A 115,343-nucleotide genomic window follows, 5' to 3' on the forward strand; every position below is an offset into this window, starting at 1 on the left:
GACACTCGCTACGGCCTAGCCGCCGGCGTCTTCAGCGAAAGCCTGAACCGCGCGCACCGTGTGATTCACCGGTTAGAAGCCGGCATCTGCTGGGTCAATACGTGGGGTGAATCTCCGTCTGAAATGCCGGTGGGTGGCTACAAAGAGTCCGGTATTGGCCGTGAAAACGGAGTGGAAACGCTCAATCACTACACGCAAACCAAGTCCGTGCAGATCGAGATGGGGCCGTTCGAGTCGGTGTTTTAAAGGCTAAACCCAGCTTTCGTACACCGAACTCCCCCTTCTGGATGAGAGAACCGCTATGTCTCAAGCAACTGAGTTTGATTACATTATCATCGGCGCCGGTTCAGCAGGTAACGTGCTGGCCACGCGCCTGACCGAAGACAGCGATGTCAGCGTGCTGCTGCTGGAGGCCGGCGGCCCCGACTACCGCTTCGATTTTCGCACTCAAATGCCCGCGGCGCTGGCTTACCCGCTGCAGGGCAAGCGTTATAACTGGGCGTTCGAAACCGACCCTGAACCTAATATGGACAATCGCCGTATGGAGTGCGGGCGTGGCAAAGGCCTAGGCGGCTCCTCGCTGATCAACGGTATGTGCTACATCCGCGGCAATGCGCTTGATTACGACCACTGGGCCAAACAGCCCGGTTTGGAGGAGTGGGATTATTTAAGCTGCCTGCCCTACTTCAAAAAGAGCGAAACCCGCGATATCGGCCCGAACGACTACCACGGCGGCGACGGGCCCGTCAGCGTGACCACGCCCAAAGCGGGCAACAATCCGCTTTACCGCACCTTTATCGAGGCGGGCAAGCAAGCCGGTTATCCAGAAACCGAGGACGTCAACGGCTACCAACAAGAGGGCTTCGGCCCGATGGACCGCTTCGTAACGCCGAAGGGCCGCCGCGCCTCCACCGCTCGCGGCTACCTGGACACGGCCAAACAGCGCAGTAACCTGACCATCGAAACCCGCGCCGTCACCGATGTGATCGAATTCGATGGTAAGCGCGCCGTCGGCGTCCGCTACGAGCAGAAAGGCCAGCCCAAGCAGGCTCGCGCGCGTCGCGAAGTGCTGCTGTGCGGTGGTGCGATTGCCTCCCCGCAAATTCTCCAGCGCTCCGGCGTGGGTAACCCTGAGTGGCTGAAAGAGCTGGGCATTCACGTCGTACATGAACTGCCCGGCGTCGGCGAAAACCTGCAAGACCATCTGGAAATGTACATTCAGTACGAGTGCAAAGAGCCCATTTCGCTCTACCCGGCGCTGAAGTGGTACAACCAGCCAAAAATCGGTGCAGAGTGGCTGTTCAAAGGCACCGGTGTGGGCGCAAGCAACCAGTTCGAGTCCTGTGGCTTCATTCGTAGCCGCGATGACGAGGAGTGGCCTAACCTGCAGTACCACTTCCTGCCCATTGCCATCAGCTACAACGGTAAAAGTGCCGTCGACGCACACGGTTTCCAAGCCCACGTGGGCTCCATGCGCTCTGAGAGCCGTGGACGCATTCGTCTTACGTCGAAAGACCCCCATGCAGCACCGAGCATTCTGTTCAACTACATGGCCAAAGAGAAGGATTGGGAAGAGTTCCGCGACGCGATTCGCCTAACTCGCGAGATCATCGCCCAGCCCGCCTTCGACCGATACCGAGGCCGGGAAATTGCCCCCGGCCCGGACGTGCAGAGCGACGAAGAGCTCGACAATTTCGTCAAGCAGCACGCCGAAACTGCTTATCACCCCTGCGGCAGCTGCCGCATGGGCGAAGGTGACATGGCGGTGACCGATGCCCAAGGCCGTGTACATGGGCTCGAAGGACTGCGCGTGGTGGATGCATCACTATTTCCGGTCATTCCAACCGGCAACCTGAATGCTCCCACTATCATGCTGGCCGAAAAAATCGCCGACCGTATTCGCGGTCGCGAGCCCCTGCCCCGTGCCAGCGTAGATTACTACGTCGCCAACGGCGCGCCTGCCAAACAGGCATCGTAGTCTGAGACGAGTTCGGGCTTATCGACCCGCTGCGTCAAAACGCCATGGTTCCGCGCCATGGCGTTTTTTTATGTCCTAACTGCGCTACATTGAAGATATAAAGCGAACGTATAACGGTGAAAGGCTTGCACTAAGCATCATGACTCTGCGAATATTCAAACATACGTTTAAATACGTTCATTGATAACCACCCCACGGAGAACACCCATGCTCACCTTACTCCTCATCGTGCTCGCCGCTGCCGGCTTGCTCGTGGTGATGCGTCGCGAGGCAGGGGCCACACCTGCGCTTGCTCTATTAGGCGTATTGGGCTTAGTCGGCCTGGTACTCGGCGCCCCGGTCGTGGGCACACTGCTGTTGATTGGCGCTGCGGCAGTGGCCGTTGCAGGCTTGCCTGTGCTGCGTCGTCAATGGTTGACGCCGCGCATCTTTGCCACTTTCAAAAAGGTCGCCCCGAAAGTATCAGCGACCGAGCGTACCGCCTTGGAAGCGGGCAGCGTCTCTTGGGACGGTGAACTCTTCTCGGGTAAACCCCAGTGGCAGTCGCTGCTCGACTTCAACGACGACGGTTTGAGTGACGATGAGCAGGCGTTTTTAGACAACCAGTGCGCCAAAGCCGCTGGCATGTGCAACGCTTGGGATATCGCCCGTGAGCGCGCCGACCTGCCCCAGGAGCTATGGGACTTCCTGAAGAAAGAGGGCTTCTTCGGCATGATCATTCCGAAGGAGTACGGCGGCTTGGGCTTTTCGGCTAAAGCGCAATCCATGGTGCTGCAAAAGCTCTCCGCCAACGAAACGCTGATGGTCACCGTGGGCGTTCCAAACTCTCTCGGCCCGGGCGAACTGCTGCTGAAGTACGGCACCCAAGCACAGAAAGATCACTATCTGCCGCGCCTGGCCGATGGTCGTGAGATTCCCTGCTTTGGCCTCACCGGCCCCCGTGCAGGCTCCGATGCGACTTCGCTGCCGGATACCGGCGTGGTGTGTAAGCAGGTCATTAATGGCGAGGAAGTGGTCGGCGTGCGCCTGAACTTCGAGAAGCGCTGGATCACCCTGGCGCCCATCGCCACCGTGGTTGGCCTAGCATTCCGTCTCTTCGACCCGGACAACCTGCTCGGCGACGAAGAAGATCGGGGCATTACCCTGGCGCTGATTCCCCGCGATACCCAAGGCATGGAGATCGGCCGTCGCCATCACCCTATTGGCAGCCCGTTCATGAATGGCCCGATCAAGGGCAAAGACGTGTTCGTACCGCTGGACACCATCATCGGCGGCCCGGACATGATCGGCCAAGGCTGGCGTATGCTGGTCGAGTGTCTCTCGATTGGCCGTTGCATCACGCTACCCTCCGGCGCGACGGGCACCGCGCGTTACGCGCTGGGCTGGAGCGGCGGTTTCACCCGCGTGCGTCGTCAGTTCAACGTGCCGGTTGCTGAAATGGAAGGCGTTCAAGAGCCGTTGGCGCGCATGGCGTCGCTGGCTTACATTTCCGCCGCCACGGTCTACCAAACCGCTAACCTGATCGACCACGGCGAAAAGCCCGCCGTCCCCTCGGCCATTCTGAAAAGCCAACTGACCGAGTTCCAGCGCGTGCTGCTCAGCGATGCAATGGATGTTCACGGTGGTAAAGCGGTCACGCTTGGCCCGCGCAACTATCTAGGTATTGGCTATAGCGCCAACCCGGTGGCCATTACCGTGGAAGGCGCGAACATCATGACCCGCAACCTGATGATCTTTGGTCAGGGCGCCATCCGCTGCCACCCCTACGTGCTGGAGGAGTTGGCTGCCAAGGATGCCAACGACGCGAAAGCATTCGACAAGGCGTTCTTTGGTCATGCGGGCCTGATTTTCGGCAACGCGGCCCGCGCCTTCACGCTGGGCTTCGGCCTCGGCAAGCCCAGCGTGCCGTTCAGCGGTCCGGCCGTTGGCTACGCGCAGGACATCGCGCGCCTGTCAGCCGGCTTTGGCCTCTGCGCCGACGCCGCCATGGCCAGCCTGGGCTCCACGCTGAAAAAACGCGAAATGCTCTCGGCGCGCCTAGGCGACGTACTTTCCAACCTCTACCTAGCTTCCATGGTGCTCAAACAGTGGCACACCGGTAACAAAGTCGAAGGTGAAGAAGCCCTCCTGCATTACAGCCTCCGCTTCCTGCTCAATCGCGCTGAACAAGCCTTCGTGGAAATTTTCGATAATCTCCCCAATCGTGCGCTTGGCAAAACGCTAAAAGTGGTTGTCATGCCGACGGGCCGCCGTTGGAACAAACCCCATGACGACCTGGCGCGAGATATTGCCCAGCGAGTATCGACTCATAGCGCGCTGCGCAGCAAGCTGCTTTCGAACACCTGGGACAAAGACGACGGTGCCGTGAGCAATCCGCTGGCACGCTATAACGCTCTGCTGGGTGATTACGACCGCGCCGAAGCGATCTACCGCACGGTCAACAAAGCCTACGCCAAAGGGGAACTGCCACAAACCGCGCTGCACCCCGAAGCACGTGTGGAAGCCGCGTTGGAGACAGGCTTGATCAACGAAGAGGACGCTGCCTTCATGCGCACATTCGAAGCCGAAGTGCTGGAAATGCTGACCGTCGATGACTTCGCTTACGACGCCTTTGCCAACGACAAGTCGACATTGATCGACCACAACGCAACATCGGCCAAGGCGTCACCATCGGCAGAAACCAGCGTCAAATAACACGACCCTCATCTAGCGAGACCCTCGACCGGCCCTTTTGGGGCCGGTTTTTTTTGCGCGGACGTCATGTTCTAAAACGAAGCAAACGAACATGAAAGCACTCAAAAGCCATTGGCGAACGCTCAGCTGTCGATTCAACGAGTCAAAAAAGCACCATTCGGGCTCTTTCTACGCCTAAAAGCGAATACAAACGGCCATCAAAAGCGTTGCAAGTTCGAAAATGATCAACTAGCCTTTCGTTAATGAAAATATCGCCTGGGTAGGTTGTCTGATAATAAACGGTCAACAAACATGACCAACCACCCATCCCGCGATCAGCGCGCTGCGCAACTATCGACGATACCACCCATATCGATACCACCTATCAATAACAACGACGCTAGCGAGATTGGCATGTCCTTACATTTGCAACACATCGACCATGTCGTCGGGGGTCAATCCCACATCAGTGGGGTGGATCTCGAACTGGAACCCGGTTCCTTCAACGTATTGCTGGGACGGACCTTGGCAGGCAAAACCACGCTCATGCGTCTCATGGCAGGCTTGGAGCAACCTACCCGCGGGCGCATCTTCATGGACGGCAAAGACGTCACGGGCGTGTCGGTTCGCAAACGCAACGTATCGATGGTCTACCAACAGTTCATCAATTACCCCAGCCTGACGGTACGCGACAATATTGCTTCACCGCTGAAACTAGCCAAAACGCCTCAGCAGGAAATCGATCGCCGTGTCGGCAGCATTGCCGAAATGCTGCATATCGAACATCTCCTCGATCGCTACCCGCAAGAGCTCTCCGGCGGACAGCAGCAGCGGACGGCCATGGGACGCGCACTCGTCAAAGATGCCGATCTGATTTTGTTCGACGAGCCGTTGGTCAACCTGGACTACAAACTGCGCGAAGAGCTGCGCGACGAGCTGCGTGAGCTGTTCAAAGCCCGTAACTGCATTGCCGTTTATGCGACCACCGAACCCAACGAAGCGCTGGCACTCGGCGGCAATACGGCCGTGCTGCACGAAGGACGGCTGCTCCAGTACGGCCCCACCGAGCAAGTGTATCGCGAGCCCAACGGTCGCCACAGCGCCGAGATGTTCTCCGAGCCGCCGATCAACATCGTGCCCGGCAAACTCACCGCGACGGACATCACCTTCGATCAGTCGCTACATTTTCCCTGCGACCCAGCGCTGCAAATGCTAGCCCCTGGCGATTACGACTTTGGCGTGCGCGCCTCTCATATCACCCTCAAACCCCAGTCAGTCGACGATCTCGAGCTGCCGGTCAGGGTCGACGTCGCCGAGATAAGCGGTTCTGAAACGTTCTTACACGTGCGCCATGAGCGCTTCCCTCTGGTGCTGCATTTAGCGGGAATTCACGAGTTTCACGTCAACGATGCGATCAACGTGTACTTCCCAACGCATCAGCTCTACGCCTTCGATAAACAGGGCAGCACCGTGCACATCCCCTCTTCTGCTCAAGGGAGCGTTGCTCATGGCTGAGATTACTTTAAAAGGCTTGGCGCACAGCTATAGCAAAAGTCCTAGCAGCCAAAGCGATTACGCCATTCGTCAGATGGATCACGTGTGGCATCAGGGCGGCGCTTATGCCCTGCTGGGCCCGTCGGGCTGCGGTAAATCAACGCTGTTGAACATCATTTCGGGCCTGCTGGAGCCTTCAGAAGGTGACGTACTGTTCGACGGGCATCGCGTGAACGAGCTGCCACCGGAGGAGCGCAACATTGCCCAGGTGTTTCAGTTCCCGGTGATCTACGACACCATGACGGTGTACGACAACCTGGCTTTTCCGTTACGCAACATGAACACTCCCGAGTACAAGGTCGACCCGAAAGTTCGTGAAATTGCCGACATACTCGATCTTACGCCGCTGCTCTCTCGGAAAGCCAAAAACCTCACCGCCGATGAGAAGCAGAAAGTGTCCATGGGCCGCGGCCTAGTGCGTGACGACGTCTCCGCCATCTTGTTCGATGAGCCGCTCACGGTGATCGATCCACAGCTGAAGTGGAAGCTGCGCCGCAAGCTCAAAGAGATCCATGAGCGCTTCAATATCACCATGATCTACGTCACCCACGATCAGCTCGAAGCCTCTACCTTCGCGGACAAGATCGCGGTGATGTACGACGGCCAGGTGGTGCAGTTCGGCACGCCTCGTGAGCTGTTCGAAAAACCGGCGCATACCTTCGTGGGTTACTTCATTGGCAGCCCAGGCATGAACTTCATGAGCGTTACCCATCGAGCGGGCAATGTGATGTTTGGCGATCTGCCACTACCTGTGAACGAGGCCATTAGCCGCAGCGTGGCGGCGTCTAGCTCTAGCAATATCAAACTCGGCATTCGCCCTGAGTTCATTTCCGTCAGCCAAACCCCCGGGGCTGACAGCGTACCTATTGAAGTGGTCAACCTGCAGGACTTGGGCACCTATTCATTGCTGAGCTTTACCCTCAATGGCCAGTTGTTCAAGGCAAGGCTGCCCGAGGGGCATGCGCCGATCGGGGACGCGGCCCACGCCACGTTTTCCGATCAGCACATCGCGCTTTATGTCGATGAATACCTAGTGGAGATCGGCCATGAATAACAAAGTACTCAATAACCGCGCATGGCTACTGGTACTTCCCATGCTGGTGCTGGTGGCCTTTTCCGCCATCATTCCTTTGATGACCGTGGTCAACTACTCGGTACAGGACGTGCTCGGCCCTAATGCCCGCTTCTTCACCGGTACCGAGTGGTTTCATAGCATCTTGAACGACTCGGCGCTGCGCGATGCCTTCGTGCGTCAGATTTTGTTTTCCCTGACCATTCTCGCCATCCAAGTGCCTTTGGGCATTGGCATTGCGCTGATCATGCCTAAGCGCGGCTGGCAGGCCTCTGCCGTACTGATCTTGATTACCCTGCCGCTTCTGATCCCTTGGAACGTGGTGGGCAGCATTTGGCAGATCTTCACCCGTGGCGATATCGGCCTGATGGGCTGGGGCCTGCGGGAGTTGGGCATCAACTACAACATTACCCGCAATGCGGGGGATGCCTGGGCGACGATCATTTTGATGGACGTGTGGCACTGGACCCCACTGGTGGCCATGCTCTGCTACAGCGGCCTGCGTTCGATTCCCGAGGCTTACTACCAAGCCGCGCGTATCGACCGCGCCTCCAAGTGGGCCATCTTCCGCTACATCCAGCTTCCCAAGCTCACCAACGTGCTGGTCATTGCGGTGCTCCTGCGTTTCATGCACTCGTTCATGATTTACGCCGAACCTTTCGTACTGACCGGCGGCGGCCCGGGTAGCTCCACGACCTTTCTGAGCCAGTCACTGGCCACCATGGCCATCGGCCAGCAGGATCTAGGACCCTCTGCCGCGTTCTCGATCATCTACTTCCTGGTCATTTTGCTGGTGAGCTGGGTCTTCTACACCACCATCATGCACATGCAAAAAGATAAGAACCCGCACGGGGGAGCATGATATGTACCGCATAGACAACGCCCAGCAGGGCGAGAAGTACAACACCATATTTAGCCGCACGACCCCGGCCCAACGGCGCAAGCGCAACGCTCGCAGTCGCTTTCGCGCGCGGTTTCTCTTGGGGCTCTATCTGTTTCTGATGATCTTGCCAATTTACTGGCTTATCAACATGTCGCTGCAAACCAACAGCGAGATTTTGGGCTCCATGACGCTATGGCCCCAAAACCTGACGTTCGATAACTACATCGGCATTTTCACTAACTCAAGCTGGTACATGGGTTATGTGAACTCGATGTTGTATGTAGCGCTCAACATGCTGATCACCATCTGTGTGGCGCTACCTGCCGCCTATGCGTTCAGCCGTTACCGCTTCATCGGCGACAAGCACCTGTTCTTCTGGCTGCTCACCAACCTGATGGCACCGCCTGCGGTGTTCCTGCTGCCCTATTTCCAGCTCTACTACTCGGTAGGCTTGTTCGATACCCACATTGCCGTGGCGTTGGCCCACTGCCTGTTCAACATTCCGTTGGCCATCTGGATTTTGGAAGGTTTCATGAGCAGCGTGCCGAAAGAGATCGATGAGACGGCCTATATCGATGGGTATAGCTTTCCACGCTTCTTCATCAAGATCTTCATCCCTATGATCCGTTCCGGTATCGGTGTGACGCTCTTCTTCCTGTTCATGTTCTCGTGGGTCGAGCTGCTGCTGGCTCGCACGCTAACAGCGACCGATGCCCAACCGATTGGCATGATCATGACACGGACCTCCACCGCGTCGGGTATCGATTGGGGCACACTGGCCGCCGCCGGGGTGCTGACCATCGTGCCGGGCATTTTGGTGGTGTACTTCGTTCGCAACCATATCGCCAAGGGCTTTGCCCTGGGCCGCACCTAAGGAGCACCGTTATGTCTTGGATGGTATGGACGACACCGACTGCCATTTTCTTTTCATCCATTGCAGCGATGCTAGCAGGGATGACGCTGTGGGAGATCTTATCCCCCACCGTCGAACGCAAGGGGTTTCTACCCATTAGCACCACCCGCGGCGACCGGCTGTTCATCGGCCTGCTCTCCGCCGCGTTTATTCACCTGGGGGTGATTGGCTTCACAACGCTATCCATTTGGATAGCGCTGGCACTATCAGCGGTATGGCTGCTGGTGTTGATGCGCTGGGGCTAGGCCAACGGCTTTCTCAGCGGATGTACGGCGGTATCAAGGACGCTCACGTCATCAAGGAAGAGCACAACAAAACGAGGTCAACATGCGTAATAACAAGTTCAAACTCACTACCCTCGCCGCTAGCCTAATGCTCGCATCGGGAAGTCTCATGGCAGATGACCACGACGCGCGGGCCATAGCGGAGCGCCTGGTAGACGAGCACTTCCAAGATTCGACGCTCAGCCGCGAGGAGCAGATCGAAGAACTACTCTGGTTTGCCAAAGCGGCCGAGCCGTTCCGGGGCATGGATATTCAGACCGTAGCCGAAGGCCTGACCACGCACGTGTATGAAAGCGAAGTGCTCGCTCCCGCGTTTAGCGAGCTGACCGGCATCAACCTGACCCATAACATCATCGGCGAAGGTGACGTGGTCGACACCATGCAGAACCAGATGCAGTCGGGCAACAGCATCTACGACGGCTTCGTCAACGACACCGACTCCATCGGCACGCATATTCGCTACGGCACCACCATCAACCTTAGCGAAGCCATGGAGAACGAGTGGGCAGACTATACCCTGCCGACGCTGGACCTGGACGACTTCATCGGTTTGCAGTATGGCACCGGCCCCGATGGCAGCCTCTATCAGCTCCCTACCCAGCAGTTCGCCAACCTTTACTGGTTCCGTTATGACTGGTTCCAGCGTGAAGACTTGCAAGAGCAGTTCCGTGACATTTACGGCTACGATTTAGGCGTGCCCACCAACTGGACCGCTTATGAAGATATCGCCGAATTCTTTACCGAGCATGTCGGTGAGATCGACGGTACTAAGGTCTACGGGCACATGGACTACGGCCGCCGCGACCCCTCTTTGGGTTGGCGCTTCCACGACTCCTGGCTCTCCATGGCAGGCATGGGTAGCCCCGGCGTACCGTCCGGCAATCCGGTGGATGACTGGGGTATTCGTGTGAATGAAGAGAGCCAGCCGGTCGGCGCAAGCGTAAGCCGGGGTGGTGCGACCAACTCACCTGCTTCCGTCTTCGCCATGCAGAAAGCCGTGGATTGGCTGCGTGATTTCGCACCGCCCGAAGCCCAGGGCATGACCTTTGGTGAAGCTGGCCCCGTGCCCGCCCAGGGCCATATCGCTCAGCAGATCTTCTGGTACACCGCCTTCACCGCCGACATGACCGACCCGTCTGTTGCCGTCACCGACGACGAAGGCAACCCGCTGTGGCGCATGGCACCCTCTCCCACTGGCCCCTATTGGGAAGAGGGCATGAAGGTGGGTTATCAGGACGTAGGTGCCTGGACCTTCTTCGATTCTACGCCTGAAGATCGCCGCACGGCCGCTTGGCTGTTTGCCCAGTTCACCGTGGCGAAAACCACCTCGCTGGAAAAACTGATGGCGGGCCTAACGCCAATTCGCGAGTCGGACATCTTCTCCGAGCAGATGACCGAAATGGCACCCCGACTGGGCGGCCTGGTGGAGTTCTACCGCAGCCCCAACGAGTCTAACTGGACCCCTACCGGCACCAACGTACCGGACTACCCACGCATGGCACCGCTGTGGTGGCAGAACCTGGCACCGGTGATGAGTGGTGAAGTCACGCCCCAAGAAGGCCTCGACAAGCTCGCCGCCGACATGGACAACACCATGAACCGCTTGGCACGGGCCAACGTCTTCGACAGCTATGCCCCGGTGCTGAACGAAGAACGCGACCCGCAGTACTGGCTTGACCAGGAAGGCGCACCCAAAGCGAAGCTGGATAACGAGATGCCGCAAGGCACCACCGTTCCTTACGATGAAATGATGGAAGCATGGATGGCGGCCGGCACCCGCTAAGACCTATAGGGCGGGCGCCAGCCCGCCCCTTTTCCGTGGTGTCATCAGCGGCGGGCATTGTTGCCCTCTCCACTCGTTGAGACCGCAACCGACACGGGGCTTTTTCTTAATTAATTGGAACCGCTATGAAACTGCGTAACCGTAATGTCGAGAAATTGCACACTGATGACTTTGACGCACTGATTATCGGTGGCGGCATCAATGGTGCAGCAACCGCCGCTGCTCTTGCGGGCAAAGGTGCTAAAGTAGCCCTAATCGACCGTGGCGACTTTGCTGGCAGTACCAGCATGCACTCCTCGAACCTGGTTTGGGGCGGCATCAAATACATGGAAAGCAAAGACTTTGCGCTGGTACGTAAGCTCTGCAAAAGCCGCAACCACTTAATCAAAAGCTACCCGTCTACCGTTCAAGAAATTCGTTTCCTCACCACGATTACACAAGGTTTCCGCCACTCTCCGCGCTATTTGTGGGCGGGCACTTGGCTTTACTGGCTCATGGGCAACGGCTTTACCAAGCTACCGCGCCTACTCTCGCCCAAAAAGATCAAGAAAGAAGAGCCGATTATCGACATTGAAGGTGCCGTTGGCGGGTTCGAGTACTCGGATGCTTACCTGCATGATAACGACGCTCGCTTCGTGTTCAACTTCGTGCGCCATGCGCTCAATTACGGTGCCGTCGCTGCCAACTATGTCGAATCGCTGGGCGCTGAGCGTGAAGGCGACGTGTGGGTGACCAAAGCCCGCAACGTAATGGATGGCAGCACCTTCAATATTCGTTCCAAAGTATTGATCAACGCCGCTGGCCCCTGGGTCGACCAGCACAATGCTCTGACGGGGCAAAAAACGTCCCACCAGCACCTCTACTCGAAAGGCATTCACTTGATTGTGCCGCAGTTAACCGACACCAAGCGGGTGCTGGCGTTCTTTGCCGATGATGGACGCTTATTTTTCGTCATTCCGATGGGCAACCGCACCTGTGTCGGCACCACCGACACCCATATGGAGCACCCCGAGGTCGACGTCACCGCCGACGATATCGCGTTCGTTTTGGAGAACATCAACAAGCGCCTGACGCTCGACAAACCGCTCACCCAAGCCGACATCATATCGACGCGCTGCGGGGTACGCCCTCTCGCCATCAAGGCCGACCAGGGCAGCGACCGCGACTTCCTGCAGCTATCGCGCAAGCATGTCATCGATACCAATGCAGAGAGTGCCCATATCAGTATCTTTGGCGGCAAGCTCACTGATTGCCTCAACGTGGGCGATGAAATTGCCGAAGAGGTAAAAGCGCTTGGCGTGGCGCTCAGCGATCCTAACTTTCACTGGTATGGCGAGCCGCCCGAGCCGGTGAAGCAGCAGTTTATGGATCAAGCCAAGCGCATGAACCTGGATGCCATGACGGCGGCTACCTCTTCAGAGCCGCTCTCCTCAAGACTATGGCGACGTTATGCAGAACAAGCGATTCCCATGCTTGAGAAAATTCGCCAAGACCCTTCTGAAGCCGATATTTTGATCGAAGGCACCGAGTACATCCGCTGCGAACTCGAGCACGCGCGTGACCATGAGATGATCACGCAGTTGGAAGACTTCTTACGCCGCCGCGCCAAGGTGTCGCTGGTCGTTCACCATGAGCAGCTGCGCCAGTCGCCAGGCCTCAAAGAGGCCTGTCGGGTCCTCTTTGGCGAAGAAGCAGAAGAACGGTTTACCACCTACTTCAAAGAGAATCGTGATACATCTCGGCCGCCGGTTGAAACGCTCTCTTAAACAGAAGCGATCATCCTAAACCGTCACTCTTGCTCACATAAAAATCCCCCTGCTAACGCAATAGCAGGGGGTATTAATATCGTGAGTCAGTGTGTTAAGGCATCACTCTTCGTGTTCGACGAGAAGTTGAGAATCGCCCGCTAATACCTCATCCCATGCTTCTTCCAGCGTACAGCCCGAACGACTATCAATGGTGTCGATGACTTCGACGGCATGTTGGAGCGACTCACGATTGCTCTTCAGCGCCAATACTAGCTTGGCTAAATCTTGCTTGCTGAAAGAGCTAGCGATACGGTCGGCTTGTTGGCTCAATTCGATGCAGTTCATGGTTAGTCCCTCATGGTATGGTCAGCCGCTGCTCGTTATTGTTTGATACTTCGTAATGAATAATCGAGCAGCCATCTTAATTAACGACGAATGGTGACATTGCTACTCATGCTGGGCCGGGTAAGTGCCCAGTTCGGTAACTGCGAAACGGTCACAAGCGTTACAAGACCTTCGCCTTAAGCGCCCTGGTAATACGGCAGCGCCTCGGTATGTAGCAAGGATGAGTGCGACGTATCGGGATAACAAAACACCGCCCTGATCCATGACTTCACTATGGTTCACGGCTGCCATGCTCACAATGCATCATTGGCAGCAGGCTGGGTTGTAGTTTGACTACATAACACCCATAGAAGCGCTATCGATGACGTAGACTTTCAAGAAGATAGTTAAACGACTGTTTTAAAAGGGTAGGAAAAAATCAATGGAGAAGAACTAACGCGCCTTTAAAAGATGAAAAACGCCTGCTCATTAAAAACGGATGCAGTTTACTCCTAAATAACGATTTCTCTATACGACCAAGGACGATGGCTTCGTTAAAAAACCGCCATAAAAAACGCCGCTGTTTGACAACGGCATCTTTTATGGCGCTTCGCGGCGACGTTCTTTACGTAGAGCGCACCCGGGATACCGCATCCAACCAGCCCTGGTAGAGCTTCTCACGGGTCGCCTCTTCCATGGAGGGCGTAAAGCTGCGCTCGCAACGCCAGAGCTGCTCGATCTCCTCTAACGTGTCGTACCAGCCAAGACGTAACCCTGCCAAGTAAGCCGCCCCCAGGGCCGTCGTTTCCAAAATGGTCGGACGGTCAACTTGGACATTGAGCATATCGGCCAAAAACTGCATGACCCAGCTGTTTTTCACCATACCGCCATCCACACGGAGGTTACCCGGTGACGCTTCCATATCATCGTTCATGCAGTGCTGCAGGTCGCGGGTTTGGTAACACACCGCCTGAAGCCCCGCCGCGACGATTTCGGCGATGCCAGTGTCACGCGTCAGGCCAAAAATAGCGCCACGGGCCTTAGGGTCCCAGTGCGGGGCGCCCAGGCCGGTAAACGCAGGCACCAAGTAAACGCTGTGCCCTCTGCGGGTTTTCTGGGCCAGTGCTTCGGTTTCCGAGGCATCCGCAAACAGATTCAGACCATCTCGCAGCCACTGCACCGTGGCGCCTGCTACGAAAATACTCCCCTCCATGGCGTAAGTAGGTTTGCCGTTGATACGGTAGCCAATGGTGGTCAGCAGGCGATTACGCGATACCGAGGCCGTTTCCCCGGTATTCACGATCATGAAACAGCCGGTGCCGTAGGTGCTTTTACCCATACCAGGTTTGAAACACGCCTGCCCCACCAGCGCCGCCTGCTGATCACCCGCGACACCTGCAATCGGCAGCGGCGCGCCCAGCCAGTGGGCCTCGACCGTGCCAAAATCATCGCTGGAATCGTTCACCTCGGGGAGCATATTGGCGGGTACATCAAATAGCGCCAGCAGTTCTTCGTCCCAGGTTTGGTCATGAATGTTGAACAGCGCCGTGCGCGAGGCATTGGTGGCATCGGTCACGTGACGTTTACCATCGGTCAAACGCCACATCAAAAAGCTATCGACGGTGCCGAACGCCAGCTCGCCCCGGGCAGCACGCTCGCGGGCGCCCTCGACGCAATCGAGAATCCAGGCCAGTTTGGTGGCAGAAAAGTAAGGGTCGATCAATAGGCCAGTTTTCGACTGTACTAACTCAGTATGCCCCTCGTCGCGTAGCGCCTGACAGCGCTCGGAGGTGCGACGATCTTGCCAAACGATGGCGTTGTACAGCGGCTTGCCTGTGTCGCGATCCCACACCACCGTGGTCTCACGCTGGTTGGTAATGCCGACCCCATCCACTTGCTCGGGGGTTATCTGGGCTTTGCTGAGCACTTCCCGGCAGGTCGCGATCACTGATTCCCAGATATCTTCCGGGTCGTGTTCGATCCACCCATCTTGTGGGAAGTGTTGAGGAAACTCTTGTTGGGCAACTGCCGCAATTTGGCCTTGGCGGTCAAAAAGAATGGCGCGGGAGCTGGTCGTGCCTTGATCGATGGCGAGAATAAAGGAGGACATAGCGCATTCACTTTGTTGTAGGTTCTTTCGATTTTGTCTGTTTTGTTTCGTTTTATTATCATCAGAGGCTACTCTAGGCGCCTGGAATGCTCAAGTATGAAACTCTGCCACCTTAGCCAAAGCCTGAGCACTGTCGTGACAGGCGCTAAGCAATGTGCAGCGCCACATCGTGCTGGTTGAGCAGTCGCTGAATCGCCTCGGGGGGCTTACGATCGGTAAACAGCGCATCCAGTTGGGAAATGTTACCTTGGCGCACCACTGGGTTTCGGTGGAATTTCGAGTAGTCTGCGGCTAAATACACCCTTCGCGAATTGGCAATGATCGCCTGGGCAACGCGTACCTCTTGGTAGTCAAACTCCAGAAGCGAGCCATCCTCGTCGATGCCACTGATCCCGATGATTCCGTAATCCACTTTGAACTGATTGATGAAGTCGATGGTGGCTTCGCCGATGATCCCGCCATCACGGGAGCGCACTTGACCGCCCGCGATGATCACCGTGAAGTCCTCTTTGTGTTGCAGAATCGCCGCCACATTGAGGTTGTTGGTAATGATCTCCAAACCTTGGTGCTCCAGTAGCGCTTGGGCGATCATTTCATTGCTGGTCCCGATATTGATGAACAGGGAGGCATGATGGGGTATATGCTGTGCCAAGCAGCGGGCAATGCGCTCTTTCTCTTCGAGGTGCAACGTTTTGCGGGTGCTGTAAGCCGTATTGACCGTACTTGACTCGACCCCGACACCACCATGTACGCGGCGCACGCGACCTTCGTTGGCCAGAGTGTTCAAGTCTCGACGAATGGTTTGTGGCGTGACCGCGAAGTGTTCGGTGAGCTGTTCGATACTCATGTAGCCGTGCTGGCGAACCAGTTCGACGATGGCATCCTGGCGATACTGTTGATTCATAAGCCCGGCCTGTTCGATATTTATTGGTCTATGTGCGTAATAGATTAGCAAAATTTTCGGAATCTAATAGCGCGAACCACGAACAGGCCGGAGCCCAGTGCTCCATTGATCTTCTACAGGGGCCATACCCACAATATGGCTGGGATGGCAGTGGCCATGACCACCAGCGAGAGTGGCAGCCCTAGTTTCCAGTAGTCGCCAAACCGGTAACCACCTGGCCCGAGAACCAAGGTATTCGATTGGTGCCCAATGGGCGTTAAAAACGCACAGGAGGCGCTGACGGCCACCACCATTAAAAACGGATCGAGCGAGGCGTCGAAGCCGTTGGCAAGACTGGACGCAATGGGCGCCATGAGCAGCGCCGCCGCGGCGTTGTTGACCACGTTGGAGAGCAGCATGGAGAGCAAAAATAGCCCCACCAAGGACACGACGATCGGCCACTCCACGCCAAACCGTAGCAGCGCCTCGGCGATGATATCTGCACCGCCGCTGGTCTCCAGCGCTTCACCCACCGGCAGCATGGCGGCCAGCAACACGATCACCGGCCCGTCGATGGCCTGGTAGCCATCACGCAAGGGCAGCACGCCGATCAATAGAGACACCAGTGCGGCGCTGCTCATGGCGACGGCAGCAGGCAGCAAATCGAGCAGCATGGCTACGATTGCCAGGGCGAAAATCCCCACTGAAACGGCCAATTTGCGCGGCTGTCCCAGGTGAAGCTCGCGGTTGGCCAGCGGCAAACAACCCAGCGTCGATAAACTATCGGCGATTTCGTTTTCGCTGCCCTGCAATAGCAGCACGTCGCCGGTTTGAAAACGAATGTCGCGCAGGCGCTGTTTCAAGCGGCCACCGTCACGGGCTACGGCCACGAGGTGCAGGCCAAACTGATGGTTGAGACGTAACTGGCGCACGCTGCGATTGATCATCATCGAATCGTTGCGCACGACGGCTTCGATGAGCTGCAACCCTTCGGTATCGACCGGCTGACGTTCATCGTCTTTGCCTTCATCATCGCCCTTTGACTGCCCCTCCTCAGGCTCTTCCGGCTCGGCAATCGCGCTCAAGCCCACTTTATCTTCCAGTAGTTTCAGCTCGTCGGGACCCGCTTCCAACAGCAGAATATCGCCCTCGCGAAGCACGCCATGAAACTGATAGCCTGCTCGACGGTTGTCTTCACGTACCACCGCCAAGACGGGAATGGTTTCCTCCAGTTCGTCGCGCAGCTGCTGCAGGGTAAGCCCGTTGGCTTTGGAATCCTCGGTCACTTTCAGCTCGACCAAGTAGTTGGCGGTATCGAACATATCGTCCGTAGCGGCTTGGCTATTGCGCTTGGGCGTCAATCGCCAGCCCACGATCACGATAAACATCAACCCCACCAGTGCCACCGCGACTCCCACGGGCGAGAAACTGAACATCCCAAAATTGTCGCCAGTGATATTGCCTCGGTAGGCGGAAATAATGATATTGGGTGGCGTGCCAATCAGCGTGGTCAGACCACCCAACAGAGAGCCAAATGCCAGCGGCATCAACAGCAATGAGGGAGACGTATTGTGTTCACGGGCAAGACGCATCGCCACCGGTAACAGCAGCGCCAGTGCGCCGACGTTATTCATCACGCCAGAAAGCACCACCACGGTGCCCACTAACACGAGTAGCTGTAGCATCAAGCGCTCACCCACTTTGAGTACCTGATTGGCAATGACATCCACCACGCCAGAGCGCTCGAAACCACGGCTTAACACCAACACGGCCGCCACGGTAATCACCGCTGGATGGCCAAAACCGGAAAACGCTTCATCGGCAGGGACAAGGCCCAGCATCACCGAGCCTAGCAACGCCGCCAGGGCCACTAAATCGTAACGAAATCGCCCCCAGATGAAGGCTGCCAGCGTGAGTCCCAACACGATAAACACCAGCGTACTGGGGGTCAGTCCTAAACTTTCCAGAGTCATCAGAGCGCCATCTCCCTATGTGATACCCACCGCTCTCCCGACGAGGAAAGTGCAGCGTACTGAGCGACACATTAGACGATGACTATACGAACGTACAAGCTCTGGCAAATCAATATCGCCACGAACTGCCAGTGGTAAGACACGGGTTAGCGTTTCATACGTGCCATCAGCCGCTCCACGGCTCGAAGATGCTCCGGCTCGTTATGACACATGCCTTGAAAAACGGCACAGACATCCAGAAAGGCTTTCAGCTCCATATCCGGCGCCATTTTCATTAGCCGTTTAGTCAGACGTGTCGCCTTGGGCGGCTGAGCCGCAATGCGTTGGGCATGGGCCATCGCGGTTTCCATAAGCTGTTCGGGCTCGACCACCTCCAGCACTATGCCGTAAGCAAACGCCTCCTCGGCACTGATCACTCGGCCAGAGAGCGTCAGTTCGAAGGCGCGCTGATAACCAATCTGCCGCTGCATGAACCATGCCCCGCCATCACCGGGAATGATCCCCAGATTGAGAAAGGTCTCCCCAAAGCTCGCCTTGCGAGAGGCAATACGCATATCCGCCATATTGGCCAAATCGAATCCGGCACCGATGGCCGCACCATTGACGGCGGCAATGATGGGCACTTCGACCTTATGGAGTGCCAGCGGCATCCGCTGAATGCCCGTGCGGTAGCGCTCGGCGACTTCCGCCACATCCCCCGCAAAATCGCCGCCGCGCTCGGCCATGTCTTTTACGTTTCCACCGGCACAAAACGCACTGCCCGCTCCGGTAATCAACAGCACCGATACTTCCTGGCAGCCATTCACCCAGGCGGCGGTGGCGACGATGTCGTCAACGAGTGCGGTGCCCGTTAAGGCATTGCGCACGTCGTGGCGATCAAGGGTAAGTGTCGCCACGCGATTATCTAGAGTGAGAGTGGCATCGGTTAATTCGGGTAATGGTTGGCTCATGGTTGGCGCTCCACAATGATTCGGGCATCGACGATGGCATAGTTAGCGGCACAGTGGCCTTTTGGATAGGCAATCACCGGGTTCAAGTCTAGTTCGCGAATATCTGGGTAAGCCTCTACGAGCTTAGACACCTGCATCAGCAGCGACACTAGCGCTTCCTTATCGACCCCTGCAGCCCCCCGCACCCCTGCCAGCACTTTCTGCGCTTTAATTTGATCGACCATGGAGCGTGCGTCGCGCAGGGTCAGCGGCAGCGAGCGGAAAGCAACGTCCTCTAGCACCTCCACGAAAATGCCGCCTAAGCCAAACATCAGCACCGGGCCAAACATCGGGTCGCGCAGCATGCCGATAATCACCTCGACGCCTTTCTCAGCCATGGGCGTGACCAGCACGCCCTCTATCTGGGCGTTCGGGTCGTAAGCCTGGGCGTTTGAGTGAATGGCCTGAAAGGCATCGCGCAGTGCGGCGTCACCCACTAAGTTGAGCTTGACCCCGTCCGCGTCGGATTTATGCAGAATGTCTTTTGAAACCACCTTCATCGCCAGCGGCACTTTTGCGGTTTGCTCGGCGATCTTGGCCAGCTCTTCCTCCTGGCGTACCAGCCACTCGGTAGGTACGGTAATGCCGTGCTCCGCCAGCAGAGCCTTTGCTTCAAACTCCAATAAATCGCGCCCTTCCGCCTTGGCCGCTTTTAGCATGGTCTTGCCTGTTTCCGATGGCGCGGCGGGCGCTATCGTCTCTTGTGCCTGTTGGCTGGCGAGGTACTCTCCTCGCTCACCTAGGGCAGCAAGCACGCGCACCGCATGCTCAATCGAGGAATACACCGGCAAACCGGCTTCGTGTAGACGGCGCAACGCAGGCGGTTTGATCGGCGCATAAAGGCTGTAAATCACCAGGGGTTTCTCAGAGGCTTGAGCAAGCTCTACCATGCGCTCTGCGCCGCGCATCTCGTCGCCCATCAGTGATTCTGCAAAACGCAGGCTGTACCCGCCGAACATGCCCACCAGAAAGACGCTATCGACGCCTTCATCCGCCATCACCAGCTCGATGCAGCGTGCAAGCAGCGAAGGGTTAGCATCCGAGGAGCCTGCCACGTCCACCGGGTTAAGGGTAGATGCCTGAGGCAGTAACACCTCGCGCAGTGCAGAGCGAGTAGCGTCAGAAAGCTCGGCCAGTGCCAGTCCCGCTTCCGATAACCGGTCGGCGGCAATGGTGGCTTGGCCACCGCCGTCAGAAATCACCGCCACGCGCTTACCGGGGGCTTTTTGGAGCCGCCCCAATCCTTCCGCCACGGGCAGGATTTCATCGGAGTACTGCACCACGCTAACGCCTGCCTGGCGCAACAAATCGACGGTCATTTGGTAGCTACCGGCCAACGCACCGGTATGGGAGCTGGCGGCTTTTTGGCCCTGCTCGGTGGCACCGGATTTATACACCACCACCGGCTTCATGGCGGTCACGTCACGGGCCACTTTCAGAAACTGCTGCCCATCACGGAAGCCCTCCACGTAGAGCGTAGCCACGCGAGTGTGCTCGTCCTCCCCTAAATAGCGCAGGTAATCGTTAAAGCCGATATCGCTCTGGTTGCCAGGACCAACGTAGGTGCTGAACCCCACTTGCCCGTTATGCTGGGCTTCCAGCGCAAGAGAGAGCAGCATATTGCCGGACTGAGACACAATGCCGATATCCCCCGGCTTGACGTTATCCAGCGCCAGCAAGTTAATTTGGTGGTGCAGGTTAAACATGCCAGAAGTGTTTGGGCCGATGATACGCACGCCGTGGGCACGGGCGATATCCATCATCTGTGCCTCCAGCGCTGCCCCCTCTTCGCCGGTTTCGCCAAACCCGCTGGCCAGAATGACCGCCCCTTTCACCCCCCGGCGGCCACACTGGGCAATCAGCGCAGGCACGCTGGCCGCAGGCGTGCATAGCAGCGCAAGCTCAGGGCGGCCCGGCATCTCGGTGAGTGAAGGCCACGCCTGCACGCCTAAAATGTGATCGGCTTTGGGATTGATGGGGTAAATATGTCCCCGGTAGCCGCCATTAATCAGCCCAACCATGGCTTTGTAGCCCCGTTTGGTGGGGTCTGCAGAAGCGCCTACTACGGCAATGCCAGAGGGCGCTAAGATATCATGCAGCGGGCTGCGCAGTGGAAGATGGCCTTCGAGAGTATTCATTGCGTGACCTGTTTGACAAAGAAGTGCGTGACGGAGTGATACCAAGCTAATTCAAAAGGGCCGAGATCATTGGCCCTGGAAATTTGGCGCTCGCCGCTCGGCAAAGGCATCGACCCCCTCTTGCCAATCATCGGTCGTGGAACAAGTAAACACCGCGTCCAACTCCTGTTGAAGCTGGCTCTCCATGCTTGTATGGGTACTGCGGTTGACCAGCGGCTTTAACATCGCCATGGACACAGGCGCCTGCTTGGCCAGCCGTTCGGCAAGCAGCTGGGCTTCGGCCATCAGCTGCGTTTGCGGATAGCTCGCCAGCGCTAGCCCCATCTCGGCGGCTTCAGGCCCATAAAGTTTGTCACCTAAGTAGAGCAGGCGGCGGGCCTGGGTGAGCCCCACCAGTTGGGGAAGCAGTTTGGAAACGCCGCCACCTACGCACGTCCCGATACTGGTTTCTGGAAAGCCTATCTGCGCGTCATCGGCCATGACGACAAAATCGCAGGCGACGGCCATTTCCGCGCCTGCCCCCAGCGCATAACCGTTCACTGCCGCCACCACCGGCTTACCGAGCTGGGTGATGGCCTCGCATACGTCGTTACCCAGCTGCAAATAGCCCCGACGCTGAAACAGCGTGCGCGCGGCACTGCCGTGGGCTTTCATATCGGCCCCCACACAAAACGCCCGGCCTTCACCGGTCAGCACCAACGCCCGGACCTGAGGCGACTGCTGTGCTATTCGCAGCACATCCAGCAGCTCTTGGTAGAGCGCCTCAACAACGGCGTTGAGGCGCTGCGGGCGATTCAGTCGTACGGTCATTACGCGGGCATTTAAACTCACCAGCAGCGTTTCATAATTGGGCAGCGCAGTAGCGTCAGCAGGCATGGTGCTTTTTCTAACCTCCTCGGAACAGTCGTCAAAACTCAACGAAACGTTTGTTTCTTTATTTAAAATAAAAAGAAACGAATGTGTTTTTTTTTGAACGATAAAGTAGTCGCGGGGACGCCGTCAATACATCTGTAGCAAAAACATTTATAATTGGTACAAATGTTTTATTTTCCATGAAAGAGGGTGCCATGCCAGACAACGCCACTCACGCCATCAGCCTGGACAGCATTCACCTGCAGCTAGCCGAGAGCTACGCAGCGCTTAGCCCACAGCTCAAGCGTGCCGCCAGCTATGTGCTGGAACACCCTGCAGAGATGGCGTTTCAGTCGATCCGCAAAACGGCTCAGGCAGCATCCGTCACTCCCTCCACCCTGGTCAGGTTAGCCAAGCGGCTTGGGTTCGAGAGCTACGAGCCATTTCGGGAAGTGTTTCAATCGGCAGTGCAAGCAGCGCCGGTGGAGCTATCCGGCCGCGCCAGCCAGTTGAAGCAGCAGCACCGAAAACCAGAAGCGGCGCTGTTTGCGGAGGTAGGCGACGCTGCCTTCGATAATATTGGCAGGCTGTTTACGGCGGATAACCAAACGCGCGTCAAAGAGGCCGCCGAGCGAATCTTGGCCGCACGGCGAGTCGCCGTGGTCGGGTTTCGAGACACCTTCGCCTGCGCGTACCACTTTGCCTACGTGGGGCGCATTGCGATGCCGGAAGTGACGCTCATTCGCGGCCAGGAGGGAGGCTTGCTCACCGAATTGGCCCCGTTCAATGAGCAGGATGTGGTGGTGGCGTTTGGCTTTGAGCCCTACTGCGCCGAGACGGTGAAGGCGCTGGAAATTACCCGCGCCAACGGCGTTCAAGCCATCGTGATTACCGATACGCTGCGATCGCCACTCGTGCCGGGTGCCTGCATGACGTTTACCGTCGCCAACGCCACGCCGCACTTTTTCCCGTCGATACTGGCGGCGATTACGCTCAGCGAAGCGATTCTAGCGGAGTGCGTGGCATTCGGCCCCGACCAGCTGGTCGACAACGTGACCCGTTTTGAGAGCCGAATGCGTCAGTTGGGTGCTTATATCGATATCGAGTAAGTGTCGATATCGAGTAGGTATCACGGCAACAGAATCGTAGAACCCGTCGTTTTACGGCTTTGCAGCGCATCCTGTGCCTTGCCAGCCTCTTGTAGCGGGTAGCGGTTAGCCACGTCGATGTGAATTTTTCCGCTTTCGATCATGCCGAAGAATTCGTCGCACATCATTTCAAGGCGCTCACGCGTGTCAGCGTAGCCGTTCAGGCTCGGGCGCGTGACGAAAAGCGCGCCCTTCTGGTTCAGAATACCGATGTTCACGCCATCGACGGGGCCAGAAGCGTTGCCAAAGCTCACCATCAACGAGCGGGGCTTCAAACAGTCCAGCGACATTTCCCAGGTATCTTTACCGACGGAGTCATAAACCACGTCGCACATCTCACCCTGGGTGAGTTCGCGTACGCGCTCCACCACATTTTCCTTGGTGTAGTCGATCGTCGCCCAAGCGCCGTTGGCCATGGCAAGATCGGCTTTTTCTTGGGAGCTGACCGTGCCAATCAGCTTGACGCCGAGCGCTTTGGCCCACTGGCAAGCAATGGAGCCCACGCCACCGGCCGCCGCGTGGAACAAAATGGTCTCACCGCCCTTGAGTGCATAGGTTTGGCGCAACAGATACTGCACCGTTAGCCCTTTCAGCATACTGGCAGCGGCAGTGTCGAAATCGATAAAGTCAGGCAATTTGACGACTTTAGCGGCAGGCAGCGTGTGCAATTCCGCATAAGCACCCAGCGGGCCTTGGGCATACGCCACACGGTCGCCGACTTTGAGATGCGTCACACCTTCGCCGACGGCATCCACCGTGCCAGCGCCCTCCGTTCCCAGCCCAGACGGCATGGCAGGCGCGGGATATAGCCCCGTGCGGAAATAGATATCGATAAAGTTGAGCCCCACCGCTTTATTGGCGATACGCACTTCACCGGCGGCGGGGGCAGCCGGTTCGACCTCCACCCACTCCAACACCTCGGCACCACCGGTCTTGGAAAACTGGATACGCTTAGACATTCATGAGACTCCTGTTATTAATTATTGGACATACCCTGGACGCTATCCAACCGCGTTGGGCACATTAAATCAAGTGATTAGCCCGCTAAACCGACACACGGCTGTCATGGCTGCGTGCTAGACTGTGCCAAAAATGGTGATCACTCCGTTTATCAGCCACCACACACGGACTGGACATGACGCATCCTGCTATTTCTGTTCCTACGCTTATTGCCCATCGAGGCTACTCAGCGGCAGCGCCTGAAAACACCCTAACCGCCGTCCGTGCGGCCCAACAAGCCGGTGCCACCTGGGTAGAGCTGGATGTGCAGCTATTGAAAGACGATACACCCGTCATCTGGCACGACAGCGATGTGAGCCGCTGCTCGGATGGTCGAGGAGAGCTTGCCAACCTCACGTGGCAGCAGGCCCAGCAGCTCGATGTAGGCCGCTGGTTTGGTGATCGCTTTGCCGGAGAAAAAATGGCCAGCCTGGAGACCATGCTCTCCCTGCTGAACGAGCTGGAGATGGGCGTTAACCTAGAGATCAAGGTCAATAAAGGCCGTGACCCCATCCGCCTGGTGGATGAGGTACTGCCCGTCGTTTTAGAGGCTCTACCTCCCGAGCGGTTGGTGATCTCGTCGTTTGACTCGACCGCCCTTGCCCATTGCCGACACCACGCCCCTAAAGAAGCACTGGCACTAGGCGCCCTGTTTGGTAGTGTGCCCAAGCACTGGCGTGAGCAGTGTGAGGCGGTACAGGCGTTTAGTATTCACCCCCACTGGCCAAGGCTCAAGCAGACGCAAGCCGCTGCCATGTGCCGCGATGGCTACCAGATACTCTGCTACACCGCTAACGACCCCAGCGCTTTTGCCAGCCGCTGGTCGTGGGGCGTGACCAGTGCCATTACCGATGAGCCCGCCGCCTTTAAGCGATATTTAGATAATCGCCAACGTGCGGGCCAGTCTGCTTAACCTGCCATTTAAGGGAAATGATGAATTATCTGGGTGCTCATGTGAGTGCAGCGGGCGGCGCGGATCAGGCCGTGCTGCGCGCGGTCGAGATCGGTGCAACGGCGTTTGCGCTGTTCACCAAGAATCAGCGTCAGTGGAAGGGGAAACCGCTGACGGACGAGGCCATTGCCGCCTTCAAGGAGGCCTGTCAAGACCACGGCTTTGGCCCAAAGCAAATTCTGCCCCACGACAGCTATCTGATTAATCTGGGCCATCCAGAGTCAGAGGGGCTTAGAAAATCCCGTGCCGCGTTTCTAGACGAGATGCAGCGCTGCGAGCAGCTAGGGTTGACGCTGCTCAACTTTCACCCCGGCAGCCACCTGAACAAAATCAGCGATACCGAGTGTCTGTCACGTATTGCCGACTCGATCAATGAAGCGCTGGCGGATACCCAGGACGTGACCGCGGTGATCGAAAATACCGCAGGTCAAGGCACCAACCTCGGCTGGCGCTTCGAGCACCTGGCCGAGATTATTGAGCAAGTCGATGATAAAGCACGGGTAGGCGTATGCATCGATACCTGCCACGCCTTCGCTGCTGGGTACGATCTCCGCACCCGCGACGCAACACAGGCCACTCTGGATGAGCTTGGCAAGGTCGTAGGTTTCCAGTACTTGCGCGGCATGCACCTGAACGACGCCAAAAGCGCTTTTGCCAGCCGCGTCGACCGACATCACAGCCTAGGTAAGGGCAATATCGGACTGGACGCTTTTAGCGCTATCATGCAAGACCAGCGCATCCAAGGTATCCCAATGATTCTGGAGACCATCGAGCCCGAGATCTGGGCCGAGGAACTCAACTGGCTGCGCGATCAAATGCCCGACGCCGCGCCGGGCAAATAATGAATCACATCGTGAAAGCGTAATCGGCTCTCCGTGTTATTGCGCATGGCGTGGGGCCGGTCAGCAAAAAAACGCAGCCCCTCGCCAGCCCGCAGCGTTTGCCAGCGCTCATCAATGCGCAGCTCCATCTCCCCTTCCACTATCACGATGTGTTCCACCACGCCGCTGGCATGGGCCGATGATTCGCTGATCGCTCCAGGGGCAAGTTCGATCATGAACATCTCGAACCCCAGCAGAGGGTCGTAGGGAAACAGCAAGCGCGCCTGCATACCGGCGCTGTCATCACCCCAGACGGACTCTCGACCGTCTCGGTGTAGCTCACCTAACGCGGGTTTGTCATTATCGAACAGTGTCGAGAAAGATACCCGAAAGCCGCTGGCAATCTTCCAGAGCGTCGAAACAGTAGGGCTAGACTCACCGCGCTCTATCTGCCCCAACATGGCTTTACTCACCCCCGTTTCACCGGCCGCCCGGTCAAGGCTCCAGCCGCGCTCTTTGCGCAACTGACGCACTGTCCCCGCAATATGTGCAGCAATGGTGTGCGGTTCGATTGCCATTCCTCTCTCCTGTTTCAGGTCCTGTTTCAAACCCTGTCTCAACCCCAGTTGTGCGCTATAGCGCACAGTGGTAACGTGGCGCTTGTGCGTTATGACGCACATAGTGCCACCCCAGCTTGCACGAGGCCACCCATGGAAGCGCCCTCCACTACTCACGACGAACCTGCGCCTAGCCTATGGCGCGATACTAGTCTATCAACCGTCATTGCGGGCTTCGTTGCCGTATTGATTGGTTACACCAGCTCGGCGGCGATCATCTTTCAAGCCGCAGCGGCCGTCGGCGCCAGCACGGCGCAAATTAGCTCGTGGCTTTGGGCGCTGGGCATTGGCATGGGGGTGACCTCACTGGGCCTGTCGCTGCGCTACCGAATGCCGCTGTTGACGGCCTGGTCGACGCCAGGCGCGGCGTTTCTCGCCACGAGCCTACCTGGCATTCCGATCGAAGAGGCTATCGGCGCGTTTCTTTTTTCAGCGTTACTGATCACGCTGTGTGGCGTGACGGGGCTTTTCGAGCGCTTGATGCGCCATATCCCCAGCGCCATTGCCGCCGCCATGCTGGCCGGTATTCTGCTGCGCTTTGGGCTAGAACTTTTTAACGTCATGGAACGCCAGTGGCTGCTACCGCTTGTGATGTTGACGGCTTGGGTGGTAGGCAGGCGTTTATGGCCAACGCTCGCGGTGCCGGGGGTGCTGCTCACCGGCGTCGTGGTAGCCCTGCTGCAAGGCCAAATCAGTGCCCAGGATATTCCGCTAACACCCACGCTCCCGGTCTTTACTGCCCCAGTGTTTAACCCAATGACGATGCTGAGTATCGGTATTCCGCTGTTCGTGATAACTATGGCGACTCAAAATTTACCGGGTGTTGCGGTTTTACGGGCAGCAGGCTACCAGCCCAATAGCTCGCCGCTGATGACATGGACAGGCGGCGCTACGCTGCTGCTCGCCCCGTTGGGCGGCTATGCGTTGAACATGGCCGCCATTAGCGCTGCGGTTTGCCTGGGGCCAGATGCGCACCCAAACCCTAAAAAACGCTATACCGCTGGCGTTGCCGCAGGTGTTTTCTATATGGCGATGGGTATATTTGGCGCCACGGTCACCGGCATCTTCAATGCATTACCGAGTATTCTTGTCCTAGCGCTAGCGGGTATTGCCCTGCTTGGCACGCTGAGCGCAGGGTTGGCAAGTGCGTTTGAAAAGAGCGAGCAGCGCGACGCAGCCATCGTGACCTTTTTGCTGACCGGTTCGGGCATTACGCTGCTGGGGATCGGGGGAGCCTTTTGGGGGTTGGTAGTCGGCTTGACGGTATTGAAAATAACCTCAGCGAAAGCAACATCGTAAAAGCTGTGCAGCAATAGATAAACGCCCCTGTCAGGTAACCTGACAGGGGCGTTTAAGAGGGGCGTTGGTATACAGACGCCGACCATTCACATCGTGGCCAGCCGCTCTTCATCCAACACGCCGGACATCCTCACCATGGCCAGAGCCTCATCCAAACTGTCCATCTCCTCGATCACCAGCAGCTCGTTCTCCAAGCTCACGGGCTGACCGGCTTTCTCTGACAGCAGCTTCTCCAAAGAGGCCATGTCCATCGCGTCGTTTAAATGATGCACATCTACCGATGCGCTACTCGCGCTAGGGAGATAGATGGTGCCATTCGAAAAATCGACGGCGTAAGCAATTACTCCAGGCACAATGAAAAACAGCAAACCCACACCGTTGGCAATCGCCACGACTGGATCGACATCGCCGCTCATTTGCCCTTTACGCTCAGGGTAAAACATGGTTCCGCAACCGCTCAATGCCACAATGGAGACGCCTATAACGGCCCCCGTTAAACAACGGCGAACTGCTTGCTGCATGGAGGTTCCCTCGAAAACTAAACGTCCCGATAGCCGACGCATGGCTGCTTGTTATGATCAAATCAACGACTATCGACTCAAATGCCGCTCGATTCTAGCACACTTCTGTTACCGCGCACGCTCACCGAGCCGATTAGGATTTTGCCGCCTTACCCGCTTCGCCGTACAATGCGCGATTCAACGCTCGATTAAGCGCTACGTTCGATACAACATTCAGCGTCACCGCTGTTAACCAAGGAATGCTCACACCCATGCGCGCCAGCCAATTATTGATTGCGACATTAAAAGAAACCCCGGCCGATGCTGAAGTCATCAGCCACCAGTTAATGCTGCGCGCCGGGATGATCCGCCGTCTCACCTCGGGCCTGTACACTTGGCTGCCCCTGGGGCTACGCACTCTGCGCAAAGTGGAAGCCATCGTGCGTGAAGAGATGAACCGGGCCGGTGCCCAAGAAGTATTGATGCCTGCCGTTCAGCCCGCCGATCTATGGCAGGAGTCTGGCCGCTGGGAGCAGTACGGCCCGGAATTGCTGCGTTTGAAAGATCGCCACGAGCGCGATTACTGCGTAGGCCCCACTCATGAAGAAGTCATCACCGATCTCGTGCGCAAAGAGATCGCCAGCTACAAGCAGCTGCCGGTGAACTTCTACCAAATTCAAACCAAATTCCGTGATGAGATTCGTCCGCGTTTCGGCGTGATGCGCTCGCGTGAATTCATCATGAAGGATGCCTACTCCTTCCACCTGGACGAGGAATCTCTCAAAGAGACCTACCAGGGTATGTACGACGCCTATACGCGCATTTTTACTCGCCTTGGTCTCGACTTCCGCCCGGTGATTGCCGATAACGGCTCCATTGGCGGCACAGGCTCTCACGAATTTCATGTGCTGGCCGATTCCGGCGAAGACGATATCGTCTTCTCGGATGCCTCCGATTACGCTGCCAACATTGAAAAAGCCGAAGCGCTGCCCGCACCACTCGGCAGCAACGTCGAGCGCGCCGCTCCCAGCGAGGAGATGCGCTTGGTCGATACCCCCAATGCCAAAACCATTGCCACGCTGGTGGAGCAGTTCAAGCTGCCTATTGAAAAGACCATTAAAACCTTGATGGTACATGCAGCAGAAGGCGGCCTGATTGCCCTGCTGGTGCGCGGTGATCACGAACTCAACGAAGTCAAAGCCGAGAACCTGCCCCAGGTAAAAGCCCCGCTGACCATGGCCAACGAGGAAGAAATCCGTGCGGCAGTGGGTGCAGGTCCCGGCTCGCTAGGCCCGGTCGGCCTGGAAATGCCGATCATCATCGACCGAAGCGTGGCCCTGATGAGCGATTTCGGCGCAGGTGCCAATATCGACGGAAAACACTACTTCGGCATCAACTGGGAACGCGATGCAGCTCTGCCACAGGTCGCCGACCTTCGTAATGTGGTAGAAGGCGACCCGTCACCTGACGGCCAAGGCACGCTCTCGATCAAGCGTGGCATCGAAGTCGGCCACGTGTTCCAGCTTGGCAAGAAGTACTCTGAAGCGATGAATGCCAGCGTGCTGGGCGACAATGGCAAAACCAGCCATCCATGGATGGGTTGCTATGGCATTGGCGTAACGCGCGTGGTCGCGGCGACGATCGAACAGAACCACGACGATGCCGGCATTATTTGGCCCAATGCCATTGCCCCCTTCCACGTCGCGCTGGTGCCCATGAATGCACATAAATCACAGCGTGTGCGCGAAGAGTCCGAGCGCCTCTACCAAACGCTGACCGCAGCAGGTTTGGACGTCCTGCTAGATGACCGGGATACGCGTCCTGGTGTGAAGTTTGCCGATTTAGAGCTCATGGGTGTGCCGCACCGCGTGGTGATCGGCGACCGCGGCCTGGACAACGGCGAGTTGGAGTACAAAGGACGTCGCGACAGCGAGGCCACCATGATCCCTGCCGACAACATCGTGGACTTCCTGCGTGAACAAGCGGGCCTTATTAGCGCTAAGTAATCAGCACGTATGTCACTGAGCTCTTTTCGGGGGCGTTGGCGGCAGCGACATGTGATAAGGACGATGGCGGTCATCCTAATGATGACCGCCATCGCTTCGCCCATCGTGGCGGAGCCACCACTGCGAGCTACGCTGGAAGCCGCCGATCTACGAACGCCCTATGGTCAGTGGCAGTTACAGCAGTGGCGCAGCCGCAAGGATGCGCCGCTTGCCAGATTTGTCGCCTCGCCTGAGCGGCGCCACGCTCTACTGACACGCCTCTACCAAGAAGCTCGGCTCGCCGGGCTACCGCCCGATCTCGTATTGGCACTCATCCAGGTAGAAAGCGCCTTTAACGCCGAGGCAGTGTCTTCGGCGGGTGCCGTCGGGTTGATGCAGATCATGCCATTTTGGGTAGAAGAGCTTGGCCTACCCATGGACGATCTCACCGATCCCAACCGCAATCTGCGCTATGGCTGCACGATTCTCGCCCACTATCTAGCCATCGAACGGGGCGACTTTACCCGCGCACTCGCTCGCTACAATGGCAGTCTAGGTAAAACGTGGTACCCGGAACGGGTGTTCGATGCGTGGCAAAACCACTGGCGCTAGGCATCCTCAAGCCGAGCTTGCAGGTGCCGATATAGAGTCGGATGCTGATGCTTTTTACTTTCTGTGAGTAGATCGTTAGTGCATCAACATGACTTTGCCACATAATCATTACATGATTGGCCATCTCGTACTTACTTAGGTAACTCCCCATGCTTACATTGCGTCAAGGTGTGCGTTTTACCCTCACTCTATGGACGCTTGGTTGCTTGACGACCATGACGAGCTTTGCTGCACAGGCCGCGAATGTAAGCGTCACCGACACCGATGGCATCCCCTTGGAAAATGCCGTAGTGGAGGTCTATTACCAGCCTGCCGCGCCTAGCGACATTCAGACGAAAAATATCGTTCAGCGTAATGCCTCCTTTAACCCCCGAGTCACAACGATCCCTACCGGCAGCTATGTGGCGTTTCCGAACGAAGATACCACGCGGCACCACGTTTTCTCTTTTTCACCTGCGAAAACCTTCGAGCTCGAGTTGTTTCTCAGCGAAACACCGCCGCCCGTTCACTTTGACCAAGCCGGCGTTGTGGTGCTGGGTTGCAACATTCACGACCAAATGCAGGCGTTCATCGTGGTCAGCGATGCGCCTTATGCAGCACTGACTGACAGCGAAGGCCGTCTTTCCCTCCCAGCGCTTCCCGACGGCGCCCACCGAATGCGCGTATGGCATAGCCGCATGGACGATAGTCAGAACGTATGGTGGGAAGGTGAGATCAGCGATGCTGACACTTTGACCGTGGCGTTGGAGCTCAACGCAGTGCCTCCCCCCGCCCCTACACTCTCGCCGCTGCAACAGCGTTTTCAAAACGCTACGCATAGTCACTGAACGAGGGAACCATGCGCTTTCGCACGCGATTAACGCTCGTTCTGTTGACGGTCGTGATCATTTCACAGCTGGCAACGGGGATCGCGTTTTTGCGCGCGACCCAAAACGATGCGTTAACCAAAGGCAATCAGCGCTTGGAGGTCGGTGCCAGGGTGTTTGAGCAGTTGCTGAACATTCGCGGCGAGCAGTTACTAGGTAACGTGGCCATTCTCGCCGAGGATTTTGGCTTTAAAAGCGCCGTTGCCACCCAGGATACGGCCACGCTCTACTCGGTGTTGGCCAATCATGGCGATCGTGCCAAGGCCGACTTGGTGATGCTGAGCGATTTGAACGGTAACGTTCTAGCCAGCAGCCACCATGCCCAAAACAGCCCCATGCCGTTTCCAGACCTGTTTCAACGTGCCCAGCAAACCGGCAGCGGAGTCGGTGTGGTGATCAATGATGGCGAACCTTACGAGTTCGTGCTCCTACCGGTACGCGCGCCCAATCTGATTGGCTGGGTCGGCATGGGGTTTTTGATCGACGAGAACGTGACTTCAGAGCTCAATGCACTCACCGGCTTGGAAGTCAGCATCGTCACTTACGACGCCAGTGGCGATATCAGTTACCTCGCCAGCTCCCATAGCGATCAGTTGGCCGTCAGCTTGATGAGCGATAGCGGAAAACAACTGATAGAGGGTGCTTACACGCCCAGTCATCAACTGTCGCAGGAGAATGGCTACTTCTCTTATGCGACGACCTTGATGGCAGACCCAAACTTCCAAACATTCGCGCTCATTCAGCTCTCCCGCGACGAGCTACTGGGGGCTTACAGTCGCTTGCAGTGGCAGCTACTGAGTATCGTTGCGCTAATGCTGCTTTTGACGCTGGTCGTGGCGCTCTGGAGCGCACGAAGCATCAGCAAGCCGCTAATTGGGCTAGCCCAAGCGGCTAAACGTATTGGTCAGGGTGAGCATATCGACACTATCGCAAGCGGCAGCTCGGTGACCGAGACCAATCAATTAGCCAAAACGCTACTCTCCATGCAGGGGGACATTGCCGAGCGTGAAGCCACGCTGCTGCATCAGTCGCGTCACGATCTACTCACTAATCTGCCCAACAGAGTCAGCGCTTTTGAAGACATCCAACGCTACATTCGGTTGAAGACACCTTTTACGCTGCTGCGTTTATCCATCAATGACTTTCGCGACATCAACGATACCTTCGGCTACGAGCTCGGCGATCATCTTCTGGTGACCCTCGCTGAACGTTTGCACCGCTTGCCCGCCCCCGTCGAAAAGGCGTATCGCCTGGATGGCGACGAGCTGATGCTGATGATCGACGCGCCCGAGCTTGACCAGCGCAAACGTGAAGAGATAATCGAAGAGATCAGCGAACCGATTAGCTTGGAAAAATCGCTGATCGTCCCATCGCTCTCTGTCGGTGAAGTCAGTTATCCCACCCATGGCGACGGCGCCCAACTGCTACTGCGTCGCTCGGACATTGCCCTCGATAAAGCGCGTCGCCACCGTCACTCCCACGAGCGCTACGTAGAGGGCCAAGACGAACAGCACCTGCGCCAGCTCATGTTGATTCGTGATCTTCAGGAAGCGGTAGACAACGGTGAACTATGGATGGCCTACCAGCCCAAAGTCGACACCACCACGGGCAACGTTTGCCAATTCGAGGCGCTGATGCGCTGGCGCCACCCCACGCTCGGTTTCGTTCCCCCGGACGAATTCATCGGTTTGGCCGAACGCTCCGGCAATATTGGCTTACTCACTGACTGGATGCTAGACCACGTATGTGAGCAGCTTAGCGACTGGAAACGTCAAGGTTGCCATCTCTCGGTGGCCATCAACCTCTCGGCAAGCGACGTGATCGATCCTGGCCTGTCAATGCATATCCACGAGCTGTTCGAGACTTACGGCCTGTCGCCTGACCAGCTTGCACTGGAAGTCACCGAAAGCGCCGTCATGCAAGATGTTGATGCTGCGACTGAAACGTTAATGGCGCTTAGCCAAATGGGGCTTACGATTGCCGTTGATGACTATGGCACCGGCTATTCATCTCTGGCGCAAATCAGACGGTTACCGGTCAATGAGCTCAAAATCGATAAATCGTTCGTTTTGAAGCTGGATACCCAGCAAGAAGATCTCACCATCGTCCGTTCGACCATCGAGATGGGCCACCATTTAGGGCTCAAGATCGTTGCGGAAGGGGTAGAGAACAGCGCCAGTGCCGAGATATTGAGCCACCTACGCTGCGACTATCTTCAGGGCTATTGGATTGCCAAACCCATGCCCGCGGAAGCCATCACCGACTGGCTAGACGAATTCAAGCCGTTGTCACTCTCGGCCGAAACGGCTCACTAATTAAAAAAGGGAACGTTATGCGCAAGACTGGCTCATCAAAACGGCGCGCCATTGTCACGGCGACCGCGCTCAGTACGCTGTTGGTCGCTACCGCCAGCATGGCGGGCAGCCGTATTCTAGGCACCGGTGCCGTCAGTGCCATTGAGGGAGCAGCCGGGGGCGGCCTCTCCCCCTGGGCCGTGCTGTCGAGCACCGCAAGCGACGATGAAATCGGCGTAACCGCTGCGGCAACACGCGCCTGGGTCGATGACTATCGACTCACTGTGACCAGCGCCAGCCTAAACCTCCATGATCGCATGGAATTCTCCATTGCTCGCCAATCGTTCGAGCTGTCGACGCTAGGTGGAGAACTGGAGCAGAACATTTACGGCGCAAAAGTACGCCTCTTCGGGGACGTGCTGTATCACCCGCTTGGCATATGGAGCGCTGGCGTCATGCATAAACGTCTGGTGGATGGCAGCGTGCCAACGGCCCTCGGAGCCGATGACGTGAACGGTACCGATACCTACTTGAGTGCCAGCAAACTGCTCTTCAATGCTTTCTTGGGGCGTAACGTGCTGATCAACGGTACGCTGCGCAACACCTCAGCCAACCAGGGCGGCCTGTTAGGATTTGGCGGGGATCAAGGCGGTCACGCATGGATGGCGGAAGGTAGTGTTGGGGTCTTCGTCACTCCCAACTGGATTGTAGGGACCGAATACCGCCAAAAACCCGACAACCTGAGCGTTGCCGAAGAGGAGGATTGGCAAAGTGTCTACAGTGCCTACTTCTTCAATAAACACGTCTCGGTGACCGGCGCGTGGTTGGATTTAGGCGATATCGCCGGGCTGCCGTCTCAGCGTGGCGGCTACCTTTCGCTGCAAGCAGCGTTCTAAATCGTTCACACCGACCCAACAGGCTTATACCCCCCCTACAACGCCTAATCAAAAAGATCACGAAAGGAGCCGCCATGGGATTTTTCAAGATGAGATCACTATGCGCGTTACGCTGCACGACCATGGCGAGCGTATTCGCTGGAGCGCTGCTCATCACAGGCTGCAGCGCACATCAGCCCCAGAACGCCACGCTCTATGAGCGCATGGGCGGACAGGCGACCATCGATGCAGTGGTCGAGAATCTGCTTTACCGCATTGCCGATGACGACGAGATCGTCAGCTACTTCGCCAATAGCAACATCGATCTGTTTGCAGCTTCGCTTGCGACGCAACTTTGCGATGTGGCCGATGGCCCCTGTCAGTATGATGGCCCACCCATGGACCGCGCCCACCAAACCATGGGCATCACCAACGCCCACTTCAATCGTGTGGTGGAATATCTCGACGCCGCCATGGCGGATGAAAACGTACCGCTAGCCGCCCGCAACGACATGCTGGGCCGTTTGGCCCCCATGTACGACGACGTCATGCGCTTGCAGTAATTTGCCAGCCGTCGCGCCCTGCGGTTTTGACTTGATAAAGCGCTTTGTCGGCCGCTTCATAGGCCGCCGCGAACGAAGTAGCGTCGGCCACAAAGCGGGCGCCCCCAATACTCAACGTCACGTCCTTATTGTCGGGATGCGCTGGATGGTGGCACTGGGCTTCTTCCAGTCCCAATTGCAGTGCTTCACAATGATGCACCAGCATTTGGTCGTTGGGGCATGGCAGTAGTGCCGCAAACTCATCACCCCCGAGCCGGTAAAGGCGCGCCTGTTCTCCCAATGCGCTCTTCAGTAGCCTTGCGAGCCTCCGTAACAGGCGGTCCCCCTCCGGGTGGCCCAGAGCATCGTTATACTGCTTGAAGAAATCGATATCGACCAGGATCAAGCCCATCGAACAGCCTGTATACGCCGCAACGTCTTGGTAGAGCGCGCTGCGATTGCCAATGCCGGTCAGAGGATCGCACATGGCCCTAGCCATCCAGGCAATTTTTTCCGAATTCGCCCGCTCGGTGCGTTTAAGCTGGCGTTGGTGCATGATCCAAAACAGCAGGCCCAGCGCAAAAATTAGCACGCTTGAGTACGTCAGTATCTGATGGTGCCGACGAGTGCTGGATGAAAAATCATTGATGACCACACCGCGTTGGTCTAGCTGATTCATCTCGATGCGAGTCAGACACTGAACCGGAATGAACAGGGCATGAGCGGCATCGAAGGGGTCGACCTGCTGAGTATCGAGGAGCTCGGCAAGTTCATCCATGAGTGCCAAGCTGGGTTCGGTGCAGGCATATTTTTGACGGTAAACGTCCACGTCGAACAGACCGTAGGCAAGTTCCAGCGAGTGACGAGCGCTATTGATTTCGAGAGGTGAGGCGGCGACCAACAGCTCCTCTTGAGCGCGCTGCACATAGCCTCGCGCACGGGTCGCCAACTGCTGGCCAGTGAGACTGCCGGTCTGGCTGAAATAGGCTTGGATTTCAGGGTAGACCCAGCGCGCTTCGTAAACGATCAGCACCATCAGGCCCACGAAACTCATCAGACTCAGCGACAGCCAGTTAAACAGCCGATGCCCCCCCCAGCGAACTGACAAGCCTTGCTGCTTATTTGGATCTGGAGAGGTCACCACTGTGCCTCGATGCTGCGAATCATCCAAATCCAGTCGTTGAAGTCGCGCAAGTTTTCGATATCTCGTCCAGAATACTCCCGCTCGACTAGCCGGATGGGCCCCCGCGAGCGCAGGCTTAGGGGCTCGCCATCTTCGATGGTCACCAAGTACCAACTCGGGTCGTCCCAGCCGCCAAGACTGACCTCGTAATCATCCCAGGCGGTAAAGTGCAATGTCGGCGGCACCTCGCCAAAATGCTCGATCAAAAAATCACGGAAAGAGATGCCGCGCATGTCGACATCACGGCCTTGGAAAGGATCGAAAACGGTAAAGGCGGTATCGGCACGATCACGCAAATCACCCAGTGCTACCTTTTGCGTGGACTCCCCATTGATCAAGCTCAGCGCTTGTGCTTGAACCGCGGGCGACACGCCAACCAGTAATAAGGTAACGAGCACCATGGCTGCTTTGGAGCACGCCCTACCGAAGCGCAGGGGCAGACGAGACGGAACAGCATTCATAGCAGGCAGCTTCCTAGTTTGGTTTAGTGCACGATAAGATCCATGCACTTTACCAGAGCAAGAAGGCCAATGCTCTTCAACGTCTATTAACACTTTCGGCTCAATCGATTCCCTTTGGGGGTCCGTGGCCAATGAGAATTAGTGAAGTAAAAAGCACAAAAAAGCCGACCCAAAAGGGCCGGCAACAGGAAGCTTACACCTTGGCGTAAGCCCCCTCCCCTGACGACTGATACCGTCGATTGACGAAAGCAGTATCACGCTGCGAGCTATCTGCACATGAGAGTCGTTGCAATCACGGTTTTTTGCGTTCGTCTTTGCGCAGGTGGTCACGAATCACGAAGCCTACCCACCCCACCATGAAAGCGATCACTAAGGCGACCGTGGCCAAGCCAAAAATAACAGCGTCGTCCCAGTACATGATGTTCCCCTCCCGCTGTGATGTATGGGGCCATCGTACTGCGTTCAGCCAAGAGGAAACTGACCTGGATCAAGCTTTCAAAATGACCGCCTCAAAGGCAGCCGTGCACTTGATGCAGGTCAGTTTTTAGGGGGGGCTTACAACACTTTGCGATCTTCCACTTTACTATGTTCGGTGCCCGGCGGCAGCGGGTGGCCCTTGGCAAGCTCGGCACGGGTTGCCTCACGCACGTCAAGAATGCTCACTTGGTAGCGCAGTGTGTGGCCAGCCAGGGGGTGATTGGTGTCCACGGTGACGTCATCACCGTCAATGGCCAGCACGGTCACGATTTGTGGCCCCGCTTCGCCTTCCGTTTGAAAACGGCTACCGGGCTCGATGTCCGCGCCACCAAACGAAGCGCGGCTCACCTTCTGCACCAACGCTTCGTTACGCAGTCCATACGCATCCGCCGCCGTCAGCGTGACGCTCACTTCATCGCCTGCTGTTTTACCGGCTAAATCACGCTCGAGGCCCGGCAGAATATTGTCATGACCGTGAAGGTACTCCAGCGGCTTTTGACGTGCACGGGAGTCATCCAGCACGCGGGTGCTACCATCGCTGAGCACATCGCTGAGTACGTAGTGCAAGGTCACTACCTGATGGGCGGTAATCGACATGGAAAACTCCTCTCCGGTAAGCTGTCGCCTTTGTCATGGCACGCTGACCATGAATCCTTGGCACAGTCTAACATCGTCGGGTTTTCCAGCGGGCCACGTCACCGATGTTTTCTTTCTGGAGAAGCCCCTTTCATGCCCACCCCGATACCCCAGCGCAGTTGGCTGGCGGCGCTTGGCATCTACTGCAAAGCGCCCGTGATCACCATGCTGTTTTTAGGCTTTTCGGCAGGCTTGCCCTTTTTATTGGTGTTCTCGACACTCTCGGCCTGGCTGCGCAGCGACGGCGTCGACGTTGCCGCCATCGGCTTTTTCGCCTGGATTGGCATGCTCTATTCGATCAAATTCTTCTGGGCCCCGGTGGTAGACCGGCTCGCACTACCGCTACTGACCCGCGCCTTTGGGCAACGCCGGGGATGGATGTTGCTCGCCCAAGGGATGATTGCTGCTGGCCTCATCGGGCTAGCGGGGCTAGAGCCGGTAGGCAATCTGGGTTGGGTGGCCGCCTTTGCACTGCTGGTGGCATTTGGCTCCGCTACGCAGGACATTGCCATCGATGCCTATCGTATCGAATCCGCCGATGACGATGTGCAGGCAGCCATGGCATCGACCTACATCATCGGTTATCGCGGCGGACTGTTAGCAGCGGGCGCCGGGGCGCTCTACGTGGCCTCGGCGGTTTCGTGGCACGCGGCGTATCTGACCATGGCGGCGCTGGTGGGCATTGGCGTGATGACCGTGTTGATTCGCCCCGAACCCAAGCGGGCCTCGTTAAACGTGCAGCTCATCCATGAACCCAAAGTACGCGCCTTCATTCGTGCCAGCCGGGGGCAGCCTAAAACACTGCGACGTTTGGGGGCCTGGGCCATTGGCGCTATCGTTTGCCCGTTTACCGATTTCTTTCGTCGCTTCGGCGTGAAAGCGATCGCTCTTTTAATCTTCATTGCCGTGTTTCGTATCAGCGACTTGGCCATGGCCTCCATGGCCAATCCGCTCTATATCGACCTGGGCTTTTCGCTGGCGACCATTGCTAACGTCACCAATGTGTTTGGGATCGCCATGAGTATCACAGGGGGGATTTTGGGGGGACTGCTAGTCGCCCGGTACGGTATTGGAGCGCTGTTGATAGTGGGTGCGGGGCTGGTGATGATCACCAACCTATTGTTTGCAGTGCTCGCGCTGGTCGGTAACCAGCTACCCATGCTGGTGGTGACGATCATCGGCGATAATCTGGCCAACGGATTGGCAAGTGCCGTGTTTATCGCGTTCTTGTCGAGCTTGACCTCGCGCGCCTATACCGCCACACAATACGCGTTGTTTTCATCGCTAATGACACTACCGGGGAAATTCCTGAGCGGCTTTGGCGGCATCGTGGTGAGCGCTCAAGGCTATCCAACGTTTTTCGTCATCGCGACGCTGCTTGGCTTGCCTGCCATCGTGCTGGCGATATGGATAAGCCGCGACAAGCAGCTGGTGGCCGCTCCGACGAGCGGCGCACGTGATTAGCCGCTCGTCCAACGAGACCAGCCGTCATCAGCAGTGAGTGGCCAGCCACTCCAGCGCCCCAGGCGTTGTGCGCCACTGGTCACGCATCAGCGTACGATACTGCCACGCTTCCGCCCGTGAACCCGGGTCCACTTGGCCATCGGCATGGGGCATGGAAGGCCTCGGATTCTCGGCGCAAATCATGTCCAGCGCGTGGCGATTATGGGCCTTGACGGCTTGAATGGCCAACTCCGCCGCGTCTTGCTGGCCTAAACGATAAAGCGCGAGCGTGCGTCCCATGAGCAGCCCCAGCAACAGTGAGCCATCGTCTTTCTGGGGCTCTTCGGTCAGCGCCAGCGCTTCTGCGTTACGGTCGTCGCGTAGCAATTGATCGAGCACCAGTTCTCTCAAACCCAAACTGTCCTCTTGATCGATGGTCAGCAGTTCTTCGGCCAGCTCTCGGGAGTGCTGGCGAGCGCCGCGCTCCATGCCTACCACCAGCGCCAAACCGGTGCGCAGCAAAATGGCGTTATCGGCATCGTCCCAGCATAGGCTGCCTTCGCCAGCCGCGCGCGCCTGTTCCAACCAGCGTGACAACCGCAGGGCCAGCGGCTCCAGCAACGACGGCGCCATCCACGGCAAGCTGCCGAAGCGGCTGGTCAGTGCCAACGTCAGGTCTTGCACCACCTGAGGGGCGTCTAGCCACTCCGGATGTGCGCACAACGCCGACATCCACTCCACGGCATTGCCCCAAGGATCGTCACGGAAGCCCAGGGCCACGTCCTCGTCTACCATGACCTGGAACTGCTCGTGCCAGGCAGCAAACAGCGTCTCTTCACGAGCCGAGGTGGTGTAAAGCAACCGTCCCGAGTCCGGATCCTGCTCGATCGAAAGCTTTGGCGCCACGGGCAGCGCGGCCAACAGCGCTTGGAGGGAGACCAGCGGCGTGGCCATGTCCTCTTCGGCACTCAAGAGCTGATCGGCCAGCGTGGCACCCGGGTTATCCGCCAAAGCGGCCAAGAAGTCGAGCTGGTCTTCCTCCAGATCACCCTGACGTACCAAGCGGCGATACCAAAAGTTGGCACGCTCTTTAGCCTCGGCCTCATGGCCTTCGTGGAGCAGCAGCATGGCTTCGATATACGCCAGCGTTGGAGAATCGGGCAGCGCCTGTTGGGCTTTCACGAATGCCGCCCGGGCGCTGTCTAGATCATCGTTATCCAAGTGCATCAAGCATAGCCGCTCCAGGGCGACGCCACGCAGGAAGAGCGGCCCACGCTCCATGACGTCGTCCAGTAAATCGGCGCGCTTGCGAGTAAAACCGCGCTCTTGGTAGATATCCAACAGAATCTCGAAAGCGGGCTCGGCTTGCTCAGGCAGGCGCGACCAGTCGCTGCCATCGAACAGCGACTCCAAAATCTGCATAGAGCGGCCCGTTTGACCACTCTCAGCGGCAATTAATCCCGCTTCCAGCAGGGCTTGCGCCGGTGCCTGCTGGCTCTCCAGCGCAGCTTTCAGCGTGGCGCCCTTCCACTCGCGCAGCGACAGCATCCACATCATCTGCTCGGGAATGTCCGTTGGAAACTCGACGCGGTAGCAGCACTGCTTGTATTTGCGCCCTGAATCGCACCAGCAAGGCTCGTTGCGACCTGGCGTCGCCAAGGGTTCGCAGGCAAAATTCAACCTTTCCAAGGGTGTCTGCGACCATAGAATGGGCGCCAAGGCTTGTGCTGTCGCCACGTTATCGTTGAAGCAGGCAGCGCCTTGGTCACGCACCCAGGTCATGAAATCGGGATAGTGTTCCTGCTGCCTGATTGCCGAGAGTGCCCCTGAGGCAAATCCCAGCAGTTGATCGACCCATACCGCTAGCATTGCCATCTCCAACACGTTGATCGGTCACCGACTATTCGGCGGCATAGTCTAACACGGTCGATGCGCCACACGCAGGAGGATTGGCCCTCGCCCCTGGTCCTGCTAGTGTAACGACAACGATGCTAGACAAGAGCGACGACGCGATGAACGATCTTCAGCTAATCACTCGCCAGGGACGCGCCATAGCCCCTCACCTACACGCGTTGGCGCGGCTGCGCATCCAGGTCTTTCACGACTACCCTTACCTTTACGAAGGTGATCTGGACTACGAGGCAGATTACCTGGGCCGCTACGCAGACAATCCGGCCAGTTTGTTCGTGCTCGCTTTCGATGGTGAACGCCTCGTGGGGGCCTCCACGGGCCAACCGCTGGTCAACGAGGTGGAGGCATTTCGTCAGCCTTTCGAAACGGCGGGCATCGCCCCCATCGGTGTCTTTTATTACGGCGAGTCGGTGCTGTTACACGACTATCGTGGTCAAGGCATTGGCAAAGCGTTCATGCAAACCCGGGAAGCTCATGCCAAGGCTCGAGGATTCGAAACGGCGGCCTTTTGCGCCGTCGAGCGCGAGGTCGATCATCCTGACAAACCGCCAGCATATGCACCGCTGAACGGCTTTTGGAAGAGCCAAGGCTACCAGCGCTACCCAAACCTGCGGGCACTCTTTGCCTGGAAAGATCGCGGCCATGACCAGGAGACCGAAAAGACCCTGGTGTTCTGGCTCAAGCCATTGACGAGCTGATACGGCTCATGCCGAACCTCTAGCCCAGCGCAGCAGCGGCTCGGTGCGTCCATGCATGTCCAAACGCGCCTTCAAGCGCACCAGATTCCAGTAGTGGCCATTGAGCGCACGTGAGAGCAGAAGCGTATCTGCCGGTGGCTGCAGGCGGTCCATGGCCGCCCATACTTTAGGAGTGAGTTCCCGCAAGCGGCGGTGAACGCGCACGTCGCTAAAATCCTGCTCGCCGGGCGCGAACAGCGGCGTAATGCACTCGGCGGATTCCCGATATAGTGCCAGCGGCGCCCCTTGGCCCTGGCGGCCGCCCATCTTCATTAGCGCCTCATCCATGGCCAGCGGGTCTCGAGCCAGGGTGGCATCCAGTAGCTGCATCATGGCTTTGAGCCGCGCTTCGGGGACGGGGATCACCGCACCTAGATCGTAAATCACCAAACGGCCCTGGTCGTCGCAAGCGAAGTTACCCGCATGGGGATCGGCGTGCAGTTCACGGTAGGTAAACAGCTCTTCGGTGATCCAATCTGCCAGTGCCACCGCCACCTTTTGCCGTGTAGCGTCGTCGGCACTTTCTAAATCGCGCAGCGGCGTGCCGTCGACAAAGCGCATGGCCAGCACGTGCTGGCCAGAGAGTTCAAAAAGCGGCTCAGGGATCACCAGCGCGGGATTATCACGGTAGCGCTCCCGGTAGCGAGCCAGCGCCTCGGCCTCGGCGTGGTAATCCAGCTCGTCACGCAGGCCCGCCGCCAGCTCCTCGAACAGCGCATCCAGCCGTGCTTGGGGCACCTTGAACCAGCGCCCCAGCCCCATGATGCGCTTGACTTGCTTTAGATCGCTCTCCAACACGTCGGCAAGGCCGGGATACTGCACTTTGAGCACCACCGTCTCGCCGTCTAGCGTGACCGCTTTATGAACCTGCCCCATGGAGGCACTGGCAAAGGGGCGCTCTTCGATCTCATGGAAGTGCTGGTCGATATCGCCGTACTGGAGCACCAGCGCCTCGTGAATCTTAGTCCAGGGCATGGGTTCAGCCTGACGCTGTAGACGCGCCAGCTCGTTGGCAAGATCGGGTGGCAGCAGGTCATCCCACTGGGACATGATTTGCGCCAGCTTCATGGCCGGGCCCTTCAATTCCGAAAGCCCTTCGAAAAGCGCCTCGCCCAGCGACCGCCAATCCGCTTGGCCTCCCAGCCGCGTTTTAAGCAAAGCCCCACCCGTGCGGGCACCCAGCCCAAATAACCGTCGTGTTCTACCGCGCTCGCGCATGAACTTGACCTCTTAAGATTTAGTATCAGCTTACTCAATTCGCTAATTTTATACAAAAACTATACGCCAAAATTTTACGCGACACCCTTCGAGTAGCTGTATAAATTTTCACGCCTCACGCCCAACCGCCGGGCGGCTTCTGCTACCATGACCCTCTGTCGAAGACCGCTGCCAGGGCCCTACCGTATGCGCTTGATTATCGCCGAGAAACCCAGCCTCGCCCGTGCCATTGCCGACGCCCTGCCCGGTGGCGGCAAGCGCCAGGAAGGCGCGATTGTGTGCGGCGATACCACGGTGACTTGGTGTTTGGGTCACTTGCTGGAGCAAGCCCCACCTGAAGCCTACGACCCTGCCGATAAACAGTGGCGCCTCGACCGGCTGCCCATCGTGCCCGGCACATGGCAACTCGCCCCGCGCCCCAAAGCCCGCAGCCAGCTCGCGGTGATTCGCAAACTGATCAAACAGGCGACCAGCGTGGTGCACGCAGGCGATCCAGACCGTGAAGGTCAACTCCTGGTGCAAGAGGTGATCGAACATTTGAAGTACCGTGGCCCGGTGCAGCGGCTTTTAATTAGCGACCTCAACCGCCCAGCGGTCAGCCGAGCGCTAGCCAGCCTGCGGTCGAATGCTGAGTTTCAGCCGCTGTTTCAGGCCGCCCAGGCTCGCTCCCGGGCCGATTGGCTATACGGCATCAACCTGACGCGCGCTTGGACGCTCACCGGCCGCCAGGCCGGGCACGATGGCGTGCTCTCGGTGGGCCGGGTACAAACCCCGGTGCTGGGGCTGATCGTGCGGCGAGACAACAGCATCCGCGACTTCAAGCCCTACCCGTTCTACCCGCTTTGGGTAGATTTACAGGTGGCGCAGGGGCAGCTGCGCGCGTGGTGGGCACCGAAAGCCCATCAACCGCTGGATGATCAAGGCCGACTGACGGACCGCACGCCCGCTGATGCACTGGCCGCCCAGCTCCCCGGCACGCATGGTACACTCAGCAGTCTAGAGCAGCAGGAGAAACGCCAAGCGCCCCCGCTACCCTACTCGCTCTCAGCCCTCCAGGTTGATGCCGCCCGTCGACACGGGCTTTCCGCCCAGATGGTGCTGGATATTTGTCAGCGGCTTTATGAACAGCACAAGCTGATTACCTACCCTCGCTCCGACTGCCGCTACTTGCCCGAGGAGCACCTGGCGCTTGCCCAGCGCAGCCTAAGTGGTGCTTGCCAGAATGACGACATGTTACGAGGATGGCTCGACGGGGCCGACTTCACCCTGCGCTCGAAAGCCTGGAACGACAAGCAGGTAGGCGCGCACCACGCGTTGGCTCCGACGGGAAAACCCGCCGATGTCAGCCAGCTTTCCGCTACCGAAGCCCATGTATTTCGGCTGATCGTGCGCAACGTCATGGCGCAGTTCTACCGTCCGCTGCGCACCTTCGAAGTGAAAGCCGAGTTCACTCTGCTAAACGAAGTCTTTCGCGCCCGCGGGCAAAGCATTCTCGACCCTGGCTGGAAGCCGCTGTTCACCACCCGCGAAGAAGCCCCGCCGCTGCCGCCGCTCACCCAAGGCGAGGCCTGCCAGGTCCTTGGCACAGGCGTGGAAGAGAAAGAAACCCGGCCGCCGGAGCCGTTCACCGATGCCAGCCTGATCAAAGCGATGATGAACATTGGCCGCTACGTGGAGGATCCAGAGGTGCGCCGTACGCTGCGTGACACCGATGGCCTGGGTACCGAAGCCACTCGCGCTGGCATCATCGAAACCCTGGTACAGCGAGGCTACTTGGTGCGACAGCAAAAAGCCCTACGCGCCACCAAACTCGGCTGCGCGCTCATCGCCGCCCTGCCCAGCGCCGTCAGCTCGCCGGAACGTACCGCCCTTTGGGAGCAGCGCCTGCGGGCCATTTCCGAACAGCAAGACGACCCCAACGCCTTTCAACACGCGCTGCTAGAAGACCTACGCGCGCTGCTCGGCCAAAGCGACGCGGCCAAACTGCGCCACAGCCTACAAAACGCACAAGGCGAGGCGGCTAGCCCCGCCAAACGCAGCGGTACTTCTAAGAAAAGCTATACGCGACGTAAAAGTACTGGCAACAAGAGTACCGGCAGTAAGAAAACCACGGGGAGCCGCAGCAGTGCGGCGGGGAAGCGGCGAACCAAGAAAGCAACGGTCTAGGCACTCCCGCCTGGCGATGCGTTGCTACAAAAACCACCAAACTACCAGAAGCAGCGCGTAAACGATCAGCGATATGAGTGTGACAAGGCCAAATAAGCATACTTTTCTGTCTTTGAACACAGCGCCATTTTCGCCCTCTAACGCTTTCGCTCGATCAGCAAATTGTTTGTATTGCCAGCTTGCTGATAACTCGAAGATTGCGAAGAGTACGATGATGATAATGCCGATCATTCGAGTATGAAACGCGCGCTCGATTGCTTGCATGTTGCATTCATCTAGCAGTGAGTAATGTGCCGTTAGAAGCCCAATAGTAAAGGCGGCACAAACTCCCATCATCACAAACCGAATGGCACCTAAGTGACGGAGCTGATTCATGAGCTCAGTGAATTGCACATCGATGGAAATGGGAGGCATGACGTAGCCCTTCACTACTTGGCGAAATGAACGTCGTCCAATGCTGACGTCGCCTCAGTACAGAAGCTACTTTAGTGCATGACCATAGGAATTTCGGTTAGTTAACAGGATGATAATAGTGGTCGTCACCACGTCTCATCTGCCCCCGGTGGGCCAAGATCCATGGGTACATCGGGAGCAACATCTAACACCCCTTGCACCTGTTTAAGCCGCTGCGCGGTGGCATCGTCGGCAGCACCGGTAATGCAGCCGATCTCCTCTAGCACCTCACGGACCGTGAGCCCTTCGGCGCTGAGGCGGGTGGCGATGTCTTGAATCGGTTGATCGCTGGAGATCGTGATTAGCCATAGCGTGACCGTTGCCATTGAGTGTCTCTCCACAAGTCGTGCGCTGGGCGCTGGAGCTTAGACACCCAGCGCATAGTGAGAGTTAAGGGGCCTGCACCAGTCCAACGCCTACCTGAGCGTCAGGCAGAGGCAACGCTTTAGCAGAAGCCACTAACTGCTCCCAGAGTTTGCGGCCACGCAGCGAGGCATCCGACTGTGCCCAGAGCGCCGCGCAGCCCGCCACGTGGGGCGCGGCCATGCTGGTGCCGCTGATCGATTTATGCCGCGTGGGCCGTGGCCACGATGAAAAAACATCGCGGCCAGGGGCCGCAATCTCAATTTTTCCGTAGTTGGAAAAATTAGAGGGCGATAAGCTGGGGTCTAGAGACGCCACCGACATCACCGTGGGCGAATTGGCCGGTGCCCCCGTTTGCGTCGCGGCATTCCCCGCGGCGGCAATCACCAGGCAGCCGTTACGCAGCGCCGCGGCCCCGGCATGAGTGTAGGCCGCCTGTACCGGGCTTTGGCTGCCCAACGACATCGAAATCACTTCACACCGATTGGCAATCGCCCAGTTCAAACCGGCCAGCACGCCGGCTCCGGTACTGCTGCCGGCATTAGTGAGGACTTTTCCCACCTGAATCTGCGCGTCGTAAGCGATGCCGTAGCGCGGCGTCGTACCGGCAGGAGCCTGAGGGCCGCAGGCGGTGCCGATACAGTGGGTACCGTGCCCGTTCATGTCCTGGACGGCCTCTCCAACGAACGAGCGGGTAACGAACTCCCTGCCTGCAAAATCGGGGTGGCCCAGATCCATGCCGGTATCCAATACAGCGACTTTGATGCCCGCTCCGCTCCAGCAGCTTTGCGGCACCTTGCATCGGCTTAACCCCCAGGTCGGCCGCAGCGCTGTTTCTAGTTCGGACGGGGCCTCTTCGCTATCCAGTTCTACGCCCAAATCCTGTGCGATAGTAGTGGCAGCACGTAAGAAGCCACGGAGATACTCCGAGTGTTCCGAGAACGCAAAATACTCCGGCTCGATGATCTCGATGGGGCTATCTGCCGCAAGCGCATCCAGCACGCCCATGCCATGATGCTCGATGGCATCACCGCCGATCAGCGCCACGCCGATCTCAGGAAACACCATTGCCTCGGCATCTCCGGCTTCCTCGAGGCTCACCGCTTGATCGTTGAAGTCACGGGCATCCGCGACGCGTAGGTGATGGGCTTTCAATGCCTGGATGCCCTCTTCCACTTGGCCATCGCGATAGCTGATGAGAAAGCGCCCGGTCTCCAGGCAGCTCCCTCCGCGCTCCAGGGCGTCCAGCAGCAGCTTCTCAGGGCCACAAGCAACCGTGGCGCGTGGCTGCTGTGTGGGCATATTGCCCTTATCCGTTGGTTTTTTCGCCATCGTCGACATCCTTTTCTTTGAGCATTAGCGCAGTACGACAAGCACATGTTAGCACCTGCCGTTTCAGCTTAACGCACATGGGACGCATCGCCAGAAGAGGATGATGACGCCGCGCTAATCGCTGAGGACGGGTAGGTGTTCGTCATCGCGCAGCGTCAGCACTTCACCCCCCGTCGCCGTCACAGCCACGGTGTGCTCCCACTGCGCCGAGAGCTTTTTGTCGCTGGTGACAACGGTCCAGCCATCGCGCTTGGTTTTGATTTTGGCTTTGCCCATATTGATCATGGGCTCAATGGTGAACACCATTCCCTCTTGCAGCGTAAGGCCTTTGCCCCGCTTACCATAGTGCAGCACTTGAGGCTCTTCGTGCATCTCACGACCAATGCCGTGGCCGCAGTATTCACGTACAACCGAATAGCCGTGGCGTTCAGCGTGATACTGAATGGCGTACCCCACGTCGCCCAATGTGGCACCGGGCTTGACCGCATGGATACCCTGCCACATGGCTTCATAGGTTTTATCCACCAAACGCTTGGCGTTGGGCGTCACGTCCCCTACCAAATACGTTTTGCTGGAATCGGCGATAAAGCCGTTTTTTTCCAGGGTGATATCCACATTAACGATATCCCCCGATGTCAATATCTGGGTGTCGGATGGGATACCATGACATACCACGTGATTCACCGAGGCATTCAATACGAAGGGATAATCGTACTGGCCCTTGCTCGCCGGCCGGGCGTGCAGTTCATCGACAATGTAACGCTCGGCCCAGCGGTCGATAGCCATCGTCGAGATCCCCGGCACGATGCGCGTGTCGAGATAGTGAAATACCTGCGCCAGCAGCTTTCCAGCCTCACGCATCAAGGCAAGCTCTGCTGGACTTTTCAGCGCAACCCTACTCACCCATCACCTTCCTGACATCCACGTCGGCTTGCTTCATTTGTTCATGAATAATGTCAGTGAAAGACATACTGGGGTTTGCCTCAGCCAGCATGCCTATTTTGATCCAATACTCCGCCTGTGCGTTGATTGAACGCACCATCACCGTGCTCGCTTTGCGCAATTCTTCATGCAACTGATCGTCAATCTTCACGATACCCATCACGCCACCTAATATATGAAATGAATACACAATATATACGTATCATATATTTTCAAAATAGGCGCAGCAAGTGACGGCTGCCATCAACAAAATGGCCTGCCGAGGGCCAACGGTGTCAGGGGTGGCGCTATTGGGATGGGAGGTTACATCTGTCTCTCGAAATCGGCACGGCATTGCTGGCTAACCGCCGGTTATTCAAATGTATATCACCATGTAGAGTGTTTAACCGCGTGGTTTACCTCGCCGCCTCGGTGGGACGACCCACCAACTGGCCAGCACTAATCCACCAAACAGCGTGTAGACCACCGCAAACACCCATTCTGGCGCGGAGAAATAAAGCAAACGATGCAACCAGTGCTGAATAAACGATCCTGCATAGGTAGCAACGCCCGCCTCGGCGCGTAGCGCCATTTCCAGGGTAGTTAACGGGCATACCACTCCTAACCATGCCTGCGCCACTACATAACCAATGGCGCTCAAATGGAGTAACCGAAACGGACGATGATGGACCCACGCCCAGCGGCATCCTCGCCCAACGTAAATAGCCACCACGCCAACCACCACGAAAGCGACGAACAGCACGTGGAGAATCAGCACGAGATCGGCAAGTAGTAGCCATTGGCTGGGCAACATCACATCAAAGCCGGTTGGTTAACGGGGACTGAGACCTTCGCGGCCTACCACCACGCGGTCTCTACCAGCGCGTTTGCCTTCATAGAGTAATTCATCAGCGCGTTTGATCAACGCCTCCAATCCACTCGCTTCTGCATCTTTGGTGGCTACGCCGATGGTGACGCTCGGTGTCAGTTCGCTCACGCCATCTTTAAAGACCAATGCCGCCACTCGCTGCTTCAAGCGTTCGGCGATGTGCTCCGCCTCGGCAGCACTTGTGCTCGGCAGAGCCACCACGAACTCTTCCCCACCAAAGCGTCCGATCACATCCGATGGGCGCAGCGCGTTGGCGCAGACCTCGGCAATACGGACCAGCACCCCATCGCCATAGCTGTGCCCCCAGGTGTCGTTGATGTGTTTGAAGTGATCCACATCGATCATCAATAGGCTGAACGGCGTACGATCGGCTTGGCAGCTCTGCAGCAGCTGTTTAGCCACGTTCATAAAGTGGCCCCGGTTATTGAGTTTCGTCAACGCATCCCGCTCAGCCAGCACCCTCAACTGCTCTTCTAACGACTTCCGATGGGCGATTTCTTGATGAAGCTGGCTATTTTGATCGCGCTCTTCATGCAATAGCGCATACTGCTTGCGCTGCAAGATTTCCAGGCGCAGCAAGGCAAAAAACCCCACCACCATGCCCATGATCAGCAGTAACGAGATCAACAGTGTCGGCACGGGTGCCACATCAGCAAACAGCACCGCCGCCACTAAAAAGCCAATATTTAGATAGAGGCTTGCCGCCGTCACGATCATCAAGCGATTGGGAATCAGCAGATAGAACGCCATCGTGGCTACCACTACGGCCGTGATTTGCGTGGATAGGCTCTCAGGACGCAACGGCACGATCAAAATGATACCCGTGGCGAATACCCACAACGGTATGGCATGTAGCCAACGACGGTCATCACACTTGCTACCCTGCCGCACCAAATACACCACCAACAGGCATAGACTGACCACCACAACGCGCAGGGCCAACAGCGTATAAAACGCACGGGTAAGACCCAACAAGTAGTAATCCGCGATGGCAAACATGCCAAACACACCAGCCGCCACGCTCACGGCAAGACGGAACTCGCTTCGCACGCGTTCTTGGATAGACCAACGATACCTCTGCTCACGCCTAGCATCGCAAAATTGGCCGGTTAGCCCATGCACCACATCCTGCTTTTTTTGTAACGGCACAGCGCCACACTCCCCACGTTATTCCGCCATTTTTCAATTCGATAATACAAGGTGGCTGCTCTGCTCAACACTGCGCTGGAGCAACCGTGCGGTAAGTCGCATCGGCCTCTTCCAGCGCCCCTCGCAGTGCCCGTATGCGCGATTCATGGGCAGGGTGGGTGGACAGGAATTCCGGCGGCTGCCCCCCACCCGCAGCCGCCATGTTCTGCCATAACGCCACGCTCTGCTGAGGGTCGAACCCGGCATGAGCCATGATCTCAAGGCCCATCAAGTCGGCCTCCTCTTCGTGAGTACGACTAAACGGCAGGCTAATGCCCAGTTGAGCGCCCACGCCCAACGCCTGCATCAGTTGCTGGTTACCAAACTCGCCCTCTCCCAACAGCCCTACCACTACGAGCACGGCCTTGATGCCCAGCTCTTGGGTCAAGCGTTCGTTGCCGTGGTCGGCCAGTACGTGAGCCACTTCATGCCCCATGACGGCAGCGAGCTGTGCAGGGGTTTGCGCCACTCGCAGCAAGCCGCTATGCACACCGATCCGCCCGCCCGGCAGCGCAAACGCATTGGGGGAAGGGTCTTCAAATACCACCACCTCCCAGCGTTCAGGGAAATCGAGCCCAGGGTAGCTCGCCTCGGCACCGGCCACCACGTAACGCGCCACGCACTGGACGAGTTGGTTCGCTTGCGCATCACGGCTGATGGGTTGTGTGTTGCGTAACTGATCGAAAGCATCGGCGCCCATATCCGCCATTAACGGGCCGGGTACCAGAGCCAGCTGGGAGCGCCCGGTGGGCGTTTCTCCACAGCCCGCCAGCAAAGCCAATAGAGCGAGGAAGAAAACGGGTCTGACACATCGAAGACACATGCGTAAAGGTCGCCTAAATCGAGAAACATGACGCAGAGTATACGTCGCTTCGCTGGCAAAGCAGCTTACTAAAGGTTAGCAACTAGCGTCGAAGAGAGGCGTCCCCACTCGACCCTGGCGCCTATCGTCACTACGCTGGATATCGAGGGAGCAAGCAGGCATGGTGGTAGCCTCATCCACCATCCATAAACCTATAGGAGATTAGGCAATGCCACACCGGTTTACTCAAACCTTATGCACGATGGGACTGTTATCGATCTTGGCGTTTTCATCCAGCGCCTTCGGCCAACAGCCGGGATCAGCACCTGGAAGTAATGTCACGACCGAGTCGTTTCAAGATTGGGAAGTACGCTGCCAAGATAGCCAAGGCCCGGCTCGCTGCGCGATGGTACAAATGGTCACACAGCCCGGCGGCGACCAACCATTGATGCAGGTCGTGCTCGAACACCCCCCGCAAATCGACGGACCCGTCATGAGCTTCTTCGTGCCACTGGGGGTTCGCTTGGCAGCGGGCTTGCAGTTAGTGGTGGATAATGGAGAGCCTATCCAGTTCCCCTATCAGGTTTGTCAGGAACAAGGCTGCCGCGCTGACGCCCCCATCGAGCCCGCTATGCTGCAACAGCTGCGCAATGGAACGACAGCCACCCTCAGCATGATAGGTCCCCGCGGCGACCGTATAGATTTGGATATTTCATTGATGGGCTTCACCAGTGCCAGTAACCGCGTCGCTCCCTGAAAACAGTGACTCGACGCAAAACGCCCCCGGAACCCCGGGGGCGCTGTGATTACTCGTTGTTCAAGTTACCGCGAGTGTCAGCGACGCTCATTGAGGACCGCTTTTGGGAAATGACGACGCAATATCCGGTTTTGGAAATCATCCACGAATCGGCTATTGATAATGATGATAAAACGCTCGAAAGGGGCCTCACTATCGAGCTGTTCGATCCCATCGACACTGTGAAACAGCCGATCGTCGCGCAGATGAAGAATATCACCAGGGTTCAGCGTGATATCGACCAATGACTGCGTGCCCGCCTTGTCGGCAAAGAGGTGGTTTTCGGCGCCCGCGACGTTTTCCCGATTGAGAACCAGAATGCTAAGCGCCTTGCAGCCATCGGCATGAATCCCCTGCCCCTGAAGAGGGTCGACGGCACCTTCCCCGCGAACCCCAGTGATCTGCATCAGAATGGGTTCGTGCGCACCGATGCCCCAAAGCGTTGCCCAGGCGAGAACGAAAGCCTTGACATCGGGGCGTGCTAAAAACGCTTGCGTCAGCGGATCATAATACCGCAAGCGATCCGCCATGCTTTCCGCATCGTTGAAAGCACCTCCCTGTGCCATCGGGCACTGGCCCATATCCTCTACCTCTCCCTGATCATTCAGAGCGAGCCATGACATCCGCTTCCAGCGAAGATTGACATAAGGATCGCGGGGCAGGTCCGCCACGAAACCCTGCCAGGCAGCCAGATCGATTCGCTCGCGAAGATCGGTCTTCGCCCAATCCTGATGCCGCAGCGCCTCGATCACTTCGGGACGCCAATACTCGGCAATGGGATGGGCAGACATAGAGGGAAGTTCGACACCGTGTGTGAGAGTATCGAGTTTCATGTGAGTATTCTCCTGTTCTTTGGGCGGAATTGCCCGGTGCGGCCGGTATCAACACCCCGGCCAACAGAAGAAAAATGAAAAGAGTTGCAAGGATATGTCAAAGAAATGTAGGTAAAAAGAGTGATTTTGTTGCCAAAAGGATCAGACCGTCGGCGTTATATCGGAGTAATTCATCTCCTACCAATAGGTGTAGGATAAATACAACAAAATGCCTTATGGTTACCCTTATGATGGCCATTGAAAGTGTTTTTCTTTAAGTGGATCCCATGACTGCCCGCGATTTTCGACATCACAGAGATCTGGAACGTCCGAAGAAGCACCCCAAGGCGTTTCCCAATGAGCGGTGTCAGGTGTCCAAGCCGCCGCCAGCGGAGGACGTCGATCTACATGATGCAGGCAGAGAAGAGATCGAGTTAGTACGCCGCCAATACTTAGAAAGTGAACAACGATTTCGCACCCTGCTGGAAAGCCTTCCGAAAGTGGCCGTTCAAGGGTACGACCGCGATCGACGCGTCATTTACTGGAACGAAGGCAGCACCCGCCTCTATGGCTATACACCTGAAGAAGCCTTGGGAGAATTACTGGAAGACCTGATCATTCCAGGCCCTATGCGTGAGGGAGTGATTCAGGCGCATAGCGCCTGGATCGAAGAAGGCGTCGCCATACCCGCCGGAGAGCTCGAACTCATGCACAAAACCGGCGAACGGATATCGGTCTATTCACAGCACCTGATGCTCAATGAGCATACCGATGCCCCCTTGCTGTTTTGCGTGGATGTCGATCTTTCTGACCAGAAACGTGCCCACCGGGACCTGGAGTTTGCCACCCGCTTCGACAGGCTCACCCATCTCCCTAACCGGCAGACCTTCGAGATGGACCTGGACAACCTGCTGGAATCCTGTCGCCGTGTGGGCAACAGTCTTGCCACCCTTTATTTAGATATCGATCACTTCGTCGAGATCAATGATGCCCTTGGTTATGACCAGGGCGATCGCCTGCTCGTCGAGCTGACTCGACGCCTGCGGGAGTGCCAGCGCGTCACTGACCTGGTGTCTCGCGTCTCTAGCGACGAGTTCGTGCTAGCCTTTCCCTGCGGCCATTTAGCCACCAATGTCGAACGCGTGGTTCGTCGTATTCAGAATGTCTTTCGGAAACCGTTCGTCTTGGATGGTCGGGAGCGTCAGGTCACGGCCTGCCTGGGCGTGGCGCTCTTTCCTGACAATGGTGAATCGTCACGGGAATTGATACGAAATGCCGATGTGGCCAAGAACCGGGCCAAACTCGAGGGCCGGGGTACCGTACGTTTCTTCCAGCAGAAGCTGCATGATGAGCTGGTTCGCCAGCACTATCTTTCGTCGCGACTCGAAGAGGCCTTGGATAATGGCGAACTCTCCCTGCACTTCCAGCCGCAAGTCTCCGCGGTCAGCGGAGGAATAGAGAACCTCGAAGCGTTGCTGCGCTGGGAGCCCCCCGAGGGCCCGACGATCTCGCCTGCCGAGTTCATCCCGCTGGCCGAGCGCTCCGGTTTGATCCATCGTCTCGGCGATTGGGTCATCGAAGAAGCCTGTCACCAGCAGGTAGCGTGGCGTGCCAAGGGGTTTCATCGGCACCGGATCGACATCAATATCTCGGGTCGGCAACTGACACGTCCCGGCGCCCTCAAACGTTTCGAGGACACGCTACAGCGCCATGGCTTGGCCCCGCAGGATATCGGCATCGAATTGACCGAGAACATCCTCATCGAAGCCGACGAGACCGTCCTCGAAGACCTTTGGCGTCTTTATCATCGCGGTATACGCATTGCGATCGATGATTTCGGGATTGGTTACTCCTCCCTAAGCTACCTCAAGCACTTCCCCGCCACGGCCCTGAAGATCGACCGCTCCTTCATTCAGGATGCGCCTACCCAACCAAAAGACCGAGCCATTCTGGAAGGCGCCATCCTCATCGGTCATCGATTGGGATTAGAGGTAGTGGCCGAAGGCGTCGAGAATGCCGAACAGCTCTCCCTGCTGCGCGACCTACATTGCGATCTCATCCAAGGATTCTTCTTCTTCCGCCCGATGCCTGCCCAGGAAATCGAACGGCTGTTGAGCGGTTTTGTGGGTGGTCCTGGGGGGTTATCGGGCTGAGGGTTGTTGTGGTTTGGCTTACCGCTCCATTTGTTGCTCTATTTTTGTGGATTGTGCGCGATTTCCACTGATGACCGGGATTGTTCTCCACCATTTGCTCATCGTCTTGATTAGACCTCTTCAAATACACTACCGAACGAATTGGCATATCTTTTGAATCGACGTCAATTGAAACTAGTCACACACCGTTCTTTTCACTCTTAGCCTCTTCATACCGAAAAAGGTAAGCTTTGCAACACGTTCGCTGCTGAAGATGCTTCCTCCATGACCACCCACTGGATTCTTGGCCCTGGGGCCATTGGCCGTTTGTTAGCGCACTCCCTAGCCCCGCTCGTTGATGTGGCGGTAATTGGCCGCCTTGCATTGCCATCGCGGCAGGTGCTGACCACGCCGGAAGGCGACGTGCGTGTTCAGCATTTAACCTCACTTACCGCTGAACAGTTGGTGGCGGATACGCCTGCACCACCTGCGTTCGTGCACATCACCACCAAAGCCATGGCCGCCGAGGCGGCGCTGTCGAGTATCGCGAGCGCGCTGCCCCCTTCTACTCCACTGGTACTGTGGCAGAACGGTTTTTATGCGCAGCCGCGTATTACCCAAACGTGGCCAGGGCCGGTGCTGTGCGCTACCACCACTCAGGGGGCGTACTTAACCGGAGATGATGGCGTAGTACACGCCGGGCGCGGGCCAACGTTTGTGGGGGATTTAGATAACCAGCACGCCGGGTTAGCGGCATCCTTAGCGGTGCTGCTGAGTGAGGCTGGGCTTACTGCTTCAGAGGTGAACGATATTCGCAGCCGTCTGTGGCAGAAGTTAGCGGTGAATGCGGCGATTAACCCGTTAGTGGCGCTGCATGGCGTGCGTAATGGGGAGCTTCGTGGAGATGCCTATTCAGGCCGCGTAGTGGCCGTGGTGAGGGAAGTCGCGGCGATTTTAGCGAAGGAAGGGGTTGTGCCGCCGAACGGTGGCGAGGGTGAAGCCGCCTGGTTGGAACTGGTGTGGCAGGTGGTGGAGAACACCGCGAACAATAAAGCCTCGATGTTGCAGGATGTTGAGGCCAAACGGCTGACCGAGCGGGGGGCGATTTTAGGGCCGTTGATTGAGCGCGCTGAGCGGCATGGGTTGAGGTGTGAGGTATTGAAGGGGTTGGATAGGGAGTTGGCGCAAGTGGAAGTCGGCTTTTAAGACAACAGCCCAGGGGCAGTGTTGCTGCCCTTCGCGGGTGCCTCGCGGTGCTCGTTACGCCGCGCTACAGGGTGGTTGACCCTCTTCGGCGGCGACGATACCTTCCGAGTTTAAAATGAGTTTTTAAGTGACTGGAATCATCACGATCTTGCGGTAGGCGGGCCGTTCGGCGAGTCGTTCTGTCCAGCGCTGGAGGTGCGGGCGGGGTTGCCAGGAGAGGCCGCTGTTGAGCAGGTTATAAGTGAACGGGGCGATGGCGATATCGGCGAGGCCGAAGGCGTCGCCGGAGAACCAAGGCTGCTGGCTCAACGCGGTGTCTAGCTGGGCGAGGAGTTTTTCACAGGTAGCAATGGCAGGGTTTAGCCGTTCGCTATCGCGCTGTTCCGGCGGGGTGCGAACGTACCCCATCAAAATGGTGCGGTGGGCGGGGGTGAGCAGACTGGTGGACCAATCCATCCACTTTTCCATCTGCGCCCGCTTGGCGGGCTCTTCGATCCATAGATGATTAGGAGCGTACTGCGCTGCCAAGTAGCGCAGAATGGTATTGGACTCCCACAGCACGCTTTGCGTCGCGTCGTCTTTGAGTAGCGGCACCAGGCCATTGGGGTTCATGGCGAGGTACTCCGGCGTGTCGTTCACGCCGTGGTGCAGGCCCGCCACGATCTGCTCGTGGGGCAGCGCTAGCTCTTCCAGTACCCAGAGTACTTTTTTGACGTTGGTGGAGTTGTTGCGGCCCCAAAGCGTAATCATGGCAGTCCTTATGCTAGATAGATTGAAGTGGCGGGCCAGGGGGGCGTTGCCGCCCTTCGCGGGTGCCTGGCGCTGCTCGTTATCCCGCGCTACGCCATCGCCTCACGGTTTACCACTCACTACTCACTCTTATCTTGATACAACTTGAGCAGGCTGGAGAAGTCGAGTTTGCCGTTGCCTCCTGCCTTGTGCAGGGTGAACAGCGAGCGAGCGGCGGAGCCCATGGGCACCGGGGAAGCGCTCTGCTGGCTGACATCCATGGCAAGGCCCAGGTCTTTGATCATCAGGTCGACCTGGAAACCGCCTTGGTAGCCTTTCGAGGCGGGTGCGTTTTCCATTACCCCTGGATAAGGATTGTAGACGTTTAGTGCCCAGTTGCCGCCGGAGCTTTGCTTCATGATTTCCGAAAGCACGGCGGGGTCGAGGCCATTTTTGACGCCCATGTTGATCGCTTCGCAGGTACCTGCCATCAGAATCGACAGCAGCATGTTGTTGCACACTTTGGCGACCTGCCCCGCGCCGTGGTTGCCCGCGTGGAAGATGTTTTTACCCATGGCTTGCAGCACCGGCTGCGCCTGGGCGAACTGCTCTTCCGAGCCACCGACGATAAACGTCAGCGTGCCCGCTTGGGCACCGCCTACCCCACCGGAGACCGGCGCATCCATAAAACCAATGCCCTTTTCTGCTCCGGCGGCGGCGACTTGGCGGGCGGTGTCGGCGTCAATGGTAGAGCAATCGATCACCAAGGCACTGGGTTTGATGACGTCGAACAGCGGCGCGTCGCCGTCTACGTAAAGCCCCCGCACGTGCTTGCCTGCGGGTAGCATGGAGATGATGAAATCGGCGTCGGTAGCGGCCTCTGTGGCGGTGGCGGCAACGTCGCAGCCTTGCGATTGGGCGGTCTCCAGCGCCTGAGCGGAGAGATCGAAGGCCCGCACGGTAAAGCCTGCTTTCGCCAGATTGGCGGCCATGGGGCCGCCCATATTGCCTAATCCAATAAACGCAACGGTAGTCATCTTTTTGTCCTTGTTAGCGTGTCATGTGCGGTGCATGAGGGTACGTTATGCCAAGTCTGCCAGCGGGTTGGTATCCCAAGGCGATGCCAGCAACTCGTCGATGAAAGTAGGTTCGACCGAGGCCACATCCGGATAGGTCCAGCTTGGCTGACCGTCTTTATCCACCAGCAGCGCGCGCACCCCTTCGGGGAACTCTCGGTGGCGGCAGCACTGCACCGAAAGCGCCAGCTCGAATTGGAAGACTTCCGCCAACGACATGTGTTTGGCGCGGCTGAGCTGCTCGTGGATCAGTTTGACCGACACGGGACTGCCGTGGGCCAAAGTTTTTTGCGCTTTGCTGAACCACTGGTCGTCGGTCCGAACGGCCAATACGGCCTCGACCATCTGCTCGACGGTGTCGTGGTCCATTAGCTCACGAATCATGGAAGCAGACTTGTAAACCGGCGCTTCCATCTCCGCAAAGACGTTTTGGGAGGCTTGCTCAAGCTCGCGTAGCACGCGGTTCACCACGCCGTGGGCGTCGGTCTCTGCACCCTCGCCCCAGTTAGCGGCCAACAGCTTTTCAGCCAATGCGCCACGTTGGTGGCTGGCAATGGCGCGATCGGCCAGGCCTAAATGAACCGCGTCCGGTGCGTTGATTTGCCCGCCGGTCATCGCCAAAAACCGCCCGGCACCGCCCGGCAAACGGTTGAGGAACCAGCTCGCCCCCACGTCGGGGTACAGCCCAATGGTGACTTCCGGCATGGCCAGCCGCGAGGTTTCGGTGACGATGCGGTGGCTGCTGCCGCTGAGTAACCCCATGCCGCCGCCCATCACGATGCCGTTGCCCCAGCAAATCACCGGTTTGGGAAACGTATGGAGCTGATAATCCAGACGGTATTCGTTCTCGAAGAAGCGCTCGGGGAAGTCAGCGGCCCCCTCGCCTTGAATGGCTTTGTAGAGATTGACCACATCGCCACCGGCGCAGAAGGCTTTTTCACCGGCGCTATCCAGCAGCACGGCCACGACCCGATCGTCAGATTGCCACTGACTCAGGCGCGGCAGGATCTCTTCGATCATGTCCAACGTCAGCGCGTTGAGCGAGCGCTCGGCGTTCAAGGTGATCTCGCCAATCACATGGCCATCTTGGGTGGTGTGCTCTTCAAACAGTACGCAACTCATCGTTTGTCCTTGTTATGAAAGGGGCTCGGTGGCAAGTGCCCCGGCGACTATAGCTCGGCGGCACCGTCGGCCAGTACGCGGCGGGAAATGATCAGCCGCATGATTTCGTTGGTGCCTTCCAGAATACGGTGTACGCGGGTATCGCGCACGTAGCGCTCCACTGGGTACTCCTTGATGTAGCCATTGCCACCGTAGAGCTGTAGCGCTTCATCGCATACTTTGAAGCCCACGTCCGTCGCGAAGCGTTTGGCCATGGCGCAATAAGTGGTGGCATCCGGGTGACCCGCATCCAGCTTGGTGGCGGCCATGCGCACTAGCTGACGTGCGGCGACGAGCTCGGTGACCATATCGGCCAGGCGAAACTGCAGGGCCTGAAAATCGGCCAAACGCTTGCCGAACTGCTTGCGCTCGAGCATGTACTCGCGGGCTTTATTCAACGCCTGCTGGGCCGTGCCGATGGAACAGGTGGCAATGTTAATACGCCCGCCGTCCAGCCCCTTCATGGCGATTTTGAAACCGTCACCTTCGTTACCCAGCAGGTGGTTAGCGGGGACGCGCACGTCTTCGAAGGTAATCATACGGGTGGGCTGGCTATTCCAACCCATCTTGTCTTCTTTACGGCCGTAGCTGATGCCCTCGCTCTTGGCATCCACCGCAAAGGCGGAAACGCCGCCAGGGCCTTCACCGCCGGTCCGCGCCATCACCACCAGGAAGTCGGTGCTGCCCGCCCCGGAGATGAACATCTTGCTGCCGTTCAACACATAGTGTTCGCCATCGCGCTTTGCGGTGGTTTTGAGGGATGCTGCATCGGACCCTGAATTGGGCTCGGTCAGACAGTAGGAGCCCAATAGCTCCCCCGTCGCCAGCTTTTCGCCCCACTGCGCCACGGCCTCCCGCGTGCCGAAATCGGCCAGCATCCAGGTCACCATGTTATGGATGGTGAGGTATGCGGTAGTGGAAGTGCAGCCCATCGAGAGCTGCTCGAAAATGATGCTGGCATCCAGCCGTGAAAGTCCCAGCCCACCGACGCTTTCCGGGGCGTAGAGCGAGCAAAAGCCCAACTCCCCTGCTTTACGAATCACATCGACGGGGAAAAAAGATTCTGCGTCCCATTCGGCGGCGTGGGGCTCTAGCTCGTTCTGAGCGAACGCTCGGGCCATATCGGAAAAGGCGACCTGGTCTTCACTTAGCTCGAAATTCATGGCGTATCTCCACAGCGCGTGGGTGGCCTGCGCCCTTTTGAGGCAGTGGGACAGTCACACACGGGTGTTGTCATTATTGGTAATGTTGACGTTTACGTTAACTTATATTTTTAGCTTGTGCGGCGCAACCCAATCCCCCAATACCTTTGGCGTAGAAGGTGACCAACGCTTCCGATCAGGCAGAAAAAAGGGTGCCCAAAGGCACCCAATCCACGGACAGACGCGGTTAACGGGAATCGATCATTTGAAGTTCTTGCGGTACATCTTGGCCAGCTCGCCAACGATGCCGCTACGGAAGCTGAGTACGCATATCACGAAGATGATGCCGAGAATCACACTCACCCAGTTACCTAGCGGCGACTGCGCCAGCAGGTGCTGTAAGCTGACCACCAGCCCCGCTCCCATTAGAGGACCGAGCAGCGTGCCGACGCCGCCCAGCAGCGTCATCAAAATGACTTCGCCCGACATATGCCAGTGGGCATCAGTGAGCGAGGCCAACTGGAACACCACGGTCTTGGTGGAACCCGCCAAACCCGCGAGCGCGGCCGAGAGCACGAATGCCAACAGCTTGTAGGCATCCACGTTATAGCCCAGCGACACGGCACGCGGCTCGTTTTCACGAATGGCTTTCAGAACTTGCCCAAAGGGGGAGTGAACGGCGCGCTGAATGACGGCAAAGCCAAACACGAAAACTGCAAACACGAAGTAGTACATGGCGAGGTTACTGCTCAGGTCGAGCATCCCGAACAGATGCCCTCTCGGCACACCGTGCAGGCCATCTTCCCCACCGGTGAACGACGACTGCACGAACACGAAGAACATCAGCTGTGCGAGCGCCAGCGTTACCATGGCGAAGTAGATGCCCTGGCGGCGAATGGAGAGCACGCCAAACAGCGCCCCCAGCAGCGTCGCCATCGCCATGCCTGCGAGAATACCCAGTTCGGGCGTGAGACTTGGATAGCTGGCCAGTAGATAGCCCGTCACATAGCCACCGGTCGCCAAGAAGGCCGCATGGCCAAACGAGAGCAGCCCGGCATAGCCCAACAGCAGGTTAAACGCGCAAGCAAACAGCGCAAAACAGAGAATCTTCATCAAAAAGACCGGGTACGCTACGAAGGGCGCAACCAACCCCACTACCAACAGCGCCAGATAAAACATGTTGCGGCGGAGTTTGGCGCGCCGCTGGCGCTCCTGCACTGCCGAGGGCAGCGACGTGGCCGAAGATGAAGAGGAAGACGTGGTTGTCATGGTTAAGCCTCCTTACCAAACAGCCCAGCGGGGCGTAACATGAGCACCAAGATCATGACCAAAAAGATCACGGTGTTAGAGGCTTCGGGGTAGTACACCTTGGTCAGCCCTTCGATGATCCCCATACCCAACCCCGTCAAAATAGCGCCTAAGATCGAGCCCATACCGCCAATCACCACCACGGCAAACACCACGATCAGCAGGCTAGATCCCATGGTGGGCGACACCGGGTACAGCGGTGCCGCCAGCACGCCTGCAAAGGCGGCAAGCCCAACCCCGAACCCGTAGGTCAACGTAATCAGCAGCGGTACGTTCACGCCAAACGCCTGCATGAGCTGGGAGTTTTCGGTACCCGCCCGCAGGTAAGCGCCCAAACGGGTACGCTCGATCATGAACCAGGTGAAAAGACACATAGCAAGCGCCGCTACCAATACCCATGCGCGGTAGGTCGGCAGGAACATGAAGCCCAGGTTCAGGCCGCCCTGCAGAATCTCGGGGGTGGCGTAACGCGCTCCAGAAACGCCGAAAAAGTTGATCAGCGTGCCTTCGAAAATCAGCGCTAATCCGAAGGTCAGCAGTAGTCCGTAAAGGTGGTCCAGGTGAGCAATGCGACGCAGCAGAAAACGCTCCATCAGCATGCCAAAACCGCCCACCACCAGCGGAACCAAAATCAGTGCTAGCCAATAGTTGATGCCCAGGTAGCGAAAGCCCAGCAGCGCGGCGAAGGCTCCCAGCATGTACTGCGCCCCGTGGGCAAAGTTGACGATCTTCAGTAGGCCGAAGATGACCGCCAGGCCCAAACTAAGCAGTGCGTAAAAGGCACCGTTCACGAGCCCAAGCGTTAGCTGGCCCATGAACACGGCCATTGGCACGCCGAATATCATCGTCATGGTATGACTCTCCTCGCCGCTAAGCGGGCAGCCCAGCGGGCCGCCCCAGCGCATTTATAGTGAATAACGCCTTTTCATTACGCCGTTACGGCTTGCTTGGCGGCGAGCCAAGGCGACCAACACCCTGACTCGCGGCGTTTAGCCCCTCAGTTTTGCACCAGCGAGCACTGACTTTCTGATAGCGGACGGTAGGCTTCTGCGGCAGGGATAGTGCTCAGGATTTCGTAAAGATCCCATTCGCCGGTGGACTCTTCCGGCGTTTTGACTTGAGCGAGGTACATGTCATGGATCATGCGGCCATCTTCACGGATGCTGCCGTTACGGGCGAAGAAGTCGTTGATCGGCTCTTCGGCCATTTTGGCGCGCACGGTTTCGGGGTCATCTGTCCCTGCGGCTTCCACGGCTTTCAGGTAGTGCATGGTGCTGGAGTAAATACCAGCTTGCACCATGGTGGGCATGCGTCCGGTCTCTTCAAAGTAACGCTCGGACCACGCGCGCGCCTCGTCATCCATATCCCAGTACCAACCGGTGGTCAGCAGCAGACCTTGGGTGGCCTCCAGGCCCAGCGCGTGCACGTCGTTCAAGAAAATCAGCAGGCCCGCAAGCTGCTGGCCGCTTTGGGTCAAGCCGAACTGGCTGGCGGTGGTAATGGCGTTGACCGTGTCGGCTCCGGCGTTGGCGAGACCCACGATTTTCGCGCCAGAACCTTGTGCCTGAAGAATATAGGAGGAGAAATCACTGGTGGGGAACGGATGACGCACGCCACCGACGATTTCGCCGCCGTTGGCCTCGACCACGCTGGTCACGTCGGCTTCCAGCGCATGACCGAAGGCGTAGTCAGCGGTCAGTAGGAACCAGCTATCGCCGCCCTGTTCGACGACGGCTTTTGCCGTACCGTTGGCCAGCGGATAGGTGTCGTATACCCAATGAATGTGGTTCGGGGTGCAGTGTTCATTGGTAATACTGGATGCTGCCGAGCCAGAGACGATACCCAGACCGTCGTTCTCTTCCAGCACCTTGGTCACGGCAATGGAAACCGATGAGGCCACCAGGCCACCGACCATATCGACGTTGCGCTGATCGATCCACTCGCGCACGGTGTTGGCCCCTACGTCGGCGCTGTTACGGTCATCGGCACTGAACACCACGATGGGCGAGCCGTTCACGCTACCGCCAAAATCGGCCACCGCCATTTCCATGGCGGTTTGACCGCCTGGGCCTGCCAGATCGCGATAGGTGCCGGACATATCGGCCAAATAGCCAATACGTACCTCGCCATCGCTGATCTCGGCGTGAGCGGTCGAAATCGCCATGCTAGAGGCAGCGGCAACGGCGATGCTGGCGGCCAGCGTTTTTTTCATAAAGGTCATGTTCGTCTCCTGGCCCCGAGGGCCTTTGTTTTTATGATGCGGACGTTCTAAAGCGTTGATGTGTGGAGCATCTGTACTGCGTTTGTTGTTTTTAAGGCCGTACTTACCGTTTAGATAGTGTGCGATTCATACCCCCAGCATGCTGTTCAAGTGTTCCCGCCGTGACGGCAACTGCTCTGCCGTGATCTCTTCGACGATTTGACCGTGGTCCATCACGAAGTGGCGATCGGCCAGCGGCGCGGCAAAGCGGAAGTTCTGCTCGACCAGCACGATGGTCATACCGCGCTCCTTCAACTGCACCAGTACCTCGCCCAGCTTCTGCACGATGACCGGGGCCAACCCCTCGGTGATCTCATCGAGCAGTAGCAAACGTGCGCCGGTACGCAGAATACGTGCCATGGCCAGCATCTGCTGCTCGCCGCCTGAGAGCCGCGTGCCCTGGCTTCTACGGCGCTCATAGAGATTGGGGAACATGGCGTAAATTTCGTCTAGGCTCATACCGCCGGAACGCACGGTGGGCGGTAGAAGCAGGTTTTCATGCACGTCCAAGCTTGCGAAAATGCCGCGCTCTTCCGGGCAGTAGCCAATGCCTAACCGAGGGATGTGGTGCGGCTTCATGCGTAGCGTTTCGTTGCCATTGATGACGATCGACCCCGTGCGTCGACCCACCATGTTCATGATCGCTTTGAGCGTGGTACTACGCCCTGCACCGTTGCGGCCCAGCAAAGTGACCAGCTCACCCCGCTTCACGTCAAAATTCACGCCGTGCAAAATGTGCGACTCGCCGTAGAAGGCGTGCAGGTCCTGCACGCGCAGCATTTCCAAGCTTTGATTGTCGGGCGCATCTTGATAGTCGAGAGCTTCAGCGGTGTTCATGCAGTCGCCTCCTCTGCTGCTTCGCTGCCCATATAGGCTTCACGCACCAAGGGGTTACGCGACACGCTGTCGTAGTCGCCCTCTGCCAACACCGCCCCCCGCGCCAGCACGGTAATGCGATCACACAGCCGGCTGACCACGCTCAAGTTGTGCTCGACCATCAGCACCGTACGGCCTTGGGAGACTCGCTTGATCAGTGCCACGATGCGATCGACGTCTTCGGCGCCCATCCCCTGAGTGGGTTCGTCCAGCAGCATCATGCTGGGGTCCAGGGCCAACGTCGTCGCTACTTCCAGCGCGCGTTTGCGGCCGTAGGGCATTTCGACGGTGAGCGTATCGGCGTATTCGCGCAAGCCTACTTCATCGAGCAGCGCCAGAGCGCGGTCGTTGAGGTGATCCAGCGACTTTTCCGATTTCCAGAAATGGAAGGAGGTGCCCAGCTGGCGCTGAAGCGCCACACGAACGTTTTCTAGCGCGGTCATATGGGCAAACACCGCCGAAATTTGAAACGAACGTACCAAGCCCAGCTGGGCGATTTCGTTGGATTTTTTGCTAGTGATGGATTGGCCGCGATAGAGAATGTCACCCCTTGTAGGGGGGAGAAACTTGGTGAGCAGGTTGAACACCGTGGTTTTTCCTGCCCCATTAGGGCCAATCAACGCGTGGATATGCCCTTCCTGCACTTGCAGGTTAACGTTATCCACGGCGGTGAAGCCGCGAAACTCCTTGGTCAGCCCTCGTGTTTCGAGCACTGGCCCCTTGGTCACTTCGTCTGCACGCATGAGGTAATACGCCTCTTGTTGTTCTTGTACGGTGGGAAGCGAAACTCGTTAGCCAGCAACGCATCCTTACCTGAACGTAAAGTGTAGCTGCAAACTAGCAACCTCTCAGTGGGTATTACAATTACAACTTTGGTCTACGCACCATGCTGGCGCATTCAAATAAAACACTATATTTATTATTTTACAACAACTTATAAAAATTCAACGCGACGCACCCGCTGCCAAGGTCAGCTTTACGTTAACGTAAACTTGTTTTAGCCTCATGGTCAGTGTTCCATAGGGACATTCCCCTATCGACGAGAATAACGATCATGAGCAAGACCTACTCGATCAGCGAGCTAGCCAGTGAATTCGATGTCACCACGCGCAGCATTCGCTTTTACGAAGATCAAGAGTTGCTGCACCCCACCCGCCGCGGCCAGACACGCATCTACAGCAGCAAAGATCGTGTACGGCTGAAGCTGACGCTTCGCGGCAAACGGCTGGGGTTCTCGCTGGCAGAGATTCGTGAGCTGTTCGAACTGTGGGACGAAACCCGCAGCGGCAGTGAAAAACAGTTGCACCTGATGCTGAGTAAGATCAGCGAGCGTAAAGCGGCGCTAGAGCAGCAGATGAAAGACATCACGATGGTGCAGCTAGAGCTCGAGAGTGCGGAGATCCGCTGCCGACAGGCCCTGGAAGAGCTCAACGAGAAGCATCCGGCCACCTCGAAATGACGGCAAACGCAACGCGCAAACCAACGACCTGCTAACCATCGACCATTAACAATCAACGACAAGGTGATTGACCATGTTTTCCCACTATACAGAACTCAATTTCGGCCTCGACGACGAGCTCAACATGCTGCGTGAGCAGGTCAACGCCTTTGCCGCCAGCGAAATCGCTCCTCGCGCCGCGGAGATCGATCAGAACAACGAATTTCCAAGCGATTTGTGGAAGAAGTTCGGAGATATGGGGCTACTGGGCATTACGGTACCGGAAGAGGATGGCGGCAGCGGCATGGGTTATCTAGCCCACTGCATTGCCATGGAAGAGATCTCCCGCGCCAGCGCCTCGGTGGCCCTCTCTTATGGCGCGCACTCCAACCTGTGCGTCAACCAACTCAAGATCAACGCCTCGGCCGAACAGAAAGCCAAATACCTGCCCAAGCTGATCAGCGGTGACCATGTGGGTGCGCTGGCCATGTCAGAGCCGGGTGCCGGTTCCGACGTGGTGTCCATGCAGCTTCGCGCCAAAGAAGATGGCGACCACTACGTGCTCAACGGCAACAAAATGTGGATCACCAACGGACCGGATGCCGACGTGCTGGTGGTCTACGCCAAAACCGATCCGGATGCCGGCTCCAAAGGGATTACGGCCTTCATCATCGAAAAAGGGATGCCGGGCTTCTCGACTGCCCAGAAACTCGACAAGCTGGGTATGAGGGGCTCCAACACCTGCGAGCTGGTCTTCCAAGATTGCCGCGTGCCCGCCGAAAACGTGCTAGGTGAAGTCGGCAAAGGCGTTCGTGTCTTGATGAGCGGCTTGGATTACGAGCGTGCCGTACTGGCGGCAGGCCCCATCGGCATCATGCAGGCTGCCATGGACGTGGTCATTCCCTACATCCATGAGCGTAAGCAGTTCAACCAGTCTATCGGTGAGTTCCAGCTGGTACAGGGCAAAGTGGCCGACATGTACACCACCCTAAACGCCTGCCGGGCGTATTTATACACCGTCGCCGCCGCCTGCGACCGTGGGCAAACCTCACGCAAGGATGCCGCTGGCGTCATTCTTTACTGTGCTGAAAAAGCCACCCAGGTCGCGCTGGACGCCATTCAGCTACTGGGCGGCAATGGATATATCAACGAGTACCCCACCGGCCGCCTGCTGCGCGACGCGAAGCTGTATGAGATTGGCGCTGGTACGAGCGAAATCCGTCGGATGCTGATTGGCCGCGAACTGTTTAGCGAAAGTCTTTAACAATAATAACCGGGGCCGGGCTATGAGCACACTCTCGACACAGATCAACCCGCGCAGCGATGCGTTTCAAGCCAACGACGCCGCCATGCGCGGCGAAGTCCACCAACTGCGCGATCTCACCGCCGCCATTGCGCAAGGCGGCGGTGAGAAGGCGCGTGCCCGCCATGAGAGCCGTGGCAAGCTGTTCGTACGTGATCGCATCGACCACTTGATTGACGAAGGCTCGCCGTTTTTGGAATTTTCTGCGCTGGCCGCCCACCACGTTTACGACGACGATGTGCCGGCCGCTGGCGTGGTGACCGGCATTGGCCGCGTCTCGGGGGTCGAATGCGTCATCGTGGCCAACGACGCCACCGTGAAAGGCGGCACCTACTTTCCTCTGACGGTCAAAAAACACCTGCGCGCGCAAGAGATCGCCCGCAAGCACCGCCTGCCGTGTATCTATCTGGTCGATTCTGGCGGTGCCTTTCTGCCCCGCCAAGACGAAGTCTTCCCCGACCGCGACCACTTCGGGCGCATTTTCTACAATCAGGCCACGATGTCCGCCGAAGGCATCCCGCAAATTGCCGTGGTCATGGGTTCCTGTACCGCTGGCGGTGCGTATGTACCTGCCATGGCGGATGAGTCGATCATCGTCAAAGAGCAGGGAACGATTTTCCTGGGCGGCCCGCCGCTGGTGAAAGCCGCCACGGGCGAGAGCATTAGTGCAGAAGACCTGGGCGGGGCGGACGTTCACGCCAAAGTGAGCGGCGTAGCCGACCACTACGCCGAAAACGACGCCCATGCGCTGCAACTCGCCCGCGCCTGCGTGTCGCGGCTGAACTGGCAAAAACGCGGCCAGCTGGCCATGCAGCCACCCAGGCCGCCGAAGCTCGACCCGTCCGAACTTTACGGCATCGTCGGCACCGATCTGAAAAAGCCTTACGACGTGCGCGAAGTCATCGGCCGCATCGTCGATGGCTCCGACTTTGACGAGTTCAAACGCTACTACGGCGACACGCTAGTAACCGGTTTTGCCCACATCCACGGCTACCCGGTCGGTATCGTGGCCAATAACGGCGTGCTGTTTTCGGAAAGCGCCGTGAAAGGCGCGCACTTCATCGAGCTGTGCGCTCAGCGCAAGATCCCTCTGGTCTTCCTGCAAAACATCACCGGCTTCATGGTCGGCTCCAAGTACGAGCACGAAGGCATCGCCAAGCACGGTGCCAAGCTCGTCACCGCCGTGGCCTGCGCCAACGTGCCGAAATACACCGTGTTGATTGGTGGCAGCTTCGGTGCCGGGAACTACGGCATGTGTGGCCGAGCCTATGACCCCAATCTGCTGTTCATGTGGCCCAACGCACGTATTTCGGTGATGGGTGGCGAACAGGCGGCGGGGGTACTTTCCCAAGTAAAACGCGAGCAGTACGAGCGCGAAGGCCGTGAGTGGAGCAAAGAGGATGAAGAGGCCTTCAAGAAGCCTACCCGTGACCAGTACGAGCACCAGGGCCACCCGTACTACGCCAGCGCCCGCCTGTGGGATGACGGCGTGATCGATCCGCTACAAACCCGCGACGTGCTGGGGCTGTCACTGGCCGCTGCGATGAATGCGGAAGTCAAAGAGACACGCTTCGGCGTGTTCCGGATGTAAGGGGCGCACACATGGCTTACTCGACCTTACTCATCGAAGCAGGCGTGGCGCGGCTCACCTTAAACCGCCCAGAGGTGCATAACGCCTTTGACGACAGCCTGATTGCCGAACTCAACGCACACCTGGAAAAGCTGCATGACTTGGCAAGCTCAGGTGACGTTCGGGTGATGGTGCTCGGTTCCGAAGGCAAAAGCTTCTCCGCAGGCGCTGATCTGAATTGGATGAAGCGCATGGTCGATTACGACCTGGAAGATAACCTCGCCGACTCCCGCAAGCTGTCGGCGCTGATGCACGGGCTCGACACGCTGCCCTGCCCGACCGTTTGCCGCGTACAGGGGGCGGCGTTTGGCGGTGCGGTGGGCTTGGCCGCCTGCTGCGATATCGTCATCGCGTCCAACAAGGCCAAGTTCTGCCTCTCGGAGGTCAAGATTGGCCTGTCGCCAGCGGTGATCAGCCCCTACGTGCAACGCGCGCTTGGCCCGCGCCAGGCGCGCCGCTACGCGCTGAGCGCGGAAATCATGGATGCCCCCACTGCGCTCGCCCTGGGGTTAGCCCACCAAGTGGTAGACCCCGACGCCTTGGATAGCGCCGTGGACGCGATGATCGACACGCTGCTGCAGGGCTCTCCCCAAGCGCAGCGGGCAACGAAAGCGCTGCTGGCCGCCGTGGCTCAAGCACCGGATAGCGACGCCACCCGTGAGCACACCTGCCAGGTGATTGCCAAGCTGCGAGTGAGCGACGAGGGCCAAGAGGGCCTCGCCAGCTTTTTCGACAAGCGCCGCCCCGCCTGGACGTCCCCCGAAGAACACAAACACGCTGCGGAGCCACGCTCATGACGTTGACCCCAACCAAATTCGACACGCTGCTGGTGGCTAACCGCGGCGAAATCGCCTGCCGCGTGATGCGTACCGCCCGGCGTATGGGCTTGAAGACCGTCGCCGTTTACTCCGATGCGGACGCCAGCGCCCGCCACGTGCGTGACGCTGATGAAGCCGTGCGCCTCGGCCCTGCCGCCGCCCGGGAAAGCTATCTGAACGTTGACGCGGTGATTGAGGCCGCCCAACGCACCGGTACCGGCGCCATTCACCCGGGCTACGGCTTCCTCTCCGAGAACGGCACCTTCGTCAAAGCGTTGGAACAAGCGGGCATTACCTTCGTCGGCCCGCCCGCTTCTGCGATTGCCGCCATGGGCGACAAATCTGCCGCCAAAGCGCGCATGGCGAATGCGGGCGTGCCGCTGGTGCCCGGCTACCATGGCGACGACCAGGACGATGCACTACTGCGTTCCGAGGCCGATAAGATCGGCTATCCGGTGATGCTCAAAGCCAGTGCCGGTGGCGGTGGTAAAGGCATGCGCGTCGTCGAAAGCGGCGAGGGCTTCAAAGCGGCGCTGGATGGCTGCCGCCGGGAATCGAAAGCCGCGTTTGGCGATGACCGCATGCTGATCGAAAAGTATCTGGTACAGCCTCGCCATGTGGAAGTACAAGTGTTCTGCGACCGCTACGGCAACGGCGTCTACCTCTTCGAGCGGGACTGCAGCGTGCAGCGCCGCCATCAAAAAGTGATCGAGGAAGCGCCCGCCCCGGGCATGACGCCTGAACTGCGCGCCGCCATGGGCGACGCCGCCGTTCGCGCCGCCAAAGAGATTGGCTACGTGGGCGCGGGCACGGTGGAATTCCTGCTAGACGCCGACGGCTCATTCTACTTCATGGAGATGAACACCCGCCTACAGGTCGAACACCCGGTGACAGAAATGATTACCGGCCAAGACCTGGTGGAGTGGCAGCTAAGAGTCGCCATGGGCGAGCCGCTGCCCTGCCGGCAAGAGGAGTTAACCATTACCGGCCACAGTTTCGAAGCGCGCCTTTACGCCGAAGACCCGGAGCAGGATTTCCTACCCGCCACCGGTCTGCTGAGCCGCTTTGCGCTGGACTTGGAAGGTGCCGGGCTAGGCGCGGATCAAGTACGCCTAGACAGCGGCGTAGAGAGCGGCGATACGGTTTCGATGCACTACGACCCTATGCTCGCCAAGCTCATCGTTCACGGCGTGGACCGCGACGCGGCGCTGGCAACGCTCAATCGCGCGCTGGCCGCCCTGGACGTGCAGGGTGTGGTGACCAATCGCGCCTTCCTGCAGCGCTTGGCCAACCACCCGGGCTTCAAGAACGTCGAGCTGGATACGCGATTCATCGAACGCAACGAAGCCACCCTGTTTGCTCCGCGACGGTTCTCGACGGAAGATTACGCCAGCGCTGCGCTGATTGGCCTGCACCAGCTCGCCCAAGAGTGCGAAAGCGGCTCCCCCTGGGACCGCCACGACGGCTTCCGGCTCAACGCGCCGCATACCATCCGCATCGCACTGTGTGACCCGTCGAGCGCCCAAGCGCCGGATAGCGACCCTACCGTCGTGGTCGTCGAAGGAAAGCGCGCGCCCCTGGAGGCTCAGTGGCAGCTCACCATTGGCGACAGTACGCTGAGCGCCAGTCTACAACCGCTCGACGGCGACGCCGTCGCCGTCACGCTCGACGGCCACCGCCGTCGTTTGCAGGCGCGCAAAGACGACCACGTCGTCGTAATGGCCGAACCTAGCGGCGAAACCCGCCTGTTCTGGCGACGCATCGATGCCATCGATCACGGGCACCACGAAACGGAATCCACCCTCACCGCCCCCATGCACGGCACCGTAGTGGCACTGCTGGTGGAACCCGGTGTATCCGTAGAGAAAGGCATGCCGCTGATGGTGATGGAGGCTATGAAAATGGAGCACACCATGACCGCTCCCGCCGATGGCAGCGTCGAGACGTTCCACTTCCAAGCAGGCGATACCGTCGGCCAGGGCGATGTGCTACTAGACTTTGCCCCCAGCGAATAGGAGCCGAACATGACACTGCCTACGTCTATCAAGCTATTCGAAATGTCCCCCCGCGACGGGCTGCAAAACGAACCGGGCACCCTGGTGCCCACCGGCACCAAAATCGAGCTGATCGAGCGGCTGGCGAAGGCGGGCATTCGTCATATTGAAGCGGCCAGTTTCGTGTCGCCCAAGTGGGTACCGCAAATGGGCGATGCCACCGAGGTCATGCACGGTATCCAGCGCCAGTCCGGCGTGGTGTATTCGGCGCTAACGCCTAACCTCAAAGGGCTCGAGAGCGCCCTGGCGGTAGGCGTCGAGGAAGTCGCGGTGTTCGGCGCCGCGTCGGAAGCGTTCTCACAGAAGAACATCAACTGCTCGATTGCCGACTCTTTAGCGCGCTTCGAACCGGTGCTTGCCCGCGCCAACGAGGCAGGCATTCGCGTGCGCGGCTACGTCTCCTGCGTGCTGGGCTGTCCTTATGAGGGGCACATCGCCCCCGAAAAAGTCGCGGAAGTGGCCAACGCGCTTTATGAGATGGGCTGCTACGAGATTTCGCTGGGCGATACGATAGGCGTAGGCACGCCGCTGGCCGCCAAGCGAATGATCGACGCGACCCGCCAGCAGGTACCGATCGAGAAGCTGGCCGCCCACTTCCACGATACCTACGGGATGGCCATCGCCAACCTGTATGCCGTGATGGAAGAAGGCGTCAGCGTCATCGATGCCGCTACGGCGGGCTTGGGCGGCTGCCCCTACGCCAAGGGAGCGTCGGGCAACGTGGCCACCGAAGACGTCCTCTACTTACTCGAAGGATTAGGCATCGAGACGGGGATCGATCTTCAGGCGGTGATCGACACCGGCGATTGGATCACGCGGCAGTTGGGGCGCCAGCCCAGCGCCAAAGTTGCGCTGGCGCTGGGCAGCTCACGCACTCCCTAATAATTAGAAACGCATCACTTCCCGTTCAGACAAGAAAAACATATCGGAGAGATCGATCATGGTATCACCTGCACCCGCTTCTAGCCGTTTGCCCAGCTACACCAGCAGCACGGCTGACAAGCCGCTTCTGGGCATGACCATTGGCGACAAGTTCGACCAAATTGCCGCTCAATATCCCGATAATGACGCGCTGATTGCGCTACACCAAAACATACACTGGAGCTACCGCGAGCTACAGCAGGAAGTGAACCGCTGTGCGCGTGCGCTGCTGGCACTGGGTGTCAAAAAAGGCGACCGCGTGGGAATTTGGGCCCCCAACTGTAGTGAGTGGACGCTGACCCAGTTCGCTACCGCCAAAATCGGTGCGATCCTGGTCAACATCAATCCCTCGTACCGCACCCATGAGCTGGAGTACGCGCTCAATCAGTCTGGCGCGCGCTTTTTAGTCACCGCCCACCGGTTCAAAACGTCCGATTACACCTCGATGCTGTTCGAGCTAGCGCCCGAGCTAAGCAGCTGCGCCGAAGGCCAGCTTCAGTCGCAGACACTGCCGCAACTGGAGTGCATCATCAACCTGAGTGCCGACAAGCACAGCGGTATGTGGCGCTGGTCAGACTTCATTGCCGAAGCCGACAACGTGAGCCAAACCGACGTAGACGACCTGCAGGCCACGTTGCAGTTCGATGACCCAATCAATATCCAGTACACCTCAGGCACCACCGGCTTCCCCAAAGGCGCTACGCTTTCGCACCACAACATTCTCAACAACGGCTTTTTCGTGGCGGAGAGCATGGGTTTCACCAGCGAAGACCGCTTGGTGATTCCAGTACCGCTCTATCACTGTTTCGGCATGGTGATGGGTAACCTGGGCTGCATGACCCACGGCGCCGCGATGATCTATCCCGATGAAGGCTTCGACCCGGGTAAAGTGCTGAACGCCGTTCACGAGCAGAAAGCCACCGCGCTCTACGGCGTGCCCACTATGTTCATCGCCGAGCTCGAACACCCGGATTTCGCTAGCACCGATTTTTCGACGCTGCGCACCGGCATCATGGCGGGTTCCATTTGCCCGGCGGAGATCATGAAGCAGGTCATCAACAAGATGAACATGAAGGGCGTGCAAATCGCCTACGGCATGACCGAAACCAGCCCGGTCTCTACGCAAACCGGCGCTAACGACACCATCGACAAACGTGTTTCCACCGTGGGCCGCACCCAGCCCCACCTGGAGAGCAAGATCGTCGACCCCGGCAACGGCGGCATTCTGCCTCGCGGAGAAATCGGTGAGCTATGTACCCGGGGCTATAGCGTGATGCTGAAGTATTGGAACAATGACAAAGCCACTGCCGAGGCCATCGATGAAGCGGGCTGGATGCACACCGGCGACTTGGCCACCATGGATAACGAGGGCTACATCCAGATCGTTGGGCGCATCAAAGACATGGTGATTCGCGGCGGCGAGAACGTCTACCCGAAAGAGATCGAGGAGTTCTTGTACGCACACCCAGCCATTTCAGAAGTGCAGGTCACCGGCGTGCCGGACAAAAAGTACGGCGAAGAGCTAATCGCCTGGGTGAAACTCAACGCCACCGCGGGCGAGATTACTGGTGAAGAGTTACGCGACTACTGCAAAGGTAAAATCACTCACTTCAAGATCCCGCGCTACTTCAAATTTGTCGATGAGTTTCCAATGACCGTCACCGGCAAAATACAGAAATTCAAGATGCGCGAAATTTCGATCAAAGAACTGGGACTCGATGAAAAGTAGCAGGCGATCCCACCCAGCTACCCTGAGCGCGGGGCTTTCGACAGAGATGACGAAAGCCCCGTTTAGGCAACTCTGCTCATCAGTCGTCGACCCAACTCGAGACGTCCCATGCCCAATTCCCTAGCTGACCATTATCACCAAGGGCTGCGCGACCAGGATATTCTCACCCAACTGCGCGCCCACTACCCCGATGGCCCCACCCTGCATCAGCTCGCCCCGCTGGATCAGCTGCATGTTGGTGGTATCGCGGCGTCTGCCCGGCTATTGGGCCTTCTCGATCATAGCGCCTCACAGGTGTTGGATATGGGTGCCGGGCTGGGAGGGTTAATGCGCCAAGGTGCCGCGCTGGGCTTACATATCACTGGACTGGATATTACCCACCGCTTCAGCGCCCTTAACGACGCTATCAGCCAATTAGCCGCCAAACCGCCGGCTCCCCTTTCATCAGCAGGCACGCTGCGCTGTGTGACGGGCGATGCCCGCGCGCTGCCGTTTAGGGATGCCTGCTTCGATGCGGTGCTGTTTCAACACAGTCTGATGAACATGCCTGCCCCCCACCGCGTGCTGGCCGAGTGTCGCCGCGTGCTGCGCCCCGGCGGGCAGCTGGTGATGCATGAGGTGGTCAGCGGCCCTCACTGCGAGGCACTGCGTTTTCCGGTGCCCTGGGCAGAAGAGCCGACACACTCGCATTTGCTGACGTTGGCGGCATTGACACAGCGACTGCAAACGGCGGGCTTCGATATTCGACACTGCGAAGACTGGAGCGACACGGCACTTGAATGGCGCCAGCGCCAGCGGCAAAAAGAGCAGGCAGCGCATGCCGCTGTGCTTTCGCCGCAGTGGGTGTTCGGTGAGAGGTTTGTGCAGATGGGAAAAAATTTGCTAGAAAATTTGGCCAACGGCGCAATTAACGTGGTGGAAATCAGCGCCCGTTGCTAGGCTGTTAGGGATAACGTCAACGAGAAAGGACAAGAGGAACGCCAATGAACCGCTTGGCAAGCACCCTGCTCTTGAGTCTGTTCGGCATGCTCCTACCCCTAGAAGCCACCTTGGCCGATGATGACGCTCCTGCTCTCTCCTATGCAGCCCCCAATAGCGAATGGATGCGCCTCGATAACGGCGTGGTGTTGGAAGGCAGCGATCTCAGCAGTTTGGACAGCTACACCTCTGGTTTTCGGCTCACCGCTGGCTTCAGCCCCTGGCAGCTTCCCCAGCTAGACATTGGCGCTGAAATCGCCTACCGCGAAAGCGATGAAGTCCCTCTCGCCTCCAGTGCCAATCCGGTCATCATGGATACGTTAAGCCTGGGTGGCGCCATCGTCGCCGGCATTCGTATGGGTGCTTTCAGCATTTACGCCAAATCGGGCCTCACCGAGTGGCGCGGCGACACCGACCAGCCCATCGAGGAAGAGGGCGGCACTGCCCTACTGCAAGGGTTTGGTGCCACCATGACCGTTAACCGTCTCATCAGCCGTTTGGAGTACGAGCGTATCGATGCCCCCTCGCTCAGCCACCTCAATATGCTTAGCGCATCGCTGCATCTACCGTTTTAAACGACATTACCCTACCTAGGCATTTCTCGTCGGGGCCCCTGACTGCTCGCGGTTCTGAGCGGGGGCCGTCCACACCGGCACTTCCTCCTGTTGCGGCGGCTGCCACTCCTGATGCATCGCTGAATTCAACGCTTCTTCCAGCTTCATGAAGAGTTCGCCATAGCGCGGGCTGAAGCTGATGCCTTCGTCGATCTCTTTCCAGGCTTCGAACAGTTCGTCGGCATGGGCATCTTCGTTTTGCACGAACGCCCAGGTCATCTGTTTGGAGCGCATGGGGTGAACACCCATGGCAGTAAGCGCATGACCGCCGAGCTCCAGCGCCGAGTGGTAGGTTTCGCTGATCACGTCGTCGGCTCCGGCCTCGCGTAGCTGGTAGCCGTGGCCCCGGTCGAAGGCGCGGGCCAGCACCCATACATTGGGGTAGAACTGTTTGACGTGCTTGACGATACCCACTGCACGCTCACGGTCGTCGATGGCAACCACCAGCAAGCGCGCGTACTCGATACCGGCGGTTTCCAGCAGATCCGAGCGGCTTGCATCGCCAAAGTAGCTCTTGATACGGATATTGCGCAGGTTCTCGATCTGCTCGATTTCATGATCCAGCGCCACGATGGGAATGTTATTGGCCCGCAGCAGACGGCAGATGATCTGCCCAAAGCGCCCCACGCCCGCCACGATGACCGGCGCCTGCTCTTCGATGGTGTCGGCCTCCCGGGGGTCATTTTTGGCGGTTTGATAGCGCGGCAGCACCAAGCGGTCATAGGCGATAAACAGCAGCGGCGTTAAGAACATCGACAGCGCCACCACCAGCGAGAGCACCTGAGAGAGCGCTACCGGAATCACGCTGTTCTGCACGCTGTAGGTCAGCAGCACGAAGCCGAATTCCCCCGCCTGAGCAAGACTCAACGTGAACAGCCAGCCGTTGCTGCCGCGTACTTTGAACAGCAGCGCCAGCGCCAGCAGTATGGCCGCTTTCACGACGATGACCGCTAACCCAAGCCCCAGCACCGTGATCCACTCCGCCGCCAGCACGTCAAAGTTAATCCCTGCGCCCACGGTAATGAAGAAAAGCCCCAGCAGCAGCCCTTTGAACGGCTCGATGTTGGCTTCAATTTCGTGCTTGAACTCGCTATTGGCCAGAACGATACCGGCCAGAAACGCCCCCAAAGCAGGCGATAGGTTTACCAGGCTCATTAAGGCAGCAATACCAATCACCAGCATCAACGCCGAGGCGGTAAACACTTCCCGCAGTCCGGACCCAATCACGTAGCGAAACAGCAGCGGCCCCAAGTAGTAACCGCCGACAATCACACCGCCAATGGCGGCGACGACTACGAGAGCATGCGCCCAGGCGGGCAAATGCGCCACTAGGCTTAGTCCCGCATGTCCGTGGTCGTCGCCGGGGGCGCCCATCAATTCGGGCAGCGCCAGCAAGGGGATGAGCGCCAGCATGGGAATGACGGCAATGTCCTGGAACAGCAGCACCGAAAAGGCGCTGCGGCCGCCCTCGGTTTTGGAAAGGCCCTTCTCACTCAGGGTTTGCAGCACGATGGCGGTGGAGGAAAGCGCAAAAATCAGCCCCACGGCTAACGCGGTTTGCCAAACGAGCCCAAGCCACCAGGCAATCGCAGCGCCTGCCGCTGCGGTCAGCACCACCTGCAAACCGCCCAGGCCTAGAAGGCGCACCCGCATGGCCCATAAGCCTTTTGGATCTAGCTCCATACCGACTAAAAACAGCATCATGACCACGCCGAATTCGGCAAAGTGCTGAATGGTAGTGGTCTCCTGGCCGACCAGCCCGAGCACCGGGCCAATCACCACCCCAGCCACCAAATAGCCCAACACCGAGCCGAGCCCGAACCGCTTGGCCAGCGGCACGGCAATCACCGCCGCCACTAAATAGATGAATGCTTGAATAAAATAGCCGGTCATGACGATTCCTTAACGTTGCTGCGACTTGACTTCCCTGAGCAATCGGTTAACGTACTAGTACGCTAGTACATGAGTAACCACTCGGTGTCATGATGTCCTTACACGATACGTTTCAAGCTGACTTGGTGCGCCACCTGCTTGCGATCGACACGCCCGACGCCATGGACGAAGCGCTAGCCAGCCTGCTAACGCCAGCAGAGTACCAAGAAATCAGCAAACGCCTACAGATTTTTAAGCTGCTGCGGGAAGGCGTGCCCCATCGCAAAATCGCTGAAACCCTGGGCGTGGGTATTTCGACCGTGTCACGCGGATCACGCGCGCTGACGATGTTAGCCTCTTCACGGAATGAACACCTATGAGCACCACCGATACGGGCGCTGCGGCAGGCCCACAGCCGTTCACACTGCCACGTAAACCCCACTACGTCACGCTGGCGGCAGACTGCGACTTCTTTGCCCTGTTTCAGAAAATCGAGCGGCGCTTCGATACCTGCTACATGCTGGAGTCGCTGGGCGAAGATAGCCACATGGCGCGCCACTCGATCATTGGCTTCGACCCCGAGTACACGCTCTATGCCAATGGCAACACACTGACCATCGAAAGCCGCGACGGCGATGCCAACCACTACCCCAGCGACAACCCCTACGAACTACTGCGCAGTCTCATTCCGCAAAACATCATTTCTCGTAAATACGCGGGAGGGTTGAGCGGCTACCTAGGCTACGACGCCATGCAGTACTTCGAGCCGTCGCTGACGCTAAAAGCCAGCGACGACTTCGATACGTTCCGCTTTGGGCTGTACAAAGACGGCCTGATTCTCGACAAGATGACCGGAGAAGTCACTTACTTCTACTACGACAATAGCCGTTACGCGTTTCTGCAGACGCTGATCGACGCCGACGACGAGCCAGCAGGCCCGCTGCGCATTACCGCGCTGGGCGACACCATGAGCAAGGCCGAGCACGCCAAGGCCGTGGCCAAGGTGAAGCAGGACATCATCGACGGCAAGGTTTTCCAGTGCGAAGTGGGCTTCAAGAAACGCTTTCGGATTCAGGGCGATACGCTAGCACTGTATGACCAGTTACGCACCATCAACCCCTCACCGCAGATGTATTACGTGAAGTTTGACGAGCAGAAGCTGATTGGCGCGAGCCCCGAACTGCTGTTCCGCCTGCGCCAGGGCGAGATGGAGACGTTCCCGCTGGCGGGCACCACCCTGCGTGGCCAAACGCCCCAGGAGGATACCCAGCTTGCCCGCGCGCTGCTCAACGACCCCAAAGAGATCGCCGAGCACAATATGATCGTGGACCTGCACCGCAACGATATTGGCCGAGTGGCGCAGTTTGGTACGGTCAAAGTGCGCAGCCTGATGGATATCAAGCGCTTCAGCCACGTACAGCACATTTCGAGCGAGATCGTCGGCATCATTGCCGAGAGCGAAGATATGTTTACCGCGCTGGCCAGCAACTTCCCGGCAGGCACGCTCACCGGTGCGCCAAAAATCGAGGCGATGAAAATCATCGACGACCTGGAAACCGACGGGCGCGGCCCCTACGGCGGCGCGGTGGGCCAGTTCTCCTTCAACGGCGACTGCACCTTTGCGATCCCCATTCGCACGGTGTTCGTCAACGGCGAGCACGCCTACGTGCAAACCTGCGGCGGCAACGTGTATGACAGCAACGCCGACGATGAATACGAGGAGATTCGTCGCAAATTTGCCGGCACCCGCAAGGCCTTGGCCCCCTTTATGGATACGGAAACGGAGAGCCCCGCATGAAGGTGCTGATCATCGATAACTACGACTCCTTCACCTATAACCTCTACCAGTTCATTGGTGAGATTCTGACGACTGAAAAGAATCGCGGCGAGCTGCCTCACTTCGAGATCGTGGTGAAGCGCAATAACCAGATTGATTTTAAAGCGATTGAAGCCATGGCGCCGGATCGCATCATTATCTCGCCTGGCCCCGGCTCACCGGATGACCCTCGCTATTTTGGCGTATGCGCCGAAGTCATCGAAAAGCTGGGCAAAACGACGCCACTACTGGGCGTCTGTTTGGGCATGCAGGGCATCGTTCATGTGTTTGGCGGCAAAGTAATCAAAGCACCGCTGCCGATGCACGGCAAAATCAGCCCCATCCATCACAATAATCGCTCGGTGTTCAAAGGCGTGCCTGACCAGCTCGAGGTGATGCGTTACCACTCGCTGATTGCCGATGCGGCAACGCTGCCGGAGTGCCTGGAAGTCACTGCCACGGTGGGTGAGCTGACCGCCGCGCAGTTTGCCGAGCGAAGCCATTGGCAGTCGGCGGGTGAATTCGAGCTGATGGGCGTGAAGCACCGCGACTACCCCATTCACGGCATTCAGTTTCACCCAGAGTCGTTTGCCACCGAAGGCGGCAAAGAGTTAATTGCCAACTTTCTATTTTCTGACCACTACTGACGAATTCCGCCTTGTATCTGCAGGTGCCTGCCCTTTAGCGGCCTTTGCCCTCATCGCCCAGCGTGAAGGAGGGCGGGTCGCTGGCGGGAAAGGTGTCATCGGCGGCGGCGTCCAGGTCGCTCTCCGACCACACCGTTTCCGTGTTATCCGCCGTATATGCCTTGAAATCCTTCAATAAGCACCACTGCCCCTGGCTCTTGGCCAACGACTCTGGTTTCACCCAAAAGTGGCGTCCGTAGGGTGTACGTATCTCGGCATTTTGGCGCTCACTAATGTTGACCACCTGCCCAACTAACAAGCCGTGGTGATCGACTATTTTTGCGTCTTTCAAAGTATCGTCTGCCATCCTAGCGTCCTCTTCGTATTCCTGATCCGGGCACTCTTCAACGTAGTGGCTCTATGCAAACGCCCGCAAGCCGCGCGGACAACTTTAGCTTTTAGCAAGCCAACGCGGGGCGATTAACGCTTTCCCCGTGCGCGGGGTGGCTTGCCACCGGCAGGCTTACCGCTTGGGCGACCACCCTTCACTGAGCCCTTACCCACCCCCTTCGCCACCGGATTACCGCCGGGCCTACCCTTACCTTTCGCAGCTGGTTTGCCAGCGGGTTTTCCTTTGGCACTCGGTTTACCGGGCACGGCCCCTTTGGCCTTGGCGTCTTTACGTGTTTTGTTACCCGCCTTGGCACCGGAGGAAGCGCGCTTGGACACCGGCTTTTTCTCCTTCGTGCTACTCCTACCGCCGCTGTAGTTGGGCCTGGCTGGCTTTTTCTTCTCGGACGCTTTCTTCTCCGGCGCGACGGCTGAGGTTTCGGTGAGGGCGAGGATCGTCTCGATCTCTTTAGGCGTCAAATCACGCCAATCCCCCAGCGCCAGCCCTTTCAGCGACACGTTCATGATGCGGGTGCGTACCAACTGCGTCACCTCATAGCCAAAGTATTCGCACATTCGGCGAATTTGTCGGTTGAGGCCCTGCACTAGCGTGATATTGAAAACGAACGTGGACTCTTTGACCACTCGACACTTTTTGGTCATCTGCCCCAGAATCGGTACGCCGCCCTGCATACCCGTAATGAACTCATCGGTGATCGGCTTATTCACCGTTACCACGTACTCTTTTTCGTGGTTGTTGTTAGCGCGCAGGATCTTATTGACCAAGTCGCCGTTGTTGGTGAGAAAAATCAGCCCTTGAGAATCTTTATCCAAGCGGCCGATCGGAAAAATGCGTGTGCCGTGCTTCACGAAATCAACGATGTTGTCCTTTTCTGCCGACTCCGTGGTGCTCACGATACCCACCGGTTTGTTCAAGGCGATGAGAACGAGGTCCTCTTCCTCTTGCGGCTCGATCTCCTGGCCATTGACCTTTACCCGGTCTCCTGGGACCACTTGATCACCGGTGGTGGCGCGGCGTCCGTTGATCCACACATTGCCCTGCTCGACAAAGCGGTCGGCTTCGCGGCGGGAGCAGAGGCCACTTTCGCTGATGTATTTATTGATACGGATCGATGTTCGTAACGACATAAAACGCCATGTAGCTTAAATAAACGTTAAAAAGAGGAGCCGGGCTGCTGGAGAAATTCGATCTCTTCTGGGGTAGAGGGTCTACCCAACAGTGCATTGCGATGCGGGTAGCGCCCAAAGCGGTCAATGATGGCCTTGTGACGTTTTTCGAAATCCAGGTTGTTTTCAAGCCCCGCCTGATCGAACAACTGCAGAGCCACCGTGTGAATCGCCGCCGACTCGCTGTGCATATAGGGCATATAGAGAAAACTGCGCTCCACCGCCGAGAGTGTCTGGTCAGCCCCATTGGCCACTGCTTCCTGGGCAAGCCCAAGCGCAAGCGCGTCGTTGGCAAAGGCTCGCGCCTCGTTGCGGTAAATGTTGCGTGAGAACTGATCCAGCACGATGATCTCCGCTAGCCGACCCTGAGCCGTGCGACGCCACTCGAAACACTCGCATGCAGCCGCCCGCGCCAGCACGTCGCTGAATCGTTCGGCTATCTGGCGATCCATGTTGTCGTCTTTTTTAAACCACTGTGCGGGCGTCAGTTCCTGAAACCAGAAGGCCAATACAGCCTGAGCGTCTACAGTCATGTCCCTGTCTCCAACGCTGAACGTAAAGAAAAGCGCCGCCACCTAGCGGTAGCGGCGCAGGTAGGCAGCTATTAGCTTAGCCCGTGTTACGCAGGCCAGCCGCAATGCCAGCCATGGTGACCATCAGTGCGCGGGAGAGATCTGGGCTAATCGCCCCATCGGCATCGCGGTTACGCTGCAAAAGCTCCGCTTGGAGGCCATGCAGCGGGTCGATGTAGGGGTTGCGTACATCGATCGCTTGACGGATCAGCGGCGTGTTCTCCAACAGTTTTTCCTGCTGCAGAATATCCAGCACGACATCTTCCAGACGTTCGAAGCGTTCGCGGAGTTTCTTGCCCAGCGCTTTCAGCGAGGGCTCGTCCACCAAGCGGTGCTCGTAGTAAGCGGCAATGGCGACATCAGCCTTGGCCAGCAGCATTTCCAACATGTCGAGATAAGTGCCGAAGAACGGCCATTGGGTGCGCATTTCTTGCAACACTTCGCGGCCGCCGGGCTGCTCCACGCGTCGGGAAAAAGCCTCACCGCTGCCCAACCAAGCGGGTAACATTAGGCGGATCTGTGTCCAGGCGAAAATCCATGGGATGGCACGCAGCGTTTCCACCCCGCCGTCCTGGCGACGCTTGGTAGGTCGCGAACCAAGCGGCAGCCTGCCCAGCGCACCCTCCGGCGTCACCGCACGGAAATAGGGCACGAAATCAGGATCTTCGCGAACCACGCCAACGTAAGCAGCATGAGCAACACTGGCCAGCTGATCCATCTCTTCGCGCCAGTGCGGCTCGGGTGCCGGAGGTGGCAGCAGAGTGGCTTCCAGCACTGCACAGGCATAAATTTCCATGGAGCGCAGGGCGATATCCGGCTGGCCGAACTTAAAGCGAATCATCTCGCCCTGCTCGGTCACGCGCAGGCTGCCGTTCACGGAGCCCGGCGGCTGGGAGAGAATCGCCGCATGGGCCGGGCCGCCCCCGCGGCCCACGGTGCCGCCGCGGCCGTGGAACAGCGTCAGATCAACACCGTGCTTGTCGCACACGTTGACCAGCGCTTCCTGGGCACGGTATTGCGCCCAGGCAGCGGCCAATTGCCCCGCATCTTTGGCGGAGTCCGAGTAGCCGATCATCACCTCTTGGCGGTCTTTAGCCAACGCGCGATAGCCCGGCAATGCCAGTAGTTTGTCGATCACATCGCCCGCGTGGTCCAGGTCGTTCAAGGTTTCGAACAGCGGTGCAATGGGCAACGAGACTTGTCCCCCTACTTCCTTCATCAGCAGCGCCACGGTGAGCACATCGGATGGTTCGGCGGCCATCGAGATAATGTAGGTGCCGAGCGCTTCTGCATGCTCCTGGGCGATCACCTTGAAGGTGTCAATGACCTCACGGGACTCCGCCGAACACTCCCAGCGACGCGGGATCAGCGGACGACGGGAGTCAAGCTCCGCTAGTAAAAACTCCTGGCGCTGGGTTTCGCTCCACTCCTGATAATGACCTAGCCCCAGGGAACTGGTGAGTTCTTCCATCACTTGGGCGTGGCGGCTGGCTTCCTGACGAAGGTCAAGCTTGGTCAGCGTTACACCGAACACGGCCACGCGGCGCAGTGTATCCAACAGCGCGCCGTTGGCGATGGTATCCAGCCCCACGTCGCAGAGCGAGCGATAGCAGGCCAGCAGCGGCGCATAAATCTGGTCGCGGGTCTCGATGATCGGCCCGCCGTCATAGTTACGGCCATCGAGCTGCGCTTTCGCCCAGTCGCGGGTGGCCTCCATTTTGGTGAGCAGCCGTTTCAAAAGCTCGCGGTAAGGCTCCGCCACGTCGCCCACTTCGGCTTTGAGGGCGCTGTTGGCTTTCCACATGGAGAGCTCGGTCTTGAGCTGTTCCAAATCACGCAAGTAGAGGTCCGCCGCCATCCAGCGGCCTAGCAGCAGCACTTCCTGGGTCACTTTGGCGGTGACATTCGGATTGCCGTCACGGTCGCCGCCCATCCAGGAAGCGTAGCGGATCGGCGCGGCATCCAGCGGCAGGCGTTCGCCTGCGGTGTCCAGCAGCAGGTTATCCAGGTCGCGATGAAAATCCGGTACGGCCTGCCACAGTGAGTTCTCGATGACGGCAAAGCCCCACTTCGCTTCGTCTACCGGCGTGGGGCGTTCGTGGCGAATCTCGTCGGTATGCCACGCCTGGCTGATCAGCTCTTCCAAGCGGCCTTGGGCGCGGGCACCGCGCTCGGGGTAATCCTCGGAGCTTTCGATCGCAGTCAAGCACTCATCGATCGCATCGTATTTTTGGATCAGCGTACGACGGATGACCTCGGTGGGGTGCGCGGTCAGTACGAGCTCGACACGCATATTAGCCAGGGTTTCCACCAGCTTGCGGGGCGAGTTACCGGCCTGCTGAGCGCGCCCCAAGAGCTCCCCTAGCGCGGGCTGCGAACCGGGTTTGTAATCCTCCACCCGACGGAACCGTGCCCGGTAGTGCTGCTCGGCGATATTGGCCAAATTCAAGAACTGGTTGAATGCGCGGGTCACCGGGAGCAGGTCCCGCTCGGGTAGCTGACGCAAATACTCGATGAGCTGGCGCTGTTGAAGCGAGTCGCCCTGGCGACCGCGCTTGGCGTGGGCACGAATGGTTTCAATCTTATCGACAAACGACTGGCCTAAGTCATCGGCGATGGTACGCCCAAGACTGTCCCCCAGAATACGCACGTTATCGCGCAGTGATTCGTGTAGATCATGACTCATTGGCGTGGCCTCCTTGCGGGGTCGCGTTGATAGGTTGTGACATTAGTGTTGTTCTTGTGCTTTCGCGGCTTGCCAGTGACTTTCCATCTCATCCAGCGAGGCCTCGTTCAGAGGGCGCTCTGATTCAGCAAGCGCGCGCTCGACAAAGCGAAAGCGACGTTCGAATTTTGCATTGGTACGGCGCAAGCACTGTTCGGGATCGGTACCCAACGTGCGCGCCAAATTGGTGACGGCAAACAGCAGGTCGCCGACCTCTTCCTGGGCGTGCTGTCGATCCCCCGCCGCCAGCGCCTCTTCGACTTCCTCCAGTTCCTCGCGAATTTTGGCCAGTACTCCCTCGGCATTCGGCCAATCAAAGCCTACGCGGGCGGCCCGCTTCGAGAGCTTGGCGGCGCGGCTTAACGCAGGCAGCGTTCGGGGCACATCGTCCAGCACCGAAGGAGGTTGCGTAGCACGCTCGGCGCGTTCGTCGGCTTTGAGCGCTTCCCAGCGGCTATTCACCTGCTGGGTCTTTACTTCATCGGCACTCACGCCGGTCGGGCGGCGTGACGCCAGCGTGCCGTCTGGGAACACATGGGGATGACGGCGCAGCATCTTGGCGGTCAGCGTATCGACGATATCGTGAAAATCGAAGCGCTGCTCTTCTGCGCCAAATTGGGCGTAGTAGACCACTTGAAAAAGCAGGTCGCCGAGCTCGCCGGGCAGTTCGTCGAAGGCGCGACGCTCGATGGCGTCGGCCACTTCGTAAGCCTCTTCCAGCGTGTGGGGCACGATGCTGTCCCAATCCTGCTTGATGTCCCATGGACAGCCCTGCTCCCGATCGCGCAGCACGGCCATTAGGGTGAGCAAATCCTCCAGGGTATGACGCATCAGGCCCCTCCTTTACGGGCACTTTTCTCGGGATCGGCGTTACGCAAACGGCGCACTTCGGTGACATTGGGCAGTTGTTGGATACGTGAAAAGAGTCTGCCGAGCGACTCCAGCCCGTCCACTTCCAGGGTAATCCGCAGTCGGGCGATGCCCTCGTCGGTATCCGTGAGCGTGTTGACCGCTAGCACATTGACCTTTTCATTACCCAAGAGACCGGTCACATCGCGCAGCAGGCCGGAGCGGTCCCAGGCTTGAATCTCGATGGTCACCGGGTAGCGGGTGTGTGCCCGCTCGCCCCACTCCACTTCGATAATGCGCTGGGGCTCTTCCATGCGCAATTGGAGAATGTTGGGACAGTCCTGGCGGTGCACGGTGACGCCACGCCCCTGGGTAATGAAGCCGACGATCGGCTCGCCGGGCACAGGGCGGCAACAGTTGGCCATGCTGGTTTTCAGGTTGCCCACGCCCAGCACGGTGATGTCGCTTTGGGTCGCCTTGCTGGGCTGGCGGCGGGGTTTGGCTAGCAGGCGATCGAGCTGCTCTTGGTCGTCGGTTTCACCAAACAGTTGCTGCGCCTGATGCAGCACTTGACCGATACGTAGGTCGCCCGCGCCCAACGCCGCGTACATGTCGTCGGCATTTTGGTAGTTGACGGCTTTGACGAGCTTGGCCAGATCCAGCCCTTCCACATCCAGACGCCGCATTTCGCGCTCAAAGAGCGTGCGCCCTTCGTCCAAATTCTGGTCACGGGCCTGATGCTTGAACCACGCTTGAATCTTGGCACGCGCTCGCGACGTGCGTACATAGCCAAGACTGGGATTGAGCCAATCGCGGCTGGGGCCACCTTTGGTGGCGGTCAAAATCTCGATCTGCTGGCCCGTCTTGAGTTTGTAGGTCAGAGGCACGATACGCCCATTGACCTTGGCTCCCCGGCAAAGATGGCCAATCTCGGTGTGAACCCGATAAGCAAAGTCGATGGGTGTCGCGATGCGCGGTAGGTCGATGACGTGCCCATCTGGCGTGAACACGTAAATGCGGTCTGGGGCAACATCGCTGGAGAGTCCTTCGCGCAGGTCGCCAAATCCGCCCACTTCGTCCTGCCACTCCAATACTTGGCGCAGCCAAGCGATCTTATCCTCGTAACTGCGACTTTTAGCGTTGGTGTCGTGGCCTTTATAGCGCCAGTGGGCACACACGCCCAGCTCGGCTTCATCGTGCATGGAGAAGGTGCGAATCTGTATTTCCAGCACCTTGTTATCCGGCCCCATGACGGCCGTATGCAGCGATTGATAGCCGTTTTTCTTGGGGTTGGCGATATAGTCGTCGAACTCGTTGGGCACATGGTGCCAGCGAGAGTGGACGATACCCAGTACGGTGTAGCAGTCGGTGACTTCAGGCACCAAAATACGCACGGCGCGTACGTCGTGTACCTGGGAAAAATCGATCCGCTTGCGCTTCATTTTGCGCCAAATGGAGTAGATATGCTTAGCTCGCCCGCTCACGTCGTAGCGGTGAATATGCTGAGCCTCCATCAAGCCTTTAAGGGTTTCCACCACGTCGTGAATGTATCGGTCGCGATCCAAGCGCTTTTCCGCCAAGAGTTTGGCGATGGCCTTGTAATCCTCTTCATGTAGATAACGGAACGACAGGTCTTCAAGCTCCCACTTGATCTGACCAATGCCCAGTCGGTGAGCCAGCGGCGCATAGATATCGGCCACTTCCCGCGCAACTTGCAGGCATTTATCACGGGGCGCATCTTTGACTTGACGTAGCGCACAGGTACGCTCGGCAATTTTGATCAGCGCAACGCGTACGTCACCGACCATGTTCACCAGCATTTTGCGCAGGTTTTCCTGCTGGTTGTGCTGGCTCATGCCATGGTTAGGTGCCAATGGGTAGCTGATGGCGGCCATTTGCAGCACACCGTCGATCAGCTTGGCGACCTCCTCTCCAAAGCGCTTGCTGACACCTTCTAAACTCAACAGCCCTTCCCGCACGGCGCGGTAGAGAACGGCGGCTTCCAGCGTGGCCTGATCGAGTTTGAGATCGGCGAGGATATCCGCCATCTCGAGGCCCATACGGAAGCTAGAGCCCGGCGATAGCCACACGCGATGCGTACGCGGTGCTTCTCGCTCCAACTGCTCGGCCAGCTCACAGGCTTCCAATAAGCGTTCGGGTTCGCGTAGGCGCACATCTTCTTGAAGGCGCGTTAACCATTGTTGTATGTCCACCTTTCCGCTTTCTGTCAGCGGTTGGTCTTCACGCACTTTCACCATGACGTTCACTCATCCTTTCTGGGTGACGGCCTCCACACCGCCGCCACCAATGCTTGCTGCAAAGGGCAGACTAGCCCGCGTATTCAAACAGCATCAGCGTTTCCATGTGGGCAGTGTGCAGAAACATATCCGCGACGGCGACGTGCTCGACGCGATAACCTGCATGCACAAGGTGTGCCGCATCCCTGGCTAGCGTAGCCGGATCGCAGGAAACATAGGCAATTTTCGCTACTTTTCGACGCCCTAGCGCTTGGCATACGGCTTCAGCACCGCTGCGCGGCGGGTCGAGTACCACCGCATCGACCGGGTGTTCATCAAGCAGCGCCTTGACTGCCGTCGACTCATTGAGATCCGCCTGCTGGGCACTCACATCCAGTCGATTCAGCTCCGCATTGGCTTTCAAGCGCTCGACCATGGCGGCGCTTCCCTCTACGGCATGCACGCTGGCTCCTGCAGCGGCTATCGGCAGGCTGAAGTTCCCTATCCCGGCAAACAGGTCGAGCAGCCGCCCTCCTTGTCCAGGCGCCAACCATGCTATCACCTGCGCCACCATCTTTTGGTTGACTTCGGCATTTACTTGTAAAAAATCGCCGGGGGCAAACGTCAGCACCAGTTCGTCAGCGGTCTGTGAGTCAGTCACGCCCAATGCGCTCAATGAATAGCGCTCTTCTAGTGCAGGTGCCTCACCATACCAGTGCAGCGAGGGTGACTCCCGGCCCAGCCATATGCCAAAACGCACGTGGTGTTGATCTGCAAAGGATTGCCAGCGCCCCCTATCTTGAGGCTGCTCTTTAAGCTGTCGCACCAGCACTACCGTGGCCTTAGGGGTCGAGAGCAATTCGATATGGCCGATGGAGCGCGGTGCATCCAACTCGATAAGCAGCTGTTTTAACGGGTCTAGTAGCGCCTGTAGCGACGGCACCAACACATGGCAGTGTTCGATATCGACCAACCGATGGCTATTGGCTGCTCTAAATCCCAGGCGCACGTTACCCTGACCATCGACCTTGACGCCTAGACGAGCCCGTCGGCGATAGTGTTCGGACTGCCCGTTAATGGGCGTCACTGCCGATAGCCTCACGCCTTGACGGGCCATCAGTTCACTAACGACCTCACGCTTATGGGCACGCTGTGCATCGAGCGCTAGGTGCTGCAAATCACATCCGCCACAGTGGCCGAAATGCGCGCACGGCGGCTCTACACGCTGGGGAGAGCGGGTTACTAACGTTTTGACGTGCGCTTCGTCGAAGCGCTTGCGCGTGACATGTACCGCCACCTCGACCTGCTCTCCAGGCAGCGCCCGATCGACGAACACGGTTTTACCGTCCGGGTGATGGGCCACGCCACGCCCATCATGGGCCAAACGCTCGATCGACAGCGGCGCGCCGACATCGATGCCGATAGGCTGCTTGGTCGGCACGCCGTTGCTATAAGGTTGGCGGGCCAACCCAGAGTGGCCCGAGGCGGGCCGTGGTGGCCGCCGCTTACCCAACATAGCCATCTATACCTCCGGGGCGAACAGGCCCGTGGAGAGATAGCGATCGCCTCGGTCACACACAATGAACACGATGACCGCATTTTCGGTTTGCTCGGCAATACGCAGGGCGCCTGCCAAGCTGCCACCCGATGACACGCCCGCCAAAATGCCCTCTTCACGGGCCAAACGGCGCATGTGTGTCTCGGCTTCCTGCTGACTGATATCGAGTGTGATATCCACCCGCGGCGCTTCGAATATGGCGGGCAGATACTCCTGTGGCCAGCGGCGGATGCCTGGAATACTGGCCCCATCGGCGGGCTGTAAACCGACGATTTGAATCGCACTATTCTGCTCTTTCAGGTAGCGCGACACGCCCATGATCGTTCCGGTGGTTCCCATTGAACTCACGAAGTGGGTTACCTCTCCGCCCGTTTGCCGCCACACTTCCGGCCCGGTGGTACGGTAATGCGCCAGCGGGTTATCCGGGTTGGCAAACTGGTTCAGTGGTTTGCCTTCTCCCCGAGCGATCATGGCGTCAGCGATGTCCCGCGCTTCTTCCATACCGCCCTCTTTACTGGCCGTGATCAGCTTGGCGCCGTAAGCGGCCATGGCCTGCTTGCGCTCGGCGGAGGCGTTTTCCGGCATGACCAACGTCATGTTGTACCCTTTGATGGCCGCTGCCATAGCAAGTGCAATGCCGGTATTTCCAGAGGTCGCTTCGATGAGCGTATCTCCCGGCGAGATCTCACCGCGGGCTTCGGCTTCGCTGAGCATGGAAAGCGCCGGGCGGTCCTTGACCGAGCCGGCCGGGTTATTCCCCTCCAGCTTGGCCAATAGCGTGTTGTTCTTTCCAGCACTGATGCGCTTAAGGCGCACCAAGGGCGTATTGCCCACCACCTCTTCGAGCGTGGGATAATTCATCGGACACTCCTTATCGTAACCGTTATGCTGCATTATATCGGTGCTGCCTGTGAGTGGACAGGCAACCTTCCAGATTCGACGAGCTTCTTTCATGTCATTAAATACGCGCCTGCTGTTCGCTCTGCTTGGTTTCCCTCTGCTTGTCTATGCCGTCATGGCCGTTCTGCTGGTCCTGCAAAATGAACATACCGGTAGAAGCGTGCTCGAAGATCGGTTGACCAGCGCTGGAGAATTGTTAGCTCCCAGCCTTGGGGCTGCCATGGCCGATGGCGACTTGCCACGACTGGAAGCGTTGGCCCGTCAGTTGTTGGAGCACCGTGGTCTAAGAGCGGTGACACTGTTCGACGAGCAGGGCAACCGCTTGTTGGTACTGGGCCGTTCGATGCCGCCTCCGCCGCGCCTGAACGCGCCCGACGTGACCGTCATCGCCAAAGAGGAAGACACGTGGCGCCTACAGGTACCGATCACCAGTCAGGCGGTGGGTGGGACCAGCCTTGTTACCAACGGCTGGTTGGAAGCCGAGATGGATATCCGCGCACTAACGCTCGAGCGCTACCGTTTGATCGCCAGCTTGAGCCTCGGTGGCATGCTGCTCGGCCTGCTGCTATTCCTGGCGGCCTTTGCCATCAGCCGCTACGCCAGCCGACCTATCGAAGAGGCCAACCAAGCCTTATATCGCTTGTCCCGTGGCGATTACAGCCTCGTGATGTCCCACGCCAAGCCCACCGAATTCAAGCAGCTAGCCAAACACATCAATCGACTGGCCGAGCATTTCCAACAGGCTCAACGAGATATGCAGAGTCAAATCGAGCAGGCGACCAGCGAGCTGCAAGAGTCGATGGAAACCATCGAAGAGCAGAACATCAAGCTAGACCTCGCCCACCGCAGCGCACTTCGGGCCAACGCGGTCAAATCCGAATTTCTAGCCAATATGAGTCATGAAATCCGCACGCCGCTCAATGGCATCGTGGGTTTCTGCCGCCTACTCGGGCGCTCTTCGCTGGATAGCCGTCAAAAAGAGTGGCTAGAACACGTTCGTCGCGCCTGCGACAACCTGCTCATGCTGGTGAACGATGTCTTGGACTTCTCCAAACTGGAAGCCGACCGGCTTACGCTGGAAGAGGTGGACGTCGATATCGTTGCTTTAGTGGATGAGATCATAGGCCTACATGCCCCCGAAGCGCAGCGCAAGCAGCTCCATTTGGTCGCCATGGTGTACGACGACGTGCCCACGCCGCTTTGTGGCGATCCGCTGCGCATTCATCAGGTGCTCAACAACTTGCTAGGCAATGCGATCAAGTTCACCACCGAGGGGGAGGTGATCGTTCGCGTGATGCTAGAGAACCAAGAGGGGCAGCATGTCGTGCTGCACATTAGCGTCAGCGATACGGGCATCGGGCTGAGCGAAGAGCATCAGCAGCAGCTCTTTAGTGCCTTCTCCCAGGCAGAGCCCAGCCATTCGCGTCAATTTGGCGGCACCGGTCTTGGGCTGACCATCTGCCGCCAACTCATTCAACGAATGGGCGGTGAAATCACCGTCGATAGTGAACTCGGCAAAGGCTCGACGTTCTCTTTCACTCTGCCGCTGTTGGCGCATCTTGCCGATGAACGCCCTCCAGAATTGACCCTGGATGGCCCGATCATTCGACTTCACGAGCCGCACCTTCCTACCCGCAACGTGCTCGAGCACCTGTTAGAGCGCTGGGGAGCGCGTCCTGTCTCGTTCATCGATGCAGGCAATGAGGCACTGCTGATTCTCTGCCTCTCGGCTGAGGATTTTAACGACGAGCGAAAAGGCTACTGGCAGTCGGTCATTGAGCAGACGCCTTGTCCGGTACTGGTGCTGGCCAATACCACCAGCTTCGATCTACCCACCTGGGAGCTTCCCCACGGTGGTGAGATGCTGTGCAAGCCATTTACCCGAGCGCAACTGGCCACCACGCTACGCCACCTCTTGCAGCCACAGGCACAGACAGCACCCAGCGCCAACGTTTCTAAACCGCTACCGGCCCCGCGCTTGACGATTCTGATCGTCGACGATAATGCGCCCAATCGCGAGCTGCTCAAAGCGATGCTGGAGAGCGATACCCTGCAAATCGCACTCGCCGAGAGCGGCCATGAGGCGTTAGAGTTTGCCAAACATGCCACCGCTGACATGGTGCTCATGGACATTCGAATGCCCGGCATGGATGGCATTCAAACGACCCAAGCCTTGCGACGTATCAACAATAGCTGGGCACGCTGCCCCATCATTGCGGTGACGGCCCACGTGTTGAGCGCGGAACGCCAGCAGTGGCTGTCCGAGGGGTTGGACGACGTCATGGTCAAGCCCATCGACGATGTTCAGCTACAGCAGCTGCTCCAGCGCTTTTTAGGGGTGGCAGCCAAGCCTGCGTCGACAGAGCCCACTCGCGCCTTGCAAGCCCCTATCGAACCCTCAAGCTCGCTGCCTGCCGTCGACCTGACGCTGGGTGCCCGACTGGCCGGTGGCAAAGAAACGCTGGCCAAGCAGCAGTTGGTACGGCTCATCGATAGCCTGCCCGAAAGCGAGCGACACATCCGTCGTGCGTTTGCAGCGGAGGATTTGACGACACTACTGGATTGGGTACACGGCTTGAATGGCGCTAGCCGATATTGCGGTGCGCCGGAGCTTGCGCTACTGGTAGAAACACTGGAAACGCGGCTGCGCACCAGCGGACTGCGGCATGTGGAAACGCTGCTGGACGAGCTCTACACCGCCATGGAAAGACTCAGCCAGGAGCGCGCTGCGCTGGTCGAAAAGTGATGACCGACGTCATCGCTCCAGTACGACAAAAGCAACGGCATAATCGGCTTCATCGCTTAAGGTAATGTGGGCGGCGGTGGCGCCGCTTTCGAGAAATCGGCGCTGCGCTTCACCGCTGAGCTTGAGGCTCGGCTTACCCAGTGCATCGTTGAGCACCTGTATCTCGCCCCACTGCATGCCCTGGCGGAGCCCTAGCCCAAGCGCCTTAACGAAAGCCTCCTTGGCCGCAAAGCGTTTTGCCAAATAAGCCGTCGCCTGCCCCTTCGACTGCCATGCACGCTGCTCGTCTGGCCCTAAGATGCGCTGCGCAAAACGAGGACCGTGACGCGTCACGGCCTGACGAAAGCGTTCAACCCGAGCAATGTCCGAGCCAATTCCGACGATCATATCAATGACTGCAGCAGTGGTGACCATCGCCGTGATCATGGTCATGTTCGTGGGCGTCCAGGGCGGCCATCAAGCCCGCTTCCTGACCCGCGATGATCAAACGCTTCATCTCTTGAATGGCTTCCTTCAAACCAACGAAGAGCGCTCGGGCAATGATGGCATGACCGATATTGAGCTCGTTGACGCCGGGCAGTGCGGCAATCGCTTCCGCATTGTGGTAATGCAGACCGTGTCCGGCATTGACCACCAAGCCTAGTGAAACCGCGTACACCGCCGCCGCGCTGAGGCGATCATACTCGGCGTTGGCCTCGGCACTGCCCGGCTTGGCGTCGGCGTAAGCGCCAGTGTGTAGCTCGATGGTGGGCGCACCGGCACGATGGGCAGCATCGATCTGTGATTCGTCGGGGTCGATGAATAGCGACACGTCACACCCCGCCGCCGCTAAGCGCTGGCAGGCGCTAGCGATCTGCTCGAAGCCGCCAACCACATCCAGGCCGCCTTCGGTGGTGAGCTCTTCGCGCTTTTCAGGCACTAAACACACGTGTGCCGGGCGTACCTCTTCTGCCAGCGCCAGCATTTCTTCGGTGACGGCCATTTCCAGGTTCATGCGCGTATTGAGCACCTCGGCCAAAAGCCGCACGTCGCGGGGCTGAATATGGCGACGGTCTTCGCGCAAATGAACGGTAATGCCATCGGCTCCTGCCTCCTCGGCCAGCAGCGCTGCCTGCACCGGGTCGGGATAGCGTGTACCACGCGCCTGACGCAGCGTGGCGATATGATCGATGTTTACGCCGAGTAAAATCCGTGGGGGGTGCATGCAGAGACTCCAATCAATCAACAGCGATAGAACACTATCGCGATCAGTGGTAACGGTGGCTCAAGAGCGATGACGGCGGCGAGCCAAATCCAGCATCAATTCACGGGAACGCAGCGCGGTAGTTCCTAAGTGAGGAGCCAGCGCTGCCCGCATGACCGCTTTCAATGCATTGGCCAGGCCCGCTGGCTGCCAATCACCCTGTTCGATTAAGCGAAGGGTACGTCCTTCGATGCCTTGAGGTGCGGCAACGAACGCGCGAGTGTCGGCTTCGAAACGGTAGCGCTGATGTGGGTCCAGCGCACCTCCCTCTGGGGTGCTAAAGCGCGGCGTGGCCTCGAGCACGTCCAGAAGCGCCCATTCGTACCGCCTGAGCGCCAGACCGCGCTCGGCGGGCACTGGCAGTGCCTCCAGCAGCGCGCTGTAAAAAGCAAACACTTCGGTCGCCGCGAGTTCAAGGGGCAGCAAGCGAGTGGCAATTTCGTTTGCGTACAGGCCACATAGCAGCCCCTCGCCGGCCAGCAACGCGGTGTGCCCACGCGACTCCATCAACGTCAGTCGCTTCAGCTCTCGTTCGCCGCGCCAGGAGACGAACAGCGGGGTAAAGGGTTGCAGCCGCTGACGAGATTTCGAGCCGGGCCGCTGCCCCCCGTGAGCTACCGCACGGATGCGGCCATGGTCGAGTGTCAATAGATCGACTAGCGCGCTGGTTTCACGGTAGGCACGGCGGTGAAGCAAAAACGCAGGCTCGGCGGTCATGGAGCCACTCAATCGAGATCGTAACCCAGGCTCTTCAGCGCCCGTTCGTCATCCGACCAGCCACGCTTCACCTTCACCCAGAGATTCAGCATCACTTTCGTCCCCAGCGCACGCTCCATGTCCAGGCGCGCCTCGCGGCCAATGCTCTTGATTCGGTCGCCGTTCTCGCCAATCAAAATCACCTTCTGCCCCTGACGCTCTACCAGAATCAGCGCGCTGATATGCGTGACCCGCTCGGTCTCGCGGAACTCTTCGATCTCGACCGTCATCTGGTAGGGCAGCTCGTCGCCGAGCTGACGCATGACTTTTTCACGCACTAGTTCAGCCGCCATGAAACGCAGGCTTTTATCGGTGATCTGGTCTTCCGGGAAGAAATGGATACTCTCGGGCAGGTGCTTGGCGACTTCCTCTTCCAGGGTCTCTACTTGAGTGCCATGCTTGGCAGAAATGGGTACCACGGCGGCAAATTCACGGCGTGCGCCCACATCGGCCAGCCAAGGCAGCAGATCGCCTTTGTCTTGAAGACGGTCGACCTTGTTGACCGCGAGAATGACCGGCGCCTTCACGTGCTCTAGACGCTTCAGTACGGCTTGGTCTTCGTCTGTCCAACGGGTGCGGTCGATGATGAACACCACGCAGTCGACATCGCGCAGTGCTTGGGTCGCCGCTTGGTTCATGAAGCGGTTGATAGCCTTGTTACGATCCTTGGACATGATGTGCATGCCCGGCGTGTCGACATAGATGAACTGCGTATCGTCGACGGTTTTGATACCCATCACTTGGTGGCGCGTGGTTTGCGGTCGCCGAGAAGTGATCGAGATTTTTTGCCCCAGAATCCGATTCATGAGGGTTGACTTGCCTACGTTGGGACGGCCAACGATGGCCACGAAGCCGCAGGTTTGGCTCATGATTTGTCTCCAGGGGGTTGCTCGAGATAGGACAATGCTTCTTCCGCAGCCTGCTGTTCGGCATGGCGGCGGCTGGGGCCTTTACCCGTGGTATGCTCGCTTAAAAGCTCGATGTAGCACTCCACGGTAAAGGTCTGGGCATGCGCCTCACCCTTTACAGAGACCACTTCATAACGTGGCAGCGCCGCTTGGCGCGACTGCAAAAACTCTTGTAAGCGTGTTTTGGGATCTTTCTGAGTATCTTGCAGCGAGATGTTTTCCAGGCGGTCGGCGTACCATGCGAGTACGCGCTCGCGCACGGCATCCATTCCAGCGTCTAGATAAATCGCGCCAATCACGGCTTCTACAGCATCCGCTAGAATCGATTCACGGCGATGGCCGCCGCTCTTCATTTCTCCCGACCCCAGCCTCAAGCACTCGCCAAAGGCCATTTCTCGGGCCAGCTCCGCTAGGGTTTGGCCCTTGACCAAGCGGGCGCGCAAACGCGAGAGCTGCCCTTCCCGCGCCTGGGGAAAGCGCTGAAACAGCGCTTCGGCAATCACGAAATTGACGATGGAGTCACCCAGAAATTCCAGGCGCTCATTGTTGCGACCACCGTAGCTTCGATGAGTCATGGCCAGTTCCAAAAGCGTTGGGTCGCCAAAGGTATGGCCGATTCGTCGGCAAAAAGCGGTTAAGGAATTACTCACAGTGCTCCTACGTCATTGACGTTAACTAAGACAACCACACTTACGATTTGAAAACGGTACTGCTTCATTCGATACGCCGTATGCTGGTAAAGCTAGGTAGCCCGCCATCCCAATGCATCCACACGGCAAAGGCGCGACCGACGATGTTCTCTTCCGGCACGAAGCCCCAGTAGCGGCTATCGTTGGAGTGGTCGCGGTTATCGCCCATCATGAAATAGTGGCCTTGCGGTACGACCACTTCACGCATTTGCGGGCCTGGATCACGGGGATTGTTATAGATGAAGTGACTCACGTCACCCAACTCCTCCTCCAGCAACAGCTGCTGAGGGGAAAGCATCGGCCCCTCTTCGATCAATGCCTTACTGACCGGCTCGCCATTGACATAGAGCTGCTTACCTTCATAGCGAATACGGTCGCCGGGCAGCCCCACCACGCGTTTGATGAAGTTCACCGATGGCTCTTCAGGAAAACGGAACACCATGACATCGCCCCGCTCGGGATCGTCTACTTCCAAAAAACGATGATGAACGACCGGTAAACGTAGGCCGTAGGCGAATTTATTGACGAGAATGAAATCGCCGACTTCCAACGTGGGCTTCATGGAGCCAGAGGGAATTTGAAATGGCTCGATGATGAAGCTGCGCACCACCAGCACCACCAACAGCACCGGAAAGAAAGAACGCGAGTAGTCGACCGGCCAAGGCTCTTTTAAGAGCTTCTCCCGCGTCGGCGCATCCAGCCCTTCCATGGTGGCTGACTCTGCTTTTGCCACGCGCTCACGGCGCTTAGGCCGAAGCACCAGCACATCCAACAGATAAATGGCCCCTGAGAGCGCGACCGCAAGTACCAATAACAGTGAAAAATCCATGTGGGGTTCGTATCCCTAGTCGTTTACCTTGAGCACAGCAAGGAAGGCATCCTGGGGAATTTCGACACGCCCCACCTGTTTCATCCGCTTCTTACCGGCTTTCTGTTTTTCGAGCAGCTTTTTCTTACGGCTGACGTCGCCGCCGTAACATTTCGCCGTGACGTTTTTACGTAGCGCTTTTACCGTCGAGCGGGCCACGACCTGGCCACCAATCGCTGCCTGAATCGCCACGTCGAACATTTGACGGGGGATCAGCTCTTTCATTTTCTCCACCAGCAAACGGCCGCGGGAGTGAGCATGGTCGCGGTGAATGATGACCGCCAGCGCATCGACTTTGTCACCGTTGATCAGCACATCCAAGCGCACGAGTTTTGCCGCCTCGAAGCGCTCGAAGTTGTACTCGAGCGACGCATAGCCACGCGAGATGGATTTTAAACGGTCAAAGAAATCCATGACTACTTCCGACATGGGCAGCTCGTAGGTGAGCTGGATCTGGTTACCCAGAAACTGCATGTCGAGCTGGGTGCCGCGGCGCTGTTCACACTCGGCGATCACGTTGCCAACGAACTCCTGAGGCACCAGAATGCTGGCCCGCACGATAGGCTCACGCATCTGCTCGACATCGGCCATATCGGGTAGCTTGGAGGGGTTGGAGACGTACTGAATGTCGCCGTTCTTCATGGCGAGCTCGTAAACCACCGTCGGCGCCGTGGTGAGCAGATCTAGATCGTACTCGCGCTCCAGACGCTCTTGGATGATCTCCATGTGCAGCGTACCAAGGAAGCCCACCCGGAAACCAAAGCCCAGCGCATCGGAGTTCTCCGGCTCGTACTCGAGAGAGGCATCATTGAGGGCCAGCTTTTCCAAGGCATCGCGGAAATCTTCGTAATCGTCGGCGCTGACCGGGAACATACCGGCGTAGACCTGCGGCTTCACTTTTTGAAAGCCCGGCAAACGTGGTACGTCTGGTGTCTTGGTATGGGTAATGGTATCCCCCACCGGAGCGCCGTGAATCTCTTTGATACCGGCCACGATGAAGCCGACCTCACCGGCGCGCAGAATGTTGGTCTCTTTGCGCAGCGGTGTGAAGATGCCTACTTCGGTGGCGTTCCAGTCGCGTCCGGTCGACTTGATACGGATCTTATCGCCTTTGCGCAGCGTGCCGTCGAATAAGCGCACCAGCGAGACGACGCCCAGATAGTTATCGAACCAAGAGTCGATGATCAGCGCTTGCAGGGGCGCTTCGGGATCACCTTTAGGCGGCGGAATGTCTCGCACCAGCCGTTCGAGCAGCTCGTTGATGCCAATACCGCTTTTTGCAGACACTTGGCACGCGTCAGTGGCGTCCAGGCCAATGATTTCCTCTACCTCTTGGGCGACGCGATCCGGGTCGGCCTGCGGCAGATCGATCTTGTTGAGTACGGGTAGTACTTCCAGCCCCTGCTCGATGGCGGTGTAGCAGTTAGCTACCGACTGCGCTTCCACCCCCTGCGCCGCGTCGACGACCAACAGGGCCCCTTCGCAGGCATAGAGCGAACGCGACACTTCGTAGGAGAAGTCGACGTGCCCAGGGGTATCGATGAAGTTGAGCTGGTACACCTGGCCATCGGCAGCGGTGTAGTCCAGCGTGACGGACTGAGCTTTGATGGTGATGCCCCGTTCACGCTCGATATCCATGGAGTCGAGCACTTGCTCTTTCAGCTCACGTTCGGTCAAACCACCACAGGTTTGAATCAGACGATCCGACAGCGTCGATTTACCGTGATCGATGTGGGCAATGATGGAGAAATTGCGAATATGCTTGAGCTTTCCGCTGGAAACGTCATGAGACATCGAGTGTGTTCTACCTTATTGGTGCGCAAGCGTGGGAGTTGCGGCGCTGGGCCGAAGGGCGAAAAAACGGAAACCGCACCACTGCATTGCCAAAGTTCGTCAAAAGATAAGCGCTATTGTAGCGATATGCGCGGGATAGGAACAGCAGTCCGGCGAGAACCGCCGGACTGGAGGGAATTGACGCTTGGGTTAATCGAGGCGAAGGGCAACGAACAGCGAGCGGCCGTCGCGATAGAGACGCACGGGAATCGCTCGGTCGTTCGGTAGCGCTTCGACGATTTGCATCAGCTCGTCCGCCGAAGAGACACTGCGGTGGTCAATACTCACCAAAATGTCGCCAGCACGCAGCCCTGCCTGCGCCGCAACGCTATCCGGTTCGACCTGGCGTACTTCGACGCCGCCACTGATCCCCAAACGCTCACGCGTTGCTTGATCGACTTCGGCAACGGCGACGCCTAACCGCACTTGGTTATCGCTGCCCGATGCCGAGGCGGATGACGCCATATCTGGCCAGCTACCCAGCTCAACGGTTTCCGACACCTGCTCGCCATCTCGCATCAGCGTCAATTCGACATCGTTACCGGGTGCAACGCGACCGATCAGCCGCGGCAAGGTGCTGGAGCGATCCACTTCTTCACCGTTGACTTCGATGATGACGTCACCGGCTTGCAAGCCGCCCTGAGCCGCAGGGCCTTCGGGATCTAAATCGGCAACCAGAGCACCAACCGCTTCGCTCATACCGAAAGACTCGGCTAGATCCTGCGACACCGGCTGGATCATCACGCCCAACCACCCACGATTTACACGGCCATCTTCACGGAGCTGATCTGCCACGTCCATCGCCACGTTGATTGGGATGGCAAACGAGAGGCCCATAAAGCCACCGCTGCGGGTAAAGATTTGCGAATTGATACCGATGACTTCGCCTTCCAGATTAAACAGCGGGCCGCCGGAGTTACCCGGGTTGATGGCCACGTCGGTTTGGATGAACGGTACATAAGCATCACGAGGTAGCGTGCGGTTGATCGCACTGACGATACCCGCCGTCACCGAGTGATCGAAACCAAAGGGAGAACCAATGGCAGCGACCCAAGCCCCCACTTTCAGCTCGTCGGAATCGCCCAAATTGAGCACTGGCAGGTTGTTGGCATCGATTTTCAGCAGTGCCACGTCGGTTTGTGCATCACTACCAATCAATTCAGCGGGTAGTTCACGGCGGTCATTGAGACGCACCAGAATTTCATCGGCGTCCTGCACTACGTGTGCGTTGGTCATCACATAACCATCGGCACTGATGATGAACCCAGAACCAAGCGACTGTCGCTCTTGGCTACGGCTACCGCCTCCACCACCGGGAGGTGTTGGAAAGCTATCGCCAAAGAAGTGGCGGAAAATTTCGGGAATTTCCTGATTGCCAAACCCTTGGAGGGCTGGGCTGCGCTGCACCGTTCGACTGGTGGAAATATTGACGACGCCTGGTGCAGCGTCTTCTACCAACTCAGTGAAATCGGGCAGCGTTTGCGCATAGGCATTTTGGCCGATCAGAAACATCGCGACCAAGCAGAGCCATAGTGTCGAGGGGAGAACCAAGCGCTTCATGCAACAGCTCCTAGTCAAGCAGATACGAAACGAAGGGAGTGCAACTCTTAGCGAGCTACGGAACAACTAACTGACCAAGCGTGGACGGAAGCGTTCCATCCGCTCGCGCAGTAGATATTTAAGGGCCAGTACGCTGCACATCAAGGCGCTAAAGAAGAGCGCTACGCTCAACCATTCGCGCGCATCAAGTAGCGAAGCAGCGCCTGCCACCAATAACGCTAACAGCAAAGGAATGACATAAATCAGAAGCGTTAGATAGTTCAACTGACGCTTGGGTAGCGCAATAGTGACGTCACTGTTCAGAGGATAAGCCGCCGGAAGTGAGGGGCGAGGGGCAGAAGCAAAAACGATAATTCGCTGCTGCTGGCGACGCGCCAAGAGCCCCATCCCGCAACCACGTCCCTCCGCACAGCGCTGGCAAGCACCGCTCAGCGAGACATCAACGATCAGTCCGGTATCGGTGTAACCAGCTACTTTACCTACTCTGAGTAGCGCTCCACATCCAGCGTCCGACATAGTCATCATCGAGGCTCGATACGCACAGATTGCACGACACGCTCCAAGGTAGCCGGCGGAAGCTCACCGATACCAATCAGTTGCCAGCGCTGCTCGCCCTCTGACAGCATCGAAATGGCGGCAGTCGATACGCCTAATCGATGCACGCCCTCTTCGAGCATGGGTTGCTCGACCGGAGTGACGAAGAGGCTCACCGCCGCTAGACCATCACTAAAAACCTGCTGATTCTCTGCTGACTGACCCGGCTCTTGTGGCTGAGCAATAAACCCTTCAGGCAACCAGTCTACTCGCCATGAGAAAGAAGACCGTTCGGTGGTCACGTCGCTGGCAACGTGCCCCTCATAAAGCACAGGAGATTGCAGTTGGGTAATCTGGAAGGTTTCTAACACGCGATCTTGATGGTCACTCAAGACATGCTTGAGTAGCAGTCCCGTTGATTTATCGACCCACCATGCATGCTGGTAGCGCTGCTGGTCTTGTGGCACAAAACGAAGCGCAACTGCGTCACGCCCCGCCACACGGGTGTTTTCTTGCAAAGAGACATCGTAATAAGAAGCGATGTGCTGAGCCCAAGCTTGAGAGGCGCTTAGATCGTTGCCCTCGTTTGGGGTAAAGCGTGCCATGTAGCCTGCAATGGAACGTCTCTCGACACTCACGGACGGTCCATCCAAGTGCTGAACGACCTGCTGGCGCACGCCATCTCGAATACGATGAGAGAGCGCCAACGTTCTGACACCTATCGCATCGATGGTCACGGCTCGGGCCTGAAAATCGTAACAGTGCCCTGCCACCATACTGCGAGCTAACCATGCCAAAGCGGTGTCAGGGGATGATTCGTCGTCAAGCGCCGAACAAACGATGGGCGGCTGCGCATCGGCGAGGGCCAGAGTCGGGATAAGGCCAGCGCCAGCCATACCGAGCGCCAGCGCCACTCCCCAAACGCTTTTCTTAGCAGTCGCCATACCGATCAAACAGCCTCTTTAGAACGATTAAGGTCAACCTTAGCTATCGATTTATCGCTGGCCTAACGGCTCGGTCACTGATGAACGCATCAGCGGCGTCCAGCTATCGCCACCACCAATCGCAGCGCCTTGTGCATGCTGCTCGAGATAGGATTGCAGCATACGAAGTTGATCCACATCGATGGTCGTTGCTTGTTGCGCCATCATGCCCTGGGGTGCCACGGGCGTTGAAAACCCCGTCTCACTGATATTCATCAAACCACTGCTACCCGATTGTCCGCTAATCCGGAATGGGGTTGGCTCGAACATGGGCATGTCTGACGCAACCATCGATGCAGGCTGAGCCGCACTCAAACTCACTGGCTGCACTTGCGTCCCAGGGTTAGACTGCGACGCCACCGTGTTGCCTGTTGGCTGGGCGGTACCGGTCGAGCCATTACCGTTGAAGAACTGAACGCCGGTAATCACCATGAGCGATACGGCAGCCGCCACCCCGGCGCCGCGGGCAAAGGAGATGCCTCCCGTGCGGGCAGGTACAGTCGTAACGTCACTCTCGACGGACGGCGCGGGCTCGTCTTCGAGGCGCACCATGATACCAGCAGAGAGATCAACGCTGACATCCACGCTGCGCTCCCGCTGCATCATGCTGCGCGCTAGGTGGTAGCGACGCCACGTCTCTGCCGCATCGGCATCGTCAGGCAGTGATTTCAACACTCGGCGCAATTCAAGCTCATCACTTTCGTTGTCCATCAATGCTGAAAGTGATTCCCGTGTGTTTTGACTCATACTTCACACCCTCACACTGTGTTAGGAGACGTTCAGCGACCACACGGCTCATGCGTGTTTTAGCCGCAAAACCTCGCAGGCCAAGACCTAATGACTCATTTATCGCTCATGCATGACAGTCAACGGTTCAACTCGAACATGCTAGACAGCCTCTATGACGCTTCACTTGCGAGACAGTTCACTAAAAATACAAAAACGTAAGTATTTGTGACCGCCACCTACATGAACAACCTGGCATACATCACTCATCTCGGCTGTTACGTGCGGTGCTGACCAGCGGACGAATGTGCTCATCCACTGCCTCCCTGGCACGAAAGATACGCGAACGCACGGTGCCTACCGGGCACTGCATGACTTGAGCGATGTCTTCATAGGCCAAACCGTCCAGCTCGCGCAGTGTGATGGCCGTGCGCAGATCATCTGGCAGCTTTTCGATCGCTTCGAAGACGGCGGCTTCCAGTTGGTCGCGGGCAATGGATGCCTCAGGTGATTCGGAATCCGCCAAACGACCGCTTTGATCGACGATTTCAGCATCGACGATATCTAAATCGCTACCGGGCGGTCTGCGACCGCGTGACACTAAATGGTTTTTAGCCGTGTTGATGGCAATACGATACATCCAGGTATAGAACGCGCTTTCCGCTCGAAACTTACCCAGTGCTCGATAGGCTTTAATGAAAGCTTCCTGCGCAACGTCCTGCACTTCTGCGTGGTCATGCACGTAGCGCCCGATCAACCCAATAATCTTATGCTGGTACTTCTTTACCAGTAGATCAAAAGCGCGTGTGTCACCTTTTTGAGCACGTTCAACCAACTGTTGATCCGTTTCACGAGTGCCCATTCACACGCTCCTTTGGCTCGCACGTTTGACGCCGAGCGTTGTTTCGTTGTCGCCCTAGTAATCGGGCCTTCACAGCAAGCAGCATAGCGTCCCTTGGGCATCTATTAATTTTCATGGAGGACATCAGCAAGCAATCTCGGCCTACCGCCGGTGGTGGCGCGCAAGGCAGCTTGCGACAATGCCGTCTAGTGTTACGCGTTCTTAGCAGCGCATCAAGCGCTTACCCCCTTTCTCGAAACCCTGAGGCTGACATTTTTCCTTAATGCAAAGTTCCGTAACAATTGATTTTTACCACCCTGACGCGCCATAGTAGTGACCACGTTTCGTCCATCGCGCACGCACAGGTAGCAAGATGTCAGATCAACAGGTTAGTAACCTCAACGTCCTCGCTCAGGATGTTCTTACCACCCCCGAAGCATTGAAAAATACCATCCCGCTCACGGAAAGCGCCGAACGCTCGGTGATCGAGGGCCGTCGGACCATTCAAAACATCCTGGATGGTAAAGACCCACGTTTGCTCGTCGTCGTGGGCCCTTGCTCCATTCACGATGTCGAGGCCGCGCTGGATTATGCACGCCGTTTGCGCACGCTAGCGGAACAAGTCAGCGATAGCCTATATATCGTGATGCGCGTCTATTTCGAAAAGCCGAGGACGACCGTAGGCTGGAAAGGGTTGATCAACGACCCTCACCTGAACGACTCTTTCGAAATCGACGAAGGCCTGCACATTGCCCGCAAACTGCTAGTCGATTTAGCGGAAATGGGCCTGCCGTTGGCCACCGAGGCGCTCGATCCGATCTCCCCTCAGTACCTGCAAGACTGCATCAGCTGGTCAGCGATTGGCGCGCGCACGACCGAGTCCCAAACGCACCGCGAGATGGCTTCCGGCCTCTCTTGTCCCGTTGGGTTCAAAAACGGTACCGATGGAAGCCTGGACGTGGCGATCAATGCACTGCAGTCCGTGGCAAATCCGCATAACTTCTTGGGCATCAACCAAGCGGGACAAGTGGCCATCATCCGTACCCGCGGCAATGGCTATGGCCATGTGGTGCTGCGCGGCGGTAACGGAAAGCCTAACTATGATAGCGTCAGCGTCGCTCTGGCAGAGAAAGAGCTGAAAAAATCAGGCCTCTCAGCCAATATCATGATCGACTGTTCCCACGCCAACTCGAACAAGGACGCTGCCCTGCAGCCACTGGTGCTGGAAAACGTCACCAATCAGATTTTAGAAGGCAACACCTCAATCATTGGTTTGATGGTGGAATCGAACATTGGCTGGGGAAACCAAAAAGTACCGGCAGACTTGAACCAACTGCAGTACGGCGTCTCAATCACCGACGCTTGCATCGACTGGGACACGACCGTCGAGACGTTCACGCGCATGAACGAGAAACTCGCCCCGGTACTGGCCAAGCGCGCCACCGCTTAATAACGCGGCCTCGCCCTCTACAATGCCCTGCCGCACGGCGGGGCATTTTGGTTGTCGCTATTTAACGTTGCCTAATCCCTAGGCTTGGATGTCACGCTTGAAAGGCGGCAGCGCATCTAACAACGCCTGACCGTAGCGCCGTGTGATCACTCGGCGATCCAACAGCGTAATCACTCCGCGATCACTCTCTTTTCGGATCAAGCGACCGCAGGCCTGCACGAGCTTGATCGAGGCATCTGGCACACTGATGCGCATGAAGGGGTTACCGCCTTGACTCTCGATCCACTCGGCCAGCGTTGCACCTACGGGGTCATCGGGCACGGCAAACGGCAGCCGGGTAATCACGACATGGGTAAGGTAATCCCCCGGCAAATCGATCCCCTCCGCAAAACTCGCCAAGCCAAAAATCACGCTCCCCTTGCCACCATCCACCGCTGCTCTGTGTCGTTCGATGAGTTCTCGTTTGGGCAGTGCGTCTTGGGCCAAAATGCGCTCTTTTGCCGCAACGGGCAGCGCCTTTTCGACCGCGCGCAGCTGAGCTCGCGAGGAGAACAGTACCAGCACTGCTTCCTCCTCTCCCAGTTGCGAGACAAAGCTCACGATCGCCCGCTCGTGCGCCTCTCGGTCGCCGGGGTCTGCGGCTTCGGCAGGCACCCGCAGCACTGCGTTGGCATAGTCAAACGGGCTGGGCAGGGCCTGATAACGGTATCGGTTTGCCAATCCGGCGCGCTCTTGCAACCGCTCGAAGCGGCCCAGCGCCGTTAACGTGGCGGAGGTCACCACGGCCCCGTGGCAGCGGCCCCACAAATGCTTGGCGAGGGTATGTGCGGCGGAGACGGGACTCGCCGAAAACTCGATTTCCGGCTCCCCTGCCACACGGCTCAGCGTTAACCAGCGCGCACTGGGTGGCGCATTGGGAGCATCCTGCTCGCTGAACGCCTGCCAAAGCGCGTGGGCCTCCAGCGCGCGACCATGCAGCAGCGCCATCAGCGGCAGCCAAGCTTCCGCCTGCTCCCGATCCAGGCCGGTTTGCTTATCGGGATCGAGGCTTTCCCGTAAGATATCACTAATGCTCTCCAAGCTCCTCGACAGCGTGGCAAACATGACCAGTAGTTGTTGTGCCTGTTCGCGCAGCGCCTCAGGCACTTGGCCTTTCTCGAAACGCTGCTGGTGGCTGGCTTCTTCATCGGCAAGGCCGTTTTCTCGCCCGGCAAGCTGATGCCCCATGCTAAACACATCGCCCAGCGCGGGCTCCAAGCCATGCAGCAATTCGGGCAACCCTGCCAATAGCCGAGCGATGGTAGGCTGAACCGCCAGCCCCTGGTGCAAGTCCGTCAGACTGGTTTTCAATGTTTTCAACCAGCGTAGACAACCATGCACGGCAAAACGGTGAGCAAAGTGCGATAGCGCTTTGTCCGGCAGGTGGTGACCTTCGTCGAAGACAAAAATGCAGTCGGCGGGGTCCGGCAAAATCGCACCGCCCCCCAGGGCTAGATCCGCCAGCACGAGGTCGTGATTGGCAACGATCACGTCGGCATTTTCCAGCTCTCGTCGCGAGCGGAAAAAGGCACAAGCACCGAAATGGCCGCACCGGCGACCGGTGCACTGGCGATGGTCGACCGTAAGCTGTCGCCAGTGCGAGTCATCGATCGACACCGGCCAGGTATCGCGGTCGCCCTCCCAGTCGCCCTTGCCGTAAGCGTCGGCCATATCGGTGGCCAGCACGTTGAAGTCGCTGCTATCGGCTTGCAACGACTGCTCGAATAGCGAAAGCGTTGGGTTGGGCTCACTTCCTTCTAGCGCTTGATCCAACCGCGCTACGCAAACGTAACGGCCACGCCCTTTGGCTAACGCGTAGCGAAAGGCAACCCCGCTATGGCTCGCCAGTGAGGGCAAGTCCTGGTTGAGTACCTGCTCTTGAAGCGCCACGGTGGCCGTGGACACGATCAAGCGCTTACCCTGCGCCTTGGCGATGGGCAGCCCCGCAATGAGATACGCCAGTGTTTTGCCCGTGCCAGTACCGGCCTCCAGCACGCAGACGTGGCTATCGCTAACGCGCTTTCCCTCGCTATCGCACTCGATGTCGCCCAAGGTTCGGGCGATTTCGGCGATCATCAAGCGCTGCCCGTAACGCGGTGTGAGCTCGAGCTTCTCCACCACGTTACGGTAAGCCTGCTGGATATCGTTTTTTAGCGCGTCATTCAACATCCGAGTTACAGCATGCCTTCCGGCGGGTGTTCGCAGGGCAACTTACCGTTGATATAGCGCTCGATTTCAGGCAACGAGAAAGCGTCCTCTTCGCCGACGAAGCTGATCGACACCCCTTTCGCCCCGGCACGGCCGGTACGTCCGATACGATGAACGTAATCTTCCGGGTCTTCTGGCAAGGTATAGTTGATCACGTGGCTCACGTCTTCGATATGAATTCCGCGGCCGGCCACGTCGGTGGCCACCAGCACCTGCACGCCCCCTTCGCGGAAGCTTTCCAGCGTCTTGATGCGCTGATTCTGCGGCACATCACCCGATAGCATGGCCGCACTGACACCGGCTTTTTTCAGCAGGTCATCCAACTTACGCACGAGATCGCGGCGATTTCCGAACACCATAACGCGCTCGAAGCTCTCCTGCTCCAGTAGCTTGACCAGCAGGCGTTGCTTGTCGTCATCGGAGACGAGATAGACCCGCTGATCGATATCCGCCTGATTTTCAACGGTCACTTCGATTTCGACATGCGCCGGATCGAGCGTCCACTGACTCGCCAGATTGAGAATATCGTCGGTGAAGGTGGCCGAGAACAGGAACGTCTGGCGCTCCTCTTTTTTTGGCGTGTAGCGAATGATCCGCTTCACGTCGGGGATGAACCCCATGGAGAGCATACGATCTGCTTCGTCGAGCACCAGCACTTCGGTTTCAGAGAGGTCGATATCACGCTTCTGATGAAAATCAAGCAGGCGCCCAGGCGTGGCGACCAGGATATCGATCTTCTTGCTCAGGCTATCGCGCTGTTTTTGATAATCCATGCCGCCGACGACACTGGCGACATTAAGCTGAGTAAAGCGCGCAAGCGCCTTGGCGTCTTTCTCGATTTGCAGCGCCAGCTCACGGGTCGGCGCGATGATCAGCGCGCGGGGAGCCCCCGGCTTTTGGCCCTCCGGTGTGGGCTCTTCGAGAAAATAGGCCAACACGGAGATCAAAAAGGCGGCGGTTTTACCGGTTCCCGTCTGCGCTTTACCGACGATGTCGCCTCCCAACAGCGTATGGCGCAGTGCTTCCGCTTGGATAGGCGTGCAGTACTCGAACCCTTGGGCGTGAATCGCACGCATCAAAGGCAGCGGCAGATCAAAGTCATGGAAGCGCCACTTGCCGGCAACGGCGGGCACCTGAAACTGACGAAGATCCCAGTTAGACTGACGACGACGCGGTTTACGACGACGACGTTTTGGCTTGCGGTTCTGGGCCGATGCTGTGGTCTGTTCCGACTCGCTCATAGGCTGTGTATCTGTCCATTGCTGTGGATGTTAGGCATCACGAAGTGCGCATTGTACCAGGGGTTGGCGATAAGAGCGCGCCCTGCTGTCGAAGGAGCACACTAGCCTGTTAGAATAAGGCCTACATTAACCCAGGGAGCGCGACATGACGCGTAAGAAAAAGACTCGTTCATTGGCGGATAAAGTAACGATCCGCACTGGTCGCCGCAAAGATTATAAAAAGTGGCGCCATGAGAATCCTGATCAGGTGACCTCGTCGCGCCGCTTCGTCGCCAAAAAGCAGCAGCAGCGCAAGCTTCAGGCGGTGCGCAAGCTGGCGCGCCAGCAAAGTGGCCAAACGATCGCCATCCATCCTGACAAAGCGGGCGACAACTCACCAGGAGAGCCGTCTTGATGCGTTTGGTTTCGTTCAACATCAACGGAATTCGAGCACGACTGCACCAGCTTCAAGCGCTGATCGACACCCATCAGCCCGATGTCATCGGCCTTCAAGAAACCAAAGTGCAAGACAGTGAATTTCCCACGGCTGACGTCGAAGCCATGGGCTATCACGTTTTTTACTATGGCCAAAAAGGGCATTACGGCGTTGCACTTTTATGCCGTCAACGGCCGCAAGCGGTGTATTACGGCTTTCCCGATGACGACGACGATGCCCAGCGGCGCATGATTGGCGTCAAATTGCTCGCGGAAGATGGCAAACCCGTCACGGTATGGAATGGCTACTTCCCTCAAGGCGAAAGTATCGATCACCCTACCAAGTTTCCGCACAAGGCGCGCTTTTATCGACAGCTCGCCAACCTGCTTAATACCCAGCATGCTCCCAACGAGCGCTTGGCGGTCATGGGCGATTTCAATATCTCGCCTGAGGACCAAGACATCGGCATTGGTGAAGCCAACCGCAAACGTTGGCTTCGAGAAGGCAAAACCAGTTTTCAGCCCATCGAGCGTGAGTGGCTGGAAGGCATCAAAGCGTGGGGGCTGAGCGACAGCTATCGGCTGTGCCATCCAGACAACGATGAGTGGTTTAGCTGGTTCGACTACCGCTCCAAGGGCTTTGATCGCGACCCCAAACGAGGGCTGCGCATCGACTACATCCTGGTCTCGAAGCCGCTGGCCGAGTGCGTGACCGATGCAGGTATCGATTACCCGCTACGCGCCATGGAGCGCCCGTCCGACCACGCTCCCACCTGGAGCGATTTTACGCTCACCCTAAGCGCGTGATGGGGTGGCCGGACAGACTTTCCGGCGCGGCTTAGTTAGCGGCTGGGGCCCTCTGACGCCAGTTCGGAAATACTGAGCTGGTAGTTCAAATAATCGTCGCTGTAGCTGCCTACGTAAATCTGGTAGTCACCAGCGGGCCAATTCGTGTATTCGATGTGCTCGTTGAGGCCCATTCCGCCGTCGTCATCGCACAGCAGGAACTTGCCAGGGCCATCGACGATCAGCGTGGTATCGCCATCGGCGAGTGTCCAAAGCTGCAGATAAGAGAAGGACTCGTTGAGCGTCATTTGATGATCGGGCGTAGTGGCGACGCTACCTTGGCAGCGGTTGCCGCGCATGTCCGTTCCAAACTGGCTCGCGGCCTCCTGCGCGCCGCCAGACACGAAACTGACCCGCCAGGGATCGGGAGAGAAACCGGGTGAAATCGCTAGATGGCGATCTTCACTGGTATCGGCATAGCCCCCGCTCGCTCCCTCGAGGCGACTGCCAGGCAGCTCGCTGACGAACAGGTCATAGTTATGAACTCCGCCGCCATAGCTACCGACATAAATACGGTACTCACCCGGCACCCAGTCGCTGTGCTCGATGCGTTCATTGAGACCCTCTCCCCCGTCGTCGTCACACAGTAGAAAGCGCCCGGGGCCGTCGATGACCAAGGTGGTATCGGCTCCCGACTGGTTCCATATCTGCAAAAAATCGAACCGGTCGTTCAGCGTCATGATGTGATCCGGCGTTTGTGAAATGCTGCCTGAACAGCCTACGCCACGCATGTCGGTGCCAAAGATACCGCTGGCGTCTTGACCACCGCCCGATACATAGCTGCGCTGCATGGGGTCGGGCATGAAGCCAGGCGACAGGGTGAGGTTCCGCTCTTGAGCGTGAGCCGCCGAGCTAGCGAGCGTACCCGCAACCAGCAGTACGGCGGGTAAATACGTTATTTTATTCATGGCAGTCTAATGTATCGATGGAAGAGAGGCCTCGACGAGCAAGGCAACCGGACAGCCCCTACAGGCAGCCCGATGTTTATATCACATTCGCTTGAAGCAGCCATCAATCGAAATAAGCCAACCACTGCTCTGCTTGGTCATCGCCTAGATCGGCCGCCTGGGTCAGGGCCGCTTCGGCCTGTGCGTCTTCACCCCACCCATAAGCTAACTGGCCGTAACGTCGCCAATCCTCCGCTGTCTGGGTCAGCGCGGCCAGTTCGCGCCACGCCGCTAGCGCTTTATCGACATCCTTGGCCTGCTGCCAAGCCGTGGCGCGCAGGCGAAGCGTATCTTCATCACGGGGAAGTGAATCCGCCTCTAGCGCCGCTTCTAAGTGCTCGGCAGCGCGCGCAGGCGTCCCCCCGGCCATATGCAGCTCGATCAGGGTGCGGCGTTCCTCAGGCGTAGAAAACTTACCCAATTGCCAGGCTGCCTCCCAAACGGCGGCGGCCACGCCCAGTTGGCCGGCCTGCTGGGCAAGACCGGCAGCCTGACGCCACGCCTCGGCGTCACTCTCAGCACTCAACCCATTCAGCAGCCAGCTAAGTGCCTGTGCGTTATCCCCTGTGTTTCGAAGCACGACATGGGTGAGCGTTTGCTGATCAGCCGTCAACTCCCCTTGTTCAAGCAGCGGCGCCAGCCACTCCATCGCCTCTTGCCAGCGCTCCTCTTCCGCCAACAGGCGTACGAGCTGCCAAGCCGTTTCCGCGTAGCGATCACTGCCCGACGACTCATTCAGCCACTGCTCGTACAGTGTGATAGCCTGACCCCGTTCTCCTGCGGCACGGCGCAGCAACGCTTCGTCACGTAACCAGCGACGCACTTGACTATCGGGGACGCTTGGCCGCTGACGGGCACTGGCAAGCTCGTCGGCAGCAGCCAGGGGGTCCCCCTGACGCACCAGTGCGCTGGCGGTTAGCTGATGATACAGCGCACTCGCCCATTGATCTGCACGGTTACCACCTGCGAGTCGCTCGGACTGAGCGCGCGCATGAGCGATGATACTGTTCAGCACGTCAGGATCGGCTGAGCCGCTTGTCTGGCTGGCCAACTGACTCTGGAGCCGGTTCAGGTCCTGAATCATATCGCCCGGTAGCGGCTCATTGGCCGTTGCGGTGACGCTCAACGCGCTTAGCAACACGATACCTATCCATTGTGTTAACGCGCGTTTGTGGTCAACCATAACGACGGGCCTGTTTGGCGTATTTTCTATACGAGACATGTCACCGCTACCTTAACTGGAACTCGATACGCTGGGTGGCGCGCCGCAGCTGCTGGCTGGGCTCGAACTGCCAGCGCGCAATTGCCTCACGAGCGGCGTCTTCGAATACCCGGCGAGGCTGTGCATTGGTTACCCGAATGGAGCCTCCATCTACCCTTCCATTACGCTGAATGACAAATTCCACCTCCACAAACCCTTCCAAACCTCGGCGTTGAGCACGTGGAGGATAAGACGGGTTGACGCGATTCGTGGGCGCCACTTGACCGACACTCACGGGCTCATTCGAGGGCGCGGGCTCTGCGGCTGGTGCCGCTTCCCGCTGCGCGGTGGCAGGCTCAGGAGAGGGGGCCGCCGTTTCTGAAGGTTCGGGGGCGGGCTCAGGTGCTGGCTGGGGCTGGGGCTGCGGCGTAGGCTCAGGGCGCACCTCGGTCAGCTCCGGCAGCTCGCTTTCCAACTCGACGGGCTCTACCGGCGCGTCGGGTAGCTCTACATCTGGTAGCGCAATCGCGCTCGTGGCGACCGGCGCTGGTGATGGCACGGGCATGGGCGGTGGCGCTGAAGCGGCTTGAGTAGGTACAGGGGGCGATGTCTCCTGCTCCGGCGCCACCTCCGGTGCCTCCACCATGGTCATCGACATCGACATGATGGGCTCATCCACCTGCTGCTCGGGGGGAGCGACCAGCAGCGCCAGCATCCAGAGAAGTCCAACGGCCAGAGCGATACCACCTAGCATCGACAACACATGGCGCATCATGGCGCACTCCGGCTCGCTGCCACGGCAACCTGCTCGACGCCCGCCTGCTGAAGGCGGTCCATGACCTCGATCAGAACGCCGGTCGTCGACGCCCGGTCGGCCTGAATGACCACGGAGCCCTCACCGCTCAGCATTCCAGCCACCTGCTGGCCCACACGGTGAACGTCCACTGGCTGGCCATCGACCCATACGGCTCCTTCCGGCGTGACGGCAATCAACACTTGCGCATCGGGACGCGGAGTGGCCGCTGAGGCCTCAGGGCGATCGATGTCCACCCCGCTCTCCTTGATAAAGCTGGTCGTGACGATAAAGAAGATCAGCATGATGAACACCACGTCCAACATCGGCGTCAGGTTTACCTCATTGCTATCGTCAGCAGCCTCTATGGAACGGCGTCTACGCATCACTCTCCTCCAAGGCACGCGCTAAACGGTCATGCAGACGCTGGTCTTCGCGACGAATAACGTGCTCTAAACGGCTAATAAACAACATACCCACCACCGCAATGGCCATGCCCGTCAGCGTGGGCAACGTAGCCCGGGCAACCCCATCGGCCATGGCTCGGGCTTGGTGGGTATCACTCATCGAAAGGCTATCGAAAACGGTAATCATGCCCGTGACCGTTCCCAATAACCCGAGCAGCGGGCAAAGCGCCACGAGCAGCTTGATCCAAGGCAACGGCCGACGCAGCTTGGCCACCAGTGCAGCACTCCACACATGGCGTAGCGTGCGCGCGCTCCAACTGCGATGGTCGTTACGGGCCGTCCAGCGACGCACCAGCTCATGTCGCGATTGCCGCCAGCTGAAGCGGTAGTACCACCACCGCTCGATCGCCATGGCGAACACCGCCACGGCCACCAGCGCCAGCACCACGATGACGGCACCACCTGCATCGAGCAACCGCTCGACGGGCGAAAGCCATAGGGGTAGCGTAGGCATACTAAGTCACCGCGTGCGCATGGCCAGCGGACT

At 58.1% G+C, this 115,343-nt stretch carries 105 protein-coding genes (2 of these 105 cut by a window edge); 42 read left to right on the plus strand and 63 right to left on the minus strand.

The annotated features are described in order from the left end of the window. The 10 genes from betB to GYM47_RS09840 form a co-directional block, all read left to right on the plus strand. Positions 1-246: the final stretch of a betaine-aldehyde dehydrogenase gene (gene betB / locus GYM47_RS09795; protein ID WP_153843722.1), read on the plus strand. 1,224 nt of this gene lie to the left of the window's left edge; 246 of the gene's 1,470 nt are visible here — the last part of the coding sequence; its start codon lies off the left edge, out of view; it ends in the stop codon at positions 244-246. A 55-nt stretch (positions 247-301) separates the two neighbouring features. Then, positions 302-1,978, plus strand: coding sequence for a choline dehydrogenase (gene betA, locus GYM47_RS09800; RefSeq protein WP_153843721.1), 1,677 nt, complete (start codon positions 302-304; stop codon positions 1,976-1,978). A 207-nt stretch (positions 1,979-2,185) separates the two neighbouring features. Further along, positions 2,186-4,672 (plus strand): acyl-CoA dehydrogenase, encoded by a 2,487-nt coding sequence (locus tag GYM47_RS09805; RefSeq protein WP_153843720.1) that lies wholly within the window; start codon positions 2,186-2,188, stop codon positions 4,670-4,672. Positions 4,673-5,065: 393 nt separating this feature from the next. Further along, on the plus strand, positions 5,066-6,166 hold the full coding sequence (locus tag GYM47_RS09810) for an ABC transporter ATP-binding protein (RefSeq protein WP_153843719.1): 1,101 nt from the start codon (positions 5,066-5,068) through the stop codon (positions 6,164-6,166). Then, complete coding sequence (locus tag GYM47_RS09815; RefSeq protein WP_153843718.1) at positions 6,159-7,259, plus strand: ABC transporter ATP-binding protein; 1,101 nt, start codon at positions 6,159-6,161, stop codon at positions 7,257-7,259. The genes GYM47_RS09810 and GYM47_RS09815 overlap by 8 nt, the downstream gene beginning before the upstream one ends. After that, positions 7,252-8,139, plus strand: a complete 888-nt coding sequence (locus GYM47_RS09820) for a carbohydrate ABC transporter permease (RefSeq protein WP_044628028.1) — start codon at positions 7,252-7,254, stop codon at positions 8,137-8,139. The genes GYM47_RS09815 and GYM47_RS09820 overlap by 8 nt, the downstream gene beginning before the upstream one ends. 1 nt (position 8,140) lies before the next feature. Further along, positions 8,141-9,034: a carbohydrate ABC transporter permease gene (locus GYM47_RS09825; protein WP_062359364.1), complete on the plus strand. Its 894-nt coding sequence runs from the start codon at positions 8,141-8,143 to the stop codon at positions 9,032-9,034. An 11-nt stretch (positions 9,035-9,045) separates the two neighbouring features. Further along, positions 9,046-9,318: a DUF2160 domain-containing protein gene (locus tag GYM47_RS09830; RefSeq protein ID WP_044628030.1), complete on the plus strand. Its 273-nt coding sequence runs from the start codon at positions 9,046-9,048 to the stop codon at positions 9,316-9,318. Between the two features lie 82 nt (positions 9,319-9,400). Beyond that, the gene (locus tag GYM47_RS09835) at positions 9,401-11,140 is read left to right on the plus strand and encodes an ABC transporter substrate-binding protein (RefSeq protein WP_153843717.1); all 1,740 of its coding nucleotides are present in this window, start codon (positions 9,401-9,403) and stop codon (positions 11,138-11,140) included. Positions 11,141-11,265: 125 nt separating this feature from the next. Beyond that, on the plus strand, positions 11,266-12,906 hold the full coding sequence (locus GYM47_RS09840) for a glycerol-3-phosphate dehydrogenase/oxidase (protein ID WP_153843716.1): 1,641 nt from the start codon (positions 11,266-11,268) through the stop codon (positions 12,904-12,906). A gap of 102 nt (positions 12,907-13,008) precedes the next feature. Here the strand turns inward: GYM47_RS09840 and GYM47_RS09845 are convergent, their stop codons facing one another. The 7 genes from GYM47_RS09845 to GYM47_RS09875 all read right to left on the minus strand — a co-directional run bounded on the left by GYM47_RS09845 (position 13,009) and on the right by GYM47_RS09875 (position 22,181). After that, positions 13,009-13,233 carry a hypothetical protein gene (locus GYM47_RS09845; protein ID WP_044628033.1) on the minus strand — a complete coding sequence of 75 codons (225 nt, stop codon included), beginning with the start codon at positions 13,231-13,233 and terminating at the stop codon, positions 13,009-13,011. 604 nt (positions 13,234-13,837) lie between these two features. Beyond that, the gene (gene glpK, locus GYM47_RS09850; protein WP_153843715.1) at positions 13,838-15,322 is read right to left on the minus strand and encodes a glycerol kinase GlpK; all 1,485 of its coding nucleotides are present in this window, start codon (positions 15,320-15,322) and stop codon (positions 13,838-13,840) included. Between the two features lie 145 nt (positions 15,323-15,467). After that, positions 15,468-16,226 carry a DeoR/GlpR family transcriptional regulator gene (locus GYM47_RS09855; RefSeq protein ID WP_139527350.1) on the minus strand — a complete coding sequence of 253 codons (759 nt, stop codon included), beginning with the start codon at positions 16,224-16,226 and terminating at the stop codon, positions 15,468-15,470. 113 nt (positions 16,227-16,339) lie between these two features. Further along, positions 16,340-18,178: an SLC13 family permease gene (locus GYM47_RS09860; protein ID WP_153843714.1), complete on the minus strand. Its 1,839-nt coding sequence runs from the start codon at positions 18,176-18,178 to the stop codon at positions 16,340-16,342. A gap of 146 nt (positions 18,179-18,324) precedes the next feature. After that, positions 18,325-19,128, minus strand: coding sequence for an enoyl-CoA hydratase-related protein (locus GYM47_RS09865; RefSeq protein ID WP_153843713.1), 804 nt, complete (start codon positions 19,126-19,128; stop codon positions 18,325-18,327). Continuing rightward, positions 19,125-21,305 carry an acetate--CoA ligase family protein gene (locus tag GYM47_RS09870; RefSeq protein WP_153843712.1) on the minus strand — a complete coding sequence of 727 codons (2,181 nt, stop codon included), beginning with the start codon at positions 21,303-21,305 and terminating at the stop codon, positions 19,125-19,127. Before GYM47_RS09870 ends, GYM47_RS09865 begins: the two co-directional genes overlap by 4 nt. 66 nt (positions 21,306-21,371) lie before the next feature. Continuing rightward, positions 21,372-22,181, minus strand: a complete 810-nt coding sequence (locus GYM47_RS09875) for an enoyl-CoA hydratase/isomerase family protein (RefSeq protein ID WP_153843711.1) — start codon at positions 22,179-22,181, stop codon at positions 21,372-21,374. Positions 22,182-22,372: 191 nt separating this feature from the next. Here GYM47_RS09875 and GYM47_RS09880 point away from each other — a divergent pair, with 191 nt between their 5' ends. Next, a complete protein-coding gene (locus tag GYM47_RS09880; protein ID WP_153843710.1) occupies positions 22,373-23,266 on the plus strand; it encodes a MurR/RpiR family transcriptional regulator in 894 nt (297 codons plus the stop codon). 20 nt (positions 23,267-23,286) lie between these two features. On the opposite strand, the gene GYM47_RS09885 is transcribed toward GYM47_RS09880, so the two are convergent. Continuing rightward, on the minus strand, positions 23,287-24,264 hold the full coding sequence (locus tag GYM47_RS09885; RefSeq protein WP_139527344.1) for an NADPH:quinone reductase: 978 nt from the start codon (positions 24,262-24,264) through the stop codon (positions 23,287-23,289). Between the two features lie 176 nt (positions 24,265-24,440). On the opposite strand from GYM47_RS09885, the gene GYM47_RS09890 reads away from it, so the two are divergent. Both GYM47_RS09890 and nfo read left to right on the plus strand, forming a co-directional pair. After that, complete coding sequence (locus GYM47_RS09890; RefSeq protein WP_139527343.1) at positions 24,441-25,217, plus strand: glycerophosphodiester phosphodiesterase family protein; 777 nt, start codon at positions 24,441-24,443, stop codon at positions 25,215-25,217. Between the two features lie 20 nt (positions 25,218-25,237). After that, a complete protein-coding gene (gene nfo / locus GYM47_RS09895) occupies positions 25,238-26,098 on the plus strand; it encodes a deoxyribonuclease IV (RefSeq protein WP_139527342.1) in 861 nt (286 codons plus the stop codon). On the opposite strand, the gene GYM47_RS09900 is transcribed toward nfo, so the two are convergent. Beyond that, positions 26,068-26,655 carry a helix-turn-helix domain-containing protein gene (locus GYM47_RS09900; RefSeq protein ID WP_139527341.1) on the minus strand — a complete coding sequence of 196 codons (588 nt, stop codon included), beginning with the start codon at positions 26,653-26,655 and terminating at the stop codon, positions 26,068-26,070. The two genes, nfo and GYM47_RS09900, sit on opposite strands and share 31 nt — an antisense overlap. A gap of 132 nt (positions 26,656-26,787) precedes the next feature. Between GYM47_RS09900 and GYM47_RS09905 the strand changes: the two genes are divergently transcribed. Then, positions 26,788-27,993, plus strand: a complete 1,206-nt coding sequence (locus GYM47_RS09905; RefSeq protein ID WP_153843709.1) for a benzoate/H(+) symporter BenE family transporter — start codon at positions 26,788-26,790, stop codon at positions 27,991-27,993. Positions 27,994-28,079: 86 nt separating this feature from the next. On the opposite strand, the gene GYM47_RS09910 is transcribed toward GYM47_RS09905, so the two are convergent. Beyond that, on the minus strand, positions 28,080-28,514 hold the full coding sequence (locus GYM47_RS09910; RefSeq protein ID WP_139527339.1) for a hypothetical protein: 435 nt from the start codon (positions 28,512-28,514) through the stop codon (positions 28,080-28,082). 251 nt (positions 28,515-28,765) lie between these two features. Between GYM47_RS09910 and GYM47_RS09915 the strand changes: the two genes are divergently transcribed. The 6 genes from GYM47_RS09915 to GYM47_RS09940 all read left to right on the plus strand — a co-directional run bounded on the left by GYM47_RS09915 (position 28,766) and on the right by GYM47_RS09940 (position 35,688). Then, positions 28,766-30,499 carry a proline--tRNA ligase gene (locus GYM47_RS09915; protein WP_153843708.1) on the plus strand — a complete coding sequence of 578 codons (1,734 nt, stop codon included), beginning with the start codon at positions 28,766-28,768 and terminating at the stop codon, positions 30,497-30,499. Between the two features lie 78 nt (positions 30,500-30,577). Then, on the plus strand, positions 30,578-31,090 hold the full coding sequence (locus GYM47_RS09920; RefSeq protein ID WP_231125644.1) for a transglycosylase SLT domain-containing protein: 513 nt from the start codon (positions 30,578-30,580) through the stop codon (positions 31,088-31,090). A 149-nt stretch (positions 31,091-31,239) separates the two neighbouring features. Beyond that, a complete protein-coding gene (locus tag GYM47_RS09925; protein ID WP_139527337.1) occupies positions 31,240-31,917 on the plus strand; it encodes a cupredoxin domain-containing protein in 678 nt (225 codons plus the stop codon). Between the two features lie 11 nt (positions 31,918-31,928). Continuing rightward, positions 31,929-34,271, plus strand: coding sequence for a putative bifunctional diguanylate cyclase/phosphodiesterase (locus GYM47_RS09930; protein WP_139527336.1), 2,343 nt, complete (start codon positions 31,929-31,931; stop codon positions 34,269-34,271). Positions 34,272-34,288: 17 nt separating this feature from the next. Next, positions 34,289-35,146 carry a DUF3034 family protein gene (locus tag GYM47_RS09935; protein WP_153843707.1) on the plus strand — a complete coding sequence of 286 codons (858 nt, stop codon included), beginning with the start codon at positions 34,289-34,291 and terminating at the stop codon, positions 35,144-35,146. Positions 35,147-35,220: 74 nt separating this feature from the next. Continuing rightward, a complete protein-coding gene (locus GYM47_RS09940) occupies positions 35,221-35,688 on the plus strand; it encodes a group I truncated hemoglobin (RefSeq protein WP_231125643.1) in 468 nt (155 codons plus the stop codon). On the opposite strand, the gene GYM47_RS09945 is transcribed toward GYM47_RS09940, so the two are convergent. From GYM47_RS09945 to GYM47_RS09955, 4 genes are all read right to left on the minus strand, one after another. Continuing rightward, a complete protein-coding gene (locus tag GYM47_RS09945) occupies positions 35,672-36,775 on the minus strand; it encodes a GGDEF domain-containing protein (protein ID WP_231125642.1) in 1,104 nt (367 codons plus the stop codon). The genes GYM47_RS09940 and GYM47_RS09945 overlap by 17 nt on opposite strands. 29 nt (positions 36,776-36,804) lie before the next feature. After that, positions 36,805-37,311, minus strand: a complete 507-nt coding sequence (locus GYM47_RS18365) for a hypothetical protein (protein ID WP_231125641.1) — start codon at positions 37,309-37,311, stop codon at positions 36,805-36,807. Positions 37,312-37,603: 292 nt separating this feature from the next. Beyond that, the gene (gene ccoM / locus GYM47_RS18480) at positions 37,604-37,729 is read right to left on the minus strand and encodes a cytochrome c oxidase subunit CcoM (protein WP_255303935.1); all 126 of its coding nucleotides are present in this window, start codon (positions 37,727-37,729) and stop codon (positions 37,604-37,606) included. A 137-nt stretch (positions 37,730-37,866) separates the two neighbouring features. Further along, positions 37,867-38,385: an FKBP-type peptidyl-prolyl cis-trans isomerase gene (locus GYM47_RS09955; RefSeq protein WP_139527334.1), complete on the minus strand. Its 519-nt coding sequence runs from the start codon at positions 38,383-38,385 to the stop codon at positions 37,867-37,869. A gap of 132 nt (positions 38,386-38,517) precedes the next feature. Between GYM47_RS09955 and GYM47_RS09960 the strand changes: the two genes are divergently transcribed. Then, entirely contained in the window at positions 38,518-39,888 is a 1,371-nt protein-coding gene (locus GYM47_RS09960; RefSeq protein WP_153843706.1) for an AmpG family muropeptide MFS transporter, read from the plus strand. 27 nt (positions 39,889-39,915) lie between these two features. Here GYM47_RS09960 and GYM47_RS09965 read toward each other — a convergent pair whose 3' ends face one another. Beyond that, positions 39,916-41,736 carry an SEC-C domain-containing protein gene (locus tag GYM47_RS09965; RefSeq protein ID WP_139527735.1) on the minus strand — a complete coding sequence of 607 codons (1,821 nt, stop codon included), beginning with the start codon at positions 41,734-41,736 and terminating at the stop codon, positions 39,916-39,918. 119 nt (positions 41,737-41,855) lie between these two features. Between GYM47_RS09965 and GYM47_RS09970 the strand changes: the two genes are divergently transcribed. Further along, positions 41,856-42,476, plus strand: a complete 621-nt coding sequence (locus GYM47_RS09970) for a GNAT family N-acetyltransferase (protein WP_231125640.1) — start codon at positions 41,856-41,858, stop codon at positions 42,474-42,476. A 6-nt stretch (positions 42,477-42,482) separates the two neighbouring features. Here the strand turns inward: GYM47_RS09970 and GYM47_RS09975 are convergent, their stop codons facing one another. Then, entirely contained in the window at positions 42,483-43,733 is a 1,251-nt protein-coding gene (locus GYM47_RS09975) for an ABC1 kinase family protein (protein WP_139527332.1), read from the minus strand. 186 nt (positions 43,734-43,919) lie between these two features. On the opposite strand from GYM47_RS09975, the gene GYM47_RS09980 reads away from it, so the two are divergent. Then, a complete protein-coding gene (locus tag GYM47_RS09980) occupies positions 43,920-45,899 on the plus strand; it encodes a DNA topoisomerase III (RefSeq protein ID WP_153843705.1) in 1,980 nt (659 codons plus the stop codon). Positions 45,900-45,923: 24 nt separating this feature from the next. Here GYM47_RS09980 and GYM47_RS09985 read toward each other — a convergent pair whose 3' ends face one another. From GYM47_RS09985 to GYM47_RS10020, 8 genes are all read right to left on the minus strand, one after another. Further along, the gene (locus GYM47_RS09985; RefSeq protein WP_153843704.1) at positions 45,924-46,313 is read right to left on the minus strand and encodes a hypothetical protein; all 390 of its coding nucleotides are present in this window, start codon (positions 46,311-46,313) and stop codon (positions 45,924-45,926) included. Between the two features lie 125 nt (positions 46,314-46,438). Beyond that, the gene (locus tag GYM47_RS09990) at positions 46,439-46,678 is read right to left on the minus strand and encodes a hypothetical protein (protein ID WP_139527329.1); all 240 of its coding nucleotides are present in this window, start codon (positions 46,676-46,678) and stop codon (positions 46,439-46,441) included. A 64-nt stretch (positions 46,679-46,742) separates the two neighbouring features. Next, complete coding sequence (locus GYM47_RS09995; protein WP_153843703.1) at positions 46,743-48,047, minus strand: S8 family serine peptidase; 1,305 nt, start codon at positions 48,045-48,047, stop codon at positions 46,743-46,745. A gap of 114 nt (positions 48,048-48,161) precedes the next feature. Then, positions 48,162-48,950, minus strand: coding sequence for a type I methionyl aminopeptidase (gene map / locus GYM47_RS10000; protein WP_153843702.1), 789 nt, complete (start codon positions 48,948-48,950; stop codon positions 48,162-48,164). Further along, entirely contained in the window at positions 48,943-49,149 is a 207-nt protein-coding gene (locus GYM47_RS10005) for a ParD-like family protein (RefSeq protein WP_139527326.1), read from the minus strand. The genes map and GYM47_RS10005 overlap by 8 nt, the downstream gene beginning before the upstream one ends. Before the next feature lie 222 nt (positions 49,150-49,371). Further along, complete coding sequence (locus GYM47_RS10010; RefSeq protein ID WP_139527325.1) at positions 49,372-49,782, minus strand: DUF2784 domain-containing protein; 411 nt, start codon at positions 49,780-49,782, stop codon at positions 49,372-49,374. Between the two features lie 18 nt (positions 49,783-49,800). Beyond that, on the minus strand, positions 49,801-50,907 hold the full coding sequence (locus GYM47_RS10015; RefSeq protein ID WP_231125639.1) for a GGDEF domain-containing protein: 1,107 nt from the start codon (positions 50,905-50,907) through the stop codon (positions 49,801-49,803). Between the two features lie 163 nt (positions 50,908-51,070). Next, positions 51,071-51,868, minus strand: coding sequence for a M48 family metallopeptidase (locus tag GYM47_RS10020; protein WP_139527323.1), 798 nt, complete (start codon positions 51,866-51,868; stop codon positions 51,071-51,073). Positions 51,869-52,076: 208 nt separating this feature from the next. Between GYM47_RS10020 and GYM47_RS10025 the strand changes: the two genes are divergently transcribed. Further along, entirely contained in the window at positions 52,077-52,604 is a 528-nt protein-coding gene (locus GYM47_RS10025) for an invasion associated locus B family protein (protein WP_231125638.1), read from the plus strand. 77 nt (positions 52,605-52,681) lie between these two features. Here GYM47_RS10025 and GYM47_RS10030 read toward each other — a convergent pair whose 3' ends face one another. Next, on the minus strand, positions 52,682-53,476 hold the full coding sequence (locus GYM47_RS10030) for a 2OG-Fe dioxygenase family protein (RefSeq protein WP_139527322.1): 795 nt from the start codon (positions 53,474-53,476) through the stop codon (positions 52,682-52,684). Positions 53,477-53,742: 266 nt separating this feature from the next. Between GYM47_RS10030 and GYM47_RS10035 the strand changes: the two genes are divergently transcribed. Further along, complete coding sequence (locus GYM47_RS10035; RefSeq protein ID WP_153843700.1) at positions 53,743-55,608, plus strand: putative bifunctional diguanylate cyclase/phosphodiesterase; 1,866 nt, start codon at positions 53,743-53,745, stop codon at positions 55,606-55,608. A gap of 264 nt (positions 55,609-55,872) precedes the next feature. Further along, entirely contained in the window at positions 55,873-56,793 is a 921-nt protein-coding gene (locus GYM47_RS10040) for a ketopantoate reductase family protein (RefSeq protein ID WP_153843699.1), read from the plus strand. A gap of 123 nt (positions 56,794-56,916) precedes the next feature. Here GYM47_RS10040 and GYM47_RS10045 read toward each other — a convergent pair whose 3' ends face one another. The 9 genes from GYM47_RS10045 to GYM47_RS10085 form a co-directional block, all read right to left on the minus strand. Continuing rightward, a complete protein-coding gene (locus tag GYM47_RS10045; RefSeq protein WP_153843698.1) occupies positions 56,917-57,543 on the minus strand; it encodes a glutathione S-transferase family protein in 627 nt (208 codons plus the stop codon). Between the two features lie 119 nt (positions 57,544-57,662). Further along, positions 57,663-58,559: a 3-hydroxyisobutyrate dehydrogenase gene (gene mmsB / locus GYM47_RS10050; RefSeq protein WP_153843697.1), complete on the minus strand. Its 897-nt coding sequence runs from the start codon at positions 58,557-58,559 to the stop codon at positions 57,663-57,665. A 45-nt stretch (positions 58,560-58,604) separates the two neighbouring features. Next, positions 58,605-59,720 carry an enoyl-CoA hydratase/isomerase family protein gene (locus GYM47_RS10055; protein ID WP_153843696.1) on the minus strand — a complete coding sequence of 372 codons (1,116 nt, stop codon included), beginning with the start codon at positions 59,718-59,720 and terminating at the stop codon, positions 58,605-58,607. A gap of 47 nt (positions 59,721-59,767) precedes the next feature. Beyond that, positions 59,768-60,922, minus strand: a complete 1,155-nt coding sequence (locus GYM47_RS10060; protein ID WP_153843695.1) for an acyl-CoA dehydrogenase family protein — start codon at positions 60,920-60,922, stop codon at positions 59,768-59,770. Between the two features lie 240 nt (positions 60,923-61,162). Next, a complete protein-coding gene (locus GYM47_RS10065; RefSeq protein WP_153843694.1) occupies positions 61,163-62,170 on the minus strand; it encodes a branched-chain amino acid ABC transporter permease in 1,008 nt (335 codons plus the stop codon). Between the two features lie 2 nt (positions 62,171-62,172). Next, the gene (locus GYM47_RS10070; protein ID WP_139527314.1) at positions 62,173-63,060 is read right to left on the minus strand and encodes a branched-chain amino acid ABC transporter permease; all 888 of its coding nucleotides are present in this window, start codon (positions 63,058-63,060) and stop codon (positions 62,173-62,175) included. 146 nt (positions 63,061-63,206) lie between these two features. Next, positions 63,207-64,430: an ABC transporter substrate-binding protein gene (locus GYM47_RS10075; RefSeq protein WP_153843693.1), complete on the minus strand. Its 1,224-nt coding sequence runs from the start codon at positions 64,428-64,430 to the stop codon at positions 63,207-63,209. A gap of 126 nt (positions 64,431-64,556) precedes the next feature. Then, positions 64,557-65,306: an ABC transporter ATP-binding protein gene (locus GYM47_RS10080; RefSeq protein WP_139527312.1), complete on the minus strand. Its 750-nt coding sequence runs from the start codon at positions 65,304-65,306 to the stop codon at positions 64,557-64,559. Further along, entirely contained in the window at positions 65,303-66,088 is a 786-nt protein-coding gene (locus GYM47_RS10085) for an ABC transporter ATP-binding protein (protein ID WP_153843692.1), read from the minus strand. The genes GYM47_RS10080 and GYM47_RS10085 overlap by 4 nt, the downstream gene beginning before the upstream one ends. A gap of 311 nt (positions 66,089-66,399) precedes the next feature. On the opposite strand from GYM47_RS10085, the gene GYM47_RS10090 reads away from it, so the two are divergent. From GYM47_RS10090 to GYM47_RS10130, 9 genes are all read left to right on the plus strand, one after another. Continuing rightward, complete coding sequence (locus GYM47_RS10090; protein ID WP_139527310.1) at positions 66,400-66,804, plus strand: MerR family transcriptional regulator; 405 nt, start codon at positions 66,400-66,402, stop codon at positions 66,802-66,804. Positions 66,805-66,877: 73 nt separating this feature from the next. Beyond that, entirely contained in the window at positions 66,878-68,047 is a 1,170-nt protein-coding gene (locus GYM47_RS10095; protein ID WP_153843691.1) for an isovaleryl-CoA dehydrogenase, read from the plus strand. Positions 68,048-68,069: 22 nt separating this feature from the next. After that, positions 68,070-69,677, plus strand: coding sequence for a carboxyl transferase domain-containing protein (locus tag GYM47_RS10100; protein ID WP_139527308.1), 1,608 nt, complete (start codon positions 68,070-68,072; stop codon positions 69,675-69,677). An 11-nt stretch (positions 69,678-69,688) separates the two neighbouring features. Then, positions 69,689-70,513 (plus strand): enoyl-CoA hydratase/isomerase family protein, encoded by an 825-nt coding sequence (locus GYM47_RS10105; protein ID WP_153843690.1) that lies wholly within the window; start codon positions 69,689-69,691, stop codon positions 70,511-70,513. After that, positions 70,510-72,549, plus strand: a complete 2,040-nt coding sequence (locus GYM47_RS10110; RefSeq protein ID WP_153843689.1) for an acetyl/propionyl/methylcrotonyl-CoA carboxylase subunit alpha — start codon at positions 70,510-70,512, stop codon at positions 72,547-72,549. The genes GYM47_RS10105 and GYM47_RS10110 overlap by 4 nt, the downstream gene beginning before the upstream one ends. 9 nt (positions 72,550-72,558) lie before the next feature. After that, a complete protein-coding gene (locus GYM47_RS10115; protein WP_153843688.1) occupies positions 72,559-73,470 on the plus strand; it encodes a hydroxymethylglutaryl-CoA lyase in 912 nt (303 codons plus the stop codon). 58 nt (positions 73,471-73,528) lie between these two features. After that, positions 73,529-75,238, plus strand: coding sequence for an AMP-binding protein (locus tag GYM47_RS10120; RefSeq protein WP_139527304.1), 1,710 nt, complete (start codon positions 73,529-73,531; stop codon positions 75,236-75,238). A gap of 108 nt (positions 75,239-75,346) precedes the next feature. After that, complete coding sequence (locus tag GYM47_RS10125) at positions 75,347-76,177, plus strand: class I SAM-dependent methyltransferase (RefSeq protein ID WP_153843687.1); 831 nt, start codon at positions 75,347-75,349, stop codon at positions 76,175-76,177. Positions 76,178-76,221: 44 nt separating this feature from the next. Further along, positions 76,222-76,791 (plus strand): hypothetical protein, encoded by a 570-nt coding sequence (locus GYM47_RS10130; RefSeq protein ID WP_139527302.1) that lies wholly within the window; start codon positions 76,222-76,224, stop codon positions 76,789-76,791. A 15-nt stretch (positions 76,792-76,806) separates the two neighbouring features. Here GYM47_RS10130 and GYM47_RS10135 read toward each other — a convergent pair whose 3' ends face one another. After that, a complete protein-coding gene (locus GYM47_RS10135; protein WP_153843686.1) occupies positions 76,807-78,723 on the minus strand; it encodes a monovalent cation:proton antiporter-2 (CPA2) family protein in 1,917 nt (638 codons plus the stop codon). Between the two features lie 92 nt (positions 78,724-78,815). Between GYM47_RS10135 and GYM47_RS10140 the strand changes: the two genes are divergently transcribed. From GYM47_RS10140 to GYM47_RS10150, 3 genes are read left to right on the plus strand one after another with little or no spacing between them, the layout of a single operon-like run. Beyond that, on the plus strand, positions 78,816-79,082 hold the full coding sequence (locus GYM47_RS10140) for a Trp family transcriptional regulator (protein WP_153843685.1): 267 nt from the start codon (positions 78,816-78,818) through the stop codon (positions 79,080-79,082). Then, on the plus strand, positions 79,079-80,500 hold the full coding sequence (locus GYM47_RS10145) for an anthranilate synthase component I family protein (protein ID WP_153843684.1): 1,422 nt from the start codon (positions 79,079-79,081) through the stop codon (positions 80,498-80,500). The genes GYM47_RS10140 and GYM47_RS10145 overlap by 4 nt, the downstream gene beginning before the upstream one ends. After that, a complete protein-coding gene (locus GYM47_RS10150; RefSeq protein WP_153843683.1) occupies positions 80,497-81,165 on the plus strand; it encodes an anthranilate synthase component II in 669 nt (222 codons plus the stop codon). The genes GYM47_RS10145 and GYM47_RS10150 overlap by 4 nt, the downstream gene beginning before the upstream one ends. A gap of 34 nt (positions 81,166-81,199) precedes the next feature. Here GYM47_RS10150 and GYM47_RS10155 read toward each other — a convergent pair whose 3' ends face one another. The 8 genes from GYM47_RS10155 to cysM all read right to left on the minus strand — a co-directional run bounded on the left by GYM47_RS10155 (position 81,200) and on the right by cysM (position 91,524). Continuing rightward, complete coding sequence (locus tag GYM47_RS10155) at positions 81,200-81,511, minus strand: hypothetical protein (RefSeq protein ID WP_139527297.1); 312 nt, start codon at positions 81,509-81,511, stop codon at positions 81,200-81,202. 113 nt (positions 81,512-81,624) lie between these two features. Further along, positions 81,625-82,683 (minus strand): 23S rRNA pseudouridine(2604) synthase RluF, encoded by a 1,059-nt coding sequence (gene rluF, locus GYM47_RS10160; protein ID WP_153843682.1) that lies wholly within the window; start codon positions 82,681-82,683, stop codon positions 81,625-81,627. A 26-nt stretch (positions 82,684-82,709) separates the two neighbouring features. Continuing rightward, positions 82,710-83,255, minus strand: a complete 546-nt coding sequence (locus GYM47_RS10165; protein WP_139527295.1) for a DUF924 family protein — start codon at positions 83,253-83,255, stop codon at positions 82,710-82,712. Positions 83,256-83,331: 76 nt separating this feature from the next. Continuing rightward, positions 83,332-85,980: a phosphoenolpyruvate carboxylase gene (gene ppc / locus GYM47_RS10170; protein ID WP_153843681.1), complete on the minus strand. Its 2,649-nt coding sequence runs from the start codon at positions 85,978-85,980 to the stop codon at positions 83,332-83,334. A gap of 42 nt (positions 85,981-86,022) precedes the next feature. Then, positions 86,023-86,850, minus strand: coding sequence for a nucleoside triphosphate pyrophosphohydrolase (gene mazG, locus GYM47_RS10175; protein ID WP_153843680.1), 828 nt, complete (start codon positions 86,848-86,850; stop codon positions 86,023-86,025). Next, positions 86,850-89,126, minus strand: a complete 2,277-nt coding sequence (gene relA / locus GYM47_RS10180; RefSeq protein WP_153843679.1) for a GTP diphosphokinase — start codon at positions 89,124-89,126, stop codon at positions 86,850-86,852. Before relA ends, mazG begins: the two co-directional genes overlap by 1 nt. A 70-nt stretch (positions 89,127-89,196) precedes the next feature. After that, positions 89,197-90,627 carry a 23S rRNA (uracil(1939)-C(5))-methyltransferase RlmD gene (gene rlmD, locus GYM47_RS10185; RefSeq protein WP_153843678.1) on the minus strand — a complete coding sequence of 477 codons (1,431 nt, stop codon included), beginning with the start codon at positions 90,625-90,627 and terminating at the stop codon, positions 89,197-89,199. Next, positions 90,628-91,524 carry a cysteine synthase CysM gene (gene cysM / locus GYM47_RS10190; protein WP_139527290.1) on the minus strand — a complete coding sequence of 299 codons (897 nt, stop codon included), beginning with the start codon at positions 91,522-91,524 and terminating at the stop codon, positions 90,628-90,630. Positions 91,525-91,615: 91 nt separating this feature from the next. Here cysM and GYM47_RS10195 point away from each other — a divergent pair, with 91 nt between their 5' ends. Continuing rightward, positions 91,616-94,309, plus strand: a complete 2,694-nt coding sequence (locus GYM47_RS10195) for an ATP-binding protein (protein ID WP_153843677.1) — start codon at positions 91,616-91,618, stop codon at positions 94,307-94,309. Positions 94,310-94,318: 9 nt separating this feature from the next. Here GYM47_RS10195 and acpS read toward each other — a convergent pair whose 3' ends face one another. From acpS to rpoE, 12 genes are all read right to left on the minus strand, one after another. Then, positions 94,319-94,696 (minus strand): holo-ACP synthase, encoded by a 378-nt coding sequence (gene acpS / locus GYM47_RS10200; protein ID WP_139527730.1) that lies wholly within the window; start codon positions 94,694-94,696, stop codon positions 94,319-94,321. 1 nt (position 94,697) lies between these two features. Further along, positions 94,698-95,513, minus strand: coding sequence for a pyridoxine 5'-phosphate synthase (gene pdxJ / locus GYM47_RS10205; RefSeq protein WP_153843676.1), 816 nt, complete (start codon positions 95,511-95,513; stop codon positions 94,698-94,700). Between the two features lie 60 nt (positions 95,514-95,573). Continuing rightward, entirely contained in the window at positions 95,574-96,269 is a 696-nt protein-coding gene (recO, locus tag GYM47_RS10210; protein WP_139527287.1) for a DNA repair protein RecO, read from the minus strand. An 8-nt stretch (positions 96,270-96,277) separates the two neighbouring features. Further along, a complete protein-coding gene (gene era / locus GYM47_RS10215) occupies positions 96,278-97,177 on the minus strand; it encodes a GTPase Era (protein WP_139527286.1) in 900 nt (299 codons plus the stop codon). Further along, the gene (gene rnc / locus GYM47_RS10220) at positions 97,174-97,866 is read right to left on the minus strand and encodes a ribonuclease III (protein WP_139527285.1); all 693 of its coding nucleotides are present in this window, start codon (positions 97,864-97,866) and stop codon (positions 97,174-97,176) included. The genes era and rnc overlap by 4 nt, the downstream gene beginning before the upstream one ends. A 64-nt stretch (positions 97,867-97,930) precedes the next feature. Continuing rightward, positions 97,931-98,734, minus strand: a complete 804-nt coding sequence (lepB, locus tag GYM47_RS10225) for a signal peptidase I (protein ID WP_153843675.1) — start codon at positions 98,732-98,734, stop codon at positions 97,931-97,933. Positions 98,735-98,749: 15 nt separating this feature from the next. Continuing rightward, positions 98,750-100,567, minus strand: coding sequence for a translation elongation factor 4 (gene lepA, locus GYM47_RS10230; protein ID WP_153843674.1), 1,818 nt, complete (start codon positions 100,565-100,567; stop codon positions 98,750-98,752). 189 nt (positions 100,568-100,756) lie between these two features. Continuing rightward, a complete protein-coding gene (locus tag GYM47_RS10235) occupies positions 100,757-102,166 on the minus strand; it encodes a DegQ family serine endoprotease (RefSeq protein ID WP_139527282.1) in 1,410 nt (469 codons plus the stop codon). A 66-nt stretch (positions 102,167-102,232) separates the two neighbouring features. Beyond that, entirely contained in the window at positions 102,233-102,691 is a 459-nt protein-coding gene (locus GYM47_RS10240) for a SoxR reducing system RseC family protein (protein WP_231125637.1), read from the minus strand. Then, positions 102,688-103,644 carry a MucB/RseB C-terminal domain-containing protein gene (locus GYM47_RS10245; RefSeq protein WP_231125636.1) on the minus strand — a complete coding sequence of 319 codons (957 nt, stop codon included), beginning with the start codon at positions 103,642-103,644 and terminating at the stop codon, positions 102,688-102,690. The genes GYM47_RS10240 and GYM47_RS10245 overlap by 4 nt, the downstream gene beginning before the upstream one ends. A gap of 51 nt (positions 103,645-103,695) precedes the next feature. Next, positions 103,696-104,430 (minus strand): sigma-E factor negative regulatory protein, encoded by a 735-nt coding sequence (locus GYM47_RS10250; RefSeq protein ID WP_139527281.1) that lies wholly within the window; start codon positions 104,428-104,430, stop codon positions 103,696-103,698. A 241-nt stretch (positions 104,431-104,671) separates the two neighbouring features. Beyond that, positions 104,672-105,271: an RNA polymerase sigma factor RpoE gene (gene rpoE, locus GYM47_RS10255; protein WP_139527280.1), complete on the minus strand. Its 600-nt coding sequence runs from the start codon at positions 105,269-105,271 to the stop codon at positions 104,672-104,674. Positions 105,272-105,623: 352 nt separating this feature from the next. On the opposite strand from rpoE, the gene GYM47_RS10260 reads away from it, so the two are divergent. Then, positions 105,624-106,700, plus strand: coding sequence for a 3-deoxy-7-phosphoheptulonate synthase (locus GYM47_RS10260; RefSeq protein WP_139527279.1), 1,077 nt, complete (start codon positions 105,624-105,626; stop codon positions 106,698-106,700). 78 nt (positions 106,701-106,778) lie between these two features. Here the strand turns inward: GYM47_RS10260 and dinG are convergent, their stop codons facing one another. Together dinG and rhlB are read right to left on the minus strand one after the other, a co-directional pair. After that, a complete protein-coding gene (dinG, locus tag GYM47_RS10265; protein ID WP_139527278.1) occupies positions 106,779-108,908 on the minus strand; it encodes an ATP-dependent DNA helicase DinG in 2,130 nt (709 codons plus the stop codon). 5 nt (positions 108,909-108,913) lie between these two features. Next, the gene (gene rhlB / locus GYM47_RS10270; RefSeq protein ID WP_153843673.1) at positions 108,914-110,188 is read right to left on the minus strand and encodes an ATP-dependent RNA helicase RhlB; all 1,275 of its coding nucleotides are present in this window, start codon (positions 110,186-110,188) and stop codon (positions 108,914-108,916) included. Positions 110,189-110,333: 145 nt separating this feature from the next. Between rhlB and GYM47_RS10275 the strand changes: the two genes are divergently transcribed. Beyond that, on the plus strand, positions 110,334-110,582 hold the full coding sequence (locus GYM47_RS10275; protein ID WP_153843672.1) for a hypothetical protein: 249 nt from the start codon (positions 110,334-110,336) through the stop codon (positions 110,580-110,582). After that, a complete protein-coding gene (gene xthA, locus GYM47_RS10280; protein ID WP_153843730.1) occupies positions 110,582-111,409 on the plus strand; it encodes an exodeoxyribonuclease III in 828 nt (275 codons plus the stop codon). The genes GYM47_RS10275 and xthA overlap by 1 nt, the downstream gene beginning before the upstream one ends. 35 nt (positions 111,410-111,444) lie before the next feature. Here the strand turns inward: xthA and GYM47_RS10285 are convergent, their stop codons facing one another. The 6 genes from GYM47_RS10285 to GYM47_RS10310 form a co-directional block, all read right to left on the minus strand. Beyond that, entirely contained in the window at positions 111,445-112,356 is a 912-nt protein-coding gene (locus GYM47_RS10285) for a hypothetical protein (protein WP_153843671.1), read from the minus strand. A 103-nt stretch (positions 112,357-112,459) separates the two neighbouring features. Beyond that, entirely contained in the window at positions 112,460-113,578 is a 1,119-nt protein-coding gene (locus tag GYM47_RS10290; protein ID WP_153843670.1) for a hypothetical protein, read from the minus strand. Positions 113,579-113,624: 46 nt separating this feature from the next. Continuing rightward, entirely contained in the window at positions 113,625-114,371 is a 747-nt protein-coding gene (locus tag GYM47_RS10295) for an energy transducer TonB (protein ID WP_139527272.1), read from the minus strand. Further along, positions 114,368-114,775: an ExbD/TolR family protein gene (locus GYM47_RS10300; RefSeq protein WP_139527271.1), complete on the minus strand. Its 408-nt coding sequence runs from the start codon at positions 114,773-114,775 to the stop codon at positions 114,368-114,370. The genes GYM47_RS10295 and GYM47_RS10300 overlap by 4 nt, the downstream gene beginning before the upstream one ends. After that, entirely contained in the window at positions 114,768-115,310 is a 543-nt protein-coding gene (locus GYM47_RS10305; RefSeq protein WP_139527270.1) for a MotA/TolQ/ExbB proton channel family protein, read from the minus strand. The genes GYM47_RS10300 and GYM47_RS10305 overlap by 8 nt, the downstream gene beginning before the upstream one ends. Position 115,311: 1 nt before the next feature. Further along, on the minus strand, positions 115,312-115,343 hold the 3' end of the coding sequence (locus GYM47_RS10310) for a MotA/TolQ/ExbB proton channel family protein (RefSeq protein WP_153843669.1). The gene runs 1,330 nt beyond the window's last position; the window shows 32 of its 1,362 coding nt (coding positions 1,331-1,362); its start codon lies beyond the right edge, outside the window; it ends in the stop codon at positions 115,312-115,314.

This window comes from Vreelandella piezotolerans (genome assembly GCF_012427705.1).
Lineage (GTDB): Bacteria > Pseudomonadota > Gammaproteobacteria > Pseudomonadales > Halomonadaceae > Vreelandella > Vreelandella piezotolerans.

What these genes read in the sequence shown, in the direction of transcription:
- GYM47_RS09905 (WP_153843709.1), top strand. Translation starts at nt 26,788, where the DNA reads ATGGAAGCGCCCTCCACTACTCACGACGAACCTGCGCCTAGCCTATGG.
- GYM47_RS10005 (WP_139527326.1), bottom strand. Translation starts at nt 49,149, where the DNA reads ATGGGTATCGTGAAGATTGACGATCAGTTGCATGAAGAATTGCGCAAA.
- GYM47_RS10040 (WP_153843699.1), top strand. Translation starts at nt 55,873, where the DNA reads ATGACCACCCACTGGATTCTTGGCCCTGGGGCCATTGGCCGTTTGTTA.
- recO (WP_139527287.1), bottom strand. Translation starts at nt 96,269, where the DNA reads ATGACCGCCGAGCCTGCGTTTTTGCTTCACCGCCGTGCCTACCGTGAA.
- ccoM (WP_255303935.1), bottom strand. Translation starts at nt 37,729, where the DNA reads ATGTACTGGGACGACGCTGTTATTTTTGGCTTGGCCACGGTCGCCTTA.
- GYM47_RS09925 (WP_139527337.1), top strand. Translation starts at nt 31,240, where the DNA reads ATGCTTACATTGCGTCAAGGTGTGCGTTTTACCCTCACTCTATGGACG.
- GYM47_RS09955 (WP_139527334.1), bottom strand. Translation starts at nt 38,385, where the DNA reads ATGTCGATTACCGCCCATCAGGTAGTGACCTTGCACTACGTACTCAGC.
- rluF (WP_153843682.1), bottom strand. Translation starts at nt 82,683, where the DNA reads ATGTCGTTACGAACATCGATCCGTATCAATAAATACATCAGCGAAAGT.
- mazG (WP_153843680.1), bottom strand. Translation starts at nt 86,850, where the DNA reads ATGCGTCATACCCTGGAGGATTTGCTCACCCTAATGGCCGTGCTGCGC.
- GYM47_RS10165 (WP_139527295.1), bottom strand. Translation starts at nt 83,255, where the DNA reads ATGACTGTAGACGCTCAGGCTGTATTGGCCTTCTGGTTTCAGGAACTG.
- GYM47_RS10060 (WP_153843695.1), bottom strand. Translation starts at nt 60,922, where the DNA reads ATGAATTTCGAGCTAAGTGAAGACCAGGTCGCCTTTTCCGATATGGCC.
- GYM47_RS10105 (WP_153843690.1), top strand. Translation starts at nt 69,689, where the DNA reads ATGGCTTACTCGACCTTACTCATCGAAGCAGGCGTGGCGCGGCTCACC.
- GYM47_RS10300 (WP_139527271.1), bottom strand. Translation starts at nt 114,775, where the DNA reads ATGCGTAGACGCCGTTCCATAGAGGCTGCTGACGATAGCAATGAGGTA.
- GYM47_RS09830 (WP_044628030.1), top strand. Translation starts at nt 9,046, where the DNA reads ATGTCTTGGATGGTATGGACGACACCGACTGCCATTTTCTTTTCATCC.
- dinG (WP_139527278.1), bottom strand. Translation starts at nt 108,908, where the DNA reads ATGTTGAATGACGCGCTAAAAAACGATATCCAGCAGGCTTACCGTAAC.
- GYM47_RS09845 (WP_044628033.1), bottom strand. Translation starts at nt 13,233, where the DNA reads ATGAACTGCATCGAATTGAGCCAACAAGCCGACCGTATCGCTAGCTCT.
- GYM47_RS10115 (WP_153843688.1), top strand. Translation starts at nt 72,559, where the DNA reads ATGACACTGCCTACGTCTATCAAGCTATTCGAAATGTCCCCCCGCGAC.
- relA (WP_153843679.1), bottom strand. Translation starts at nt 89,126, where the DNA reads ATGGTGAAAGTGCGTGAAGACCAACCGCTGACAGAAAGCGGAAAGGTG.
- glpK (WP_153843715.1), bottom strand. Translation starts at nt 15,322, where the DNA reads ATGTCCTCCTTTATTCTCGCCATCGATCAAGGCACGACCAGCTCCCGC.
- GYM47_RS10285 (WP_153843671.1), bottom strand. Translation starts at nt 112,356, where the DNA reads ATGAATAAAATAACGTATTTACCCGCCGTACTGCTGGTTGCGGGTACG.
- GYM47_RS09990 (WP_139527329.1), bottom strand. Translation starts at nt 46,678, where the DNA reads ATGGCAACGGTCACGCTATGGCTAATCACGATCTCCAGCGATCAACCG.
- GYM47_RS10110 (WP_153843689.1), top strand. Translation starts at nt 70,510, where the DNA reads ATGACGTTGACCCCAACCAAATTCGACACGCTGCTGGTGGCTAACCGC.
- GYM47_RS09910 (WP_139527339.1), bottom strand. Translation starts at nt 28,514, where the DNA reads ATGCAGCAAGCAGTTCGCCGTTGTTTAACGGGGGCCGTTATAGGCGTC.
- GYM47_RS09805 (WP_153843720.1), top strand. Translation starts at nt 2,186, where the DNA reads ATGCTCACCTTACTCCTCATCGTGCTCGCCGCTGCCGGCTTGCTCGTG.
- GYM47_RS09915 (WP_153843708.1), top strand. Translation starts at nt 28,766, where the DNA reads ATGCGCGCCAGCCAATTATTGATTGCGACATTAAAAGAAACCCCGGCC.
- GYM47_RS10150 (WP_153843683.1), top strand. Translation starts at nt 80,497, where the DNA reads ATGAAGGTGCTGATCATCGATAACTACGACTCCTTCACCTATAACCTC.
- GYM47_RS10090 (WP_139527310.1), top strand. Translation starts at nt 66,400, where the DNA reads ATGAGCAAGACCTACTCGATCAGCGAGCTAGCCAGTGAATTCGATGTC.
- GYM47_RS09840 (WP_153843716.1), top strand. Translation starts at nt 11,266, where the DNA reads ATGAAACTGCGTAACCGTAATGTCGAGAAATTGCACACTGATGACTTT.
- GYM47_RS10035 (WP_153843700.1), top strand. Translation starts at nt 53,743, where the DNA reads ATGACTGCCCGCGATTTTCGACATCACAGAGATCTGGAACGTCCGAAG.
- GYM47_RS10025 (WP_231125638.1), top strand. Translation starts at nt 52,077, where the DNA reads ATGCCACACCGGTTTACTCAAACCTTATGCACGATGGGACTGTTATCG.
- pdxJ (WP_153843676.1), bottom strand. Translation starts at nt 95,513, where the DNA reads ATGCACCCCCCACGGATTTTACTCGGCGTAAACATCGATCATATCGCC.
- GYM47_RS10295 (WP_139527272.1), bottom strand. Translation starts at nt 114,371, where the DNA reads ATGATGCGCCATGTGTTGTCGATGCTAGGTGGTATCGCTCTGGCCGTT.
- lepA (WP_153843674.1), bottom strand. Translation starts at nt 100,567, where the DNA reads ATGTCTCATGACGTTTCCAGCGGAAAGCTCAAGCATATTCGCAATTTC.
- GYM47_RS10010 (WP_139527325.1), bottom strand. Translation starts at nt 49,782, where the DNA reads ATGTTGCCCAGCCAATGGCTACTACTTGCCGATCTCGTGCTGATTCTC.
- GYM47_RS10055 (WP_153843696.1), bottom strand. Translation starts at nt 59,720, where the DNA reads ATGAGTTGCGTACTGTTTGAAGAGCACACCACCCAAGATGGCCATGTG.
- GYM47_RS10070 (WP_139527314.1), bottom strand. Translation starts at nt 63,060, where the DNA reads ATGACGATGATATTCGGCGTGCCAATGGCCGTGTTCATGGGCCAGCTA.
- betA (WP_153843721.1), top strand. Translation starts at nt 302, where the DNA reads ATGTCTCAAGCAACTGAGTTTGATTACATTATCATCGGCGCCGGTTCA.
- GYM47_RS09835 (WP_153843717.1), top strand. Translation starts at nt 9,401, where the DNA reads ATGCGTAATAACAAGTTCAAACTCACTACCCTCGCCGCTAGCCTAATG.
- GYM47_RS10065 (WP_153843694.1), bottom strand. Translation starts at nt 62,170, where the DNA reads ATGACAACCACGTCTTCCTCTTCATCTTCGGCCACGTCGCTGCCCTCG.
- GYM47_RS09825 (WP_062359364.1), top strand. Translation starts at nt 8,141, where the DNA reads ATGTACCGCATAGACAACGCCCAGCAGGGCGAGAAGTACAACACCATA.
- GYM47_RS09815 (WP_153843718.1), top strand. Translation starts at nt 6,159, where the DNA reads ATGGCTGAGATTACTTTAAAAGGCTTGGCGCACAGCTATAGCAAAAGT.
- GYM47_RS09930 (WP_139527336.1), top strand. Translation starts at nt 31,929, where the DNA reads ATGCGCTTTCGCACGCGATTAACGCTCGTTCTGTTGACGGTCGTGATC.
- GYM47_RS10195 (WP_153843677.1), top strand. Translation starts at nt 91,616, where the DNA reads ATGTCATTAAATACGCGCCTGCTGTTCGCTCTGCTTGGTTTCCCTCTG.
- GYM47_RS10120 (WP_139527304.1), top strand. Translation starts at nt 73,529, where the DNA reads ATGGTATCACCTGCACCCGCTTCTAGCCGTTTGCCCAGCTACACCAGC.
- GYM47_RS10100 (WP_139527308.1), top strand. Translation starts at nt 68,070, where the DNA reads ATGAGCACACTCTCGACACAGATCAACCCGCGCAGCGATGCGTTTCAA.
- nfo (WP_139527342.1), top strand. Translation starts at nt 25,238, where the DNA reads ATGAATTATCTGGGTGCTCATGTGAGTGCAGCGGGCGGCGCGGATCAG.
- lepB (WP_153843675.1), bottom strand. Translation starts at nt 98,734, where the DNA reads ATGGATTTTTCACTGTTATTGGTACTTGCGGTCGCGCTCTCAGGGGCC.
- GYM47_RS09885 (WP_139527344.1), bottom strand. Translation starts at nt 24,264, where the DNA reads ATGTCTAAGCGTATCCAGTTTTCCAAGACCGGTGGTGCCGAGGTGTTG.
- GYM47_RS10245 (WP_231125636.1), bottom strand. Translation starts at nt 103,644, where the DNA reads ATGGCGACTGCTAAGAAAAGCGTTTGGGGAGTGGCGCTGGCGCTCGGT.
- GYM47_RS10260 (WP_139527279.1), top strand. Translation starts at nt 105,624, where the DNA reads ATGTCAGATCAACAGGTTAGTAACCTCAACGTCCTCGCTCAGGATGTT.
- GYM47_RS09875 (WP_153843711.1), bottom strand. Translation starts at nt 22,181, where the DNA reads ATGCCTGCTGACGCTACTGCGCTGCCCAATTATGAAACGCTGCTGGTG.
- GYM47_RS10085 (WP_153843692.1), bottom strand. Translation starts at nt 66,088, where the DNA reads ATGCGTGCAGACGAAGTGACCAAGGGGCCAGTGCTCGAAACACGAGGG.
- GYM47_RS09995 (WP_153843703.1), bottom strand. Translation starts at nt 48,047, where the DNA reads ATGGCGAAAAAACCAACGGATAAGGGCAATATGCCCACACAGCAGCCA.
- GYM47_RS09975 (WP_139527332.1), bottom strand. Translation starts at nt 43,733, where the DNA reads ATGCGCGAGCGCGGTAGAACACGACGGTTATTTGGGCTGGGTGCCCGC.
- GYM47_RS10290 (WP_153843670.1), bottom strand. Translation starts at nt 113,578, where the DNA reads ATGGTTGACCACAAACGCGCGTTAACACAATGGATAGGTATCGTGTTG.
- GYM47_RS10140 (WP_153843685.1), top strand. Translation starts at nt 78,816, where the DNA reads ATGTCCTTACACGATACGTTTCAAGCTGACTTGGTGCGCCACCTGCTT.
- GYM47_RS09940 (WP_231125643.1), top strand. Translation starts at nt 35,221, where the DNA reads ATGGGATTTTTCAAGATGAGATCACTATGCGCGTTACGCTGCACGACC.
- era (WP_139527286.1), bottom strand. Translation starts at nt 97,177, where the DNA reads ATGAGCCAAACCTGCGGCTTCGTGGCCATCGTTGGCCGTCCCAACGTA.
- GYM47_RS09860 (WP_153843714.1), bottom strand. Translation starts at nt 18,178, where the DNA reads ATGACTCTGGAAAGTTTAGGACTGACCCCCAGTACGCTGGTGTTTATC.
- GYM47_RS09970 (WP_231125640.1), top strand. Translation starts at nt 41,856, where the DNA reads ATGCTAGACAAGAGCGACGACGCGATGAACGATCTTCAGCTAATCACT.
- GYM47_RS10130 (WP_139527302.1), top strand. Translation starts at nt 76,222, where the DNA reads ATGAACCGCTTGGCAAGCACCCTGCTCTTGAGTCTGTTCGGCATGCTC.
- GYM47_RS09880 (WP_153843710.1), top strand. Translation starts at nt 22,373, where the DNA reads ATGCCAGACAACGCCACTCACGCCATCAGCCTGGACAGCATTCACCTG.
- GYM47_RS18365 (WP_231125641.1), bottom strand. Translation starts at nt 37,311, where the DNA reads ATGAATGCTGTTCCGTCTCGTCTGCCCCTGCGCTTCGGTAGGGCGTGC.
- GYM47_RS10155 (WP_139527297.1), bottom strand. Translation starts at nt 81,511, where the DNA reads ATGGCAGACGATACTTTGAAAGACGCAAAAATAGTCGATCACCACGGC.
- GYM47_RS09960 (WP_153843706.1), top strand. Translation starts at nt 38,518, where the DNA reads ATGCCCACCCCGATACCCCAGCGCAGTTGGCTGGCGGCGCTTGGCATC.
- GYM47_RS10240 (WP_231125637.1), bottom strand. Translation starts at nt 102,691, where the DNA reads ATGATGACTATGTCGGACGCTGGATGTGGAGCGCTACTCAGAGTAGGT.
- acpS (WP_139527730.1), bottom strand. Translation starts at nt 94,696, where the DNA reads ATGATCGTCGGAATTGGCTCGGACATTGCTCGGGTTGAACGCTTTCGT.
- GYM47_RS10095 (WP_153843691.1), top strand. Translation starts at nt 66,878, where the DNA reads ATGTTTTCCCACTATACAGAACTCAATTTCGGCCTCGACGACGAGCTC.
- GYM47_RS10125 (WP_153843687.1), top strand. Translation starts at nt 75,347, where the DNA reads ATGCCCAATTCCCTAGCTGACCATTATCACCAAGGGCTGCGCGACCAG.
- GYM47_RS09890 (WP_139527343.1), top strand. Translation starts at nt 24,441, where the DNA reads ATGACGCATCCTGCTATTTCTGTTCCTACGCTTATTGCCCATCGAGGC.
- rpoE (WP_139527280.1), bottom strand. Translation starts at nt 105,271, where the DNA reads ATGGGCACTCGTGAAACGGATCAACAGTTGGTTGAACGTGCTCAAAAA.
- mmsB (WP_153843697.1), bottom strand. Translation starts at nt 58,559, where the DNA reads ATGACTACCGTTGCGTTTATTGGATTAGGCAATATGGGCGGCCCCATG.
- GYM47_RS10275 (WP_153843672.1), top strand. Translation starts at nt 110,334, where the DNA reads ATGACGCGTAAGAAAAAGACTCGTTCATTGGCGGATAAAGTAACGATC.
- GYM47_RS09870 (WP_153843712.1), bottom strand. Translation starts at nt 21,305, where the DNA reads ATGAATACTCTCGAAGGCCATCTTCCACTGCGCAGCCCGCTGCATGAT.
- ppc (WP_153843681.1), bottom strand. Translation starts at nt 85,980, where the DNA reads ATGAGTCATGATCTACACGAATCACTGCGCGATAACGTGCGTATTCTG.
- rlmD (WP_153843678.1), bottom strand. Translation starts at nt 90,627, where the DNA reads ATGGCTATGTTGGGTAAGCGGCGGCCACCACGGCCCGCCTCGGGCCAC.
- rhlB (WP_153843673.1), bottom strand. Translation starts at nt 110,188, where the DNA reads ATGAGCGAGTCGGAACAGACCACAGCATCGGCCCAGAACCGCAAGCCA.
- GYM47_RS10250 (WP_139527281.1), bottom strand. Translation starts at nt 104,430, where the DNA reads ATGAGTCAAAACACACGGGAATCACTTTCAGCATTGATGGACAACGAA.
- GYM47_RS10045 (WP_153843698.1), bottom strand. Translation starts at nt 57,543, where the DNA reads ATGATTACGCTTTGGGGCCGCAACAACTCCACCAACGTCAAAAAAGTA.
- GYM47_RS09965 (WP_139527735.1), bottom strand. Translation starts at nt 41,736, where the DNA reads ATGCTAGCGGTATGGGTCGATCAACTGCTGGGATTTGCCTCAGGGGCA.
- GYM47_RS09985 (WP_153843704.1), bottom strand. Translation starts at nt 46,313, where the DNA reads ATGCCTCCCATTTCCATCGATGTGCAATTCACTGAGCTCATGAATCAG.
- GYM47_RS09980 (WP_153843705.1), top strand. Translation starts at nt 43,920, where the DNA reads ATGCGCTTGATTATCGCCGAGAAACCCAGCCTCGCCCGTGCCATTGCC.
- GYM47_RS09865 (WP_153843713.1), bottom strand. Translation starts at nt 19,128, where the DNA reads ATGAGCCAACCATTACCCGAATTAACCGATGCCACTCTCACTCTAGAT.
- GYM47_RS10075 (WP_153843693.1), bottom strand. Translation starts at nt 64,430, where the DNA reads ATGACCTTTATGAAAAAAACGCTGGCCGCCAGCATCGCCGTTGCCGCT.
- GYM47_RS10030 (WP_139527322.1), bottom strand. Translation starts at nt 53,476, where the DNA reads ATGAAACTCGATACTCTCACACACGGTGTCGAACTTCCCTCTATGTCT.
- GYM47_RS09935 (WP_153843707.1), top strand. Translation starts at nt 34,289, where the DNA reads ATGCGCAAGACTGGCTCATCAAAACGGCGCGCCATTGTCACGGCGACC.
- cysM (WP_139527290.1), bottom strand. Translation starts at nt 91,524, where the DNA reads ATGAATTATCCCACGCTCGAAGAGGTGGTGGGCAATACGCCCTTGGTG.
- GYM47_RS09855 (WP_139527350.1), bottom strand. Translation starts at nt 16,226, where the DNA reads ATGAATCAACAGTATCGCCAGGATGCCATCGTCGAACTGGTTCGCCAG.
- GYM47_RS09810 (WP_153843719.1), top strand. Translation starts at nt 5,066, where the DNA reads ATGTCCTTACATTTGCAACACATCGACCATGTCGTCGGGGGTCAATCC.
- GYM47_RS10080 (WP_139527312.1), bottom strand. Translation starts at nt 65,306, where the DNA reads ATGAACACCGCTGAAGCTCTCGACTATCAAGATGCGCCCGACAATCAA.
- GYM47_RS09820 (WP_044628028.1), top strand. Translation starts at nt 7,252, where the DNA reads ATGAATAACAAAGTACTCAATAACCGCGCATGGCTACTGGTACTTCCC.
- GYM47_RS10305 (WP_139527270.1), bottom strand. Translation starts at nt 115,310, where the DNA reads ATGCCTACGCTACCCCTATGGCTTTCGCCCGTCGAGCGGTTGCTCGAT.
- xthA (WP_153843730.1), top strand. Translation starts at nt 110,582, where the DNA reads ATGCGTTTGGTTTCGTTCAACATCAACGGAATTCGAGCACGACTGCAC.
- GYM47_RS09900 (WP_139527341.1), bottom strand. Translation starts at nt 26,655, where the DNA reads ATGGCAATCGAACCGCACACCATTGCTGCACATATTGCGGGGACAGTG.
- GYM47_RS10235 (WP_139527282.1), bottom strand. Translation starts at nt 102,166, where the DNA reads ATGAAGCGCTTGGTTCTCCCCTCGACACTATGGCTCTGCTTGGTCGCG.
- GYM47_RS10020 (WP_139527323.1), bottom strand. Translation starts at nt 51,868, where the DNA reads ATGTGTCTTCGATGTGTCAGACCCGTTTTCTTCCTCGCTCTATTGGCT.
- GYM47_RS09920 (WP_231125644.1), top strand. Translation starts at nt 30,578, where the DNA reads ATGATGACCGCCATCGCTTCGCCCATCGTGGCGGAGCCACCACTGCGA.
- GYM47_RS10135 (WP_153843686.1), bottom strand. Translation starts at nt 78,723, where the DNA reads ATGACCGGCTATTTTATTCAAGCATTCATCTATTTAGTGGCGGCGGTG.
- GYM47_RS10145 (WP_153843684.1), top strand. Translation starts at nt 79,079, where the DNA reads ATGAGCACCACCGATACGGGCGCTGCGGCAGGCCCACAGCCGTTCACA.